Here is a 115343-nt window from a genome sequence, read left to right on the forward strand (position 1 = left end):
GCGCTTTCCGTTGAATTGAGGGGGGGGACCGGTCTCGTTAGGGGCCGGTTGTGCCGCGACGCAGGGGACGACCCCCGTTGGCTGGGTAGCCCGCGTGAGGCAGGAAATTGTGGCGAATAACCCACAAATGATGATTGGTGCGAGGGAGGAGACTCGCGATTGTTGAAAAATCAACGCTAAACACCGAATTCGGGGGGAATTTCGGGGGATTGAAGGAAGTTTGGGCCGCGAGACCGTCTGGCGTGCGCCTCGCGGTAGCGGCCGTGGATCTGGGACGGATACTGTATGGACGTACAGTGCTATCCGGTGGCTGCGCTAAAGATTCTGGGGGGTCGGGAAAGAGGTAACCTTGCTAACCATCTACCCGGAATCGCCTGCAAAGCGTTGCCAGACAAGGCAAGCCGGGGACCAGCCAAAAGGTAACATTGAGATAACTACAAGATAACCTTGTTACCTACTCCCAGCTTAACTCTCCCAGCGCACCCCATCCAATAAAATCAATGACTTAGCCGATGGTTACCTTCTTGGTTATCTCAAGTTATCTTCGCTAGGTAACCTGCCACGCCCTTACAAATCAAAGAGTTAGGTTCATTGTTGGCGGCCTGTTAGCGAAGTTACCTTTTTCCCGACCCCCGCAAGACTTTCAATCCGTAGGCAAGTGTTCTCGGCCCCACCGGCAGCCGCATTAGCCTGCCAACGCCGCTCTTCCAGCTGCATAAAGACGCATAAAGGGCCGCACCCCGCTGACCGGCCGCCACGTGAGGTCTGGGCAGGGCCGGCTGGGCTATGCACGGGTGCGCAAAACCGCCGCCGTGAAGCGCCCGGGTGAGGCGGGGTCCCCACCGCGCGCCGAGTGTCAAAAGTGGGGCGCTGGGCGTAAGGTGGCACGGAAAATAGAAGTGCGCAGAGGCGCTCTTCGCGTCTCTGTGGGGCATCGATGAATCGGCAGGCCAGGAATGACGGACATCGCCGCAGAATGCCTTACAATGCCCGTCGAAAACTCGTGCGGGAAGACATTGATGGACGAGCCGGAATCGAAGAAGGATCGGGGTGTCAGCCCAGAGGCGCAACAGGTACGCGCGGCGATGTCGCGTATGGACTCGGGCATGGAGCGAGCATATCTCTACCTTCTCAACGAGGTGCGCGAATATGCTCTTGAACTGCTTGATAGCGTCGTCACCGATGCTAGCGGTCACCCTGCAGACGAAAGATCCCAAGCGCTTACGGACGTCGCTGCGCGGCTTGAGCGCCTACTCTCTCAATCCATCTTGGAAGTGAAGGGCAATGTCGAACGTTCGTGACATCACTGAAAGGCTGCGCCGCCTTTCCCCCGACACCATCGGCCACGGGAGCGGTGGTCCACCCTATAATGGCGACATGGAAGCCCGTGTCGCCAAGCTGGAAAGCACCGCCGCCGAGATCAGGGATCGCCTCACTAAAATCGAGGTGCGGCTAGACACGACTGCGACGAAGGAAGACCTTCACCGGGAAATGTCCGCGCAGACTTGGCGCCTGGTCACTTTCGTCTCTTCTCTCGGCGCCGCTCTCGTTGCAGCAACCTTTTTCATTGCCCGCAGCGTGCATTAAGGCCGAAGAGATCTTGGGTGAGTCCGGCGAGGGCGCACCCAACATCGAGCTACTGACAGCATCGAAGCAATCGCGCGTCGTCCCTGTCGCTAGCTTCAGTCCTTGCAAGCTAGCCTTCTTCGGTTCCGAGTTGGTATGGATCGAATCGCACGACTTCCATCCCCAACCACTCATTCACCTCCATCAACCGATCCTGCAGTGGCCTCAGTTCATTCCGCGCAAACACCAAAGCCGCCTTCTCCGCATCCCCAAATCCCCCCGTATTACTCGGAATAATCCCCATCAACTGCGGCGGCACGCGGTGTGCGGCGAGCTGGTCATCCCGCGTGACATTCTTGATATTCCAGAACTCATCCTTCGCCGCCACCTCTGACACCGGGATCAGCTGAATCCCCTCCTTCTTCCCGTTCGGCGCATACATAAACAGATTCCGAAAATTCCCCGGCCCCTTGCTGTTCTTCAGCGCTTCGCGCAACGCATCCACGTCCTCCTGCTTCTGCGCGGCGTCCGTCATGTACAGGATGAACCCCGCGTGGCTACCGTTCTTGTAGTACCGCCGACGAAATAGCGTGGCTGACTCATTGAGCCAGGTAGCATTCAACGCGGACAGGTACTCCGGCAGCCCATACACCTCCTGGTTGATGTCAGGCTCCATCAGGTGAAAGATGCTCCCCGGCTTGAACTCGTGCTTGTCCTGCCAGTTCTGCACGAAGAAATACCGCGCCAGGTCCGTGCCTCGGCGCATGTACTTTGCCAGCGCCGGCTCCAACGCCATAGGCCGCCCGAGCGGATTGTCCCGCCGCTCCAGATACCCATTCCCGAACACCAGAAAATCCTGCACCCACCGCGCGAACGCCGTCCGCGACAGCAGCTTGTGCGGGATGAACGTCGACACCAGGATGTTCCGCTTCACGTAGATCGGCGAGCTGTTGTGCACAGCCGCCCGAAACGACCGCGCCAGTCCGTCCCACGGAATAGGCGGCTCGAACCAGTCCCCTACCCGCTGGCATTCCACGTAGTCGAGCAGTTCGCGCCGGTCGAGCACGGCGACCGGATCACCGAACGAGAACGCCTCCACACCTGGCGCCGCAGCAACGGGCGCGGGTGTGCGTGTGGGCCCAGCGTGCTTAACAACATCCCGACCACTACGACGACCCTTCCTTCGATTCATGACAGCTCCATGATGCTGGTATTGGTTGTGGTCACGCCTTCGTACGGTTCATGTGCGATGGCGTGCATGCATGCCCACGCGAGATCTGCGTGGCTTGTCTCTTCTGATCGGCCGGCCTGATAGGTGACCCGCCCGCCCGCTGCCGTGGTGGTCTTCCGGATCGACATGAACGACGCGGCGAAGTCCGTCCACCCGGCATCGAACTCCAGCCGACCTTTGCTGATCACGTCATGCGCCTTCAGCACCAGTCCGGTCTTCACGTCGACCGAGTAGGTGAAGCCCTCCGCATCAGGCCGGAATTTGCTGACGAGCTGGTACACGGCATCACCGATACCCGTCCGGTCGATACCGACGTAAGCGACGTTGTACCGGTCGCAAACGCGCCGGATCGCCGCCGCCTGCTCCTCATAATCGATCCCCCGGAACTGGTGCTTCTCCAGCACGCGGAACTTCCCGCCAGGCACGAGCGGCGGCGCCACCACCACCAGCGCAGCACTGTCGCCCCCACCCCCGTTCGGGTCGTATCCGACCCACACCTCGCGATTCCCGAACGGACGCGGCGACCAGTGCCGGAAGTCCTCCCACACCTCCCAGCTGTCCACCATGCCGCGCATCATCATGGACAGCGGGAACACTGACGCTGTGTCGTCGATGAACCCGCACATCAGCAGGTTCTCGAAGTCCGCATCGCTGTATTCCAGCCGTAGCTGGTTGAAATCGAACAGGCTGCAGCCGCCCGCAATCGCATCCTCGACCGTGACGATCTGCCGCCACTGTCCATCCGCGCACCGCCGGCCCCGCTGCAGGTTCGCGTGGCTCACGTCCACGCGGATATGGTCTTCCTTCCGTCGCCCTCGATTGAACAGCGCCCCCGACCAGAACGGATACGCCTCATGCGCAAGGCTCGATGGCGTCGAGAAATAGGTCTGCCGCCAATTCGCATGGATGGCCATGCCCGAGGCCACCTTGCGCAGCTCCTGGAAACGCTGGATCCAGAAGTACTCGTCCAGGTACAGGTTCCCGTGATAGCTCTGTGCGGTGCGCGCATTCGTGCCGAGGAAATACAGCGTTGCCCCGTTCGGCAGCACGATGGGATCGCCCTTCAGATCCACCCCTGCCGCGTCCTTTGCGAACTGGATGATGTACTGCTTGAAGACGTGCGCCTGCGCCTTGCTGGCGGACAGGAAGATCTGGTTGCGGCCAGTGGTCAGCGCATCGATGAACGCCTCGCGGGCGAAGTACCAGGTGGCGCCGATCTGCCGGCTCTTGAGGATGTTCCGGATACGCTCGACCAGCCCGGCTTCATACCACTCCCGTTGATACGAGAACATCGAATCCATGAACGCGTCGACCAGCTGCCCCTGCTCCTCCTCGCTGACCGAGTTCCGCTCAGGCTTGCGCCGCATCCCCTTGTTGCGATTCGCCACCTTGGGATTCAGGTCCGCCTCATTCCCGCTGTCCTCATAGCGACGAACCCGCGCCAGCCGTTCGATCTGCCGCCCCAGCAGATCGATTTCCTTGTAATCCTTCCCCTCCTTCTGCTCCTTGGCGATCAGCAACGCCATGCGTGCCTCGATGCTCGATCCCACACGCTCCACCACGTCCGCCTCGCCCCACTTCTCGCGCCGCTTCCAGCTATGGATGGTCGAAGGCTTCACACCGAGCATTTCCGCGATACGCGCCACGCGATAACCCTGCCAGTACAGCGCACGCGCAATGCGCCGCGGCTCCATTTCAGGGTCCAGCTGGTGGGAAGAAATCGGCGGGAGCGTAGTCATGCCGCAACGCTACCGGTCGCGCGCGCACATGCCACGTGGCAGTTGTTGTGTCCTCCGCCGGCACAACACGATGACGTTGCCCGCGCGCGGCGGCTTGCCGAACATGGCAACACCACCGAACGCTCAGCAGAGAGGAAAGCATGGCCGTCAACAAACCGAAGTTCTTCCGCGTCGCGACCGAAGGCGCAACCTCCGATGGCCGCGAGATCGATCGCAAAATGATCGTCCAGATGGCGGCGAACTACCACCCGGAAACCTACAGCGCCCGCATCAATCTGGAACACATCCGTGGTTACGACCCGAACGGTCCCTTCAAGGCATACGGCGACGTGATGGCACTCAAGGCCGAAGAGCAGGACGGGAAGATGCGCCTCTTCGCGCAACTCGACCCTACGCCTGATCTGGTGACGATCACCAAGGCCCGCCAGAAGATCTTCTGCTCGATGGAAGTGAACCCGGCATTCGCCGATACCGGCGAGGCGTACCTGACCGCCCTGGCCGTGACGGACAACCCGGCAAGCCTGGGTTGCGAGATGCTGCAGTTCAGCGCGAAGGCCAAGGTTAATCCGCTGGCCGAGCGCAAGCAGGACCCCAAGAACCTGTTCACCGAAGCCGTGGAGGTCGATCTCGACTTCTCCACGGCAAGGGCCGATGACCAGATCCAGGCAACGCCAGGCCTCGCCGCGTCGATCAAGCGCATGTTCGGCCGTCAGGAGAAGAGCGAAGCCGGCCAGGCCGACACCGGCGAAGCCGTGCAGGCGCTCGCCGCCGAAGTGAAAGGCATGAACGACAACTTCACCAAGGTCATCAAGGCCGTCGAGACCATGGCAGACCGTGTTGACGAGCTGCAGGAAGCACAGATCAAGGGCCAGCAGGCGTTCTCCACCCTCAAGGATGAGCTGGAGAACACCGAGACCTTCAGCCGCCGCCCCGCCGCCACAGGCGGTAGCGGCAGCGCCCAGCTCGAAACCGACTGCTGATCCGGCACACAGCCAGCATCACCCCCAAACCACACCCCGGAGCCATCTACATGCGCAACGACACCCGCCGCAAGTTCGCGGCCTATGAGGCGAAAATCGCCGAGATCAACGGCGTGGAGCGCGTGGACCGCAAGTTCAGCGTGCAGCCGACCATCCAGCAGAAGCTGGAGACCAAGGTGCAGGAGTCGAGCGACTTCCTCGGCAGGGTCAACATCTACGGCGTAACCGAACAGGAAGGCGCCAAAGTGGGTCTGGGCGTCTCCGGTCCGGTGGCGAGCACCACCGACACCACGCGAGCTGATCGGCAGACCACGGACCTCGTCACGCTCGATGATCGTGGCTATCGTTGCGAGCAGACCAACTCGGACACCCACATCACCTACCGCATGCTGGATGCGTGGGCCAAGTTCGCCGACTTCCAGACACGTATCCGCGACGCCATCATCAAGCGTCAGGGGCTGGATCGCATCATGACCGGCTTCAACGGCATCCAGCGCGCCGCCACGTCGAACCGCGCCGCCAACCCCCTGCTGCAGGACGTGAACAAGGGCTGGCTGCAGAAGCTCCGCGAGGAGGCCCCGGAGCGGGTCATGGCCCGTGGCAAAGCCGAGGGCACCATCGTGGTCGGTGGTCCCGATACCGACGCCGCGCGCGACTATGCGACCCTCGACGCCCTGGTGTTCGACGTGGTCAACAGCCTGGTCGCTCCCTGGTACGCGGAAGACCCGGAGCTGGTGGTGATCTGCGGCCGCGAACTGCTGGCCGACAAGTACTTCCCGCTCGTCAACAAGGACCGCGACCCGACGCAGAGGCTGGCTGCCGACATCATCATGAGCCAGAAGCGCATCGGCAACCTGCCCGCCATGCGCGTGCCCTACTTCCCGTCAACCGCGCTGATGGTGACCCGTCTCGACAACCTGTCCATCTACTGGCAGGAAGGTTCGCGCCGGCGCACCATCGTGGACAACGCGAAGCGCGACCGCATCGAGAACTACGAGTCCAGCAACGACGCCTACGTCATCGAGGATCTCGGCTGCGCGGCCATGGCCGAGAACATCCGGGTGGTGCAGGAATGACCAGCCCGGCCCGACAACACTATCTGCGCGTGACGGCAGCAGCCGTCGCGGCGGCTTCGGCTGCCGCCAATCCGCTGCGGCACGCCACAGGCCACGAGCTGATGCTGGCGCAGCTGGCGGAGCACAAGCGCGCGCTCAAGCAGATCCAGTCCATCGAACGGAAGGCGGACGCCAAGCGCGGGATGCTGCCCGACTACGCCGCATGGGTGGAAGGCGTGCTGGAGGCGGACACCGGCGTGCAGGACGAAGTGTTCATGACCATCATGGTCTGGCACATCGACGTCGGCGAGTTTGCCGGCGCCCTCCCGCTTGCCCGCTACGCGGTCCGGCACCGCCTGGTGATGCCCGACCAGTATCAGCGCACCACCGCCTGCCTGATCGCCGAGGAATACGCCGCGATGGCCATCAAGGCAGCAGAGGCGGGCCAGCGGGTGGACGTGGGATCGCTCACGGAAGTGGCGCAACTCGTGGACGGCGAAGACATGCCTGACGAGGTGCGCGCCAAGCTGCACAAGGCCATCGGCTACGCCAACATTGGCCTGATCTACAGCCTGCCGGCCAACGAACAGCAGCCCTGCAGGAAGCTGGCGCTGTCGCATCTGCAGCGCGCGCTGGAGCTTCACGAAAAAGCCGGCGTGAAGAAGGACATCGAGCGCCTTGAGCGCGAGATCAAGAACGTGGCCCCAGCCGACGCCCAGGGTGGCGACGGCAAGGGCTGACACCGGGCGTGACCCCGCGCATCAGGCGGCACGGGGTGTCCCAAGGGCGAGCCGCAAGGCAGCCCCACCCGGTGACCCCGTCCACCGCCTCCTCCGATCATCCACGTACCCCATGTCTTCCTTCCTCGCTTCGGCCCCGGTGCAATCCGGCCAGAACCTTATCGGCAACGATGGCTTCTTCCCTGACATCGATGTCGACGCGGCTCTGGCAGCTATGCGTCAGGACGGCACGGTGACCGCCGAGCGCCTGCGCGGCGCCTTGGTCGAAGGCGTGCTGTCGGTCAACGATGACCTCGCGTCGTGGCGCACTGACCAGCTGGCCGGCGGCTACGCCACGTTGGGAGCAGTACCTGCCCCTCTGGTCGACGGCAAGTCCGCTCACGTGCACCGCTACCTGCGCGCTGTGTATTGCGAAGCGCGCGCCAGCCTCATCGAGCGATACCGCGACTACGACGCCACCGCTGCAGGGGATCGGAAGGCAGACGCGCTGATGCAGGCTGTCGAGGATCTGCGGCGGGATGCGCGCTGGGCGATCAGCGACATCGCCGGCCGGCCACGCAGCACGGTGGACCTGATCTGATGCGCGTTATAGCCATGCAGGGAGACACCGTGGATGCAATCTGCCACCGCATCTATGGCCGGACGGCGGGCATCACGGAAGCCGTTCTCGAAGCCAACCCGGGCCTGGCCGATCTCGGCCCGGTCCTTCCCCACGGCACGGTCGTTGACCTGCCGGATCTCCCGCAACAGCCTGACGTGCGCCGCGTCCAGCTGTGGGACTGAACCAAGGAGCCACCATGGCCGAACCCATCTCCACCAGCTCGACCGCCGCCATCGCGGTCACTGGCGTTGGAGCCATCTCCCTACTCCCCGGCGTGGACGCCGCAACGGTGCTCGGCGCCTTTGCCGGTGCCGCCGTCTTCGCACTCAATTCTGACGACCTGTCGACAGGCAAGAAGGTGGCCTTTCTCGCCCTGTCGATCGTCATGGGCTGCCTCGCCGCGCCACTCGCCGCGTCCCTGCTGGGCCGGGTACTGCCCGCCGGCACGGAAGTGAGTCACGGCGTAGGCGCGCTCGTCGCGTCCGCCGTCCTGGTGAGGCTGCTGCTGGCCCTGATCCGGCTCGCTGACAACGGCGACCGCCTGCTGTCGATCATTCGCGGCAACCGTGACGGGGGTGGCAGGTGAAAATGCTCTTCGTGCTCCAGGCGCTCCTGTGCGCGCTGATCGCCGCCCGGCTGCTGTTCTTTCGCCGCGACGGTGGCGTATATCGTCCGTGGGCGGCGCGGCTGGCCTACGGCCTGATCGTGATGGCCGGTGCCGCCGCCATCGGCGTGCTGTTCGGGCGGTATGAATGGGCACTGTTGGCGCAGAACGGCTTCACAGCTGTCCTCTGCGTCGCCATCTTCGCGGTGCGCGGTAACGTGGTTGAGCTGTTCCGCATCGCCGGCCTCGACGGCGCCAGCGACGGCGAGTCCTTTCTGCTGCGCCTGCTTAGGAGGTCTCGCCATGACGACACTGCGACGCGGTGACGTGGGTGCGGACGTGCGTGAACTGCAGCGGCTGCTGCGTACGCGCGGCGTGCACATCGACCTGAATGGCGAGTTCGATGCGGCGACGGCAACGGCTGTCCAAGCGGCACAGCTGCGCTACGGCCTGGTCGTGGACGGCCTGGCCGGCCCCAAGACCCTGCTGGCCCTCCAGCTCGACGGCAAGCGGCCCGGCCACCTGGGCGCCGACGATCTGCGCCGCGCGGCATCGATGCTCGACGTGAAACTGGCCAGCGTGCGGGCGGTCAACGAGGTGGAGAGCCAGGGTCCGGGCTTCCTGCCGGACGGCAGGCCGGTGATCCTGTTCGAACGGCACATCATGTACCGGCAGCTGCGCGCCGCCGGCCACGACGCAGACGCGCTGGCCCGCCTGTACCCGAACATCGCCAATCCGAAGCGCGGCGGGTATATGGGCAAGGGTGCCGAGCACATGCGGCTCTCCCGCGCGGTAGAGCTTGACAAGCCATGCGCGCTCGCGTCGGCAAGCTGGGGCATATTCCAGATCATGGGCTACCACTGGCAGCGCCTCGGCTATACCAGCGTGGAAGCGTTCACCGACGCCATGCGCCGGGGCGAACCCGAGCAGCTCGAAGCGTTCGTCCAGTTCGTGATCACGGACCCGGTGTTGCACAAGGCGCTGAAGGGACAGCGCTGGGCCGCATTCGCGAGCGGCTACAACGGCCCGGCCTACAAGGAGAACCTCTACGACGTGAAGCTCGCCCGTGCCTTCGCGCGCTATGAGGCGGAAGAACAGGTACCGGCATGAGGCGCACCCTCTTCATCACGCTGGCCGCCGTCCTGGCACTGTCAGGCGTGGCCGGTGCCGGCGCCTGGCTCGCCGGCCGCTACCGGGATGCCATGCACCGCGCATCCGAGGCCACGACGCTCGCAGCGTCGTTGCGCTCCCAGCTCAACAGCGCCGACAAAGGCGTCGTGGAAGTCACCCGCTACGTCGATCGCATCCATACCGTCCGGGTCAAGGGCGACACCATCATCAAGGAGGTACCCCGCTATGTCTCCGTCCAGGCTGATGCCGCTTGCACTGTGCCTGTCGGCTTTGTCCGCCTGCACGACGCTGCCGCCGCCGGCACCGTGCTCGATCAGGATTCCGGAGATCCTGATGCGACCGCCTCAGGAATACCACTCTCTGCCGTCGCCGGCACCGTCGTCCACAACTACACCACCGGCCACGTCAACGCCGAACGCCTGAGGGCGCTTCAGGCCACGCTGCGGGCGCAAGGCGTCACCATCATCGGAGACCCCGCACCGTGAGAAAGCCCTCCGACCTGCGCAGGGCCATTACGGAAGCCGTGCAGGATCTCAAGCGCAACCCGGACAAGCTACACCTCTTCGTGGACGAGGGGCGCGTGGTGGCGACCGGCGCGAACACCATCTCGTTCGAATACCAGTACACCCTGACGATGATCCTGACCGACTTCGCCGAGAGCGCGGACGCGATCATGGTGCCGGTGCTGGCCTGGCTGCGCGAGAACCAGCCCGAGCTGTTCACGAACCCGGACAAGCGGCCAGACGGATTCAGGTTCGAAACGGACATTCTGAACCACGATTGCGTCGACCTGCAACTGCGGCTACCGCTGACCGAGCGTGTGGTGGTGAGGGTGGTAGACGGCCGTCATGAAGTCACGCACGCCCCGGAGCCCGTCGATCCGCACGACGACCCTTCCGGCTGGAGGCTGCCCAGTCCATGAGGGAACTAGAAGACCTGACCGCCTGGGCTGGCGCATTCCTGCAGAAGCTGGACAACAAGGAGCGCCGCGCGCTGCTGCGCGCCGTGGCCACTGAGCTACGCCGCCGCCAGACGACGCGGATCGCCGAGCAGCGCGATCCCGACGGCACCGCCTACGAGCCCCGCAAACCGCGCCTCAGGCAGCGCACCGGGCGCGTGCGGCGGGCCATGTTCATGCGCCTGCGGACTTCCCGCTTCATGAAGGCGCAGTCCGATGCGAACAGCGCCGTGGTGACGTTCGCTGGCAACGTCCAGCGCATCGCGTCAGTCCATCAGTTTGGGCTTCGTGATCGGGTAAATATGGGCGGCCTCGAAGTTCAGTACGCCCAGCGCGAGCTTCTGGGGCTAGCGGATAGAGACACAGATCGCCTCGTAGATTTGATCCTTTCTCATCTCGCTGAGGGTTGACGCGTCCGCCTGGCTCGTCTCGTTTCCGCCACACCGATAGGCGGGGCGCGTGCGAGAATCCCTCCAAACAAAAGGGGGACCGATGGACGAACGCATTGCACGAACCAAGACGTCGCAGGATGCCCGCCAGCTGGCCGAAAATGCGCTACGGTTGGGGCATCCAGAGTTGTCAGCGCAGGCATTGGCGCATGCCAAGGTGCTACAAGCTATCGAGGAGGGCTATACAACCCCCGCCCAGCAGGCTATCGCGACGGCGCTTTACGCCTACGAAGAGGAGCAGACGAGGATCAAGGGGCGTACCTTCCGCGCCACTCGTACCCGCAGTATGTTCGCCCGGCATGGTGCGCTCGCTGCAGCGGAGCGCATGGTCTTGAACCGACAGCCCTCCAAAGGGTTCGAAGTACTTGAGGAGGCTGGCCTGCGTAACCTCAGTTTTGAAGCCATTATCGACCGGTACCCCGACGAATTCTCCCCCGTTGCAGTCGGCGCTGCTCGCGCTCGGTTGACGGGCGGGACTCGTCCGTCCCTTCCGTCAGAAATTCGCGCAACATCGAGAACCTCCAATAAGGCGCTGGAGATTCCTCCCCGGCCTCCAGAACTGGATGACGAAGCGCAGGCTTTCCTGGACGGCTTCTACGAGGAATCGAACTGGCTGCAGGCCCGGTGGCTACCGCGCTACCGCAAAGTTATCCAGGACATCGCAGATGCCATGTCGCGCGACCGCCCACAAGACATCTTCGTCACCCTCTGGAAGACTGCGGATAACGACATCGCCTATGCCGGCCAGGGCATGCTGAGCTTCAATATCGTGGACAGGATGCAAGAGGAGTTTGTTCAGGTCATCCGCGATGTCCACAAGGACAGCAGCCCGGAGAATTTCGAACAGATCGTAGGTCGTTTTGAACGCTGGAGGTCTGAAGATCGGATCAGCATGGTGCCGCGCCTGTTGATCGCGCGCACCTTCGCCGGTTTGCATCCCCACCAATATCACACCACAGTGGACTGGCGCATCCAGAATCAAGCCCTTCCCTGGTTCGTCGACCACACAAACTTCGTCATACCGGACACCACAAGCTGGGCCGAACGTACCCAAGCCCTAGTGGCCCATCTGGACAGGCTGAACGTCTTCGGTGGCGAAGTACTCATCCGAAACATCTTCCCGTGGTTCGTCGTCGATCAACTTCGTGCTCGCGTGGCAGACGCCGACTTCCGTGCCGGACACACACCACGTCCATCCGCTACCGAAGCAAACATCTTGCCGGCTCTGCGTTCCATCGAGCTTCGCCACAATCAAGTGCAGGACGCCCTGTTCAAATTGTTGACGGCTCAGTATGGCGAGGATCGGGTGAAAACCGAATGCCCAACAGGAACCGGTGGCTTTGCGGACGCCATCGCCAAACCGCTTGAGGGCGGTTGCCACCTGTACGAAATAAAAATCGGCAAGAACGCCGCCGATGTAGTACGGCAAGCGATGGGGCAGTTGCTGGAGTATGGCTTTCGGGCCGGCGGCTTGGAGCCTACAAAACTGTTCGCTGTCGGTGAGCCGCCTCTGGACAATGCCACCAACCAGTACCTTGCACGGCTTCGTTGCGACTTCAACCTGAAGATCGAATACCTGCAGGTTCAGGTGCCCGATGAAATCCCCTCCCAGTGCGTCGACTAGCTCGGCATGAGCGTTATCGAACCCGGGGTGATCTAGGGGGACGTGCCACGCACGGGCGCGAACGTACACCAGCTGCAGTCCTTCCCTGGCAAAACCAGGAAGGGACTACCCAGCCCAACTGACGCGACCATGGCAAGTCCGTGACGTAGGCCAGGATAGGAGCTGGCTCGAATTCTGGAGGCGCGGAATGCCCCCGCTCATCTTGGCGCCGGCTGGCGGAGCGTTGTGCTCGTCGTAAACACAACAGTTCCCGGGTGACGACCTTGCGCGCATACGACACGCTGTCGGTCATGCACTCCGCAGAAATCCTCCGCCTAATCGAAAACCTGCTGCGCCTCGGCACCGTGACCGAGATCCAGCACGGCAAGCCGCCGCGCGTACGCGTGCGGACCGGCGGCATCACCACCGACTGGCTGCCGTGGGCCGAGCGCCGCGCCGGCGGCACTCGCACGTGGAGTCCCCCAACCACGGGTGAACAAGTCCTCCTGTTCTGCCCGAGCGGCGATCTGCGCAACGGCGTCGTGCTCTGCGGCATTCCTTCCGACAGCAACGACACCCCCAGCCACAGCGCCGACGTAACCGTGACGCTGTACGCCGACGGTGCAACGACTACCTACAACCACGCCACCGGCACGCTGTCGGTGGCGGGCATCCGGAAGGTCATCGTCGAGGCCGCTACCAGCGTCCTGGTGAAGTGCCCCGACACCACGTTCGACGGCAACGTGACCGTGAAGGGGCTGCTCTCCTACCAGAACGGCATCGCCGGCCGAGGCGGCGACAACGGCAACGCGATCTCGGGAGACTTCAACCACAACGGTGGCCGGCTCTCCTCCAACGGCGTGGTGTTGGACGACCACGGCCACGGCAACGTCCGGCGCGGCGGCGACTGGACGGAGGGCACCCGATGACCTACCTGGGCCTCAACAGTGCATCTGGCCGGGCCATCACCGATCTGGCGCATATCCGTCAATCCATCCGTGACATCCTCAATACGCCGGTGGGCTCGCGCGTCATGCGGCGCACCTACGGCTCCGAAGTGCCAATGCTCATCGACCAACCCCTGAATCCCGTCACGCGGCTGCGCGTCATGTCGGCGTCCGTAGCCGCCATCGTGAAGTGGGAGCCTCGCGTGCAGGTGAATGCCGCGTCATTTTCTGTCGATGGCGATGGGGCGCTGACCATAGATCTGGACGCGGATCGGATCGATGGCGCCCGGCGTGGCCCGCTCGGCACCCTCTCCATTCCCGTACGGGAGGCCAGGCAATGACGACACCCATCGATCTGACGCTCTTGGCCGTTCCAGACGTGGTCGAGACGCTCGACTACGAGACCATCGTCGCCGAGCGCATGGCGCGCTTCGTTTCCTTCTTCCCTGTGACCCAGCGGGCCGAAGTGGCAAGAACGCTGCAGCTGGAATCAGAGCCCATCGTGAAGCTGATTCAGGAGAATGCGTACCGCGAGACCGTGCTGCGCCAGCGCATCAATGACGCCGCCCGCGCGCGCATGCTTGCCTATGCGAAAGGCAAAGACCTGGAGCACGTCGCGGCGAACTACAACGTGAAGCGCCTGGTCGTCAGGCCGGCGGACGACACGAAGAATCCGCCCGCCCCTGCCGTCATGGAGGACGACGATGCGCTGAGGGAGCGCACGCAGCTCGCGTTCGAAGGATTGTCGACCGCTGGACCGCGCGAGGGGTACAAGTTCCACGCGCGCAGCGCGGATGGGCGCATCGCCGACGTCAGCGCCATCAGCCCTGCGCCCTGCGAGGTGGTGATCACCGTGCTCGGCAACGAGGGCGACGGAAGTGTCGGCCAGGAGGTCCTCGACAACGTTGCGGCCGCATTGAGCGACGAGGACGTGCGGCCGCTTGCCGACCGTGTGACCATTCAATCCGCCCGGATCATGCCCTACGCGATCGATGCGACGGTCTATACCCGCACCGCCGGCCCCGAGCGTGAACTCGTTCTCGCGGAGGCCAGAAGGCGCGTCGATGCGTACCGACGAGAGAGCCGCCGCCTCGGGCGCGATATCGACCGTTCGGCCATCAACAACGCGCTGTTTTCCGAAGGGGTTTCCCGCGTCGAGATCCGCCTTCCCGCAGAGGACTTGGCGCTCGATGCCACGCAGGCCGGCTACTGCACTGGCGTGAGCGTAATCGATGGAGGCGCACGTGAGTGATCTCCTGCCTCCCAATGCCTCGGCCATCGAGCGCAATCTTGCCGCAACCGGCGCAGCGATCGATGACATACCCATACCCATTCGTGATATCGGCGATGCGAAGGCTTGCCCCGACAGCGTGCTGCCGTTCCTTGGATGGGCACGGTCCGTAGACCGGTGGGAACCGACGTGGCCAGATGCGACGAAGCGCGCTGTCGTCGATTCGTCCTTCTTCGTGCATCAGCATAAAGGCACCGTGGGAGCCATACGACGTGCCATCGAACCGATGGGCTATCTGATTCGCGTCTTGCCTTGGTACGACATGGAGCCACCGGGACCGCGCGGCACGTTCGCCCTTGATATCGGCGTCCTCGACAAAGGTATCACCGAGGATACCTACGAGGAACTGGAGCAGCTGATCGACGGCGCCAAGCCGCTCTCTCGTCATCTCACCGGGCTTGCCATCAACGTCGAAGTTCGCGGCGCCGTGCGCCTTGCTGGCGCGCCCCTGCTCGGCGACGTCCTCACCGTCTACCCCTTCGCGCCGGATGTGATTACGGCAGCTGGCAGCCTGCGCCATGCGGGGGCCTTCCACATCATCGACACCGTCACTGTTGCACCACTAGATCCATGACGCAGAAATACTTCCTCCTACCCACCGCCGCAGGCGAGGCAAGGATTGCCAATGCCCAAGCCCTTGGCATTCCGTTCAGACTTTCGCAGATGGGGGTCGGCGACGGCAACGGTGCCCTGCCCGTGCCGAATCGCGAACGCACCGAGCTTGCCAACGAGAAGCGCCGCGCGGATCTCAACTCGCTGGCACCCGATCCGGCGAACCCTGGCCAGTTCATCGCAGAACAGGTGATTCCAGCTGACGAGGGTGGCTGGTGGATCCGCGAAGCCGGCCTCTATGACGACAGCGGCGTGCTCTGCTATTACAGCAACGTGCCTGAGACGTACAAGCCGCGGCTCGCCGAAGGCGCGGGGCGTACCCAGGTGATTCGTCTTGTCATCATCGTTACCGGAGACGTCAGGGTAGATCTGAAGGTCGATCCGTCCATCGTGCTCGCTACGCGGGATCACGTGGACCGGTCGGTCTCCCAGGCGGCACTGCGTGGCGCTTGCAAAGCTGCCACCCGGGTCGCTACCGTGGATAACCTCGTGACCCTGTCGGGCCTGCAGATTGTCGACGACGTTCAACTTGTCGAGGGTGATCGGATACTGGTAAAGAACCAGCTGGTTGAGGGTGACAACGGCATTTACCTCGCCGCCGAAGGGAACTGGACGCGAGCCCCAGATGCGGATGCGGACGAGAAGGTACGGTCCGGGATGCTGGTGCCTGTGGACGAAGGTGCGCTTAACTGCGAGTCCCTTTGGCAACTGACCAGCCTCGTCCCCGTTACCGTAAGCACGACGCCACTCAGGTTCAAACGTGCCGGCGCAGACTACTTCGCACCTCTGGCATCGCCGTCATTCATCGGGGCTCCGACCGCGCCGACACCCGCGCCCGGTGACAGCACCGCCCGCCTTGCCACCACCGCGTTTGTCACGGCGGCCGTTGCGAGTGCCACCAGAACCGAGATCGGGCGCATCGTCCTGGAGACCCGGACCACGGTCCGCGCCGGCTACCTCAAGCTCAATGGCGTGCTCCTGACTCGAGCCGATTACCCGGAGCTTTGGGCCTACGCCATAGCCTCAGGAGCCGTTGTCTCTGACGCGGACTGGACCGACGGTTCGCACGGTGCATTCTCCACCGGGGATGACGAGACCACCTTCCGCATTCCCGATTTTCGCGGCGAGCATCTGCGCATGTGGGATGCGGGACGCGGCGTAGACCAGTCCCGCACCGTCGGGAGTTGGCAGGCCAGCCAGAACATGTCGCACACCCACGTCGCATCCGCCTCGGCTGCACCTGACCATTCACATAGCGCGTGGACCGATGCTCAGGGGTGGCACGGACACCACGGATGGACACACGCTGCAGGCAACCACAATCACGGGGTGGGCGGTGGCATATCTGTACAGCCCGTGGGCCGATGGAGCTACCGGGATGCTGGCGGCACTGATTCTGTGATGAGCGGCTTTGCAGGAAACCACATGCACGAGTTCAACACCGAGGGCGCCGGAACCCATAGCCATCACATCGGCATCGGGTATGGCGGAAGTCATCACCACACGGTCACCATCCAAAACGCGGGGGGAACCGAGGTCCGCGTACGAAATGTGGCAGTCGGCGCGTTCATTCGCGCCTTTTAACGGAGTCCAAGCACATGCTCATCCATTCCTACGACAACTTGACCGGCCAGTACATCGCGAGCTGCCTGGCCGACGCAGATCCACTTCGTGACGGCCAATGGCTCCAGCCTTCGTTCACGACCGCCCTTCCCCTGCCAGAACGGACGGCGAACACCTGGCCCTTCTTCTTGAACGATTCCTGGGTGTTGAAGCCGGACTATCGAGGGAAGATCCTGCATCGATGCGACAACGGACAAGCGGCGGAGATCCTGTTCGCAGGCGTGACGCTGGAGGAAGCGGGCCTCACCGTGCAGCCCCGCCCGTCGAACGATCATCGTTGGGATAACGGCGAATGGACGCTGGATCCCGAAGCCGTTACCCGTACGCTTCGCCAAGCGGCCATGTCGGAATTCGATCAGCGAATGGATCTCGCTCGGCAGATGAACCACGGCATGGCCGACGCGTTTGCTGCCGGTCTACTCGACGAACAGCAGGCTGCCCTGTTTCGGGCCTGGGCAACGTATCAAATGGACCTGGTGCGAGTGGTGAATTCGTCTGACTTTCCTGCGCGCGCTGAATGGCCGCCGGAGCCGAATGAAACTGAGATTGTGGCAATCGTCGAGCAGGAGCGACGCATGCAAGCACAACAACGCTTGGCCCAACAACAAGCGGAGGCCGGAGCCGCACAGGCGGAACGCGAGCGGGCGCAGGCCATGGCAACCGTGCCATCCGACAGCCCCCTGACACAGGAGGGAGCAGCCTAGCACCACGCGCGCCGGTGCGGCTTGTTGTGCCGCACCGGCATACAACACTGCGGAGGCGACAGCTTCGCGCGTGCGCAGCATCCTACCGGGACGACTCCACCATCGTCTGGCCCACTCCCGGAGGACTGCATGCCATCTGACTATCACCATGGGGTACGCGTCGTTGAGATCAACGAAGGCACGCGACCCATACGCACCATCGAAACGGCCGTGCCCGGCATCGTCTGCATTGCGGATGATGCCGATGCCAAGGTCTTTCCCCTCAACACACCGGTTCTGCTGACGAACCCGATGGCAAGCCTTGGCAAGGCCGGCGACACGGGTACGCTGGCGCCGGCGCTCGACGCCATCACCGATCAGGCGAACCCGCTCAGCGTGGTCGTGCGCGTTGCCAAAGGTGCAACCGACGCCGAGTCCATCAGCAACCTGATTGGCGGCACCGATGACCATGGGCGCTTCACCGGCATGAAGGCCCTGCTGTCGGCCAAGAACAGGCTCAGCGTCACGCCACGCATTCTGGGCGTTCCGGGGCTGGACAGCCTGGCGGTGGCCACCGAGCTGGCCAGCGTGGCGCAGAAGCTGCGCGCGTTTGCGTATGTGTCCGCCTTCGGCTGCGAGACCAAGGAAGAAGCCGTCGCCTACCGCGACAACTTTGGGCAGCGTGAGCTGATGACGATCTGGCCGGACTTCGTCGGCTGGAACACCGTCACACATGCTGAATCCACCCTCTGGGCTACCGCCCGCGCACTCGGGCTGCGTGCCAAGCTGGACAACGAGGTCGGCTGGCACAAGACCCTTTCCAACGTAGCCGTCAATGGCGTCACCGGCCTGTCAAAGGACGTCTTCTGGGATCTGCAGGATCCGAACACCGACGCCGGCTATCTGAACCAAAACGAAGTGACCACGCTGGTCAACTTTCAGGGCTTCCGCTTCTGGGGCTCCCGCACCTGCAGTGCGGATCCCCTGTTTGCCTTCGAGAACTACACGCGCACCGCGCAGGTGCTGGCGGACACGATGGCGGACGCCCATGCCTGGGCGATGGATCTGCCCATGACGCCCTCCCTGGTCCGCGACCTCCTCGAAGGCATCAACGGCAAGATGCGCACCCTGAAGCGCAACGGCTACCTGCTCGGCGGCGAGGCGTGGATCGATCCGCACGTCAACACCAAGGACACGCTCAAGTCCGGTGGCCTCGCGCTCGACTACGACTACACGCCGGTACCGCCGCTGGAGAACCTGCAGCTCCGCCAACGCATCACCGACCGCTACCTCATGCAATTCGCGCAGGCCGTCATCGCGTAAGCGCCTGCTGCCGCTACCTGAAAGGGAATCACCATGGCATTGCCACGCAAACTCAAGAACTACAACGTCTTCCACGATGGCGTGAGCTACGTGGGCCAGACGGAAGAGTTCACGCTACCGAAGCTGACGCGCAAGCTCGAAGAGTACCGCGCAGGCGGCATGAACGGCCCGGTCGAGATCGACCTCGGCGCCGAGAAGATGGAGCTGGAAGCCACCTACGGCGGCCTCATGCGCGAGATCTTCAAGGCGTGGGGCATCACCATTGTCGACGGTGTGCTGTTGCGCTTCGCAGGCGCCTACCAGCGTGACGACACCGCCGAGGTGGACGCCGTTGAAGTCGTCGTGCGCGGCCGTCACACCGAGCTGGACCTGGGCAACGCCAAGGTCGGCGACAACAGCCAGTTCAAGGTGAAGTCCGCCATCTCGTACTACAAGCTCTCCGTCAACGGCGAGGTGTGGTGCGAGATCGACCACGTCAACTTCATCGAGATCATCTTCGGGGTCGATCGCCTGGCCGAACAGCGCCGCGCGATGGGCCTGTAAGAAGAATTCCAACCGCAACGCCTAAATCCAACGCCATGACCCAACCCACTACGATTGACGTCGATCTCGATCATCCCTTCAAGCGCGGCGAGCAGATCATCGCCAAGATTCAGGTACGCAAGCCCGGTGCGGGCGAACTGCGCGGTTGCAGCCTGGTCGACCTGATGCGCATGGACGTGTTGGCGCTCCACGCCGTCCTGCCCCGCATCACCACCCCTACGCTGACGCAGCACGACGTCAGCCGCCTGGACCCCGCCGACCTCACGCAGCTTGGCACGGCGGTGAGCAATTTTTTGCTGCCGAGGTCGGCGAAAATGGACGACTTCCCAACCGAGTCGAAGACGCAATCGCCGACATTGCAGTGATCTTCCACTGGCCCCCTGAGCAACTGTTCGCCATGGGGCTCAGCGAACTAATGGAATGGCGCGAACGCGCCATCGAACGCAGCGGAGCCGATGAATGAGCACGCCTCGTAACCTCCGGCTGGAGGTGCTGCTGCAGGCCGTCGACCGGGTGACGCGCCCATTCCGGGCCATCACCGGCAGCAGTACCCAACTGGCCAGGACCGTCAAGGCGACGCGTGACCAGCTCAAGGAACTGAACCGGGCGCAGGCGAACATCGACGGCTTCAGAAAGCTGTCGAAGGATGCCGCCATCACGGAGAACCGCCTGCGCTCCGCCCAGGCGCGGGTGAAGGCGCTGGCTCAGCAGATTGCGGCGACGGACAAGCCCACCGCCGCGATGTCCCGCGCCTTTCAGACGGCGGCGCAGGAAGCGCAACAGATCAAGCAACGCGGAAAGGACCTCCAGCAGCACCTCGTGGCGGTGCGCGGCCGGCTGGACGCCGCAGGCATCAGCACCACGAATCTGGGCCAGGCGCAGCGCACCCTTCGCGGACAGATCGCCTCCGCATCCCAGGCACTCTCCCACCAGCAGGCGCAGCTCAAGGCGGTGGGCGACAGGCACCGGCAACTCGCGGCTGCACAGTCGCAGTATCAAAAGGGCATGGCGGCGCGCAATGCCATGCTCAACGCCGGCGCCTCCACCATGGCCGCTGGCGGCATCGTGATGACGCCCATTGCCAAGGCGGTCAAGGATTACGTCACCTTCGAAGATGCCATGTTGGGCATCGCGCGGCAGGTAGACGGTGCGCGCGACCCCAGCGGCAAGTTGACGGCCGTCTACTACGACATGGCTCGGCAGATCAGGCGGCTTGGCGAAGAACTGCCGATCCCGACCGCGCGGATCGCGGAAATGGTCACGGCCGGGGCGCGGATGGAAGTGCCCCGCAACGAGTTGATTGCGTACACCCGCACCGTCGCCATGATGGCCACTGCGTTTGACGCAGTGCCCGACGAGATCGCCGAGAGCATGGGCAAGGTCTCCAAAAACTTCCGGATACCGACCACCGCCATCATGGGGTTGGCAGATGCGGTCAACTATCTCGATGACAACGCCATCAGCAAGGGCGCCGACATCATCAACGTCCTGAACCGCATATCCGGCGTCGTGTCCGGAATGGCCATGCCAGCGAAGGACGCGGCGGCGCTGGCATCAACACTGCTGACCCTCGGCGAGCGCACCGAGACGGCCGGCACGGCCATCAATGCCATCACGCAGAAGTTTGCGGCGGCCGAGAAAGGCACGAAAAAGTTCCACGCCGCAGTCGAGGAGATCGGCCTCTCCACGGCCGAGATCCAGAAGGGTATGGCCGCCGATGCCACGGGCACCATCTTCAAGGTCATCGAGGCCATCCGCACGCTGCCGAAAGACAAGCGCATCGGGGTGATGGTCGAGCTGACCGGCATGGAGCACTCTGACACGCTGGCGAAGCTGGTGGACAAGCCTGATGAGCTTCGCCGCCAGCTCGCGCTGGCCAACGGCTCGAAGGCGGAAGGATCGATGGCACGCGAGTTCTCCGCGCGGCAGGAGACCGTTTCTGCCCGCTGGCAACGCCTGCAGAACCAGGTGTTCAACTCCAGCAGCGCCGGCGGTGAAGTGCTGCGTTCGACCGTCGTCGGCCTGATGGACTCAATCAGCGGGCTGATCAGCCGCTTCGACGCGTTCGCCAAGGCCAACCCGGCGCTGGTCGGCTGGCTGATCAAGGGCGCCGCCGCCGTGGGGGTGCTGCTGACGGTGCTGGGTGGCCTGACGCTGGCGCTGGCCGCTGTGTTCGGCCCTCTGGTCATCGTCCGGCACGGCCTCTCGCTGCTCGGCATCAAGTTTGGCGGTGGCGCCGGCTTCGTGACGAGACTCGTCAAGGCTCTCAGCTTCCTGAGGAAGGTGTTTGTCTTCGTGGGCCGCGCGTTCCTGATGAATCCGATCGGTCTCGCCATCACGGCGATTGCGCTAGGCGCGTTCCTGCTCATCAAGTATTGGGAGCCGATCAAGGCGTTCTTCTCGGAGCTGTGGCAAGGCATCAAGGACCGGGCGAGCCAGGCATGGGACTGGATCAAGGCCAAAGCCAAGGGGGTCGCTGACTGGTTTGTCGGGGTGAAGGACTCGCTGGCCACCGCTGGTCGAGAAATGATCAATGGCCTGCTGGCCGGCATTGAAGCGCGGTGGAAGGCGCTCAAGGACCGTGTTGGAGAGATCGCGGACGGCATCGGGACGTGGTTCAAGGACAAGCTCGGCATCCGCTCACCCAGCCGCGTGTTCGCGCGGCTCGGCGGCTTCACCATGGCGGGGCTGGAGCAAGGGCTTTCGGAGAATCAGGGCGGGCCGCTCGATGTCATGTCGAAGGTAGCTAGGGCCATGGCTGGAATCGGAGCCGGGATCGCGCTCGGCACGGCCCAGGCCGGCGCCGTACGCGTTGACAACCGCCCGCCCATCGCGGCGCCCTCCCCTGCGTCCGCCGGCGCAGCGCCTACCGCGTCGGCGCCCGTGATCATCAACATCCACCCACCGGCGGGCACCAACGAGCAGACAATCGCCCGCATGGTAGCCGCCGAGCTGCAGCGCCTCGAGGGCCAGAGACGTGCCCGCGCGCGCTCCCGCCTGACGGACAAGGACTGACCATGATGATGGCCCTCGGGCTGTTCGTCTTCGCCCTGGAGACTGCGCCCTATCAGGAGTTCCAGCACCAGATCGGGTGGCGCCACCCGTCGAACAATCGGGTCGGGCGCCGGCCATCCCGGCAGTTCACCGGCCTCGATGAAGAAACGGTCACGCTCTCAGGCGTGCTACTGCCCGAACTGAGCGGGGGCGACAACACCATCGAGGCGCTCCGGCAGATGGGCAATACGGGCCTCGCCTACGTCCTGATCGAAGGGTCTGGCCGCTACTACGGCATGTTCGAGATCGACTCCTTGTCCGTCACCCGTACCCTCTTCTTCCAGGATGGCAAGGCCCGGCGCATCGAGTTCTCGCTGAAGCTCACCCGCGTGGATGGCCAGTTGGAGCAACTCTTCGGCGACGCCGTCCTAGCCGCCGCCACCAGCGTGCTCTCCAGCCTCTGACGATCATGGACCTGCCTACCCTCCCCGATGCCGTGGTCGGCACCGCAGCGGTGCCTGTGTATCGCCTCATGCAGGGCGCGACCGACATTACTGGCCGCTTTGAGGGCCGGCTGATCTCGTTGACCCTGACCGACAATCGCGGCTTCGAGGCCGACCAGCTGGACATCGAGCTGGACGACGCGGACGGCATGCTCGCCCTGCCCGAGAAGGGCGCCACGCTTTCGCTGGGGATCGGCTGGCAGGACACAGGCGTGCTCGACAAGGGCCAGTTCAAGGTGGACGAACTTGAGCACTCCGGCCCGCCGGACCGCCTCACCATCCGAGCGCGCAGTGTCGACCTGACCGGGGGCATGACGACCCGCAAGGAGCGGTCCTACCGCGACCAGACCATAGGCGCCATCGTCGGCGCCATCGCCTCCCGAAACGGCCTTGCGGCCGTCGTGGCGTCCGCGCTGGCCAGCCTGGTCATCGATCACATCGACCAGACCGGCGAGTCGGACGCAAACTTCCTCACGCGCCTCGCCAGGGATCACGACGCCATCGCCACCGTCAAGCAGGGAAAGCTCCTGTTCATCAAGACCGGGGCGGCGCAAAGCGCGTCCGGCGTCCCGCTACCCACAGTCGAGATCACGCGCGCCAGCGGCGACACCCACAGCTTCCTTGTGGCGGATAGAGAGAATTACAACGGGGTGAAGGCGTACTACCAGGACGCGCGCCGCGCGGCCAAGGGCGAGGTGGTGATCGACGCATCGAACACAGCCACCGTGGTAGCGGAGCCGGTGCCGGGGCAGAAGAAAAAGGGCAAGGAGAAAGCGGCGTCCAAAGTCATCGCCAATCCGAACCCGGACAACGTGAAGGTGCTTCGGCACACCTATGCGTCAAAGGGAAACGCCGAGAGAGCAGCACGCGCGGAGTGGCAGCGAATCCAACGTGGCGCAGCCTCGTTCAGCATCACACTTGCCCGTGGCCGCCCTGACCTGTTTCCGGAACTGCCTGTGGTCGTACGGGGCTGGAAGCCACAGATTGACGGTTCGCGGTGGACCATCGCGAAGGTGACCCACAACATGTCGGATCAAGGCTATACGACCGCGCTGGAGCTGGAGGTCAAGCTGGCGGAGATGGACGACAGTGGAGCTGAAGCGACCTGACTGTCTGTTGTGGCAACGACAGGAACAACATGCCTGCCGTGTGCATCGGATGCGCCGGCGGCATCATGTGTGTGAGCGCGCCGGCCACCGACCGGCGCGGGAAGAAAAAGACGCGGCGACGTGGCCGGTGTTCGAGCACCAGCCACGCCCCGTTCCAGCAGTAGCAGCCTGCCAGTCCGGCCAGGTCCGCGCCACCTCGCGAGGCGCAGGCATCCTAGCACGCCACTGGGAAACACAGAGATGCAGGAGATCCGCTGCGGTAGCTGCAACCGCAAGCTCGGCATGGGCGAGTACGTCTGCCTTGCCATCAAGTGCCCACGCTGCGGCACGATGAACCAACTGAGGGCCGAGCGCCCCGCACCAGAGAGCCGGCGAGCTTCGTGTACTGGAGATTCCATTCATGAAGATATCCGCCGCTCGCCCGCCTAAATTCAACTGCCTATACCGTAGCAATGCCCTCGACGTGCTGCGCGGCCTGCCCGACAAGTCCGTCGACCTGTTCTTCACGGATCCGCCCTATTCATCTGGCGGCCTCCATGCCAGCACAAGAGCCCAGGCGCCTGGCCAGAAGTACATCGGCAGCGACGTGAAGACCGTCTACCCCGAGTTCAACCACGACAACAAGGATCAGCGCTCCTGGACCTTCTGGTGCCTGAGCTGGCTGGGCGAGGCGTTCCGCGCGACCAAGGATGCCGGGCATCTTGTCTGCTTCACCGACTGGCGGCAGCTGCCGAGTCTCACGGACGCCATCCAGGGCGCCGGCTTCATCTGGCGCAGCATTGCGGTGTGGGACAAGATGTCAGGCGGCTCCCGGCCCCGTATGGGAGGCTTCTCGCAGCAGGCCGAGTTCATGGTGTGGGCCACCAAAGGCGCGGTTCCGGCGGGGCATAAGGTTCACCTCCCCGGGGTCTTCCCGGAGCGCCTGCCTCGTCCGAAGCGCCACATGACGGAGAAGCCCCTGGGCCTCGCGCGGGAAGTCGTCCGCCTGGTGCCGCCCGGTAGCGTGGTGTGCGATCCGTTCGCGGGTTCGGGCACGTTCCTCGTGGCGGCTCTGGACGCGGGGCACCGGTGGATCGGCTGCGAGCTGGAGCCTGAGTATCACAAGGCGGCAAAGGCTCGCCTTCGCGCTTCGGCCCAGCCCCGGCAAGCGCTATGCGAAGCCTTCTGAAAGACAGGCCTGTTCCATCATTCCGACAAAACCCAACTCCGTATTGTCGATTCGCAGGCGCATCTGTTTGGGCGCGTCGTGCTGCTCACCCAGCACTCGCCCTTGAGCCGCGAAGAAACGATCATCTTGGGCGATGAATGTACCATCCGGTTTGCAGACAGATGAGGCTGCGATGTGGAGCTCGATAGTGACATCCTTACCCGCCTCTACCGTGACAAGTGCAAATTGGCGATCCGATTCCTTGCCCGGATGCCAACTGAGACGAACTGGATGACCATCGGTAGGCTTAGGCGCACCTTCCAGCTTCCAGTCACCAATGATCTCATAGCCTTGCCACTTTCCCGGAAACAGTGTGACGGCGCATACGATATTTGTTGACGTTTTAGCACAGGCTTGAACAACCACCGGGATGGGCATATTGCGGGCAACGTTTACGGCGCGACCGTATTTAAGTGGTCCCGCTTCCAAGCTATCCATCGCGAAAATCGCACCAGCCAAACAACTCGTAATGGTGGCTGTGCTGATTGATAGCGAAAACAGAATGCGTGATTTTCGACGCAATGACGTACGCTCGAGAATCTTCGCCATTCTCCAAGCAGTGAAAGGAACGACAATAATTGTCGATGCCATCATCCATCCAAAGATGAAAATTGGCATCTTAAATAAATATAACAGCCATCCCAATGCGCAAATCAACAACAACGTGACTGCATACGTGTAGGCGGTGCAAAGTGCCGCATAGCCAGCCAGTCTCACTGCTCGCTGCCGCGTCTCTCTGGGCTCGTCTTTTAATTGCATCCCCGAAAACAAGCTAACCAGATAGCTGATGGTACATGCACCAATCACGCATGCCGCACAGCGGAGCAGAACCTCCCAATTGTACGAAGGCTGGACGTTGAACTTAAGTTTGTACATCCAGAACGAAGTCCACGGGTCTACAAAAGGTGCACCATCGCTGGACATTATCGCTAGCATGGCGAACGTCATAGCCAAGCCAAACGCAGCAAAAATGCTATACCACGAATGATTCTCTTGCCCAGCGGCCTTGAGCGGGTCCGGGGACATAAGCACCTTGGCCGCTCTTATAAGCGGCGGAAGCGCGCTTATGAACAGGTCCGTGGGTCCGCTCAGCGGCGCTTGGTGGGATGGCTGCGACTGCTGCTGCGTAAATTTTCTGTGACTCGCCATTCAACCTCCTTTCTTCTTTTTTGCCTTATCGCCGTGAGCTTAGCAAAAATAGTCGACAGTTCCGGGCGTCGTCGGCCTGCGCCATCAGCGTTGCCTAATCCACTTCTCCGCCCAGCCCTATTGCAGCCTGCCGCTGGCGGCCGGATTCATTACAGGAGCCCATCGGACCGCCCGGCCTCCATCGGCGGACACGGAACACTCATAGATGCCGTAGTCCGACATCCGCACGACACTTCCCAGCGAATACGCCTTGCCGCCATGCTGGCAGACCGGCGGAGCGCCCGTCGCAGCCGGCGCCAGCGGCCCGGAGAAGATGGCATACCCGGTCACGGCCATCACGCAAACAAGGCCCAGCGCCAGCAGCCCCATGCCCGTGCGCATGCGCTCCAGCGCGACGGCAATCGCGGCGCACCCGGCACAATGGTCATGCTCTGATGCCGCGCCGAACTGGTTGCTGCGCATTCCGATAATGGTCCGTACGGGAGTCAAGGCTTCGTTATTGTTGATCGTGATGACATTGCTCAGATGGCTTTGGGCATTCGCCTCTTTGTGTACCGAGTTGCCGGCCACAACTTGCCCTGCATCCCCCTCCACGGCTGCTTCGTGAGTCTTCATATTCACTCGCATCAATGAAGGCGCAGGGCAAGTCAGCGCATCATGGGCACAGCCCAACGCCAGCCCCAATCAGGACGACTGAACGCGGCAATCCTTGAGCATGGGGTGCCGGCGATCTCGCTGTTGCCGATGCACTCCAGCGTCACGGCCTGGCCCTTCTTCAGCGATGCCGTAGCGCCGTGCTGGTCCTCTGCGAGATGCGCCTGCGGTTTGCTGAACTCGTACTCGCCCCCCGCGTTCAGGACGAGGTAGGGCTCGTCGCCCATTCCCGCCTCAATGCTGCCGATGCGGGCGCTGACGATCAGCCGCTTGCCTTTGTATTTCTCATTGGCGGCGATCTCGTTGTCCTTGTACGTCTTGAGCAGGCCGCTCGCCGATACCTTCTGCGGCGGCTCGGGCGGCGCAGCGGGCGTGGCAGCCACCGCCGACTCCGACGCGGTCGGCTCGTCCTTGCCAGAGAGGATCCCGATCACGATGAGCACGGCGGCGAGGATGCCGATCCATTGGAATGCCTTCTTCATACCTTGACCTCTTGGAATGCCCGCAAAGCTGGGCGGTTGATGGAAGCCCTGCGGGGTTGTAAATCGCAGGGCATTCCGAACCTAGAGGAAGGGGTAGAAGAAGGAAATCGCAGTAATCCTAATCTGGATGAAAATTACTTAGATCAGATATTAAGAAACTTTTACCGTCTGTGAAGGCGGTAAACCCCATTTGAGCTTACGCGGCAACGGGTTCGCCTAAACTTTTTGGACTTCACCTCAAGTCTTTGCTTCGTCGACCAATTCGTCGAGTACCTTGAAGACGCCACCCAGATCTTCGCCGTAGGAGACCCTGTAGTTGTTGGTCGTCACGATGCGCTCCTGCGCATGCAAGGCTCGCTGGCGAATACGCTCCCCATACCGACTCCAATACCGTCCCATCTCCCTTGGGTCAAAGCCTCCAGGAAGCCCGGTTTTGGTGGCGACGAAGCCCCTTTCATCTCCGTCCGAAAAGAAAGCGTTACTTAGATGCGACAGACAGTGGTCCAAGAAGAGGAAGATGTTGTCTTCGTCGATATCGGGGTTGAAGCAGACACCAAACGCGTACTTGTTCATCTGTCTCGATATGCCGCCACGATCCTCGGCCGCAGACTCGTCGTAGTGCCCACAACCAACACCCGACCCCGTTGGCGGGAATGTATTGCTCAGCTGGTATATAACGAAAGACTTGACCGCAGAGCGCTCCGAGGAAACACGCTGAGTAAGCGAAGGAGTCCCTTGTCCCGATTCATCGTCTATTAAGGACTGTTGACCGCGTTGAGTCGACTCTTCGCCGAGAAACGCTTCAATTGGTGCATCATCGACCTCTGCGAAAAAGTTACGCCGCGGATCAATGTAAGTCCGTTTGAACAGTGCGAAGACCTCCTGGGACAGTCTTCTCATGCCCATCAATGCGAGATCACGAACTGAACCGGCTGTCGCCGCATTCTTGTCCTGATGCAGAATGAGGGCTGAATGAAGATTGTGGAGCTGCCCTTGACGATCCGCGGAACATTGGAGCCTGAACAGCATGAGATCGTTCCAGCCGAGGACGCCGCGATCGGCACTGGCAAGGCGTTGGATTAGACCTTCATGGGACTGTTCGCCGAAGATCCGCCATGCGATCTCTATGATGTTCTCCGGGGTATTCGGAAGGCGACGACCTTCTGTACGTCCCCAGCCAGCTCGATCCAAGAGCCTCAACAGGGAGTAGATCGACCGCGACCGCAATCCGCGATCATCCTTTGCAATCGCCGGGTAGCGAGGCAGATAGTCGACGAGCGTGTTAATGGCATCTTCAGCGACATCCCGAGTGAAGCCATGAGACTGATTAACCAGCACCCTCCAGAACTGGTCATGCGCATACTCCCAGCGTTCCGTCTGAAAGTTCTGCGACGTTAGCATCAAAGCTATAGACGCCCCGTTCCGGACTTTTTCCACGGCGTCCTGATAAAGAACAAATGTCGCCTGCGGTTCTGGCGTTGCGAACCGCACGATGAGTTTGAGGTAGCCCTCCAGATTCCTGGCGTGGTCATCGTTGAAACACGCACGGGACGTCAGAACTGCCTCATCAAGTTCGCTCGGATCCCCCAAATCCAAGCTTCTAACATCGAAAAGCTGCGTTAACAAGAACGCCGCCGCCCCCCTTTGCTCGGCGACTAGCGCCAGGAACTCTTCGGAGTTTTGAAAGTTTGGCTCGCCGTGCTCGCGACGCACAGAAAATACGCCGCCCCGCCCCTCCGTCTCTTCGGCATAGATCCGCCTAAATAGCCCAGGATAGTTCAGATGCAAGAGCATGAGGTTGATGAGGTCGCACTTGTTAAAGTCCGTCCGACCTAAGTCGCTCTTCTCGATCTGCATGAGCAGCATAGCGTTGACAAATCGCTTCACCTTCCGCAGGTCGCCGACAAGAGGCAAGTACTTCGCCGCCAGAGCCCCGTCGAGAACATTTGCCAACTCGTTGAGCACTGAGCCGAGCTTCATCATCGTATCGGAAGGTATCGAGCCCAGTTGATCGTCTGCGCGTTCCCAGTTCTTCCGCAAGAAGTTTCGAATGTCTGAACTGTCCACGAAAAGGCTCAGTTTGGCTGTCACAAACTTTTCGAGGAAATCGCGTGCCCTCGATCCCTCCTCCTGACCTCCCGCAAGTACCTCCGTGTCGTAGCAAAGGATATAGGTGGCCTGCGAAAGCTTGAACGTCCGCCGCGTTGCGAACAAAACATTGTTCACAGTCTTTGGCTCCAAACGATCAAGATCGTCAATAACGATGATGACGCGCCGGTCGATACGGATTAGAACCTCGTCGATGGCATCGAGAAGATCGTCAACGGTTTCCTGCGACGGCTCTAGCGAAAGTTTGAATCCAAGAAATGAAATGTCGGCTTTTCCTTTTACTAACCTCGAATACCGCGACGCGGCCGGTCGAAACTCCGGAGCAAAAACTTCTCGTTGAATCGCGGCGGACAAGTCGCGGATCAATCGATCCGCAAGGTCTGGCTCTGATGCGTACCGAAGGGGTTCGAATCGACAGACAATGGGCCCATCGTCCTCTTCCTTCCAATATCGCTCAGCCAAATTAATGAAGCTTGTCTTGCCGACTCCCCATGGCCCATCGATTCCAAAGACGAGCCCTGGGTGAGCACCGCTCGCAAGAACAGTGTCAGCAAACGACTTGGCTTGCGCCTTGCTGGCAAGCAGATCGTCATCTTCATGCCCGATTTCCTCGTCGACAATGAAGTACTGCTGTGAAGTCGGTCTCTTGCGTCTTGGCAAGTACTTTTGTACGAGAGGCGACAACAATACTGCGCAGAGTAGGAGAAGGACCGCTGGCGCCCAATGGGGATCCGAACTCTTAAGAGCCACGTGAAGCTTAGCCAACCAAGGCGAGACCAACTCGTTCGTCCAGATCCCGATGCCGATCGCAATGAGTAAATCAAGTCGCAAGCTACGGACAATTCGGGCAGCGGCACTGTGCGCGCCCCGCTTCACGGCATAGATCAGGCATAACAGCAGCGCCGTCAGCATCCCGCCGACCGTCGCCAAGAGGGGCACATCCGACAACGCATCAGCGAAGTTCGCACCGAGGTAAAAGGCAGCGCGGCAAACCTCAGCGCCGATGAAACCAGTGGCGAGCGACTTAATGAATATCAGTAACTCTGGCATATTCATCGTTGGCTTGTCAGCCGTCATCAAGTTCTTCCTCCATGGTGCAGCGCGGTCTCCTCGCGCATTTACCTACTCTGCAGCCCACGTGAATATCCGAGTGAAGCCGGCCTTCTTGACCCATTACTGCCGGCACAAACAAAGACGATGGCCGACACGACAATCCGAAGAGCAGAAAGTAAGGGATTCGCTAATATCGTCTTCCAAGTACTAGCAATATCCAGCGCTGAGTCTTCGGCACACCGCCCGATCTAGGTTCGCCCCTTCTTGCTCATCTTGATTTTGATTGGGCTACGCACATCACCATGGACGACTTGGCCGATGTCGCCACCAACCTGCACGCTGTGAGCGCCACCTGCAATGGCGTGCGCACGATCGTGAACGCCTTGCACGGAGGGATCAGATGTCCCGGTTGCGCTTGCCTCTTCCCTCGCCGCCGTGGTGTCGCAGAGCGTGACAAACAGCTTCTCGAATTTTTCGACTGGCAGATCGTTGCCCAAAGCCTGAGCGGCCTTGTAGGCCTGGCCAGCTGCAACGCGGGCGGCGTCCAGAGAGATGGCGTCTTGTGGAAGTCGCTTGCCGGTGAGGACGTAGAGCACATCGACGCCGACTCGGATGACAGCCGCCAAATAGAGCGGGTCAGGCGACCGATCCCCGCGTTCGTACCGGCTCTGCACGTTCTTCGCAACGCCCAGCGCCTCACCAAACGCGGTCTGGGTCAGCCCGAGACGAAGTCTTTCGGACTTCAGTCGCTCACCGAGAGTCTCCATTTTGGTTGACTTTTATCAATTGAGTCTCCAAATTGGAGACTAAGATGTTTAGCGCACACTAACGAAACCCAATCATATCGTATGCCTACTAAGCCTCCTGCCCTGCGCGCGCCCCGCCAGCCAGACACGGTACCCGTGGCCATTCGACTTACCCCGGCCGAGGTCGCGAAAGCGGACCGATATGGCGATGCGGAATTCCGCTCCCGAGCGGCCTTTACCCGCCTGATGTTCCTCCGGGGCATGGCAGCTTACGAGCGCGAGTTCGGGCTGGATGCCAGTGGTTCGTGTGAGTGCGGGAGATCCTGCACATGAGACTCATCTGCCCACATTGCGAATTTCGCATGAAGATCCGCACCAGCCGCGCGGTATCGCTGCTCTCGCGAGAGGGTTACTGGCAATGCCCCAACGTCGAGTGCGCGTACACCTGCAAGACCATCACCTCGGTGATCGCGACCATAGCCCCGAGCATGGTTCCGAATCCCCAGGTCTACCTGCCCGTGAGCCGACCGCGCGGTGGCGGCGCAGATGACCGCCAGCTAGACCTGCTGGTCACCTGACAGCGGCCTAGCACCCTCCCCTTTATCGATTTCCCGCTTCATGCCCCTCACCGGGCGTGAGGGACTCTTTTTGCCCAGAGATTCATGAACCCATCCCTTCACAGCGAAGTCACCGCCCGCCTGCTGCGGGACTACGCCTTCAAGCAGAAGCGCGGCGGGGAGAAGCTGGAAAGCGGCAAGTGCCCCTCCTGCGGCAAGAAGACCTTGTGGGCCTTCGGCGAGGCGCCTTGGGTGGTGCGCTGCAACCGGCTCAATAACTGCGGGGCCGAGTTCCACATCAAGGATCTGTACGCCGATCTTTTCGAGAGCTGGTCTGACCGGTTCGCGCCCACCGCCGAGAATCCGAAGGCATCCGCAGATGCCTATATGCGGGACGGGCGTGGCTTCGATCTGTTGAAGATCGGCGACTGGTACACGCAGGAGAGCTACTACAGCCACGAGCTGAAAATCGGCAGTGCCACCGTGCGCTTCGCGCTGGCGCCGGGGGTCTACTGGGAACGCATCATCGACCAGGCACACCGCTTCGGCGACCGCAAGGCGACGTTCCACGGTAGCTACGGCGCCATGTGGTGGCAACCGCCCGGCCTGAGCCTCGTCGACTTCAAAGAGCTGTGGATCGTTGAAGGCATCTTCGATGGCATCGCTCTGGCGCACCACGGCATTGCGGCCGTGGCGGCGATGTCGTGCACGAACTACCCGGCGCTCGCCTTGCGCGGCCTCGCGGAGCAATGCGCAGCCAACGACCGCCCCCGGCCGAAGCTGGCGTGGGCGCTGGATGGTGACCGGGCGGGCACCCGCTATGCGATGCAATGGCTGGAGCGCAGTCGCGAAGAGGGCTGGGAGGCATCGATCGTGGTGCCCAAGCCTGCGGGTGCGAAGAAGCGCGACTGGAACGACCTCCACCAGCTCAACAAGCTGTCCGCGCAGGACATCGTCGAATACCGATACCTCGGTGACCTGATGGCGGCGCCGACACCCGCAGAGAAGGCGCGCCTGATATACGGGCGCACCGGCATGAGCCAGTTCGCGTTCGACTTCCACAGTCGCCTGTATTGGTTCAAGGTGGATCTGGAGGCGCTCAATCGCGAGATGGACGCCGTTCGGCAGGCCCATGGCGATCTGGCGGAGCAGGAGATCCGCGACGAGGCGATGCTCAAGGCGGGAATCGTCACGAACATTGCCACATGCCTCCCCACGGTCCTCTACTACCAGGCCAACCTTGCAACCGACGAGGCCTGGTACTACTTCCGCGTGGCGTTCCCGCATGACTCCGAGCCGGTGAAGAACACCTTCACCAGCTCGCAAGTTGCATCCGCCGGCGAGTTCAAGAAGCGACTGCTGGCCGTCGCACCCGGTGCGTTCTACACGGGATCCAACGGCCAACTCGACTCCTATCTCAAGGAGCAGATGCACCGCATCAAGAGCGTGCAGACCATCGACTTCGTGGGCTACGCCAAGGAGCACGGCTGCTACGTCTACGCCGATGTTGCGGTCAAGAACGGCAAGCTGTTCGCGCTGAACGACGAGGATTTCTTTGATGTGGGCCGCTTGTCCATCAAGACCATTGGCGGGTCGGCGGGGCTTTCGCTCAATACCGACCTCAAGGCGGTGCGGCACGACTGGCTTGAGTTGCTGTGGCGCGCCTTCGGTGCCAAGGCCATTGTCGCCCTCGCGTTCTGGCTCGGCTCCCTGTTTGCGGAGCAGATCCGCGAGGGGGATGGGATCAAGCAGAAGAGCTTCCCGTTCCTCGAGATAGTTGGCGAGCCGGGTGCCGGCAAGTCGACCCTGATCGAGTTCCTGTGGAAGCTGTGCGGGCGACGCGACTATGAAGGCTTCGACCCGTCGAAGTCATCACTGGCTGCCCGCGCGCGCAACTTCGCCCAGGTGTCCAACCTGCCCGTCGTCCTGATCGAGGGCGACCGGGGCGAGGACGGTGCCAAGGTCAAGGGCTTCGACTGGAACGAGCTGAAAACCGCCTACAACGGCCGCAGCACGCGTGCACGCGGTGTGAAGAACGCCGGCAACGAAACCTACGAGCCGCCCTTTCGCGGCACAGTGGTGATCAGCCAGAACGCCGACGTCAATGCCAGCGAGGCGGTGCTGCAGCGGATTGTTCACCTCTACTTCGACCGCGCCGGCCAGAACGCCGATACCTTCGCCGCCGCCCGCGCGCTGGAGCAGATGCCGATGGAGGACGTTTCCGGCTTCCTGTTGTCGGCTGTGCTCAAGGAGAAGGACATTCTGGCGCGCTACGTCGAGCGCATGCCGCACTACCAGGATCTGCTCGCCCGCAACCCCGACATCAAGCACCAGCGCCTGGTGAAGAACCACGCGCAGGTCATGGCGCTGGTGGACTGCCTGCCCATCGTCCTACCGTTGCCCACCGAGCACCGCGATGCCGCGCAGCGCCAGCTGGTTGGGATGGCCGTGGAGCGCCAGCATGCCATCGGCGCCGATCACCCGCTCGTGCAGGAGTTCTGGGAGCTGTACGACCACATCGAGTCCGCTGACGACGCTCAGGCCGTGCTCAACCATGCCCGTGGCGACAACATCATCGCCATCAGCCTCCGCCATTTTGAACAGGTGGCCAATGACCGCCGCCTGACCCTCCCCCCGCTGACCGACCTCAAGCGCGTGCTCAAGACTTCCCGGCACCGCAAGTTCATCGATCTGCGGGTGGTCAATAGCGCGATCAACGCGCGCTTCAACGCCGAGAACCTCCATGCGCCCAAGCGCCCCAGCAGCGTGAAGTGCTGGGTCTTCGAGGAACGCTCGGCCAATCATGGAGTTTGAGCATGTCTTCTGTTGCAACGATGAGAGCCTTCCTCGTCCACATCGTCTCCCACACTGGTGCGCGGCTGCAGTTCACCGCGATTGCCCGCACCCGCCTGGATGCCCAGCTCGATGCGCTGGACTGCCTGAGCGAGCCGCCCCGCTTCTGCAGCGCTCGCGCTATCGGGAGGGCCAGTTGATGTACGCACTGCTCAATCTGTGGATGGTGGTAACCGCCACGGTGTCGGTCTATCTCTTCAACAGCGGCGCCCACCGTGCGCGATGGGCCGCGCTGATCGGGCTCGCGGGCCAGCCGGCATGGCTCTATTTGACCGCGACCACCGAAGAGCCGGGGATGTTCGCAGCGAGCCTGTTCTTCACCCTCTGCTACTGCCGTGGCGTGTGGGACGGTTTTGTGCGACGCGGAGGCCGCCGTGGTTGATTCCGTTGTGAGTGAGGCGCAACTGCGCCGCGCGCATCGGGCGCTGCGAATTGCCACGCCTTTCGATGCCATGTCCGAGTTGCTGATTGCTGCGGTGGGGGCTGCCGCACGCGCCATGGCGGCACGCGACCAGCGCCGGACCCAACCCCCTTCCATTGACCTGAAGCGCCGCGCCGCCGGCGACTTCGAAAACTGATCCTTGGGACTGCAACATGCCCGCCAGCAAACATCGAAAGAACCGACGCAGCCACGGCCCACGCGAGCGCAGCCTGCCCGTGTGCTTCCGCTTCAGCAACAACGCCGAGCTGGACCTGCAGCTCGTTCCTCATAGCGAACTGAGCAAAATCCTCGACGGCACGGCTACGGAGGCGGCATGGCACACGCTTGCCTTCCGCATCAATGTCGGCCAGGTCGTTGCCGCTCTGTACTTCGCTGACAACCGGCCGCTCTGTGACGCGATGGCGGCTGGGGTGGTGGCCATCGCGGGTGTCGGCAAGCGCTTCCGTGATCGCGGCCTGCTTGGCGTGACGGGAGATGAGTTCCGCGCGATCGGCCAGGCGCTCAACCTGACCGACGACATGCAACGGGCTTGCACCCGCCGCCAGCTGCTGGTGGCGACGCTGCAGGTGGAGAGGGCCGGGGCGAGCGGCACAGGGCTCCCCCGAGACATCGATCAATTTCAGAAGGTAGCTTGAGCATGACCAGTTTCGTTCAGACGGATGGCGGCGTTCTCTATGTCCAGCGCGTCGCGCAGATTATTTGCAATGGTCTATATCCGGAGGCGCGCGCTGTGGGCAAGACGCTGGCTGACTTCCCGGTGAGTACGCGGGAGAATTTGCTGACGATTGCGGAGGCGATTCTTGTGGAGACGGGGGTGGGGGGTGCTGCCGGCCGAGCTGGCGAGTCTCCCGCATATGACGTCGAGGCTATGCTGTGTGGCTGTGTGCCAGGCGGAGTCCATTGCGATCCGCAGGCGATTGCGGACGCGATACGGGAATGGTGTCGGGAGCGGAAGCGGCCGAAGGCTGGGGCGGGTGCTATGCCGTCCACGCACCGGGAGGTGCGCGCATGATCCGCCGCCGATACAACTGCTTCACGATGTGTTCGGGCCTCGGCGGCGGCGCGAAGGGCTTCAAGAAGGCCATTGCGCGCGTGGGCAATGACCTTCCGTTAGCCGCAGCCCTATCAGCGTCCTCTGATGAGTTCCAGATATCCAAGGCCGATCGGCGTCGAGCTGTTTTGCGATCGTGTGGCCCAGTCGATGCTGCCCAGCCCATCGCATTCGGCAAGTTCGTTGGGAATGCGGTAGACAAGATCGTCAACGAGATCCTGGGAGTCTTCATAAAAAATGTTCACTTCCAGATCATTCCAAGTACACGTAGCTGCCAAATCAAATTGGTGTACTGCATCTGGGCGCCGTTTCGCCGTAATCAGCAGCAAGGGCACTGTGTCATTGCTGCTGGGCTGAACCAACTCTGCAACGAGACCCACCTCCGACAACCTCGCGATGATGCGGGGAATCACCTCCTGCACGAACCAAAATTTGGCTTCTCTACTCATACCGGCACTCCCAAGTTTTTCGGAAATGCATCCTAGCATGAGCATCATCCACGTAGTCTCCATGTCCGGCGGCAAGGACAGTACTGCCACCGCGATCCTGGCGCTTGAGCAGCACAATAGGGATGCGTGCCGCTTCGTCTTCGCGGACACCGGCAACGAGCATGAAATGACGTACGACTATTTGCGCTATCTCGAAAGCAACTTGGGGATACATATTGAGTTCGTGCGGCGCAATTTCTCGGATGTTTGGTGGCCACGCCGCGACTATGTGCGTGACGCCTGGCCCAGCAAGGGCGTACCGATGGACGTTGTGCAGCGCGCGCTCAGCGTCTTGGAGCGCGGACCTACCGGCATCCCGTTTCTCGATCTTTGCATCATCAAGGGACGCTTCCCCAGCCGCATGGCCCAGTTCTGCACTCATGAGTTGAAAGTCGTGCCAATCACGGAATACCAGCTAAGTTTGATTGCGGGAACCGAACATCTGGCTTGGTCTTGGCAGGGCGTCAGAATCGAGGAAAGCAAGGCAAGGCGAAGCAAGTTACAAGGCACCGGCGCATGTGTCATCAGCTTCCACGAATTGGGCGGTGGTCTATTCAACTATCGGCCGATTCTGCGCTGGAAATGGCAGGACGTTTTCGAAGCGCACAGCCTCTACGGGATCAAGCCGAACCCGCTCTACCTTCAAGGTAGAGAGCGCGTCGGATGCCTCTGTATCAACTCCGGAAAGCAGGAAATCAACGCCTGGGCGAAGCGCGACAAGGACCACATCGAGCGCATCGCAGAGTGGAAAGATATCGTATCCCAGGTCAGCAAGCGAGCCAATGCTACGTTCTTTCCAGCGCCCGGCGATAACGACACGGCGCGCGAGCGCGGGGGCATTTGGCAGCGCGTGGAATGGGCGAAGACGACCCGAGGCGGCCGGCAGTACAACCTTCTCGATCAACTCGACGGGCCCACCGCGTGCTCGTCGTCGTATGGATTGTGCGAATGAACGCGAAACTGCGAGGGCCCGAACTTGGATCAGTACCGATGCGTGAAGCTGACATGATCGAACGCATTGCAGTGGCCGTGGCCAACCACGTGCGGACGGCGCTACCGGTGAGCGTGACCTTGTGGGACGCGGAGCGTATCGCCGAGTACTTGGTGCGCTCGCCTAGGGTGGTGCGCGAGCGGGTGGTGACGCTGCCCGGGTTTCCGAAGCCGATCCGGATCCCGTCGGTGCAGTCGGGCAAGCATGCCGGCAAAGATGGGCGGGGAAAGGCGCTGCCTCGGTGGAAGGCGGCGGAAGTCATTGCATGGGCCGAATCCTACCGGGAGCAGCCGTCGGGTCCGCCGAGGCGGTCCGGTTAGCCGAGGCGCTTGGCGATGTTCCGGGCCGACTCGTTGTAGTAGGTCAGCAGCTCCTGCAGGTTCGTGTGTCCAGTCATCCGGGCCAGATCGAGGGGCTGCAGCTTCTTCGCCAGGCGCGTGATCGCCTCGTGGCGGGTGTCGTGGAAGGTCAGGCCGGCAATGCCGGCCTTTTCTTTTGCCTTCCGGAACAGTGCATCGCGGCTGGCGGCGGACAGCGCGAAGATCGGCTTGCCCTCCTCCACCTTGGGCAGCATCCGCAGCAGCTCAAGGGCGCGGGTGGATAGCGGGACGTCGCGGGCGCCGCCGTTTTTTGTCATGGGGAGATGGGCGACCTGGGCCTCGAAGTCGACTGTGTGGCTGGTCAGCCCCAACATTTCGCCCGATCGCATGGCCGTTTCGATGGCCAGCAGGAAGGCCACGGCCACCCGCTGCGATGGCAGCGCCACCGGCATGCCCTCCTGGTAGCCGAGCGCCACCATAATCCGCTCGATTTCCTTTTCCGAGATCAGGCGGTCGCGCGGCGGGCTGTCGGGCGGCCGGCGGACATTCTTCATCGGATCGGTGATCAGCCAGCCCCATTCCTTGCGGGCGACCTCAAGCGCATGGGAGAGCAACGACATCTCACGGGACACCGAGGCGCCGGCGACCTCGCGCACGCGGGCATCCCGCCAGGCGGCGATGTGCTTCGGCATGAGGTCCGCCAGGCGGATGTCTCGGAATGCCCTGCCTTCGACCAGCTTCCTGCCGATCACCTCAAGGCGGAGCTTTTCCCACCGCTCACCCCGTTTGGTCGGGCTCACCGTCCTCTGGTACTGGTCGAGGACGTCACCCACCGTGTGCGTCTTGCTGCCGTGGCCGCCGCTGATGGACCGCATTTCGGCCTCGCGCTGCACTGCCCAATGCTGCGCTGCCGCCTTTGTCTCAAAAGTACGGTCGTCGCGCCGGCCTTTCACGTTGATCTGGGCACGCCAGCCCTTTGCCACCTTCTGGATAGAAGCCATAACCCTTTGCCGCGGGGAGTTCGCGGGGAAATGTCGGGGAGCGCGGGGCGGAGTATACCGTGAGCGAAATGGCGAAGAGTGTGGAAACGGAGGCCGGGCGGAAAGCCCGCTAAGGCTTATGGGACTTGGCTTTGCGGCGTATAGAGAGGGGAAGTGGCGGGATAGTGGGAATGTTGCGGGGAAGCCACAAAAAGGACTGGTGGTGCGAGGGAGGGGACTCGAACCCCTACACCATTGCTGGCGTCAGGACCTAAACCTGGTGCGTCTACCAATTTCGCCACCCTCGCGGTCCTTGCGGCGGTTGCCCTGGCGGGCGGCCGCGTTGTCGGTTGGCGCTGCGCATCCTCGAGGACGACAGCCGCCCCGTATTGGTCTTGAACCAGCCGATCATGTACGGCGCCACGAAGCCGGCCAGGTTGCCGATGGAGTTGATCAGGGCGATGCCGCCCGCCGCCGCCGTGCCGGCCAGGAAGGCCGACGGCAGGGACCAGAACACCGGGAAAGCCGCCAGGATGCCGACCGAGGCGATGGTYAGCGCCACCAGTGCCAGCGTGGCGCTGTGCAGCCACATGCCGGTCAGCGTCAGGCCCACCGCGGCCAGCAGCGTGGCCATGGCGCAGTGCATCCGGCGTTCGCCCGAGCGGTCCGAGTGGATGCCGTTGAGCACCATGGCGATGGTGCCGGCCACGAACGGAATCGCCGAGATCAGACCGATCTGCAGGTTGCCCTTGACGCCCAGCTCCTTGATGATCGACGGGGACCAAAACGCGATGGTGGCATTGCCGCTCACCACGCAGAAGTAGATCGCCGCGCAGATCCAGACTCGCGAATTGGCGAAGGCGTCCCTGAGCGAYGAATGCTTGGCCGGGTCACGTGCCTCGGCCTCCACCTCGCGCGTCACCAGCGTCTGCTCGGTGGCCGTCAGCCATTTCGCGTTGACCGGCTTCTCGGGCAGGAACATCAGCACCGCCACACCGGCCAGCACCGACGGAATCCCCTCGATCACGAACAGCCACTGCCAGTTGGCCAGGCCATCCACGCCGTCCATCGCGCTCATGATGAAGCCGGCCAGCGGGCCGCCGATCACGCCAGCGATCGCGAACGAGGTCATGAACAGGCCGTTGATGCGCGCGCGGCGGTCGGCCGGGAACCAGTAGGTCAGGTACAGCACCACACCCGGGAAAAAGCCCGCCTCGAAAATCCCCAGCAGGAAGCGCAGCGCGTAGAACTGCCCCGGCGTCTTAACGAAGATCATCGCCATCGAGGCCAGGCCCCAAAGGATGGTGATGCGCGCCAGCGTCTTGCGCGCGCCGATCTTCTCCAGCAGCAGGTTGCTCGGCACCTCGAACAGGAAGTAGCCGATGAAGAAAATCCCCGCGCCCAGGCCGTACACGGCCTCGCTGAACTGCAGATCCTGGAGCATCTGGAGCTTGGCGAAGCCCACGTTGACGCGGTCGATCCAGGCCAGGATGAACAGGAACACGAGGAACGGGATCAGGCGCACGGTGATCTTGCGGTACGCCTCGTTGCGTTGCTGAGCCAATTCCGCGGGCGGCAGGCTCTCCAGGGCGCCAGGGGCGCCGGTCATCACGGAAGACATCGGTGATTACTCCTTGGGTGTGGTGGGCGGGGCGCCGCTACATTGGCGGCGCCCTCTGGCTTGCGCTGTGTTGTGCTGGAGCGCGTTGCCGCGGCCGTGGGAATCCGGCCGATTTGCTGGCTGCCCGGCTTACGCCAGGCCCTGCTCGATGGCGCCGGCTACCTGCAGCACGCGGGCGTCGTGCCCGTGCAGGCCGCAGATGCCGAGGCCGATGCCCTGCCCCATCGGCAGGGACGCCGCGCAGCCGTCGAGCCAATTGATCACGCTCGGGTTGCGCAGCACCAGGCCGTTCGTGGCGAAGAAGTCCTCGTCACGCGCCAACGCATCCAGGCGCGGCGGGCGCACGGCGACGGTCGGCATCAGCCAGGCGTCGGCATCGCGCAGGCGCTCGGCGGCGCGCGCCTGCATGGCGGCGCGCTCGGCCAGCAGCGTGATGTAGTCGGCGGCGCTCTGTTGCTGGCCGCGACGGATACGCTGGGCCACGCGCTGGTCGTAGCGGTCGCCCTGCTTGGCCAGCAGATCGCGGTGCCAGGTCCACGACTCGGCGGCGGTCAGCCCGCCGCCAGCRTTGATCTCGGGCAGGCGACGCAGTTCGGGGAAATCGAAGGTAACGATTTGCGCCCCCTTGGCCGACAGACGCGACAGCGTGGCCTCGAACGCCTGCGCCACCTCGGCCTCCACACCATCCATCACGAAGTCGCGCGTGACGTAGAGGCGCAGGCCGGACAGATCGGCGGGCCGGGTGTCGAGCGTCTCGCCGCTCAGCACCGCGTCCATCGCCACGCAGCACGCCACCGAGCGCGCCAGCGGGCCGGCCGAATCGAGCGAGGTCGACAGCGGCACCGCGCCGGACAGCGGCACGCGGCGCGCGGTCGGCTTGAAGCCGGTCAGCCCGCAGAACGCCGACGGAATGCGGATCGAGCCGCCCGTGTCGGTGCCCAGCGCGGCCACGGCCATCTCCTCGGCCACGCTGACCGCGCCGCCCGAGGTGGAGCCGCCGGCGAYGCGCTCGGCGTCGAACGGCGTGCGCGGCGTGCCGTAGTGGGGGTTCAGCCCCAGGCCCGAGAACGCGAACTCGCTCATATTGGTACGGCCGATCAGCACCGCGCCAGCCGCGCGCAGGCGAGCCACGGCGGGCGCGTCGGCCTGGGCCGGGGCGGTGCCGTCCAGCGCCACCGAGCCGGCACGCGTCATCTGGCCGCGCACATCGAACAGATCCTTGATGGACACCGGCAGGCCGGCCAGCGGCGATGCCACGAGCCCGGCGGCGCGCGCCTGGTCAGCCGCGCGGGCCTGCGCCAGCGCACCKTCGGCGTCCACGTGCAGGAAGGCGACGCCGCCAGCACGCTGGTGCTGCGCGATCCGGGCCAGCGCGTCTTCGGTCAGCGCCACGCTGGTCGTGCGTCCRGCCGCCAGCGAKGCMGCCAGGGCGGCAATGGTCGGGGCGGCGCTCATTCRGCCACCTCCAGCGACGCCACGCGGTACGCATGGCGCAGCGTGCGATGGCGCACCGGGTCGTGCAGCTCCACCTCGAAGGCGTCGCCGTGGCCCAGGTCGCCGATCACGGCCTGCGTGCCGCAGAACATGGCGGTGCCGGGCGGCAGCTGCGCTTCGCCAGTCAGGCGTTGCACCAGATCGCGCGGGTCCAGCAGGCGCGTGACCTTGCCTTCCTGATACAGCGCACGCTGGCCGTCGCGCACGCGCCAGCAGCGCATTTCCAGCTCGTCCCAATGATCGGCCACCTCGTCGAAGCGCCAGACCTCGCGGCCCATCGGCTTGCCGCACATCTGCTTGGAGACGGTCACGTCATAGGCTTCGACCTTCCGGTCGGTATGGTCCGAGCCGATGCCGATGTACAGCGCGTCCGCGCCCTGCAGCAGCACGAATTCGGTCTCGCCCGACGAGTCGTCGCGCGGCACCTCGAGCACGTCGGCGGTGGTCAGCAGCGAGGCGGCCAGCGGGTAGAAGGTCGGCACGGTGGCGGGCGGCTTCACGCCCAGCGCCTGGAGTTCTTCGATGTGATGCTGGACAGCGGCGGCGTCGCGGCCAGTCCAGCCGGCGATGATGAGTCGTTGGACGTCGAGGGCGAGCGGGCCCCCGCCGGCTACCTGGAGGTGCAGTGTCGGCATGGCGTACTACCTKGTTACGAGGGAAAAGGGTCGGTCAGAGAGTCCGGATGATGTTCTTCCGGAATTCGTCGATATGTTCGCGGATCGCCTCGCGCACGGCCGGGATGTCCCGGCGCTCGAGCGCGTCGACGATCTCCAGATGCTCCTGGTAGACGTTCTCCAGGTGCTGGGGATCGGACAGCGAGAGGAACCAGAAGCGCGCCTGTTTCTCATGCAGGCCGCGCAGCAGTTCGGCCAGCACGCGGTTGCGCGAGGCGGCGGACATGGCGGTATGGAACTTGAGGTCGAGCGAGGCCAGCGCGGGAATGTCGCGGCGGGCAATCAGCTCGGGCGAGCGGTCCACGATGTCGCGCATGGCCTTGAAGTCGCTGTCGTGCCCGCGCTCGCAGGCCAGCGTGGCGCACAGCACCTCATTGGTGGCGCGCACCTCGATCATGTCGAGCACTTCRTTCAGCGACAGCGGCGTCACCAGCACGCCCTTGCGCGGCAGGATGGACACCAGCCCTTCCACTTCGAGCCGATGCAGCGCCTGATGGACCGGCGTGCGGCCCAGGCCGAGCAGCGCGGCCACCTGGGCCTCGATCAGCGGCTCGCCGGGACGGAACTCGCACGCGATGATGCGGCGCTTGATCTCCGTGTACGCCTGCTCGCGCAGCGCCGCGCCGCTCTGGGCAGGCGTGGGGGGCATGAGGGGCGCTACGGGAGTGGTTGCCGGCTGGGGGGCGGCACCGCCGACCAGTCGAATAGGGTTYGCCACGGGTTGCTCGCTTCGTCTCAACGTTCGTTGAAGTTGCTGTGATACTAGTGTGATATTTCACTGGAGACAACCCGGAAAACCCTAGGGGTAAACACCAGAGACGCGCCAGCCGTCGAGGCGCCGGGTATCATGGCGGGACGTTATGRAATCGATAATCGATTCATGCGTATCTTGGTGCAATATGCAGCCATCGTGGTGCAGGGTTTCACGACGATGGTGCCGAACCTTGGTAATCCGCCCCGCTGTCCGTCTCCCATGTCCGCCGATCCGCTGTTCAATCAATCGCTCGAAAAAGGGCTCGAAGTCCTGCGCGCCTTCAGCGCCGTCCATCGCACGCTGACGCTCTCCGAAGTGGCCGGCCTCACCGGCATGACCAAGAGTTCGGCCCAGCGCACGGTCCATACGCTCGAAAGCCTCGGCTATATCGACAAGCACCCGCAGACCCGCCGCTTCCGCCTGACGCCGAAGGTGATGGAGATCGGCTACAACTACCTGGCCGCCGATGCGCTGATTCCGATTGCCAGCCCCTACCTGTCCCAGTTGGCCAACGCCAGCGGCGAGACGGCCAATCTGACCGAGCCCGTGGGGCTGGACATGGTCTACGTGGCGCAACTGATGACCGCCAAGCACATGCCCGTGCTGACGCCGGTGGGCATGCGCATTCCGATGTACTGCACGAGTTCCGGCCGCGCCTACCTGAGCACGTTGCCCGATGGGCAGGTGCGCGCGGTGCTGGAGGCCTCCACGCGCGCGCCGCGCACGCCGGCCACGCTGACCGATGTAGACGCGATCTTCGCGCAGGTGGTGGCGTGCCGGGGCCTGGGCTATGCCTGCAACGAGGAGGAGCTGTTTTTGGGCGATATGGGCGTGGGGGCGCCCATCGTGAACAGCCAGGGGGTGGCGGTGGGSGCGGTGCATGTGTCRCCGCCSGCCAGCCGGTGGACGATGGCGGAGGCCCAGCGCAAGCTGGGGCCCCTCGTCATCGAGTGCGCGTGGGCGATTTCAAGGTCGATCGGACATTGAGGCTGCCACCGGCGATCAGCGAGCGTGCTCCAGCATCGCCTGCAGCAGCACGTTGGCGCCGGCCTCGATGTGCTCGGGCAGCGCATCCTCCAGCTCGTTATGGCTGATGCCGTCCTTGCAGGGCACGAAGATCATCCCGGTGGGGGCGCGCTGCGCCACGTAAACCGCGTCGTGGCCCGCACCGCTGACCACGTCCATGCTCGACAGCCCCAGCGCCGCCGCCGCGCGCCGCACGCTGTCCACGCAGGCCGGGGCGAACAGGCAGGGCTCGAACTTCACCACCTGGCGAATCTCCACGCTCACCGCCGCCACGTCAGCAATGCCGGCGAAGGCCGCGCGCATCGCCGCATCCATCCGGTCCAGCCCGTCCTGCGACAGGTTGCGGAAGTCCACCGTAAAGTCCACCCGCCCCGGAATCACGTTGCGTGAGTTCGGCTTGACCTCGACATAGCCGACGGTGCCCCGGCCATGCGGYGCGGCATCCCGGGCGATGCGGTTCACGGCCTCGATCATCCGCGCCGTTGCCAGCAGCGCATCGTGCCGCAGCGCCAGCGGGGTCGGGCCGGCGTGGGCGTCCTGGCCGGTCACGGTCACGTCGTACCACTGCTGGCCCAGCGCGCCCGAGACCACGCCGATCGGCAGCCCGGCCGCCTCCAGCACCGGTCCCTGCTCGATATGGGCCTCGAAGTAGGCCGCGAACATGCCGCCCGGCACCTCGCCGGCAGGCTGCGCGCCGTGATAGCCGATGGCGGCCAGCGCGTCGCCCACGCTCACCCCGTCGCGGTCTTGCTGGCGGCGCGCCTCGTCGGCATCGAACACGCCGGCGAACACGCCCGAGCCCATCATCACCGGCGTGAAGCGGGTGCCCTCCTCGTTGGTCCAGAACGCCACCTCCAGCGGCGCGCGCGTCTGGATGCCGAGGTCGTTGAGCGTACGCATGACCTCCAGCCCCGCCAGCACGCCGAAGTTGCCGTCGAACTTGCCGCCCGAGGGCTGGGTGTCGATATGGCTGCCCGTGGCCACGGCCCGCGCGGCAGGGTCCGTGCCGGCGCGGCGCGCGAAGACATTGCCGATCTCGTCCACGCGCACGTCCAGGCCCGCCTCGCGGCACCACTGCACCACGAGGTCGCGGCCCTTGCGGTCTTCATCGGTCAGCGCGATGCGGCACACGCCGCCCTTCGGCGTGGCGCCGATCGCGCCCAGATCCATGAGCGATTGCCACAGCCGGGCGCCATTGATGCGGGGAAGAACTTTCGAATCCATGTCTGCCTTGTCTGCTTCGTGAGTGAATGATGAATGACCAACGCCCGGTGCAAGAACCAGACCACGCGCCGGGGCGGCGCGACTGGCACATGACTTGCTAGACCGAAGGCAGCCCTTCCCCCACTCAGGAGCATTGCCTGTGAACCACCAAACGTCCGCCCACGCGAAAGGTTTCTCCGCCGCAGTCCTGGCCCTCTCGTTCCTCGCACTGCCCGGCGCCGCCATGGCCGAGAAGACGCTGCGCATCGGCATGACCGCTGCCGACATCCCGCGCACGCTCGGCCAGCCCGACCAGGGCTTCGAGGGCAACCGCTTCACCGGCATTCCGATGTACGACGCGCTGACGCAGTGGGACCTCTCCAAGGGCAACGGCCCCAGCCTGCTGATTCCCGACCTCGCCACCGAGTGGAAGGTGGACGCCGCCGACAAGACCAAGTGGACCTTCAAGCTGCGTCCCGGCGTGAAGTTCCACGACGGCTCCGCCTTCAACGCGGACGCCGTGGTCTGGAACGTCAACAAGGTGCTCGACAAGACCGCCAAGCAGTTCGATGCGAGCCAGGTGGGCGTGACCGCCTCGCGCATGCCCACGCTGCGCAGCGCGAAGAAGATCGACGACCTGACCGTGGARCTGGTCACGTCCGAGCCGGACTCGTTCCTGCCGTACAACATCTCGAACCTGTTCATGGCCTCGCCCACGCAGTGGGAGAAGAAGTTCGCCGCCGTGCCAGCCTCGGTGACCGATGCGGCCGAGCGCAGCAAGCAGGCGTGGGTCGCCTTCGCCGCCGACGCCTCCGGCACCGGCCCGTTCAAGATGACCCGCTTCGTCCCGCGCGAGCGCCTGGAACTGGCCAAGAACGCCAGCTACTGGGACAGCAAGCGCGTGCCCAAGATCGACAAGGTGGTGATGGTGCCGATGCCCGAGGCCAACGCGCGCACCGCCGCGCTGCTGTCGGGCCAGGTCGACTGGATCGAAGCTCCCGCGCCTGACGCCGTCGCCCAGATCAAGAGCCGCGGCTTCGAGGTCTACGCCAACGCCCAGCCGCACATGTGGCCGTGGCAGCTCTCCTTCGCGCCGAATTCGCCGTGGCTGGACAAGCGCGTGCGCCAGGCCGCCAACCTCTGCGTGAACCGCTCGGGCCTGAAGACGCTGCTGGGCGGCTACATGGCCGAGGCCAAGGGCATCGTGGAAGCCGGCAACCCGTGGTGGGGCAATCCCAAGTTCGACATCAAGTACGACGCCAACGCCGCCCGCAAGCTGATGGCCGAAGCCGGCTACTCGGCCGCCAAGCCGCTCAAGGTGAAGGTGCAGGTGTCGGCGTCCGGCTCGGGCCAGATGCAGCCGCTGCCGATGAACGAGTACGTGCAGCAGAACCTCAAGGAGTGCTTCTTCGACGTGGACTTCGACGTCGTGGAGTGGAACACCCTGTTCACCAACTGGCGCATCGGCGCCAAGGATGCCAGCGCGCACGGCGCCAACGCCATCAACGTCAGCTTCGCGGCGATGGACCCGTTCTTCGCGATGGTCCGCTTCGTCAGCACCAAGACGCAGCCGCCGGTCTCGAACAACTGGGGCTTCTTCGGCAATGCGGAGTTCGACAAGCTGATCGAGACCGCCCGCACCTCGTTCGACGAAAAGTCCCGTGACGCCGCGCTGGCCAAGCTGCACGCGCGCATCGTGGAAGAGTCGCCATTCGTGCTGATCGCCCACGACGTGGGCCCGCGCGCCATCTCGAAGAAGGTCAAGGGCGTGGTGCAGCCGCAGAGCTGGTTTATCGATATCGCGACGATGTCGATGGACTGAGTTGGTTTGCGCCCCGTTGTGTTCTCCCCTCTCCCCTTGGGAGAGGGGCGGGGGAGAGGGCAGCGGTTCAAGTTGAGACATCGCATCGAGACACTCCGGCCCTCTCCCCCGGCCCCTCTCCCGCAAGCGGGCGAGGGGAGAAAACCCTCCGCCCCCACACTAGCCGGCCACAGACCATGACTTACCTGCTTCGCCGCATTCTCTATGCGCTGCCTATCCTGCTTGGGGTTGCCCTGCTCTGCTTCTCGCTGGTCCACATCGCCCCCGGGGACCCCCTCGTCTCGGTGCTGCCGCCCGATGCCTCCGAAGACCTCCGGCGCCAACTCACCGCGCTGTACGGCTTCGACAAACCGTTCCTCGAACAATTTCTGCACTGGCTGGCCCGCGCGCTCCATGGCGACCTGGGCACCTCCATCGCCACCAACCGGCCGGTGATGAGCGAGGTTTCCACCGCCGTGATCAACTCGATCCGGCTGGCCAGCGTGGCCACGCTGATCGGCTTCACCTTCGGCTGCCTGTTCGGCTTCGTGGCCGGCTACCTGCGCGATTCCATCGCCGACCGCACCGCCTCCTTCCTGTCCGTGCTCGGYGTCAGCATTCCCCACTACTGGCTCGGCATGGTGCTGGTCATCGCCTTCTCGGTGCTGCTCGGCTGGCTGCCCGCCACCGGCGCCGGCCCGGGCGGCTCGGGGGACTGGGCGTGGGACTGGGAGCACTTCCAGTACATGCTGCTGCCGGCCATCACGATGTCGGTGATCCCGATGGGCATCGTCGCCCGCACGATCCGGGCGCTGGTGGCGGAGATCCTGTCCAACGAGTTCATCGTCGGCCTGCGCGCCCGGGGCCTGTCGGACGTGGCCGTGTTCCGCCACGTGGTCAAGAACGTGGCGCCGACCGCGCTGTCCGTGATGGGCCTCCAGCTCGGCTACCTGCTCGGCGGGTCGATCCTGATCGAGACCGTGTTCTCGTGGCCCGGCACCGGCTTCCTGCTGAACTCGGCCATCTTCCAGCGCGACTTCCCGCTGCTGCAGGGCACGATCCTCGTGCTGGCCGTCTTCTTTGTCCTGCTCAACCTGCTGGTGGACGCGCTGCAGACGCTGTTCGACCCCCGCATCCAGCGCAATTAAGGAGGCCCCCATGCAGATCGCACTGAACAAGGCCGTGGCGCCGCTGCCCGTGGCGCGCTCGCCCGGCTACTGGGCCACCGTGGGCCGCCGCCTGCTGCGCAACAAGCTGGCGATGGCCGCCGCGCTGATCCTGATCGCCCTGGTGGTGTTGGCGATCTTCGCCCCGGCGCTGATGCCGGCGGACCCGTACGCGTCCTCCATCCTCAAGCGGCTCAAGCCGATCGGCACCGCTGGCTATCCGCTCGGCACCGACGAACTGGGCCGCGACCTGCTCTCGCGCCTGATGCTGGGCGGCCGGCTCTCGCTGTTCATGGGCATCACGCCGGTGCTGCTGGCGTTTGTGATCGGMAGCGCACTCGGCATCATCGCCGGCTACGCGGGCGGCTGGACCAACACCATCATCATGCGGCTCACCGACATCCTCTACGCCTTTCCGTCGGTGCTGCTGGCCATCGCGCTGTCCGGCACGCTGGGCGCCGGGGTGGGCAACGCGCTGCTGTCGCTGACCATCGTCTTCGTACCGCAGATCGTGCGGGTGGCGGAGAGCGTGACCACGCAGGTACGCAACCGCGAGTTCGTCGATGCGGCGCGCGCCTCCGGGGCCAGCTCGCTGACCATCGTGCGCGCCCATGTGCTGAATAACGTACTTGGGCCGATTTTCGTCTATGCGACGAGTCTGATTTCGGTGTCGATGATCCTGGCCTCCGGGCTCTCCTTCCTCGGCCTCGGCGTGAAGCCGCCCGAGCCCGAATGGGGCCTGATGCTCAACACGCTGCGCACCGCCATCTACACCCAGCCCTGGGTCGCCGCCCTGCCCGGCGCGATGATTTTCCTGACCTCGATCTCGTTCAACCTGCTGGCCGACGGCATCCGCTCGGCCATGGAAATCAAGGAATGAACATGAGCGACCTCCTCACAGCGCCCGCACCCGCCCACGCCCGCGACATCGGCGGCCCGGCCCAGCCACTCGTGATCGCGCGCGATCTCGTCAAGCATTTCCCGCTCAAGTCGGCCATCCCGTTCCACAAGGCCGGCGAGGTCCGCGCCGTGGACGGCGTCAGCTTCGACGTGCTCAAGGGCGAAACCCTCGGCGTGGTCGGCGAGTCCGGCTGCGGCAAGTCCACCACCGCGCGGCTGCTGATGCAGCTCACCGCGCAAGACAGCGGCGAGCTGATCTTCGACGCCCAGGGCGTGGGCTCGCCCCAGTTGCCGATGAAGGCGTTCCGCAGCCAGGTGCAGATGGTGTTCCAGGACAGCTACTCGTCGCTGAACCCGCGCCTGACCATCGAGGAATCGATCGCCTTCACGCCGCGCGTGCAYGGCGTGCCGGCGCGGGAGGCCACCGAGCGGGCGCGCTACCTGCTGGAGCGCGTGGGRCTGGASCCGGCGCGCTTTGCCGGGCGCTATCCRCAYGARCTGTCCGGYGGGCAGCGCCAGCGGGTGAACATCGCCCGCGCGCTGTCGCTGCGGCCCCGGCTGGTGATCCTGGACGAAGCGGTGTCCGCGCTCGACAAATCCGTGGAAGCCCAGGTGCTGAACCTGCTGCTCGACCTCAAAGCCGAGTTCGACCTGACCTACGTCTTCATCAGCCATGACCTCAACGTCATCCGCTACCTGTGCGACCGGGTGATGGTGATGTACCTGGGCAAGGTGGTGGAGATTGGCGATACGGAGTCGATCTACGCCAATCCCTCGCACCCGTACACGCGCGCGCTGCTGGCGTCGATGCCGTCGATGGACCCGGACCACCGCACGCTGGCCGCGCCGCTGGCGGGCGACCCGCCCAACCCGATCAATCCGCCGTCCGGATGCAGCTTCCATCCGCGCTGCGCCCGCGCCGAGCCGGTCTGCGAGCGCCGCACCCCCGTGCTGGCCGACGAACTGGCCGGCCATCCCGTGTCTTGCCTGATGGCGATGCCCGACGGTGGCCACTCGCTGCCGCTGCGGCGCATGACGCCGGGCCTGCACGCGGCCACGCCCTGACCCACCTGACCTGCGGGASACCCCTATGACAGCCCCCCATTCCCCTGCCGTCTCGGTCAAGGACCTCCACGTCACCTTCGCCGGCGGCGGCAAGACCATCCGCGCGGTGAACGGCGTGTCGCTCGACGTGGCCCCCGGCGAAGCCGTGGCGCTGATCGGCGAATCCGGTTCCGGCAAGAGCGTGACGCTGCGCGCGCTGATGCGCCTCCATCCGCCCCGCCGCACGCGCATCGGCGGCCAGATCCATGTCGATGGCCAGGACGTGCTCGCGCTGGACAAGCGCGCGCTGGCCCGGCTGCGCGGCGGCACCGTCGCCATGGTGTTCCAGGAGCCGCTGCTGGCGCTGGACCCGGTGTACACGGTGGGCCAGCAGATCGTCGAGTGCATTCGGACGCACAAGAAGGTGTCCGCCGCCGAAGCCCGCGCGCTGGCGCTGAAGGCGCTGGAAGCGGTGCGCATTCCCAGCCCCGAGCGGCGGCTGGCCGCCTATCCGCACGAGATGTCCGGCGGCATGCGGCAGCGGGCGATGATTGCGCTCGCGCTGTCGGCCCAACCGAAAATCCTGCTGGCCGATGAGCCCACCACGGCGCTGGACGCCACCGTGCAGATCCAGGTGCTGATCCTGCTGCGGGAGCTGCAACGCGAGCTGGGCCTTTCCATCGTCTTCGTCACGCACGACATGGGTGCGGCGGTGGAGATTGCCGACCGCGTGGCCGTGATGTACGGCGGCCGCATCGTCGAGGAAGGCCCGATCCGCACGCTGCTGCGCGAGGCGCGCCACCCGTACACGATGGCGCTGCTGCAAAGCCGCCAGCACGGCATGGATCGCGGCCAGCGGCTGCAGGCCATCGGCGGCGCCCCGCCTGACCTGGCCGCGCTGCCGCCGGGCTGCACCTTCGCCCCGCGCTGCGCGCACGCCCGCCCCGCCTGCCTGGCCGAGGTGCCGCGCAGCGTGGCGCTGGGCAACGGCCACCGCGTCAGTTGCGTGCTGGTGGCCGATAGCTCCGAACCTTCGAATACCGCCGCTGCCTCGCCGGCCGCCGCCTAAACTCCATCCATCCTCCGAAAAAGAAGGAAGCCGAACGCCATGACCCTGGCCACCCATCCCGCCCGCGCCTTCATGCCCTACCCCGACGCGCCCGTGCCCAACGCGGCCATCGGCCCGCTGCGGGGGCTGACCTTCGCCGTCAAGGACCTGTTCGACGTGGCCGGCTACCCCACCGGCGGCGGCAATCCGCACGTGCTGGCCCGCTCCGGCATCAAGACGGTGACCGCGCCCACGGTGCAGAAGCTGCTCGATGCCGGCGCGATGTTCGTCGGCAAGTCGCACACGGACGAGCTGGCCTTCTCGATGAACGGCCAGAACGCGCACTACGGCGGCCCGGTCAACGGCGGCGCGCCCGATCGCGTGACGGGCGGTTCGTCGTCCGGGTCGGCCTCGGCGGTGTCCAACAAGCTGTGCGACTTCGCGCTCGGCACGGACACCGGCGGCTCGGTGCGCGCCCCGGCCAGCCACTGCGGCCTGTTCGGCATCCGCCCCTCGCATGGCCGTATCTCGCTCCAGCACTGCATGCCGCTGTGCGAGACGCTCGATACCTGCGGCTTCTTCGCCCGAGACATAGGCACCTTCGCCCGCGTGGCGGACGTGCTGTTCGGCAAGGATGCCGATCCGCTGCCGGCCCGGCCTCGCCTGCTGCTGGCATCGGACTTGTTCGAATTGCCGACACCCGAAGCTCGCGCCGCGCTGGCGCCCACGGTGGCGCGCATCGAGGCCGTGCTGGGCCATGCCACCCCGGTGGACGTGGCCGACCGGCCGCTGGCCGACCTGTACTGGGCCTTCCGCTACGTGCAGGGCTGGGAAGCCTGGCAGGCCGATGGCGCGCTGATCGAGAACTACGGCCTGCAGATGGGCCCGGACGTGGCCGCGCGCTTCGCGTTCAGCAAGGGGGTCACGCAAGCCCAGTTCGAGCAGTCGAGCGCGGTGCGCCGCGAGTTCACCGCGCACCTGGGTCGCCTGCTCGGCCATGACGGCGTGCTGGTGCTGCCGACCATGCCGGACATCGCCCCGCTGCGCACCGCCGCCGGCGAGACGCTGGAGGACTACCGCACCGCCGCCGCCCACTCGCTGTGCCTGACGCCGCTGTCGGGCTTCCCGCAACTGAGCCTGCCGCTCTCCGGCCGCGCCGGCGCGCCGCTCGGCATTTCCCTGCTCGGCCCGAAGGGCAGCGACCGCAGCCTGATCGCCGTGGCGGAGACGCTGATGACGGCGCTGGCCTGACCCGGCCCCCATCGACCCCTCTATATAGATATAGCCATGCCCCGACTCCGCATCACCGCCGCCGGCCAGACCTTCCTGGCCGACACCCACCCGGACGCCCCCGAGACCGTGGCCGCCTTCCTGAAGCTGCTGCCCTACCGGCAGAAGCTGATCCACGTGCGCTGGAGCGGCGAAGGCTGCTGGATTCCGCTCGGCGAATTCAAGCTGGGCGTTGGCTTCGAAAACCACACCAGCCACCCGTCCGTGGGCGACATCCTGTTCTACCCGGGCGGCTACAGCGAAACCGAGATCATCCTGGCCTACGGCAGCTGCTGCTTCGCCAGCAAGATGGGCCAGCTGGCCGGCAACCACTTTCTGACCATCGTCGAAGGCCGGGAGAACCTCCGGGCGCTCGGCACCAAGGTGCTCTGGGAGGGCGCGCAGGACGTGGTCTTCGAACTGGCCGACTAGGGCCGCAACCCTCCCGACGGGGGAGATGCTTCCCGACGGACGACCGCATATCGTCGCGTGACGCGCGCCGTGGCCCTGCCGCACCGGGGCCAGCGAGATGACGCGATGACATCGTCTTGTCGGGAAGAACCATGCAGACATCGCTATTCATGCGCGCGCCGGCCATCGGCTCGCGCCGCAGCGGCGCGTTCCATGTGCGCCGATTCGGGTCCGCGCTGCTCGTGCGCGCCTTGCTCTGGCTCTGCTTCGGCGGGCTGGGGACGCTGCTCCTGCTGTTCTCGCACGGCAAGACCAGCCTGATCGTCGTCGGCGCCGGCTTCTTCGGCGTGCTGATCCTGTTCGAATGGTCCTGGGGCCGGCACGCGCCGCTGCGCAAGCCGCTGTTGACGGTGGACGCCGGCGGCATCGGCTCGACGTCCTTCCCGCGCCGCCGCCCCCACCTGCGCTGGGCCGAGATCGCCGCTGTGGCGGTGCGCAACCTGCGCGGCGGTCCTGTGATCGAGGTCTTTCCCAAGCCCGTGCCGGGCGCCCGGAAACGGACCCCGGCGGCGTTCACGATCCGGCTGGCCCTGATGCGCGAGGCAGACCAGCAGCTCGCCCAGGCGCTGGTCACCCATCACATGCGTACGGCGGGCGTCGCAGTCGATAACGCGCTGGCGGCCGACCAGGCCTTCCGGGCCGAGATGCAGGCACTGCCGCACACCTGGGGCCTGTACGCGATGATCGCCCTCRACGTGGGGATCTGGCTTTTCACGCTCACGCACGGCGCCACGCTCGACGCCACAGCGCCCGCCAAGCTCGTCGACTGGGGCGGCAACGCCGCCGTGCTGGTGCAGGAGGGCCAGTGGTGGCGGTTGCTGACGGCCACCTTCCTGCACAGCAGCCTCCGGCACATCGGCGCCAACATGCTGGTGCTGTTCCTGCTCGGCAAGCATGTGGAGCGGTTCTACGGCACGCGCGGCTTCCTGCTGATCTATCTCGGCGCGGGGCTGGCCGGTAGCGCGCTGAGCCTGCATTTCGGGGCGCAGACGGCGGTGTCGGTCGGAGCGTCGGGCGCCGTGTTCGGCGTGGGCGGCGCGCTGCTGGCGGGGGTGCTGCGGCATCGCCGGCTGCTGCCCGAGGGCATCCATCGGCAACTGACGACGGACGCCGCGGTGATGATCGGCTATTCGCTGGTGCAGGGCTTCCTGTCAACCCGCGTGGACAACGCCGGGCACGTGGGCGGCCTGATCGGCGGCGCGCTGATCGCGCTATGCCTGCCGGTGCGGCTGGACCGCGCCAGCTACGCCAGCAAGCTGCGGCGCGGCCTGGCCATGGCGGCAGCCGTTGCCGCCGTGCTGGTGGTGGGTACCGCCGCGCTGGCACCGCGCGTGCCCCAGGCCATGCGCGACAGCCTGGCCGCTTCCCGCCAGATCGAGCGCGCCCACAAGACCTTCACGACCGCCTTCCAGGCCATGCAGGCCGACAATGCGGCAACCAAGGCCGGCCGGATGACGCCCGAGGAAGCGGACGACCGCAGCCGGACCGTGCACGCCCCGGCGCTCGATCAGGCCGTGTCCGAACTGGTCCGCATCACGCTGCCGCCGGGCGACCCGCGCGCGCCGCTGGTGCAGGACATGACGCTGCTGGCCGACCTGCTGCGGGAAATGGCCCGCATGCCGTCGGTGAAGGATCCCCGCACCGGCAAACCCGTGGCCGCCGATCCCCGCCGCGCAGCGCAGATCGCGGTGGACATCGTGCGGCTGACCGCCCAAATGAAAAAGCGCCAGTCGTAACCGGCGCTTTTTCTTCTCCCCCGGGGATCACCCCGCCTACCCTGCCATCACCCYGCCATCACCCCGCCATCACCCCGCTGYCGCCCTCGGGCGGCTTCACGCGGAACCACGCTGCGTACAGCGCCGGCAGGAACAGCAGCGTCAGCACCGTGGCGATGATCAGCCCGCCCATGATGGCGGCCGCCATCGGCCCCCAGAACGTCGAGCGCGAGAGCGGGATCATCGCCAGCACGGCCGCCGCGGCGGTCAGGATGATCGGCCGGAACCGGCGCACCGCTGACTCGACAATGGCCTGCCACGGCGGCACCCCGGCGCTGATGTCCTGCTCGATCTGGTCCACCAGGATCACCGAGTTGCGGATGATCATGCCCAGCAGCGCCGTAATGCCAAGCTGGGCGACAAACCCCATCGGCGCGCGCAGCAGCAGCAGCGTGGCGGCGGCGCCGATCAGCCCGAGCGGGCCGGTCAGGAACACCATCACCGAACGCGAGAAGCTGTGGAGCTGCAGCATCAGCAGCGTGAAGATCAGGAAGATGCACAGCGGCAGTTGCGCGGCGATGGACGCCCCCGCCTTGCCGCTCTCCTCCTCGGCCCCGGCCACGGTGATCAGGTAGCCCGGCGGCAGGTTCGCGCGCAGCTTGTTGAGCTGCGGGTTGATCTGCGCGGTCACGGTCGGACCCTGGATGCCATCCACCACATCGGCCTGCACGGTGATGCCGAAGTCGCGGTTCTCGCGCCAGATCACGCCCGGCTCGGACTTCAGCGTCACGCGCGCCACCTGCGTCAGCGGCACCGCGCGGCCKGTGTTGGTCGGCACCAGCACGTTGGCCATGTCGGACATCGCGTCGCGCTCGTTCTTCGGCGTGCGCATGATGATGTCGATCAGCTTGTCGGCGTCGCGATACTGGCCCACCGGCACGCCGGTCAGCACGGCCTGCGTGGCACGGGCGATGGCGTTGGTGGTCACGCCCAGCGCGCGCGCCTTGTCCTGGTCGATCTCCAGGCGCAGCATCTTGACGTTCTCGTTCCAGTTGTCGTTCACGCCCACCGTGTTCGGATTGGCGGCCATGATCGCCCGGACCTGATCGGCAATTTTGCGCACGCCGGCGGCCTCGGGCCCGATCACGCGGAACTGCACCGGGTACGCCACCGGCGGTCCGTTCGGCAGCAGCTTCACGCGGCCGCGCAGCTGCGGGAACTGGGTGGCCAGCACCTCCATCACGCGCTTGCGCAGCGCGTCGCGCGCCTCCACGCTGACCGGCATCACAATCACCTGCGCCACGTTGCTCTGCGGGAAGATCTGGTCCAGCGGCAGGTAGAAGCGCGGCGCGCCGACGCCGACGAAGGTGGTCAGGCTATCCACGGCCTTGTCGCGGCGCATGGCGGTCTCGAAGCGCTTGGCCTCGCCCTCCATCTGCGCGAAGCTGGTGCCCTCGGGCATCCACAACTCCACCATCAGCTCGGGCCGGCTCGAATCCGGGAAAAACTGCTTCTCGACGAACTTGAACGCCCACAGGCCCAGCGCGAAGCTGACCAGCGTGACGGCGATCACGGTCTTGCGCCACGTCACGCACCAGTTCACCAGATGCCGGAAGCGCGCGTAGAACGGCGTGTCGAACACCTCGTGATGGCCGCCGTCGCTGGCGCGGGTCTTGAGCAGCAGGTAGCCGAGGTAGGGCGTGAAGTACACCGCCGCCAGCCACGACAGCACCAGCGCCAGCGCCGTCACGGCGAAGATCGCGAAGGTGTACTCGCCCACGGTGGACTTGGCCAGCCCCACCGGCAGGAAGCCGGCCGCCGTGATCAGCGTGCCGGTCAGCATCGGCATGGCCGTGGAGGTGTAGGCGAAAGTGGCCGCCTCCATCTTGGAGAAGCCTTCCTCCAGCTTGCGGACCATCATTTCGACGGCGATGATCGCGTCRTCCACCAGCAGCCCGAGCGCCACGATCAGCGCCCCGAGCGAGATCTTGTGCAGGCCGATGCCGAAGATGTTCATGAACAGGAACGTCACGGCCAGCACTAGCGGGATGGTCAGCGCCACCACCAGCCCGGGGCGCACGTCGAGCCGCAGCGGCTTGGTGTGCAGCCCCAGCGCGATGAAGCTGACCGCCAGCACGATCACCACGGCCTCGATCAGCACGTGCACGAACTCGCCCACCGAGCGCTTGACCGCCTGCGGCTGGTCCTGCACCTGCTCCATCTCGATGCCCATCGGCAACTGGCCGCGCAGGCCGTCGGTCACGCGGCGCAGTTCCTGGCCCAGCGCGATGATGTCGCCGCCCTTCTCCATCGAGATGCCGAGCCCGATCACATCCTTGCCGTTGAAGCGCATGCGGCTGGCGGGCGGGTCGATATAGCCGCGATAGACGTGGGCGATGTCGCCCAGCCGGATATTGGCGATGCCGTTGGGCCCGCGCAGCACCAGACTCTCCAGGTCCTGCACATCGCCAAGCTGGCCGGTCACGCGGACCTGGAGGTTGTCGGTCGGGGTGACCATCACGCCACTCCCGGTGGGATTGTTCTGCTCCGAGATCTGGTTGGCGATGGCGTTGATGTCGAGCCCAAGCTGCGCGAAGCGCGTCTGGTTGAACTCGATATAGAGCTTCTCRTCCTGCAGGCCCAGCAGCGTGACCTTRGCCACGGCGGGCACGCGCAGCAGCGCCTGGCGGACGAGGTCGGCGTACTCGCGCAGCTCCTTGTAGTTGAAGCCGTCCGCCGAGAGCGCGTAGATCGAGCCGTAGACATCGCCGAATTCATCGTTGAAGAACGGGCCGCGCACGCCCTGCGGCAGGGTCTGGGCGATGTCCCCGATCTTCTTGCGCACCGTGTACCAGATCTGCGCGGTGTCCTTGGCGGGCGAGTTATCGGCCAGCTGGAAGATCACCGTGGTCTCGCCCGGCTTGGAGAAGCTGCGGATCTTGTCGGCGTACGGCACTTCCTGGAGCTGCCGTTCGATCTTGTCGGTCACCTGCACCGCGATCTGCTCGGCCGTGGCGCCGGGCCAGAAGGCCTGCACCACCATCACGCGGAAGGTGAACGGGGGGTCTTCGTCCTGACCAAGCTGGAAGAAGGCCAGCAGGCCGCCGATCAGCAGCACCACCAGCAGGTAGCGGGTCAGCGGCTGGTGCTCGAGCGCCCAGCGCGACAGGTTGAAGCGCGAGTGTTCCATCGATCAGCCCTTGCTGCCGGCGGCGGCGCCCGGATTGGAGGCCGGCTGGGCCGACTGGGCAGGCTGGGCGGACGTGGCGCTCTGCATCGGCTTGACCTTCTGGCCCGGCTGCAGCAGGTGCACGCCGGCCGTGACGATGGTCTGGCCCGGCGCCAGCCCCTGGCGCACCTCGATTTCATTGCCTTGCGGGTCGCCCAGCGTCACCGGCACCGGCTTGACCGTGCCCGTGCCGCCACTGGCCGCGCCCTGGTAGATCCACACCTGATTGGTGCCGCGGTCCTGCAGCAGCGCGGTCAGCGGGATGCGGATGGCGGCGGACTCGCCGGTGCGGGTAAAGGTGACCACGGCGGTCATGCCGAAGCGCAGGTCGGCGGGCGGATTGGGCACGCTGACGCGCGTCGGGTAGGTGCGGGTGACCGGATCGGCGGCGCCGGAGATCTCGCGCACGCGGCCCGGCAGCGCGCGGTCCGGCTCGGCCCAGGTGCGCACGGTGACGTCGGAGATGCCGCGCAGCATGTCCACCTGATCCTCGGGGAGGCCGATGGCGACCTCCTTCTCGGCGATCTGCGCCACGCGGATCACCGACTGCCCCGCCGTGACCACCTGGCCGACCTCGGCATCGACGGCCGTCACCACGCCGTCCGCATCGGCGGCGAGCACGGCGTAGCCGGTCTGGTTGCTCTGGTTGCGGAGATTGGCCTGCGCCTGCTCCAGCCGCGAGGCCGCGGAATCGTAGGTGGCCTGGCGCCGGTGCAGCTCGGCGGCACTGATGAAATTCTTGGCGGCCAGCTCCTTGTAGCGCTTCAGGTCGGAGTCGGCCAGATCGCGGTCGGTCTTGGCGGCATCGAACTGGGCACGCGCGGAGGCTTCGGCCAGCGCCAAGTCGGTCGGGTCCAGGCGGGCCAGCGGCTGGCCCTTCCTGACGCTGGCGCCTACGTCCACCAGACGGGCCGAAATCTTGCCGGGCACCCGGAAGCCCAGGCGCGACTCCACGCGCGGCCGTACCTCGCCCGAAAACTCGAATGCGGTCTTCCCGGCACCCGAATGCAATTGCAGCAGCCGCACGGGCCGCACGGACTCCACCGGCTCCGCCTTCTTCCCGCAGCCGGACAGCCCGGCCAGGATCGCCAGCGTCGCCACGGTCAGCAGGGCGACCATCGGCGTCCGGCGGGTCCGGGCGGGCATCGGGGAAACATCAACGTCGGCGGCCGCAACATCCGGCCTGGCATAAGGCACTGGCATGGGTTAAGCGTCTTGAGTCGGTGGAACGTCGGAACAAGCTGGAGAGTGCGGGGGAACAGCCAATTGGGGAAAGCGTCTCGCGGCGGACCCTTCTGCGGGTGCCTGCCGGGGAATTAATAACTGGCCGGTCAGTAATATAACGAGCGGCTCCGAGTGCGTCAAACGCCGGGCGACGAATGGGCCGAAACTTGGCGCGAATGGCGGACACGGGGTGGACGGGGCCGATGTTACAATTTGCCGCTTTCGCGGACCCGCTGCGCCGGTCCGTATCGCCCCACAGACCGCATTAAAAAGAGATTGGCGTGACGCCCGATCAGTATTGCCAGGACAAGGCCGCCCCGGGCGGCTCCCTCCCCTAYTACAGCTTCCTGTTCCTCCCGACCGAACGCCGCCGCGCCATCACGGCGCTGTACGCCTTCCGCCGCGAGCTGGAGGCCATCATCGACGAGAGCCACGACGCCGGCGTAGCCCACCAGCGGCTGGACTGGTGGCGCGGCGAACTGCGCCGCCTCTATGACGGTCAACCGTCACATCCGGTCACGCAGGCCCTGCAGCCCCATATTGCGCCGTGCGGCCTGCCGCAATCCGAATTTTCTGAAATGCTGGACGGCATGGAAATGGATCTGACCCAGACCCGCTACCTCGACGAAGCCGGTTTGAAACGCTACTGCCAGTGCGCGGGCGGTGCCATGGGTGTGCTGTCGGCCCGGGTGCTGGGGTTTTCCGATCCGCGCACGCTGGACTTCGCCCGCCAGCTGGGCCTGTCGATGCAGCGCGCGACCATCGTCCGTGATGTGGGCGAGGATGCCCGCCAGGGCCGCATCTACCTGCCGGTGGACACGCTCCAGCGCCACGAGGTACCAGCGGCCGACATCCTGCAATCGCGCTACTCCGAACGCTTCGTGGCCCTGATGCGCGAGCAGGCCGAGGTGGCCCGCACGCTGTACCGCGAGGCGCTGGCGCTACTGCCGCGCCAGGACCGCCGCGCCCAGCGCGCCGCGCTGGTGATGGCCGCCATCTCCCATGCCCAGCTCGACGAGATCGAGGCCAGCCAGTTCCAGGTGCTGACGCAGCGCATCGCCCTGACGCCGATGCGCATGCTGTGGATCGCCTGGAAGACCTGGCTGCGCAACCGCTGACCGCCATCGAACCGAATCGAACCGAACTGATCCCGACCCGACCCCGATCCGCACCATGACTACCGTACTCGCCTCGCTCGGCCAATCCATCCTCGACCGCGCCGCCGCGCTCGCCGCCCACTCCGACATGGAGGACGGGCTGACCTGCGCGTTCCTTACGCCGGCGCATCGCCGGGCACAGGCGCAACTGGTGCAGTGGATGGAGGAAGCCGGCATGGCGGTGCGCGTGGACGCCATCGGCAATGTGATTGGGCGGTATGCCGCCGATCCGGCCGTGGCTGCGCCGAAGGTGCTGATGACCGGCTCTCATTTCGACACCGTGCGCAACGGCGGGCGGTATGACGGGCGGCTGGGCATCCTGCTGCCGATTGCGGTGGTGGGCGCACTCCATGCGGCGGGCATCCGGCTGCCGTATCACTTCGAGATCGTCGGCTTCGCCGAGGAGGAAGGGCTGCGCTTCAAGACCAGCTTCCTGGCMAGCAGCGTGCTGGCGGGCCGCTTCGACCCGGCCCTGCTGGACCGCGCGGACCCGGACGGGGTGACCATGCGCGAGGCGCTGGCCCAGTCCGGCCTGCCCGGCGCCGGCAGCCTGGACGCCCTGCGCGCCGCGGCGGTCGATCCGGCCACGCTGGCAGGGTTCGTCGAAGTGCATATCGAACAGGGCCCGGTGCTGCTGAACCGCGACCTGGCGCTCGGCATCGTCACGCAGATCGCAGGCAGCAGCCGCTTCCAGGTGCGGGTGGAGGGGCTGGCCAGCCACGCCGGCACCACGCCGATGGACATGCGGCGCGACGCCGCCACCGGCGCCGCCGAGATGATCCTGCTGGTGGAGTCGCGCTGCGCGCAGGTGCCGACGCTGGTCGGCACGGTGGGCCAGCTTCAGGTGCCGAACGGCTCCAGCAATGTGATTCCGGCCGCGTGTGTGTTCTCGATGGACATCCGCGCCGGCGAGGACGGCATCCGCGAAGCCGCCATCACCGACATCGTGATGGGCATCGAGCGGATCGCGGCGCGCCGTGGCCTGACCGCCACCGTCGAACGAGTGACGCCGGTGAACAACGCGCCGTGCGCGCGCTGGCTGATGGATCAGTTCGGCGCGGTGCTGCGCAAGCGCGGTCTGGAGGCGTTCGAGCTGCCGTCCGGCGCCGGGCATGACGCGATGATGATGCAACGCATGACYGACGTGGCGATGCTGTTCGTGCGCTGCGGCAATRGCGGCATCAGCCACAACCCGCTGGAAACCATCACCGTGGAAGATGCGCAGCTGGCGGCCGAGGTATTCGTGGATTTCCTGCGACATTTCCGACCGCAGGACTGATAGGGAGGGCGGTCAGCCGCCTTCGTACATCTCGCGGCCGAGATCCTGGAGATTCTTGCGCAGCGTCTTGCGCTCGTCGGGCGAGAGTTTGGGATGCCCGCCCGGTGGGCCCTGGCGGCCGGCGCGGTCGGCCATGTCGCGCTCCGTGCGGTACTTTTCGGCGCGGGTGCGGGCCTCGCGCTGGTCCAGGCGCTCACCGCCGCCCGGCTTGCCCGGCACGGCGGGGGTAGGTGCGCCACCGCTGGCGTGGCCCGGCTGGGCAGGGCGGAGTAACTGGGCCATGCCCGCCGACTGCGCCTGCGCGAGCGCCGGCAGCAGTACGATGAGCATGGCCGCGCCGGCATGGCAAGCCGCCCGCACGCACGCCGTGCGTTGCAGGGTTTGTCCGTGCCGGTTTTGCTTCACTTTCATTGGATAATGGCGGTCTTGACCGTGGTCGCACATCCGCGGGGAGGACGACGCAGGCACTATGCCAACGCCTTCGTCAGAGAGATGGGACGCCCCTTGGTCACCGTGAATGCCCGTCGCGCCAAATCGGCGTCGGGCTACGGTTTGCGGAGTGTAATTGCACAAAAGATGCACGCCGCCATACCACAGGGTAAAGTATGTAACGTTTTGTTAAGCCATTTTGAGCGAAAGCGTAAGTCGCTAAGATACCGCCATGGAAAATACCAGCCACAAGATTCTCGTCGTGGACGACGACCCGCGATTGCGCGACCTGCTGCGCCGCTACCTTGGCGAGCAGGGGTTCACGGTACTGGTGGCGGAAAACGCCACCGCCATGAACAAGCTCTGGCTGCGCGAGCGGTTTGACCTGCTGGTGCTGGACCTGATGATGCCGGGCGAGGATGGCCTGTCCATCTGCCGCCGCCTGCGCGGTGCCAACGATCAGACCCCGATCATCATGCTGACCGCCAAGGGCGAGGACGTCGATCGCATCGTCGGCCTGGAAATGGGCGCCGATGACTACCTGCCCAAGCCTTTCAACCCGCGCGAGCTGATCGCGCGCATTCACGCCGTGCTGCGCCGCAAGGGCCCCGCCGAGGTACCGGGCGCCCCGTCCGAGACGCCCGAAACCTTCGCCTTCGGCGATTTCGTGCTGAACCTGGCCACCCGCACGCTGACCAAGAACGACGAGGAAATCACGCTCACCACGGGCGAATTCTCGGTGCTCAAGGTGTTCGCGCGGCATCCGCGCCAGCCGCTCTCGCGCGAGAAGCTCATGGAAATGGCCCGCGGCCGCGAATACGAAGTGTTCGACCGCAGCCTGGACGTGCAGATCTCGCGCCTRCGCAAGCTCATCGAACCGGACCCGGGCAACCCCCGCTTCATCCAGACGGTCTGGGGCCTGGGCTACGTCTTCATTCCCGATGGCGTGAAGTAGTCCCGGTTCGTCCGCAGTCAGCATCGTGGCGACCGCTCTCGGCCGTACCGCAACGCGGTTCTTTGGTTCGCTGTTCTGGCGCACCTTCATGCTGATCGCCCTGTTGCTGGCGATCTCGCTGGGTATCTGGTTCCAGAGCTACCGGCTCTTCGAACGCGCACCGCGCGCCCAGCAGATCGCCATGCAGGTGGTCAGCGTGGTCAAGCTCACGCGCGCGGCCCTGCTCTATTCCGACCCGGCGCGGCGGCGCTTCCTGCTGCTCGACCTCGTGCAGAACGAAGGCATCAAGGTCTATCCGCGCGAGAAGGACGACGACTTCGCCGCGCCCACGGCCAACCCGTTCCTGACCCAGCTGGTGCAGCAGGAGATTCGCGGGCGGCTGGGCGAGGACACCGTGCTCGCCACCACCGTCAATGACATTCCGGGCGTGTGGGTCAGCTTCGAGATCGAGGGGGACGAYTACTGGGTCGCCATCAGCCCGGAGCGCTTCGAGCGCGTGCCGGGCATCCAGTGGCTGTGGTGGAGTATCGCCGCGCTGCTGCTGTCGATCATCGGCGCGGCCTTTATCACGGCACGTGTGAACTACCCGCTCAAGCGGCTGGCCAACGCGGCGCGCCAGATCGGCACGGGCGGCGACCCGCCGCCGCTGCGCGAGCATGGCGCCAGCGAGGTAGCCCAGGCCAACCGSAGCTTCAACCAGATGGTGCGCGACCTGCGCCAGCTCGACGACGACCGCGTGGTCATGCTGGCCGGCATCTCCCACGACCTGCGCACCCCGCTCACCCGGCTGCGGCTCGAGACCGAGATGTCGCCGGTGGACAACATCACGCGCGACGCCATGATCGCCGACATCGAGCAGATGGAYGCCATCATCGGCCAGTTCCTCAACTACGCCCGSCCCGGCCAGGAAATGGTGGAGCCGGTGGATCTCTCCGCGCTGGTCCAGGACGCCGTGGGCGTCTATGCCGCGCACGACGATGTGCGCGTGCACGTGCGCGCCAACGGCCCGGTCATGGCGGTGGCCAATCGCATGGAGATCCAGCGCATCCTGGACAACCTGGTCGAGAACGCGCGCCGCTACGCCAAGGAYGAGGAAAGCGGCATGGCCGAGGTGGAGATCTCCACCCGGCTCGATGACAAGGACGCCGTGCTGACCGTGGCCGACAACGGTCCGGGCGTGCCCGATGCGCAGCTCTCGCTGCTGACCCGGCCGTTCTACCGGCTCGACAGCGCGCGCAGCGAGGCCAAGGGCGCGGGGCTGGGCATGTCCATCGTCAACCGCATCCTCCAGCGCAACGGCGGGCGGCTGGTGCTCGCCAATCGGCCGCCACCCAAGTCCGGGCTGGTGGTGCGCGCCTGCTTCCGGCGCGCATGAGGCGCCACCCCGCGCGGGCACTGACAGGTTTTCGACAGCATTTGATAGCAGATTGAAAGGCGGTTGACAGGGCATTGACAGCCCCGCGGCGCACACTGGCGGCCATTGCGATCCCACAACATGTCGCCGGCCGCACCGGCGCTGACCGAGAGACAGCCATGTCCAGCACCGCCTCCGCGCCGGCTTCCCAGCACAGCGCCCGTACCGTGTTCCGCGTCGTCAGCGGCAACTTCCTCGAAATGTACGATTTCATGGTGTACGGCTTCTACGCCGCCGCCATCGCCCGTACGTTCTTCCCCAGCGGCAACGAATTCGCCTCGCTGATGCTCTCGCTGGCCACCTTCGGCGCCGGCTTCCTGATGCGTCCGCTCGGCGCCATCATTCTYGGCGCCTATATCGACCACCATGGCCGCCGCAAGGGCCTGATTCTCACGCTGATCCTGATGGCGATGGGCACGCTGCTGATTGCGCTGGTGCCCGGCTATGCCTCGATCGGGGTGGCCGCGCCGCTGCTGGTGCTGGCGGGCCGGCTGCTGCAAGGGTTCTCGGCCGGCGTGGAGCTGGGCGGGGTATCGGTCTACCTGTCCGAGATCGCCAAGCCGGGCCAGAAAGGCTTCTATGTGGCGTGGCAGTCGGCCAGCCAGCAGGTGGCGGTGATCTTTGCCGGGCTAATGGGTGTGATCCTGCACGCCACGCTGGCGCCGGAACAGATGGATAGCTGGGGCTGGCGCGTGCCGTTCCTGATCGGCTGCCTGATCGTGCCATTCCTGTTCATGATCCGGCGCTCGCTGGAGGAAACCGAAGCCTTCCGCACCCGCAAGCACCAGCCGACCATGCGCGAGATCTACCGCTCGATGCTCGACAACTGGGGCATCATCCTCGCGGGCTGCATGATGGTGGTGATGACCACGGTGTCGTTCTACATGATCACCGCCTACACGCCCACCTTCGGCAAGACCGTGCTCAAGCTCGGCGACGTGGACAACCTCATCGTGACGATGTGCGTCGGCCTTTCCAACTTCATCTGGCTGCCGCTGATGGGCGCCGTCTCCGACCGCGTGGGACGCAAGCCGCTGCTGGTGATCTTCACCATCGCCACCCTGCTGACCGCCTACCCGGCCGTGTCCTGGCTGGTGGCCGAGCCGTCCTTCGGCCGCCTGCTGATGGTGGAGCTGTGGCTCTCGTTCCTGTACGGCAGCTACAACGGCGCGATGGTCGTCACGCTGGCCGAGATCATGCCGCCGGCGGTGCGCACGGCGGGCTTCTCGCTCGCCTACAGCCTGGCCACGGCGCTGTTCGGCGGCTTCACGCCCGCCATCGCCACCTACCTGATCCACGAAACCGGCAACAAGGCCGCGCCGGGCCTGTGGCTGACGTTCGCCGCCGCCTGCGGTCTGGTGGCCACGCTGGTCATCTTCCGCACCCGCCGCCTGCAGGGCGCCCTGCGCACCGCCTGATACGCGTGGCCTGATGCGGCCCCGACCCGATCGCCGCCACAAGATGRAACTTTTGTGGCGGCTTTCGTCATGTGCGTCCGCACATGGCATACTCASCGTTCGTCTTTGGCGCGCGCCGTGCAGGGAAAGGCCGATGCCTATCGGTCTCTTTGAGACAATCAATTGGCCCTGCGCGTATCGGACAGGTCATAATCTGGCTTTGTTGCGATGCCGTATCGTGGCGTTCTGCAGCCCCGTGCTGCCCCACCCCGCCCGGCGTGTCGCGTGCGTTACTCTGTTCAACCGTATCAGGAGAAGTTGATGAAGACCGTTGGTGACAAGATCGAATCGTTCCAAATCGTTGGCGTGAAGCCGGGTTTCAACAACCACGAAGAGAATGGCCAGTCGGCTTTCGAAGACATCACCGAGAAGTCCTTCGAAGGCAAGTGGAAGATCATCTACTTCTACCCGAAGGACTTCACCTTCGTGTGCCCGACCGAAATCGTCGCCTTCGCCAAGCTGAACGACGACTTCGCTGATCGCGACGCGATCGTGCTGGGCGGCTCGACCGACAACGAGTTCGTGAAGCTGGCATGGCGCCGCGAACACAAGGACCTGAACAAGCTGAACCAGTGGCAATTCGCCGACGTGACCGGCTCGCTGGTGGACCAGCTGGGCGTGCGTGACAAGGCTGCCGGCGTGGCCCTGCGCGCTACGTTCATCGTCGATCCGGACAACGTGATCCAACACGTGTCGGTGAACAACCTGAACGTCGGCCGTAGCCCGGACGAAGTCCTGCGTATTCTGGACGGCCTGCAAACGGACGAGCTGTGCCCGTGCAACCGCGCTGTCGGCGGCGCCACGCTGTAATTTGTTTGACCTGCCAACCGCCCTCCCCGGGCGGACCGGCGCGCGCGGMAGTGGCCAAACCGGCGCTTCCGCGTCAAAGCCCGCAAATGCGGGTTTTTTGAGCCCTGGACGATAGGAGAAATAAATGGAATTCCTCAGCACGATTAAGAACCTCATTCCCGACTACGCGAAGGACATCCGCCTGAATGTGGATGGCACGATCGCGCGCTCGTCGCTGGAAGGCAATGACGCCGTGGGCGTGGCACTCGCCGCCGCCTTCGCCGCCAAGAGCAAGATCATCGTCGATGCCATCCGCAATGCGAACGTGCTGTCGCCGGAGGAAGTCACCGCTGCGCAGACGGCTGCCGCGCTGATGGGCATGAACAATGTCTGGTATCCGTACATCGAGATGGCCGAGGACCCGGACCTGTCGAGCCAGCCCGCCGGACTGCGCATGAACGCCTACGCTACCCATGGTGGCGTGGACAAGCGCCGCTTCGAGATGTACGCACTGGCCGCGTCGATCATCGGCAAGTGCCACTTCTGCGTGAAGTCGCACTATCAGTTGCTGAAGACCGAGCAAGGCATGAGCGCGCAGCAACTGCGCGACGTGGGCCGCATCGCCGCCGTGATCGGGGCTGCCGCCAACGTGATCGCCGCAGAATAAGGCTTGCCGGGCAGGCATTGCCCGCCTGGTCAGGAAAACCTGCCGCCACCGCAAGGGGCGGCAGGGTTTTTTTCGCCCCAGCGCGAAAGCCTGATGTCAAGACGATGTCAATACGCTGGGCGGCATGTTGTCTGACACGCAAACGGGCGATCGGGAACCATGCACTTGTGCCGCGACCGGCCTACAATCCACGCAAGGACACGGATACAGAGGCCATGAGTACCTTGCCTTCGCATACCTCCCCCCGTTTTCGCTTCCGCCTGGCGGCGGCGTACGACTGGGGCGACATCGCAGCGGTCACGCAGCAAGCCTATGGGCAGTATGAGCTTGCGATCATGGAAGATTGCCGCGCATCGTTCCAGCGCGGCATGCAGTCCGTGCTGGCCGCAAAGGACAATCCCGACATGGAATGGTGGGTCGCCGAGAGCGACCACGGCATCAGCGGTGCCGTGCTGTTCTGCCATCCGGGCGCCACGCTGCCCGCCCTGGACGACAGCACCGTGACGCTGACGCAGCCCGAGGCACGGCTGCTGTCGGTCAGCCCGCAGGCGCGTGGCCAGGGGCTGGGACATCGGCTGATGCAGATCTGCATCCAGCGGGCGCGCGATATCGGCGCCAGTGCGCTGGTGGTGCGGACCATGCCCGAGATGGCCTCCGCCAACAAACTGTGCCAGCAGATGGGCTTCCAGAAACGGACCGAAGCCGGCGCACGCAGCGGCGCCATGGCGCGCCTGAACGACTACACCTTCGCGATCCTGCCCGAGGAAGCGCCGCTACCGTCGCCACCCCCGGTCTGACTGTCTGATCGCGCAGTTGCTTCAATCCTGAACGTCGCCAGCCTTGCGRTAGATCAGCACCGCGGCCTGCGCGACGATGCCCTCTTCGCGCCCTTCGAACCCCAGCTTCTCATTGGTCTTCGCCTTCACGTTGCAACGCGTGACGGGCAGGCCGAGGTCTTCCGCGAGATTCGCCACCATGCCGCCGATATGCGGGGCCAGTTTTGGCTTTTGTGCGATGACCGTGGCATCCACGTTGCCGATCTCGTAGCCGGCCTCGCGCACCCGCCGGGCCGCCTCGCGCAACAGCACGCGACTGTCGGCACCGGCGAAATTCGGGTCCGTGTCGGGAAAATGCCGGCCGATGTCGCCCAATGCGGCGGCACCGAACAGCGCGTCGGTCACGGCGTGCAGCAGCGCGTCGGCATCGGAATGGCCGAGCAGGCCACGGTCATGCGGAATGTCCACGCCACCCAGGATCAGCTTGCGGCCCGGCACCAGGGCGTGCACGTCATAGCCCTGGCCAATGCGGATATCGAACGGATTCAATGCGACTCCTCTGAAAAATGCTTAACGGTCAGCCAGCGGGGCTGCCGGCGCGAGCAGGATGTCCGCCAGCGCGAAATCCTCGGGGTAGGTGACCTTGAAATTGCGCAGCGAGCCGTTGACCAGGCGCGGATGCAGGCCCAGGCGCTCGATGGCGCTCGCCTCGTCGGTGACCACGGCGCCGGCGGCCAGCGCCTCCTGCAACGCCTGGCGCAACACGCCTACGCGGAACATCTGCGGGGTCTGGGCCTGCCAGAGCCCTTCGCGCGGCACGGTGGCGCCAATCCGCACGCCAACCTGGGTGCCTTCGTCCGCCCGCTTGAGCGTATCGGGCACCGGCACCGCCAGAATGCCGCCGATGGCCGCATCGGCCTCGTCGTCGGCCTCCACGGCGCGGATCAGCGTGTCGATCATGGCCGGCGTCAGTCCTGGGCGGGCGGCATCGTGCACGAGCACCCAGTCGCTGTCCGTGGCGCCGAGCTGGGCCAGGTGATGCAGGCCGGCCAGCACCGAGGCGTGGCGCGTGTCGCCGCCCACGAAGGCGGTATCGAAGCGCAGCCCCGCGAACGCCTCCGCGCCGAAGCGCGATTCCAGCGGCATATCGTCCGGCGCCAGCACCAGCGCGGTGGCGCTGATGCGCTCACAGGCGGAAAAGGCGGCCAGCGCGTGCCAGATCATCGGGCGGCCGGCCACGGTCTGGTATTGCTTGGCGACGTGGCCGCCGGCGCGGCTGCCGGTACCGGCACAGGGAATCAGGGCGAAGCGGCGAGCAGACACAGGGTAGCGGGGCGAAGTAGGAATAAGACGGGCGGCGGACCGGCCGGTGCGCATTCTATAATACGGCCCTTGTCCACCGCCACGGAGATCCCTTCCGGGGCCGGACTATCATGGCCAACCCCCGCCCGCGCTGCCGGCGGGGCGCTGTCGTTTCGATCGCCCTTGCTGCCAATGCCTGACATCCACGCTGTCACATCCTTCGCCAACCTGTCGCTGGTCAAGCCCGGCATGCGTCACGCGGTGGCCGGCCTGACCGGCTCCGCCGACGCCCTGCTGGTAGCCGCCTACGCGCGCCAACACAAGGGCGCCCTGCCGATGCTGGCAGTGATGTGCGCCAACGCCACCGACGCCCAGCGCCTGGCCGAGGAAATCCCGTGGTTCGCGCCCGAACTGCGTGTGCGGCTGCTGCCGGACTGGGAAACGCTGCCCTACGACAGCTTCTCGCCCCACCAGGACCTGGTATCCGAGCGGCTGGCCACGCTGCACGACATCCAGACCGGCCAGTGCGACGTGATGCTGGTGCCCGCCTCCACCGCGCTGTACCGGCTGGCGCCGCCGGCCTTCCTGGCCGCGTACACCTTCTTCTTCAAGCAGGGCGAGAAACTCGACGAAAACGCGCTCAAGGCCCAGTTCACACTGGCCGGCTACGAGCACGTCAGCGCGGTCATGCGCCCCGGCGAGTACAGCGTACGGGGCGGGCTGATCGACCTCTTCCCGATGGGCTCGGCCCTGCCGTACCGGATCGACCTGTTCGGGGATGAGATCGAGACCATCCGTGCCTTCGACCCCGACACCCAGCGCAGCCTGTACCCGGTGAAGGAAGTGCGCCTGCTGCCCGGGCGCGAGTTCCCGCTCGACGAAACCGCCCGCACCGCCTTCCGGGGCCGCTGGCGCGAGGTGTTCGAGGGAGATCCGACCAAATCGCCGATCTACAAGGACATTGGCAACGGCGTGCCGTCCGCCGGCATCGAGTACTACCTGCCRCTGTTCTTCGAGGAAAGCGCCASCCTGTTCGATTACCTGCCCGCCGGCACGCAACTGGCGTTCGCRGGCAATATCGACGAGGCCATCCGCCGTTTCTGGGCCGATACCACCCAGCGCTACACCTTCATGCGGCACGACCGCGAACGCCCGCTGCTGCCGCCGGCGGACCTGTTCCTGTCCGAGGAGCAGTTCTTCGTAGCCGCCAAGCCGCTGGCGCGCGTGGTGCTGCAGCGCGAGGCCACGGCCGAGCAGGCACCGTTCTCGGCTGCCCTGCCCGATGTCTCGGTCAACCGCCGCGCCGAAGACCCGCTGGTCAACCTTGAGGCCCTGCTGCTGAACAAGGCCACGCGCGTGCTGATGTGCGCCGACTCCGCTGGCCGGCGCGAGACGCTGATGCAACTCTTCGCCGAAAGCGGCCTGCGTCCGCAGCCAGTGGACGACTTCGCCGCCTATCTGGCCGGTGACGCGCACTTCTCGATCGCCGTGGCGCCGCTGCAGAGCGGCTTTGCGCTGCCGCAGGCGCAACTGGCCTTCGTGACYGAGGCCGAGCTCTACGCCGGCACCGCGCGCCGCACGGGCCGCCGCAAGCAGGAACAGGCCAGCGCCGTCGATTCGATGGTGCGCGACCTCGCCGAACTGAAGATCGGCGACCCCGTGGTRCATAGCGAGCAYGGCATCGGCCGCTATCAGGGGCTGGTGACGATGGACCTGGGCCAGGGCGAGGAGGAATTCCTGCACCTGGACTACGACAAGGGCAGCAAGCTGTACGTGCCCGTGCACCAGTTGCATGTGATCTCGCGCTACTCGGGCGCCGATCCGGAATCCGCGCCGCTGCACCACCTCGGCTCCGGCCAGTGGGACAAGGCCAAGCGCCGCGCCGCGCAGCAGATCCGCGACACCGCCGCCGAGCTGCTGAACCTGTACGCACGCCGCGCCTTGCGCCAGGGCTTTGCCTTCCCACTCCAGCCCAAGGACTACGAGACCTTCGCCGAAAGCTTCGGTTTCGAGGAAACCCCCGATCAGGCCGCCGCCATTTCGGCTGTGATCGCCGACATGACCTCCGGCAAGCCAATGGACCGACTGGTCTGCGGCGACGTGGGCTTCGGCAAGACCGAGGTGGCCCTGCGCGCCGCCTTCGTGGCCGTGCTCGGCGGCAAGCAGGTGGCCATGCTCGCGCCGACCACGCTGCTGGCGGAGCAGCACTTCCAGACGTTGTCCGACCGTTTCGCCGAATGGCCGGTGCGCATCGTGGAGCTGTCGCGCTTCAAGACCAAGAAGGAGATCGACGCGGCCATCAAGCAGATTAACGAGGGCACCGTCGATATCGTCATCGGCACGCACAAGCTGCTCTCGGACGACGTGAAGTTCCAGCGCCTGGGCCTGGTCATCATCGACGAGGAACACCGCTTCGGCGTGCGCCAAAAAGAGGCGCTCAAGACACTTCGCGCCGAAGTCGACGTGCTGACGCTCACCGCCACCCCCATCCCGCGCACGCTGGGCATGGCGCTGGAGGGCCTGCGCGACTTCTCGGTCATCGCCACGGCGCCGCAGAAGCGGCTGGCGATCAAGACCTTCGTGCGACGCGAGGAAGACGGCGTGATCCGCGAGGCCATCCTGCGCGAGCTGAAGCGCGGCGGGCAGGTCTACTTCCTCCATAACGAGGTCGAGACCATCGAGAACAAGCGCGCCCGGCTGATGGAACTGGTGCCCGAGGCGCGTATCGCCGTGGCCCATGGCCAGATGCACGAGCGCGAGCTGGAGCGCGTGATGCGCGATTTCGTGGCGCGGCGCGACAACATCCTGCTCTGCACGACGATCATCGAGACCGGCATCGACGTGCCGACCGCCAACACCATCCTGATCCACCGCGCCGACAAGTTCGGCCTGGCCCAGCTGCACCAGCTGCGGGGCCGCGTGGGTCGCTCGCACCATCAGGCCTACGCGTACATGCTGGTCCATGATGTCGATGGCCTGACCAAGCTGGCGCAGCGCCGGCTCGAGGCCATCCAGCAGATGGAGGAACTCGGCTCCGGCTTCTACCTCGCCATGCACGACCTGGAAATCCGYGGCGCCGGCGAGGTGCTGGGCGACAAGCAATCGGGCGAAATCCACGAAATCGGCTTCCAGCTTTATACGGACATGCTCAACGCCGCCGTGAAGGCGCTCAAGGCCGGCAAGGAGCCGGACCTGATGGCCCCGCTGCAGGTGACCACCGAGATCAACCTCGGCACGCCGGCGCTGCTGCCGAACGACTATTGCGCCGATGTGCACGAACGGCTGTCGCTCTACAAGCGGCTGGCCAACTGCGAGACGGCCGAGAGCGTGGACAACATCCAGGAAGAGCTGATCGACCGCTTCGGCCGCCTGCCGCCGCAGGCGCAGGCGCTGGTGGAGACGCACCGGCTGCGCATCGCCGCCGTGCCGCTGGGCGTGCGCAAGATCGATGCGGGCGAGGCCACCATCAGCATGCAGTTCGTGCCGAACCCGCCGATCGACGCCATCCGCATCATCGACCTCGTGCAAAAGAACCGCCATATCAAGCTGGCCGGGCAGGACAAGCTGCGCATCGAGGCCAAGATGCCCGATGTGGCCGTGCGCGCCCAGACCATCAAGCACACGCTGCGGCAACTGGCGTGACGGTGTAGSATCGCATCCTTGACGAATCAATCATCTTTCCGCCCCATGCCTGCCCAYGCCAATGCCCAATCTTCCGCCACCGCAGCCAAGCCGCGCGGCAGTGCGCTCGACTGGACCGAGCGGCTGGTGTCGTACGACACCACGTCGCGCCATTCGAATCTCGGCCTGATCGAGGCCGTGCGCGACCACTTCCTGGCCAAGGGGCTGCGGCCGCACCTGAGCTACAACCCGCAGGGCGACAAAGCCAACCTGTTCGTGACCGTGCCGGCGGCCAATGGCGCCACCGATGGCGGCATCGTGCTGTCCGGCCACACTGACGTGGTGCCGGTGGACGGCCAGAACTGGACCACCGACCCGTTCAAGCCGGTGATCCGCGACGGCAAGCTCTATGGCCGGGGCACCTGCGACATGAAGGGCTTCATCGGCACCAGCCTGGCGCTGCTGCCGACCATCCTGGAGGCCAGGCTACGCGAGCCCGTGCACTACGCGCTGTCGTTCGACGAGGAAATCGGCTGCATGGGCGCGCCGTATCTTCTGGCCGAATTGCGAGACCGTGGCGTGCGGCCGGGCGGCTGCATCGTCGGCGAGCCGACCAGCATGCGCGTGATCGTCGCGCACAAGGGCATCAACGCCTACCGCTGCTGCGTGAAGGGTCAGGCCGCGCATTCGTCGCTGACGCCGAAGGGCGTGAACGCCATCGAATACGCGGCGCGGCTGATCTGCTTCATCCGCGACATCGCCGATGAATTCAAGGCCAACGGCCCGTACGATCAAGCCTTCGACGTGCCGTTCACGACCGCCTCCACTGGCACGATCCAGGGCGGCATCGCGCTGAACACCATTCCGGCGCTGTGCGAGTTCGTGTTCGAGTTCCGCAACCTGCCGGGCGTGGATCCCGAGGCGATCTTCGCGCGGATTCAGGAATATGCGAATGGCGTGCTGCTGCCGAAGATGCGCGCCGAACATGCCGACGCGGGGCTGACGCTGGCGAAGATTGCCGCTGCGCCGTCGCTCGACGCTGCCGAGGCCGACGCCATCACGCAACTGGTGCGCGCGCTGACCGCTGACCGGGACACCAACAAGGTGGCCTATGGCACCGAGGCCGGCCTGTTCCAGCGCGCCGGCATCCCGGCCGTGGTCTGCGGCCCCGGCGACATCCAGCAAGCCCACAAGCCGGACGAGTTTGTCGCCCTCGACCAACTGGAAGCCTGCGAAGCCTTCCTGCACAAGGTGGTGGACAGCCTGCGCGTGGCCGCCTGAGCTGCTTGAGCGTTTGAGCAGGAGGGCGGTGCGCTTACAATATCGCCTTCCTCGCTTTGCGCGCCCCGCCCCGACTTCCCCCTGCCGTCATGCCCCTGATTCTCCAGAGCCTGTCCCCGCTGTCGCCCGCCGATCTCGACGCCATCCGCCCCATCGCCGACGCTTCGGCCTTCACGCTGCGTGCGGCCAACGTCGCGGCCGCCGATGACTGCGCCCCGCTGACGCCCGCACTGCACAAGGCGCTGGACGAAGCCTGCGGCCCACGCGGCATCGACTGGGCCGTGGTGCCGGCCGGGCGCAAGCTCTCGGACTTCCGGCTGGTGGCCATGGACATGGACTCGACGTTGATCACGATCGAGTGCATCGACGAAATTGCGGACTTTTGCGGGCTGAAGGCCGAGGTTTCGGCGATCACGGAAGCCGCCATGCGCGGCGAGATCACCGATTTCAATGAAAGCCTGCGGCGCCGCGTGGCCCTGCTGAAGGGGCTGGATGCCAGCGTGCTCGACCGCGTCTACGCGGAGCGCCTGCGCCTGTCCCCGGGTGCCGAGCGGATGCTGCAGACCGTGCAGGCGCTGGGCATGCGCACGCTGCTGGTGTCGGGCGGCTTCGTCCATTTCACCGACCAGCTCAAGCCGCGCCTGAAGCTGGACTTCACGCGCGCGAACACGCTGGAGATTGTCGATGGCAAGCTCACCGGCGAAGTCGTCGGCGAAATCGTCAATGCGGACGTCAAGGCACGTACGGTGCGCGAGGTCTGCGCGCAGATCGGCGCCGATGTGTCGCAGGCCATCGTCATGGGCGACGGCTCGAACGATCTGAAGATGATGGCCGTGGCCGGCCTCTCCGTCGCCTTCCGGGCCAAGCCGGTGGTGCGCGCGCAGGCCAGCGTGGCGTTCAACCACGTCGGCCTGGACGGCCTGCTGAACCTCTTCCCGCACTAAATCTCCGCCCCCCCCAGCCCGCCCGGAGATTGGCTCCGGGCGGCGCCCGCATCGCATTTCCCCTAGTTCYCCACCCCCGTTCGGCCGCCGAAATGTACCGCAACGTATTGATTTCCTTGTGAAAACAAATACGAATCATTATTATTCGRAGTTCCAACCATTCCGATGTTGCCCGCATGCAAGCGTTCGCTGTATTGCTAGGACTGGCGGCGGCTGCGTGCTTGTACCTCGCTGCGCCGAACCAGGTTCTGTTTGTCTCCGCCGACGGTGAAGGCCGCGCGCCCCTGCCGCCCCGGCTGCTGGGTTGGCTCGGCCTGTTGCTGAYGGTCGCCAGCGCCTGGACCATGAGCGTGCCCGAAGGCTGGCCCGTGGCCATCGCCGCCACGCTGGTCTCGCTGACCTGCAGCCTGTCCCTGTGGCCGTTCATCGGCACGTGGGTCCACCACCGTCGCGGGCTGGCCCGCCGGGAAGGAAGCGCAGCATGATGGGCACGAAATGGCTTGCCGGGACACTGCTGGGCCTGCCCCTGGCCCTCGCGCTGTGCACGCTGGGCATCCTCTGGCTGCCGGGCGGCTGGCATGGCGGCGTGGTCGCCGCAGTGCTGCTCAGCTTCGTCGCCTGGGTCACGCTGATCAGCCTGAGCCTGCTGTTCCGCACCAGCACGGCCGCGTGGCTCTGGCTGGGGGGCGCCAACCTGATCTGCTTCGGCCTCTTGTGGGCGCTGCGCCTGACGAACACCATGCCCGCCGCGTCCGCGCTGGCCGGGTCGTGAGGACCTCTCCATGAAACCCAATACCCTCCGCCTTTACCAGACGCTGCATACCTGGGTCGGCCTGATGGCCGGCTGGGCGCTCTTCATCGCCTTCTTCGCCGGCGCCATCACGATCTTCCACCACGAGCTGCACATCTGGCAGAACCCGGCCCGCCTGGAAGGCCGTCACGCCACCGAGGTCCACGTGGAGGGCCCGGCCGTCGACGCCTTCGTCCAGAAGCTGGTGGCCGTGCATCCGGATGCCGCCGCCAGCGTCTACGTGGCCCTGCCGAGCAAGGAAGAGCCCGATTTCAACGCCTACTGGCAGGACAAGGCCGGTGCGTGGCACACCATCAATGGCACGGCGCTGAACGGCGACGCCGCCGCGCAGCGCAACACCTCGCTCGACCACGTGACCGGCGAGCTGTCGGCGTTCCTGAACTCCCTGCACTACTCGCTCGGCCTGGGCCAGAACGGCACCTACTTCATGGGCGTGATCTCGGTGCTGTACGGGCTGGCGCTGGTGTCCGGCGTGCTGCTGCACCTGCCGCGTCTCAAGAAGGACCTCTTCGCGGTGCGGCCGGGCCGCAACCTGAAGCGGTTCTGGATGGACGCGCACAACGTGATCGGCCTGTTCAGCCTGCCGTTCCACATGGTGTTCGCGGTCACGGGCGCGTTCCTGTGCCTGTCGCTGGTCATGGTGATGGTGTTCAACGCGCTCACCTTCAACGGCAAGCTGTTCGAGCAGGTGCCCACCGCGATTGCGGCCACGCCGGAAATGACGGCGGCCGGACGGCCTTCGCCGACCATGTCGGCGGCGCAACTGCTGGCCATCGCGCGCGAGCATGGCGGCGAACGCTTCACGCCGGAAGCCATCCGCTTCCAGCGCTATGGCGATGCCAATGCCGTGGCGGAAGTCCGTGGCGACAGCGAGCGCGCGCTCGGCAATGGCGGCTCGGTGGGCATCCACGCGGCGGCCAACGAGCCGAACGCGGGCAAGCTGATCGCCAACCAGACCCCCGGCGCGCGCGACACCAATCACACGCTGTATAGCGGCGTCTTCGCGCTGCACTACGGCACCTACGGCAACCTGCCCGTGCGGATCTTGTACCTGCTGGCCGGTCTGGCGGGCGCGTTCCTGTTCTATTCGGGCAACCTGCTGTGGATCGAGTCGCGCCGCAAGACGCGCCAGGCCGAGCAGCCGCGCGTGCATCGACTGCTGGCGCAGGCCACCGTGGGCGTGTGCATCGGCACCTGTATCGGCGTGGCGCTGTGCTTCCCGGCCGCGCTGCTGTGGCCTGAGCGCGCCGTGAGCTATGTGTTCTGGCCGGTGTTCCTGCTGGCGGTGGGCTGGTCGCTGGTGCGTCCGCCGGTGCGGGCGGCCGTCGAGCTGCTCTATGTGGCGGCGCTGGCCTCGCTGACTGTGCCGCTCGCCAATGCCCTGCTGACCGGCGACCACTTCGTCGTGGCCGCCCTGCACGGGCGCTGGGGTGTGGCGGGCTTCGATATCGGCGCCATCGCGCTGGCAGTGGGCTATGTGGTGCTGGCCCGCGCCACCCAGCGGCGCGCGCACAACGGCCCGGCGGAATCGGTCTGGGCGCTGCGCCCGGCTACGTCCGAGCAAGCCGCGCAGCCGGCCCTGCGCAAGGCCGACGCGTCCTGATGTGCCGGCGTCTCTCCCCCTCGGGGAGGGACGCCTTCTGCTTCCCTCTTCAGCGCAGGTGCTTTTCCATCGCCTGTTTCAGGTCCGCGATCAGATCGCGTGAATCTTCCAGGCCGATGTAGAGCCGCACCAGCTCCCCCGCATTTTCCCAGCCAGCCGGCGGCCACGTGCCCGCCGGGCGCATGCCCTCCACGTGGTACGGCACGGCCAGGCTGTGCGCCCCGCCCCACGACCAGCCAATCGCATACAGCTTCAGCGCCTCGACGAAGGCATCCACCTGCTCGCGCCCAAAACGGCTGTGCAGGATGATCGAGAACAGCCCGCTCGCGCCGGTGAAGTCACGCCGCCATTCGGCATGGCCGGGGCAATCGGGCAGCGCGGGATGCAGCACGCGGGTCACCTCGGGCCGCTTGGTCARCCATTCGGCAATCTCGCGTGCGGCGCGGTCGTGCGCGGCCAGCCGCACCGGCATGCTCGCCATGCCGCGCAGGACCAGGAAGCAGTCATCGGCGGACACGCCCCAGCCCATCACCATGCGCGTGCGCTTGAGGCGGTTGTGGAGCGATTCGTCGGCCGTGATCACGGCGCCCATCAGCACGTCGCTGCCGCCCGACTGGTACTTGGTCAGCGCCTGCACCGAGACGTCGATGCCCTTCGCGAACGGCTGGAAGTAGACCCCCGCCGACCATGTGTTGTCGATGGCCGTCAGCACGCCGCGCGCCTTGGCCGCTGCGACGATGGCCTCGGTATCGGGCACCTCCATCGTCACCGAGCCCGGCGACTCGAGCCAGATCAGCTTGGTGTTCGGCTGGATCATCGAGGCGATACTGGCACCCGCCATCGGATGGTAGTAGCGCACGCTCACGCCGAATTCGCGGGCCAGCCACTCGCCATGGTCGCGATTGGGGCCGTAGACGTTGTCCGGCACGAGCACATCGTCGCCCGACTTCAGGAACGCGAAATAGACCAGCGAGATGGCGCCCATGCCAGACGGCAGCAGCAGGGTCTGCCGGCCTCCTTCGATCTGGGCGAGTTGCTGGCACAGCGCCTCGCTGGTGGGCGTGGCGTGCAGGCCGTAGCGCCAGTACGTCTTGGTGGGGTCGCCATAGGCGCGCAATTCGTCCAGATTGCGGAAGACCACGGTCGAGCCGCGATAGGTCGGCGTGGAAAACGAATCAAAGCCCGGCGCGATATCGAGTTCGGGCTGGACGGCGAGCGTCTGGAGATAGCGGGAGGCGTCGGATTGGGAATGGTCGGACACGGCGAGTTCCTCGTTTTGCGGGAGGTCGGATCAGACGTCCGAGCTTACCAGCAAATGCCGGGGTGGCCGAGGGGCCACCMCGCCGATGTCAGCGCGAGTTGCCGATCGAGATCGAGGATTTCGGCACGAGCGGCGCGTAGGTGACGCCGCTGCTGGRCCGCATGTCGAACGGGGGAATGACGAGATARCCGCCGAGSGGGCGGATGAAGAACGGCAGCACGATGGCCGGGTTGAAGGCGTCGGTCCAGGTGCCGCTCACCGCGCCATTCTGGTCGATACGGCCTTCCCAGTTGCCCGAGACACGCGTGCCGTCATCGGACTCTTCCATCAGGAAGGCGCCTTCGTTCCATTCGCCGGACAGCAGGCGCACACCGCCCTTGCCGTCGCCGGACGCGTATTCGCCCTGCAGGCTGTCGCGGGTGTCGGTCTTGGCGCCCACGCGCAGCCGCACTTGTTTGTCGCCGACGTTGCCGACGTAGACCGGGAACTTCGCGTACTCGGAGCGCGGCGCCAGCGAGCCGACCGGGCCCGAAGACAACGACGTCCCGCGCCGGGCTTCCCCAGCGCGGATCGCGTCATTGATGCCGAGACTGCCCTGCCCACCCGTCGACAACGACTCGCCGCCAGCCGCCTGGGCGGCCAGCGGGACGAACACCGCAAACGCGGCCACAACGGTCAGGCGGAAAGGCATCGGACGCAGCAAGGCAAACCCCGGATCAGGACTCAGATACGCTCAAAGATAGCAGCAATGCCCTGGCCACCGCCAATGCACATCGTCACGAGCGCATAGCGGCCCTGCACGCGTTGCAGTTCGTGCACGGCCTTGACGGTGATCAGTGCGCCGGTGGCACCGATCGGATGGCCCAGCGAGATGCCCGAGCCGTTCGGGTTGACCTTGGCCGGATCGAGGCCGAGCGCCTTGGTCACCGCGCACGCCTGGGCGGCGAAGGCTTCGTTGGCCTCGATCACATCGAGATCCTTGACCGTCAGGCCGGCGCGTTCGAGCGCGATCCTGGTGGCCGGCACCGGGCCGATACCCATGGTCTTCGGGTCCACACCGGCGTGGCCGTAGGACACCAGGCGCGCCAGCGGCTTCAGGCCGCGGCGCTCGGCTTCGGCGCGCWCCATCAGCACCACGGCGGCGGCCGCGTCGTTCAGGCCGGACGCATTGCCAGCCGTCACCGTGCCGTTTTCCTTGACGAAGACCGGCTTGAGCTTGGTCATGTCGTCGATGGTGGCGTCGTGGCGCACGTGCTCGTCGGTGTCGAACACGACATCGCCCTTGCGCGACTTCAGCGTGACGGGAACGATCTGGTCCTTGAAATGGCCGGCCTTGATGGCGGCGGACGCGCGGCGGTGCGACTCCAGCGCAGCCTCGTCCTGCTGGGCGCGCGAGATGTCGTACTCCTTGGCCACGTTCTCGGCCGTCACGCCCATGTGGATGGCGTGGAACGGGTCGTGCAGCGCGCCGAGCATCATGTCGACGAGCTTGGCATCGCCCATGCGCGCGCCCCAGCGCGCCATCGGCGCCAGGTACGGCGCGCGGCTCATGCTCTCCGCGCCACCGCCGATGGCCACGTCGGCATCGCCGAGCAGAATGGTCTGGGCAGCGCTGATGATGGCTTGCAGGCCCGAGCCGCAGAGACGGTTCACGGTCAGCGCGGGGGCGTTGATCGACACCCCGCCGTTCACGGCCGCCACGCGGCCCAGGTACATGTCCTTGGGTTCGGTCTGGATCACATTGCCGAATACCACGTGACCGACGTCATCGCCGGACACATTGGCGCGGGCCAGCGCCTCGCGCACGACCAGCGCGCCCAGATCGGTCGGGGCCAGGTCCTTCAGGCTGCCGCCGAAGGTGCCAACTGCGGTGCGCACACCGCTGACAACCACCACTTCACGCGTCATGTCTTGTCTCCATGAGTTCATGTTGCGGCGCACAGTATAGTCCCGGCCACCCCAAAACGAACGACCGTACTTTTACCTAATGTCCCGGACCCGGCAGTGATCCTTAGACCACTTCACCCCACAGGTCGTGACCATCGGCACCGGTGATCTTCACGTGGACGAAGTCKCCGGTCTTGTAGCGTTGCGAGGGCTTCGCGGCCGGGTCGATATAGACCAGACCGTCGATCTCGGGCGCATCGGCCGACGACCGACCCACGCCGCCATCCTGGTTCACTTCGTCCACCAGCACGCGCAGCGTTTGGCCAACCTTGCGCTGCAGGCGGCGTGCGGAAACTTCCTCGGCCACTTCCATGAAGCGCGCGCGGCGCTCCTCACGCACGGCGTCCGGCAGCGCGCCGGGCAGGTTGTTGGCGGTGGCGCCGTCCACGGGCGAGTAGGCGAAGCAGCCCACGCGGTCCAGTTCGGCTTCGGCGATGAAGTCCAGCAGCGTCTGGAACTCTTCCTCGGTCTCGCCCGGGAAACCGGCGATGAACGTGCTGCGGATGGTCAGCTCGGGGCAGATCTCGCGCCAGGCGCGGATGCGATCGAGCGTCTTTTCGGCATTGGCCGGGCGCTTCATGCGCTTGAGCACGTCCGGGTGGGCATGCTGGAGCGGGACGTCCAGGTACGGCAGCACGTTGCCCTGCGACATCAGCGGAATAATCTCATCCACGTGCGGATAGGGGTACACGTAGTGCAGGCGCACCCAGGCACCGTACTGGCTGGCCAGCTCGCCCAGCGCGCCGACCAGTTCGGTCATGCGGGTCTTGAGCGGACGGCCGTTCCAGAAACCGGTGCGGTACTTCACGTCCACGCCATAGGCGCTGGTGTCCTGCGAGATCACCAGCAGTTCCTTGACGCCCGACTTGAACAGGTTTTCCGCCTCCAGCATCACTTCCGCCACCGGACGCGATACCAGATCGCCCCGCATCGACGGGATGATGCAGAACGAGCAGCGGTGATTGCAGCCCTCGGAGATCTTCAGGTAGGCGTAGTGCTTGGGCGTCAGCTTGATGCCGGCCGGCGGCACGAGGTCCGTGAACGGATCGTGCGGCTTGGGCAGGTGCGTGTGGACGGCCTGCATGACCTCGCCCAGCGCATGCGGGCCGGTCACGGCCAGCACCTTCGGGTGTACCGACGAGACGATGTCATGCCCGGCCGCATCCTTCTTGGCCCCCAGGCAGCCGGTGACGATGACCTTGCCGTTCTCGGTCAGGGCCTCGCCGATGGCGTCCAGGCTCTCCTGCACGGCTTCGTCGATGAAGCCGCAGGTGTTGACCACGACCAGATCGGCATCGTTATAGGTACCGCTGATCGCGTAGCCTTCGGCACGCAGCTGGGTCAGGATCTGCTCGGAATCCACGAGCGCTTTCGGACAGCCCAGGCTGACAAACCCCACGCGGGGTAAATTGGCTACGCCGGCCGCGTAAGCCGTTGATTTTTCGTCACTTTTCACTTGTACTTCCTGACTGCATCTTGTGGGGGCCGGCGCAAGGCCGAAGGTGGGGCGAATTCTAACCCAGGGCGGGCGATTGGGCGTCGTGATGCAGAAGCGGGAGCCACTCGCTTCATGACAAACGACATCGCCGCGCGCGCCTCATTCCAGGCGCGCGCGGCGATGGGGGGAATCCGGATGGCCGGCGGTGCCGGCTCAGGTGTCTCGCGGTGGCTTACTTCTTTTCCTGCTGGTTGAACGGGAACGTGCCGAACATGTTCTTGGCCTGGCTCTGCATCTGTTCCTGCATCTGCACGAACAGATTCTTGCTCTGCTCGATGTAGTTGCTCATCATCCCTTGCATCATCGGGCCCTGCATGTTCATGAACTGCGACCACATGTCCGGGCTGAACGCTTCGCCCGAGTAGAGGCCCTTCGAGTTCTCGGCCAGCTTGTTCTGGATGTCGATGAACGCCTGGATGTTCTTTTCCAGGTAGGTGCCCATCATGCCCTGCATGGCATGGCCGTAGAAGCGGATGATCTGCGACAGCATGGGGCTCGAGAACATCGGCACGCCGCCGGTTTCCTCTTCCAGAATGATCTGCAGCAGGATGCTGCGCGTCAGTTCATCGCCGGACTTGGCGTCCACGACCTTGAATTCCTCGGAATCCATGACCAGCTGCTTGACGTCCGCGAGCGTAATGTAGGTGCTGGTCTGCGTGTCGTAGAGCCGGCGATTCGGGTATTTCTTGATCAGTCGCTCTGCGCCTTTTTTGGTCGTGGCCATCGGTGCTCTATCCTTTGTCGTCGCTGATGCAGGGGGTGCGCATCTGCTGCTGCGCGCTGCTGCACCGCATGCGATGCACTGCGCAATTGGGGGCGCCCGCGCCGCGCTCTAGTTTGGTGCCGGGGGCGCCGCTGACCTGATTCTATGCTCAAGAAAGCACTAAGAAAAGCCACCCCGATTAAGGAAAACCCGCAGCATCGTATGCAAAACGGGCCGTCCTGGCAGCCAGGCGGCCCGTTTTCCGAGGTGCGCCGTGGCACGCTTCCGGCCTGCTGCAGCGCGCTCGGTGCGCCGCAGCAGGCCGGCCGCGCGCCGCGCAGCCAGCGGTCGGTCAGCCCATGTGCAGGCCGCCGTTGAGCGAGAAGTCGGCGCCCGTGGAGAAGCCCGATTCGTCCGAAGCCAGCCACGCGCAGATCGACGCGATTTCCTCCGGCAGACCCAGGCGCTTGACCGGAATCGTCGCCACGATCTTGTCCAGCACATCCTGGCGGATGGACTTGACCATGTCCGTGGCGATATAGCCCGGCGACACCGTGTTGACCGTCACGCCCTTGGTGGCCACTTCCTGCGCCAGCGCCATGGTGAAGCCGTGCAGGCCGGCCTTGGCCGTCGAGTAGTTGGTCTGACCGAACTGGCCCTTCTGCCCGTTCACCGACGAGATATTGACGATGCGGCCCCAGCCGCGGTCCGCCATGCCGTCGATGACCTGCTTGGTCACGTTGAACAGCGACGTCAGGTTGGTGTCGATCACCGCGTCCCAGTCGGCACGCGTCATCTTGCGGAACACCACGTCGCGGGTGATGCCGGCATTGTTGACCAGCACGTCCACCTCGCCGACATCGGCCTTGACCTTGTCGAAGGCGGTCCTGGTCGAATCCCAGTCGGCCACGTTGCCCTCGGACGCCACGAACTCGAAGCCGAGCGCGCGCTGCTGTTCGAGCCACTTCTCGCGGCGCGGCGAATTCGGGCCGCAGCCCGCCACCACCTTGTAGCCGTCACGGGCCAGGCGCTGGCAAATGGCGGTTCCGATGCCGCCCATGCCGCCGGTCACATATGCAATGCGCTGAGTCATATCCACTCCTGTTGGCTCGCTGATCGATGCAAGGGCACCGATCTCTGTTATAGACGCCGACGGCCAAAACCATGTCTCCTGCCGCCGGCTACCCCTCAGTGCAACTCAAATACTCGTTTTCGGCCAGATCGGTCTGACTTAGTTCCGTTCCACGGCCAGTGCCACGCCCATGCCGCCGCCGATGCACAGCGAGGCCAGGCCCTTCTTGGCGTCGCGGCGCTTCATTTCGTGCAGCAGCGTCACCAGGATGCGGCAGCCGGACGCGCCGATCGGATGGCCGATGGCGATGGCGCCGCCGTTGACGTTGATCTTCGACTGGTCCCAGCCCATCTGCTGGTGCACGGCCAGCGCCTGCGCGGCGAAGGCTTCGTTGATTTCCATCAGGTCCAGGTCCTTGACTTCCCAGCCGGCGCGCGACAGGCAGCGCTTGCTGGCCGGCACCGGGCCCATGCCCATCACGGCCGGGTCCACGCCGGCGTTGGCGTAGGCCTTGATGGTGGCCAGCGGGGTCAGGCCCAGCTCCTTGGCCTTGGCGGCCGACATCACCACCACGGCGGCGGCGCCGTCGTTGAGGCCAGAGGCGTTGGCGGCGGTCACCGTGCCGGCCTTGTCGAAGGCGGGCTTCAGGCCGGACAGGCTGTCCAGCGTGGCGCCCTGGCGCACGAATTCGTCGGTCTTGAACGCCACCGGGTCACCCTTGCGCTGCGGAATCAGCACCGGCACGATTTCCTCGTCGAACCGGCCGGCCTTCTGGGCGGCCTCGGCCTTGTTCTGGGAGCCCACGGCGAACTCGTCCTGCGCCTCGCGCGTGATGCCGTACTCCTTGGCGACGTTCTCGGCCGTGATGCCCATGTGGTACTGGTTGTACACGTCCCACAGGCCGTCGACGATCATCGAGTCGACCAGCTTGGTATCGCCCATGCGGAAGCCGTCGCGCGAGCCGGGCAGCACGTGCGGCGCGGCGCTCATGTTTTCCATGCCGCCGGCCACGACGATCTCCGCCTCGCCGGCGATGATGGCGTTGGCGGCCAGCATCACGGCCTTCAGGCCGGAGCCGCACACCTTGTTGATGGTCATGGCCGGCACCATGTCCGGCAGGCCGGCCTTGCGCGAGGCCTGGCGCGCCGGGTTCTGGCCGGCGGCAGCCGTCAGCACCTGGCCCATGATGACTTCGCTCACCTGGTCCGGCTTCACGCCGGCGCGCTCGAGCGCGGCCTTGATGACGAGGGCGCCCAGCTCCGGTGCCGGGATCTTGGCCAGCGAGCCGCCAAACTTGCCAACTGCGGTGCGGGCTGCGGAAACGATGACGATGTCGGTCATTTGAAGTCCTTTCGAGATAGCGTGAAGCCAATCGGTACGAAACCCCGGGCCGGTCCCACGGAACCGGCCCCGGCGGAAAACGTTCAGGCGCGCTGCTTGACGTAGCGGCCCGGTGCGGGTTCGATGGCCCGGTAATGGGCGTTGCCATAGTCGGCCGGCGCGGCGCGCTTGGCGCCGGCCTGCTTGCCGAGCCAGGCCATCCAGTCCGGCCACCAGCTGCCGGGCTTTTCCTCGGCGCCGGCCAGCCATTCCTGGGCCGAGCCGGGCAGCGCCTCGTTGATCCAGTGGCTGCGCTTCTTCTTGGCCGGCGGGTTGATCACGCCGGCGATATGGCCGGACGCGCCAAGCACGAAGCGCAGCTTGTTCTTCAGCAGGCCGGTGGAAGCGAAGGCAGACGTCCACGGCACGATGTGGTCCTCGCGCGAGCCATAGATATAGGTCGGCACGTCGATATCGCCCAGGTCCAGCGGCGCGTTGCAGACGCTCAGCTTGCCGGGCACCTTCAGTTCGTCCTGCAGATACATATGGCGCAGGTACCAGCAGTACCACGGGCCGGGCAGGTTGGTCGCGTCGCCGTTCCAGAACAGCAGGTCGAACGGTACCGGCGTGTTGCCCTTGAGGTAGTTGTCGACCACGTAGTTCCAGACCAGATCGTTCGGCCGCAGGAACGAGAACGTGTTGGCCAGCTCCACGCCGCGCAGCAGCGCGCACGGGGCCCCGGCAGCGCCGCCGATGGTGGCCTCGCGCAGTTGCACGTGCGGTTCGTCGACGAATACGTCCAGGATGCCGGTGTCGGTGAAGTCGAGCAGCGCGGTCAGCAGCGTCAGGCTGGCCACCGGGCGCTCGCCGCGCGCGGCCAGCACGGCCAATGCCGTGGCGACGATGGTRCCGCCCACRCAGAAGCCGAGCACGTTGATCTTGTCCTGCCCGCTGATGTCCCGTGCCACCTCGATCGCGCGGATGGCCGCGTGCTCGATGTAGTCGTCCCAGGTGCGCTCGGCCATCGACGCATCGGGGTTGCGCCACGACACCAGGAAGACCGTGTGGCCCTGCTCCACCACGTAGCGGACCAGCGAGCTTTCGGGCTGCAGGTCGAGGATGTAGAACTTGTTGATGCACGGCGGCACCAGCAGCAGCGGCCGGGCGTGGACCTTGTCGGTCAGCGGCTTGTACTGGAGCAGCTGGAAATATTCGTTCTCATAGACCACCGCGCCCTCGGTCACGGCCACGTTGCGGCCCACCTCGAAGGCGGTGTCGTCGGTCTGGGAGATCTTGCCCCGGGTCAGATCCCCGAGCATGTTGCGCATGCCGGTGCGCAGCGATTCGCCGCCCGATTCGATCAGGCGCTGCTGGGCGTCCGGATTGGTGGCGAGGAAGTTGGCGGGCGACATCGCGTCCACCCACTGCGACACCGCGAAGCGGATGCGCTGGCGGGTCTTGGCGTCGGCCTCCACGGCGTCGGCCAGCTCGGTCATCGTGCGGGCGGTCAGCAGGTAAAACGCGGCGGCGTAGCGGTACGGCGCGTTGTTGCGCCAGGCCGCGCTGGCGAAGCGGCGATCGGACAGCCGCTGACTGGCGGCCTCGGCATCGCCGTTGCTGTTGCCACCGGCTGCGCCGTTCGGCACGGCAGCCGCGCCCATTTCACGCCAGAGTTCGGAGAAGTCTTTCAGGTAGCGTTCCTGGATCTGAGCCAGCAACGTCGGCGGGATCTTCAGGCCGGCGCCTGCCGGGCCCTGGAATGCACCCTGGAACGCCTTGGCAAATGCATCGCCGCCGGGAAAGCCCGGGAACGCGCCGGGCACGCCGTTCGGCATGCCTGACGGAAAACCGGGCGGCAGCTTGCCGTTGATTTCAGGAGCCCACTGACGGGACCATTCCAGCCATGCAGCTGGATCGAATGGCCCCGGCGCAAACTGAAACGGTTGGGACTTGTCTTCCGCGCTGGAAGCTGCCGCACCTTTGCCGGTCGCCATGATGTATTCGTCTCTCTGCCGTCGTGATGGGTAGACGGGCTCGGGGTAACTGTCTCCCGACCCGCCCCGATTCCGGGTTGCGCCTCTGGATGATCTGGTCACCCAGACCGGGACGCCGCATTGGCGGCGCCAGGTCATACGCTATGCTTGCCGGCGAAACCCTGGAGAACTTCCTCGGTTCCGATACATTTGAAGGCATTGTTGCCTTGCAATGTAGACGCTGTCAATGCGGAATTCCGCATTGCGAACGCGCGTGCGGGAAACGCATCCCCGACCTACCGGACGGTAAGCCTGACGCGGGTTCGCGGGCAGTCCGAGGACCATTTCCGGCTGCCACGTGACGCCACCGTACTTTTAACAGATAGAGATGAACGCCTGATGTATATCGTCGCAATCGGCTGGATCTACGTGGCCCTGATGATGTCGATTACCGAGACGAACCTCGTGGCCGGGGTCGCCACGTTCCTGTGCTACGGCGTGGCGCCGGTATCGATCATCATCTACATCATGGGAACGCCCGGCCGGCGGCGCCGGCGCCAGGCGCGCGAGGCGGCCGAACAGGCGGCCGGGCAAGCCGGGCCGAAGCCCGTCGAGGAAGCGGAAGGGTCAGGCCGCTAGCCAGACCAGCGTGGCCATGCGACCCGTGGTGCGGTCGCGGCGGTAGGAGTAGAAACGCGCGGCGTCGGCCACGGTGCAGGCATCGCCGCCGTAGACCCGCGTGCAGCCGGCGCGCGCCAGCCGCGTACGCGCCAGCGCGTACAGATCGGCCCAGTACTTGCCCGGCGCGCCGGGGCGGAACGCCGCCTCGATGGCCGGCCGCTCCGCTTCGCGGGCCTGGGCCAGGAATGCTTCCCGAACCTCGGCGCCCACTTCGAATGCCGATGGGCCGATGGCCGGGCCCAGCCACGCCAGCCATTCCGAACCGGGGCCGGCCTGCGCGGCCATGCGCGCCAGGGTGGCCTCGATCACGCCGTCGCAGAGCCCGCGCCAGCCGGCATGGGCGGCACCGACCACCGTACCCGCCGCATCGCACAGCAACACCGGCAGGCAGTCCGCCGTCATGATCGCGCAGACGTGGCCGGGAGTGGTGGCGATGCTGGCGTCGGCACGCGGCACACCGCCCTCCCCGTCTTCCACTCCGTCTTCCACCCCGTCGGCGGTCGCCACGGCGCAGCCATGCACCTGTTCGAGCCAGCGCGGCATGGCAGGCAGATGCGCCGCCAGCCGGGCACGGTTCTCCGCCACGGCGGACGGGTCGTCCCCCACATGCGTACCGAGATTGAGCCCGCGCGGGCTGCCATCGGCCAGCCCGTAGGGGCCGACGCTCACGCCACCCTGCCGGGTCGTGGACAGCGCCCGCACGCGGGCCGGCGCCGGCCAGTCCGGCACGATCCAGCCGGGTTGCCGCTCAAGCGTCATCGTCATCCCTTACGTAGATGATCTCGACGTCATGGTCGTCATCGTCGTCGAAGTCGTCATCGTCGTCCTCGACCGGCCGCGCGGCGTAGCCTTCAAAGTCGAGCGCCTCGATCAGGTCCAGCATGTCCTCGGGCGGCTCAACCTCCCACGACACCTTGCGCCCGCTCTCCGGATGCACCAGTCCCAGCTTGCACGCATGCAGCGCCTGGCGCTCGAACGGCACCGGCAGCGTCACGCGGATGGCCGGGCGCTGGCCGCGCTTGGTGGCCTTGTGATAGACCGGGTCGCCCACGAGCGGATGGCCGATCGACTCGAAATGCACGCGAATCTGGTGCGTGCGGCCGGTTTCGAGCTGGCACATCACCATCGACACCTTGCCGCGGCCCAGCGGCACCGTGCCCAGCGTCTTGAAGTGCGTACGCGACGGCTTGCCGCTATTCGTATGGACGATGGCCATGCGCGTGCGCTCGCGCGGGTCACGGGCGATGGGGGCGTCGATGGTGCCCTCGTCCGGCGTCTCGCCCCAGACCAGCGCGAGGTAGGTGCGCTTGACGGTCCGGGCGGCCAGCTGGCGCACGAGGTCGGTCTGCGCGGTAAGCGTACGGGCGACGACCATCAGGCCCGAGGTTTCCTTGTCCAGCCGATGCACGATGCCGGCGCGCGGCAGCCGCCCCGCGGCCGGGTCGCGGTGCAGCAGGCCGTTTAGCACCGTGCCGCTCCAGTTGCCGGCGGCCGGATGCACGACCAGCCCGGCCTGCTTGTTGATGACGAGTAGCGTGGCGTCCTCGAAGACCACGTCCAGCGGCACGTCCTCGGCCGTGAAGGCGAGCGACTCGGGCGCGACCTGCGGCTGGATCTCGATCTGCTGGCCCATCTGGACCGATGCCTTGGCGCGGCTCGGCTCGCCATCCACCCGCACGGCGCCTTCCTCGATCCATTGCTGGATGCGGCTACGGGAGAATTCGCTGAAATGCCGCGCGAGCAGCTTGTCCAACCGCTCGCCATGTGCAGCACTATCCACTTCAAGGTRCAAAGGCGGCTGGTCCGGCGCGGTGGCCGGCGTGGCCATCACCGCGCCGCCGTCTTCGCTGACATCGCCGAGATCGTCGTTGAAATCATCGGTGTCCAGCGGGGAATCGACATCCGCCGGGGAATCGTTCGCCGGACCGTTTTCGGCCTTAGGGCTTGGGCTATAATGCTTGACGCTATTTTTCATCCGGAACAGGTTGCCCAATGCAATTGCAGAGCATGAAACGCGCGAACTGGCGCGCGAGAGTTGGAGCGATTTTGCTCGCAGGCGGCTGCCTCATGCTGTCTGCATGCGGCCTGCTTGGCGACCAACCCGACGAAACGGCCGGCTGGTCGGCGAACAAATTATATTCGGAAGCCAAGGATGCGCTGGATGGCGGCGACTATACACGTGCCGTCAAGCTCTATGAAAAGCTGGAAGGCCGCTACCCGTTCGGCCGCTACGCCCAGCAGGCGCAGATCGACACCGCGTTCGCCAACTACAAGGATGGCGAGACCGCCGCCGCGCTGGCCGCCGTCGACCGCTTCATCCAGCTCCACCCGAGCCATCCCAACATCGATTACGCCTACTACCTCAAGGGCCTGATCAACTTCAACGACAACCTTGGCTGGCTGGGCCGCTTCTCCGGCCAGGACCTGAGCGAGCGCGATCCCAAGGCCGCGCGTGCCGCCTACGACGCTTTCCAGATCCTGATCACGCGCTACCCGGACAGCAAGTACGCGCCGGACGCGACGCTGCGGATGCAGTACATCGTCAACGCGCTGGCCCAGCATGAAGTGCATGCCGCCCGCTATTACTATCGCCGTGGCGCCTACCTGGCGGCCGTGAACCGGGCCCAGCAGGCACTGAAGGACTACGACGGCGCGCCGGCCAACGAGGAAGCGCTGTACATCATGGTCCGCTCGTACGATTCGCTCGGCATGAAGGATCTGCGCGACGACGCGGCCCGCGTGATGGAGCGCAACTATCCGAACAGCGACTTCGTCAAGTACGGCTCGCGCCGGAAAGACAAGTCCTGGTGGGAAGTGTTCTGAGCCTCGCCCGCAGGTAAAAAAAGCCCGACGAATCGTCGGTCTTTTTTTTGGCGCTTATTCGTCCGCTGGCTCGTCTGCCGGCTCGTCCGCCGGCGCCGGCTCGGCCTTGCGCAGACCCTCCAGGAAGCGGATGACGGTGTCTGCCTCCCGCGTGCGCGTGAACGGCGGCAGGCTCTGCCAGATCTGGCGGCCGTAGGGCTTCTCCACGAGCCGGGTATCGCAGATCGCCAGCACGCCCCGGTCGGACTCGGAACGGATCAGCCGCCCGGCGCCCTGCTTCAGCGTGATAACCGCGTGCGGCAACTGGTGCACGGCAAACGGGCTCAGGCCCTTCTTCTGCAGGACCTCCATCCGGGCGGCCAGCACCGGGTCGTCGGGCGGGGCGAACGGCAGCTTGTCGATGATGACCAGCGACAGCGCCTCGCCGCGTACATCCACCCCCTCCCAGAAGCTCTGGCTGCCGACCAGCACCGCGTTGCCGAGTTGCCGGAAGCGMTCCAGCAGTTCGGTCCGGCTCGCCTGCCCCTGCACCAGCAGCGGCAGGTTGAGCCCGCGCTCGGCAAACAGCTCGTACAGCATGTCCGATGCCTTCTGCACCGCGCGCAGCGTGGTACAGAGCAGGAAGGTGCGGCCGCCCGCGGCCTCGATCAGCGGCAGGGCCTCATGGACCACCGCTTCGGTGAACTGGGGCGACTGCGGCGCCGGCATGTTGCGCGGCACGTAGAGCAGGCCCTGCTTCGCGTAGTCGAACGGGCTCGGCAGCGTCAGCGACCGCTCCTTGTCCAGCCCGAGCTGGGCCGCGTAGTGGGTGAAGTTGCCCTTCACGGACAGCGTGGCCGAGGTAAAGACCCAGGCGCGCGGTTGGCCCTCGCGCTGGCGCGTGAAGATCGGCGCGATGGACAGCGGCGTGCGATGCAGTTGCACGGTATGCGAGAACACCTCGACCCAGCGCACGGTTTCCGGGCCCAGGGACACCGGCGCGGGCGGCGGCGTGCTTTCGCTCCCGCCATCGCCCTCATCTTCCGCCGGCGCAGCCGGGGCCGGAGCGGGCGCCACTCGGTCGTCGCGCCAGGCGGCCAGCCGCTGGGCCAGTTCCACCGCCCGGCGGTGGCATTGTTCGAGCGACTCCGCGCGTTCGGCCTGGCYCTCTAGTGCTTCGACGAAATCGGACAGCGCACTGTCCAGCGCGTCGAGGGTCTCGAAGAACGGCTCGCGCGTGCGCGGATCGGATTCGATCTGGCCCAGCGCCAGCCGCAAATTGTCTCTGCCGAAGGCCAGCCGCAGGTCACGCGCCGCTCGCTCCAGCGGGCCGCCCAGCGCCACCCAGTCCACGGCATCGCGTGCATGGGAGAGCCCTTCCGCCACGGTATCGCGCGCCAGTTCCAGCAACTGGCTGGTGGAGAGCGTCTCGCCGAAGAACAGCGTCGCGGTTTCCGGCAACTGGTGGGCTTCGTCGAAGATCACCGTGTTGGCGGCGGGTAGCAATTCGGCCATGCCGGTGTCGCGCAGCACCACATCGGCAAAGAACAGGTGATGGTTCACCACCACCACGTCGGCCTGCTGCGCCTCCTTGCGGGCGCGCATCACGAAGCATTCCTTGTACTGCGGGCACTCGCTGCCCAGGCAATTGTCGCGCGTGGAGGTCACAAGTTGCCAGACCGGCGCGTTTTCGGGCACGGCAGCCAGTTCGGCCTTGTCGCCCGAGGTCGTGGTCTTGGCGAAGCGGGCGATATCCCGCAGCCACGCCGCGTCCTGCTTCGACGCCAGCCGGCCGTTKGCCTGCGCGCGCTCGAGGTGGTAGTGGCACAGGTAGTTGGCGCGCCCCTTGAGCAGCGAGACCGAGATCGGCACGTTCAACGCCTTGCGCACCGTGGGAATGTCGCGCAGGTACAGCTGGTCCTGGAGGTTCTTGGTGCCCGTGGACAGGATCACCTTGCCGCCCCACAGCATGGCCGGGACGAGGTAGGCGAAAGTCTTGCCTGTGCCCGTGCCCGCCTCGACGATCACCGAGTCGTTCTGGGCGATGGCACCCGCCACGGCCTCGGCCATCTTCTGCTGCGACGCGCGCGGCCGGTAGCCGGGAATGCCGGTGGCCAGCGTGCCGGTATCGGCGAAGATCGTCGCCAGTTGCGCCGCCTGCGTAGCCGCCTGGTTGGCCGATGCGGCGGCCACCGCCTCGTTCAGCGAGGTGTGGTCGTCCTGCGGCAGCGCTTCAGGGGATGGCGTTTCGGCGGATTCGGGAAGCGCGTCGTCGGTCGGTTCAGACAAAATGAGTTTTCTGCAAAGGCGTGGCGCGCGGGGGGCGCCTGCGGGAATTCAGGCCGGTACGTCCGGCTCGAGCTGAAGCTGCAACAGCGTGATGGCGTCCTTGAGCTTGAGCCGGCGCTTCTTGAGCCGGCGCAGCTGCAGTTCGTCGTGGGCGGCGTCCTCGGACAGGTGATCGATCAGGAAATCGAGATCGCGATGCTCGATTTGCAGTTCGATGATCTGCCGCGCCAGTGTGTTGAGATTCTCATCCATGTAGCGGCTCCCCGTGGATCGTCCGGCCTGCGCCGACAGCCTGGGCTGTCACGCCGGTCAGAACCCGAACGGGCTCGGGGTGGAACCCTGGCCCTGCTTTTTCTTTTCCTCGGCATTGGCGCGGCGCTCGTCCAGGTCCTTCTGGCGCTGGGCGGCGTCCGCCTGCTTCTGCTGGTAGGCCCGCGTGTTTTCCTGTCGCTGGCGGGCCTGGTCGGCGCCCTTCTGCTTCGCCTCGTTCATCTTGGCGTCGAAGTCGGACTGCTTCTGGTTGTACTTTTCGGCGTTGGCGGCGCGCTGGGGCGCGTCGGCGCCCTGCTGGGCGTCGCGCAGCGCCTGTTCCTGCTGCTTGCGGTCGTAGGAGGCACGGCTGGCGGCCTCGTTGGCGGCGCGGCCCGGCTGGCCGGCCTCGTACTCGGCCTGGCGCAGCGCCTGTTCGCGGTCGCGCTCGGCGGCCTTCCAGGCACGTTCGGCGTCGCCCACTTCCAGCTCCTTGGCGCGCAGCACGTGGAGTTCATCGCGCTGCACGTCCTTGGCCTTGTCGATGCAGCTGTTCACGAGGAACTTGCCGTAGCAGGCGCGCTCGGCCTCCGCAAAGCGGTAATTGGTCCACGCGCGGGAGTCGCCAATCGCCTTGCGCTCGGCCTCGAAGTCGCGCGGGGGCGGATTCTTGGTCTGCGCCAGAGCCGGTGCGGCCAGCAACAGGGCGGCGCACATTGCGGCAAGGACGGGGGTGGAGACGAGATGGGCCACGGCGGCCGAACGGGGCTTGACGATCATGGCCGAATTCTAGCATCCGGGGGCCTTGTCAGCCCCACCGGCAAACGTTGCAACATGTGTCCGATCCGGGGCCGGGGTGGGCCCAGGGTGGGGTCCGGGGGAGGCTGGCACGGGGCTGGCGCGGGGTTGGGTGGCCCGCCCGGGCGCGGTGTCGCGGAACAGGCACGTGAAAAGCCGTCTTCCCGTCACCGGCAGCGCCGTGCGCTTGTGGCAAAATGCCCCGCTTTCGACCGACTAGTTTCCCGATGTCCAACTTGCCTGCTTCCGTCTCGCAAAAGATTGTGTCGCTCATCGCGGCAGAACTGTCCGTGCAACCGCGCCAGGTGGCGGCAGCCGTCGCGCTGCTGGACGAAGGCGCCACCGTGCCGTTCATCGCCCGCTACCGCAAGGAAGTGACTGACAACCTGGACGATACGCAGCTGCGTAACCTCGAGGAGCGCCTGCTGTACCTGCGCGACATGGAGGACCGCCGCGCGACGATCCTGGCGTCGATCGAGGAACAGGGCAAGATGACCGACGCGTTGCGCGCCGCCATCGAGGCCGCCGACACCAAGCAGACGCTGGAAGACCTGTAYCTGCCGTACAAGCCCAAGCGCCGCACGCGCGCCCAGATCGCCCGCGAATGCGGCCTGGAGCCGCTGGCCCAGGCGCTGCTGGCCGATCCCACGCTGGACCCGCAGGCCGAGGCCGCCAAGTTCGTCAACGGCAACCCCACCGCCGACGGCGGCGTGCCCGACGTCAAGGCCGCGCTGGACGGCGCGCGCGACATCCTCTCCGAACAGTTCGGCGAAACCGCTGAATTGCTAGGCAAGCTGCGCGAGCACCTGTGGAACCACGGCGTGGTCGCCTCCACGGTGATGGAAGGCAAGGAAGGCGCCGAGGAGGAGAAATTCCGCGATTACTACGCCTATAGCGAGACCATCCGCACCGTGCCGTCGCACCGGGCGCTGGCGCTGTTCCGCGGCCGCAACGCGGGCGTGCTGATGGTGAAGCTGGGCCTGGGCGAGGAACAGGACGCGATGGTGCCGCACCCGTGCGAAGGCATGATCGCGCGCCATGTGGGCATCGAGAACCGGAACCGTCCGGCMGACAAGTGGCTGGGCGACGTGTGCCGCTGGTGCTGGCGCGTGAAGGTGCAGCCGCATATCGAGACCGAACTGCTGACGCAACTGCGCGAAACCGCCGAGAACGAGGCCATCAAGATCTTCGGCCGCAATCTGCATGAGCTGCTGCTGGCCGCGCCGGCCGGCCCGAAGTCGGTGATGGGCATCGACCCGGGCATCCGCACCGGCTGCAAGATCGCCGTGGTCGACCATACCGGCAAGCTGCTGGACACCGCCACGATCTACCCGCACGAGCCCCGCCGCGACTGGGAAGGCTCGCTGGCCACGCTGGCCCGCCTAGCGAAACAGCACAACGTGGCGCTGGCCTCCATCGGCAACGGCACGGCCAGCCGCGAGACCGACAAGCTGGTGCAGGACCTGATGAAGCGCGCCCCGGAACTGAAGCTGACCAAGATCGTGGTCAGCGAGGCCGGCGCCTCGGTCTACTCGGCTTCCGAGCTGGCCGCCAAGGAATTCCCGGAGCTTGACGTGTCGCTGCGCGGCGCGGTGTCGATCGCCCGCCGCCTGCAGGACCCGCTGGCCGAACTCGTGAAGATCGATCCGAAGTCGATTGGCGTGGGCCAGTACCAGCACGATGTGAACCAGCGCGAGCTGGCACGCGCGCTGGACGCCGTGGTGGAAGACTGCGTGAACGCCGTGGGCGTGGACGTGAACACCGCCTCGGCCCCGCTGCTGGCCCGCGTGTCGGGCCTGAACACGGTGCTGGCGCGCAATATCGTCGAATTCCGCGATGCCAACGGCGCGTTCCCGAACCGCGATGCGCTCAAGAAGGTGCCGCGCCTGGGCGACAAGACGTTCGAGCAGGCCGCCGGCTTCCTGCGCATCAACACGGGCGACAACCCGCTGGACCGCTCGTCGGTCCACCCGGAGGCGTATCCGGTGGTGCAGCGCATTCTGGATCACATCAAGAAGGGCCTGCCCGACGTGATGGGCAACCGCGACGCGCTGCGCGGCGTGACCGCCCAGCAGTTCACCGACGAGACCTTCGGCCTGCCGACGGTGCGYGACATCCTGACCGAACTCGAGAAGCCGGGCCGCGACCCGCGTCCCGAGTTCAAGACCGCGACGTTCCAGGACGGCGTGGAGGACATCAAGCACCTCCAGCCGGGCATGGTGCTCGAAGGCGTGGTGACCAACGTGGCCGCCTTCGGCGCCTTCGTGGACATCGGCGTGCACCAGGACGGGCTGGTCCACATCTCGGCGCTTTCCACCAAATTCGTGAARGACGCGCACGAGGTGGTCAAGGCCGGCCAGATCGTCAAGGTCAAGGTGATGGAGGTGGACGTCAAGCGCAACCGCATCGGCCTGACCATGCGTATGGACGACGAGCCGGGCCAGGCCGCGCCCCGCGCCGGTGGCGAACGGAGCGATCACCGCGGCGGCCAGCGCCACGGTGGCCATGGCGGTGGCGGTGGTGGCGGCAAGGGGTTCGGCGGCGGCAAGCGCGAACCCGAAGTGGCCGGCGCCATGGCGGCAGCCTTCGCCAAGCTCAAGCGCTGATCCACCCGGGCGGCCACCCCACACACCGGGCCGGCCGCCCCGCCCCCCCCTCACAGCGGATTGATGATCCCGCTGGGCTGCTGGACCCGCGTGGGTCCGATGATGCTGTTGAACAGCAGGTCGCCATCCGGCAGGAACTGCATCACCGCGTAGAARCCGTTGCCCCAGATCCCGGTTCCGAGGATGGTCTGGTGCACGGTGGCGCCGGTATTCCAGTCCAGCCCCGTCACCACCCATCCCCAGCCGTTCTGGTAGTAGCCGTTCGTGAACACGAGGTTCGAGCCCGCGCTGATGGCGGGCACCATCGAGTTCGACGAAATGTCGCTGCGCGCCCAGCTCGAGGCCCACGCATGGGTCAGCGGGTTCCACGCGAAGCGCTCGACGCCAATCGGCGACGGCAGCAGCGGCCCCCGGATCAGTCCATCCACRATCGCACTCGTCCCGCTTCCGGTACTGCCGTCCGCCGCAGACACGTTATTGACGACGAAGGCGCCGTAACCGTTCACCGCGACCGACTGGTCGGTCTGGATGGCGTACCCGGCCGGCAAGCCGCAATTCACCTGGATCTGCCCCGCCAGGCGGTTGGTGAAGCCGGCGGGAATCTGGTCGCGCCAGAACGCCAGCAGGCTCATGCGTGTGAGGCCGTCGGTGATGACCACGAGTTTGTCGGGATCGGTGCCGAAGCCCATCAGGGTCGGCGTGCTGCCCGAGCCTGAGCCGAAGATGGTCGGGAAGGTGTCGCCGCTGGGATAGGCGCTGCTCCACGCGCCGTCCGCCGCGTTCTGGGACAGCGCGCTGCCGGTCCAGACGAGTTTTCTCAAGATCTTGTCGGAAACGACATAAATCCCATTGTTCTCGTCGACGGCGGCGGAATTGCTGACGCTCTCGTCCGCGCCGAGCGTGACCGTATGCGCCGGCCCCGTGAACGACCGGTCGACAATCGACACGGACCGCGTGCCCAGCACCACCAGCTTGCCGTCATAGGTCATCACCACGCCGGCCAGGTTCTCGCCGGGCTGGAGGAASGTGGTGGCGTTCAGCGACCGCACCACGCTGATTCCCAGCAGCGGCACGGCCGGCACGTTCAGCGCGAGGGCCAGGATCTGGTTGCCGCTATTGATATAGAGGACGTTGTTGTTGTCCACCACGCCGTAGGCGCTGGGGATGCCGCCGGTGGGCAGCAACTGCGCCACGATGGCCTGGGCCTGGGCGATGGTGCCGATCGGATTGGTCAGCAGGCCGAGCAAGCTGGTCTGCAACGTGGCCGTCGCGCCCGGCAGGAGCGCCCGCGCCACGGGCGTGAAGGCGTCGTTGGCCACCGAGATATAGGTCACGCCCGTCGGCGACACGCCCCACATGTAGTTGGGCGATGTCGACGCGAAGGTCATGATGTTGACCGGCCCGTTCGTCGCCTGGGAAAGCTGCAACGGCGGCGGTGGCGCCACGGKGCGCGAGCCGCCGGTCACCGCATAGGGGAAGGTGTCGCTCTGGGACGAATCGAAATGGGTGATGGCGTAGGTGGGGGCGGCCAGGAAGGGGTTGGGCACTGGCGTGCCCGCGCTGGCGAACTGGCCGACGCCCGTCATCAGGCCGATGGCGACCGCCATCCGGCGCCAGCTGCGTACCGTGCAGAATCTGAACATGAGAGGCTCCCGGGGGCAAAAAGAAACCCGGCCAGCGGGCCCTACTCCGCTGGCCGGGTTCTCATGTATAGGCGAAGCGCCGCCCCGGAGCGGTCAGATTTCGACCTTGGTCCCCAACTCCACCACCCGGTTCGCCGGGATCGAGAAGAAGTCAGACGGCTTGGCGCCGTTCTGATGCATCCACGCGAAGAGACTTTCCCGCCACATCGACATACCCGGCAGTTTGGACGGAATGACCGACTCGCGGGCGATGAAGAACGACGTCTCCATCAGCTCGAAGGACATGCCCAGCTTGCGCTGCGCGAGGTCCAGCACGCGCTGCACGTCCGGGGTCTCCTTGAAGCCGTATTCGGACTTGAGGATGAACACGCCGCCGCCGAGATCCTTGCAGGTCAGGCGATGGTCGTCATCCACGAACGGGATGTCCCGCGTGACAAAGCTCAGGAACACCACGCGCTCGTGCAGCACCCGGTTGTGCTTGAGGTTGTGCAGCAGGGACACCGGCACCGACTCGGTATTGCCGGTCAGGAACACGGCCGTGCCCTCCACGCGGTGCGGCGGGTGCGCCAGCAGGCCGGCGATGAACGGCTCCAGCGGAATGCCGTCCTCCAGGCTGCGCGCGCGCAGCAGCTTGCGGCCGCTGTACCACGTCATCAGCAGGAAAAACGCCACGCTGCCCATCAGCAGCGGGAACCAGCCGCCCTCGGCCACCTTGAGCAGGTTGGCCGCGAAGAAGGTCAGGTCCACCAGCAGGAAGCCACCGGCCAGCAGGGCCACCAGCACCGGGTTCCACTTCCAGACGCTGCGCATCATGAAGGCGGCCAGGAACGAGGTGATCAGCATCGTCGTGGTCACGGCAATGCCGTAGGCCGCGGCCAGGTTTTCCGATTTCTTGAACGAGATCACCACGGCAATCACCAGCACCAGCAGGATCCAGTTGATCACCGGCAGGTAGATCTGGCCGATCTCGGCCGCCGAGGTGTAGCGGATGCGCATGCGCGGCACGAAGCCGAGCTGGATCGCCTGGCTGGTCAGCGAGAACGCGCCGGAGATCACCGCCTGCGAGGCAATCACGGTGGCGCAGGTCGAGAGCAGCACCATCGGAATCAGCAGCGGCTCCGGCACCATCAGGTAGAACGGGTTGACGGCGGCGGCCGGGTTCTGGAGCAGCATCGCGCCCTGGCCGAAGTAGTTCAGCATCAGGCACGGCATGACCAGGATGAACCAGCCGATGCGGATCGGCCGCGCGCCGAAGTGGCCCATATCYACGTAGAGCGCCTCCGCCCCGGTCAGCACCAGGAACACCGCGCCCAGCACGATGAACGCCTGCAGCGAGTGGTCGATCAGGAAATTGACGCCATAGAGCGGGTTCACCGCCGCCAGGATGCCGGGCGCCTGGATCAGGTTGTAGATACCCAGCGCGCCGAGCGTGATGAACCAGATCGTCATGATYGGGCCGAAGAACTTGCCCACGGTGGCGGTGCCGTGCCGCTGGATCAGGAACAGGATGGTCAGGATCACCAGCGTGATCGGGATCACGAAGTGCGATAGCTGCGGCGCGGCAATCTCCAGGCCCTCCACCGCCGAGAGCACCGAGATGGCCGGCGTGATGACCGCATCCCCGTAGAACATGCACGCGCCGAAGATGCCCATCATCATCAGCATGCGGGCCTTGCGCGAGCGCGGCGTGGCGGTGCGTAGCACCAGCGCCATCAGCGCCAGCACGCCGCCTTCGCCATCGTTGTCCGCACGCATCACGAAGACCACGTACTTCAGCGACACCACGATGATCATCGCCCAGAACAGCAGCGAGATGATGCCTAGCGCGGCGTCCGGCGTGAACGGAATGCCGTGCTCCTTGCTGAAGCACTCCTTGAGGGCGTAGAGCGGGCTGGTGCCGATGTCGCCGAAGACGACGCCGATAGCGGCGATGACGAGGGCCCGGGTACTCGGACTCTCGACGAAATAGTGACTGGTTGCGGATTGAGTCATKGWTTTGGGTCTGGTGGACCGGCTTGCGCCTCCCCGGCCATGGATGGCACCCCAGACAATGTGACGTTCTGGGCACGGGTTCTCTCACGCAAGCGGCTCCGGCCGCTCGGGGGCTTAGTGGCCTCTATTGCATTGCACAAACGGGCGCATTCTAGATGAAGTGAACTAATACGACCACTGTGGAAGATGCCCATCGCGGGCTCGGTGACCGATCAAGGATGGGAAAGAAGCGGCGGCGGGTCAAGGCGGATTCGGGCGGATTGGCCCCCGAAGGGTGCGCCGCACCGCGCACCACCGTTGCGGCACGACCACAAAAGAGATCGATGCGTTACTTGATGCAGGACGGTTCAAACGCCGAGGTAGCGGTCGAGCGCAGCCGGCGCGGCGGCCAGATCGGCGGCGGGGCCGGCCAGTACCACCTGCCCCTTCTCCAGCACCACCACGCGGTCCGCATGGGCCAGCACGGCGCGGTAGTTGCGGTCCACCACCACCGAGGCGATGCCGGTGGCCCGCACCGTCTCGATCACGTGCCAGATCTCCCGCACGATTTTCGGCGCCAGACCCTCGGTGGCTTCGTCGAGCACCAGACAGTCCGGGTTGGTCATCAGCGCCCTGCCGATGGACAGCATCTGCTGCTCCCCGCCCGACAACTGCTGCCCGCCATGGGACAGCCGCTCCTTGAGCCGGGGGAACAGGTCCAGCACGCGCGCCTCGTCCCAGTCCTTGCGGCCATGGCAACCCGCCCGCGCCGCCATCAACAAATTTTCCCGGACCGACAGATTCGGAAAAATGCCACGCCCTTCGGGGACGTAGGCGATGCCGAGCCGCGCCACCTCGTGCGGCTGGGCGCGGGACACATCCCGGCCCGCCACGCGGATATCGCCCTCCCGCTGGCGCACATGGCCCAGCAGGGTCCGCAGCAGCGTGCTCTTGCCCATGCCGTTGCGGCCCAGCAGGCCCACGGTCTCGCCTGCGCCGACGTGGAAGTCCACCCCGCGCAGCACATGGCTGGAGCCGTACCAGGCGTTCACGCCGATGGCGTCGATGATGTCCGGCGATGCCGCGCTCATGCGTGGGCCCCTTCTTCTTCCCCGAGGTAGGCCAGCTGCACCGCCTCGTTGGCCCGGATCGCGGCCGGATCGCCGGTGGCGATGACCGCGCCGTTGACCATCACCGTGATGCGGTCGGCTACGGCGAAGACCGCCTCCATATCGTGCTCGACCAGCAGGATCGCGTGGCCGTCGCGCAGGCCGCGCAGCAGGTCCAGCATCCGCGCGGATTCCTCGGCGCCCATGCCGGCCAGCGGCTCGTCCAGCAGCAGCGCCACGGGCTGCGTGGCCAGGCACATCGCCACTTCGAGCTGGCGCTTCTGGCCGTGGGCGAGTTCGCTGGCGAGACGCCCGGCGTGCGCGGCCAGGCCGGCGCGCTCCATGGCTTCGTCGGCCAGCGCGCGGCTGGTGCGGCAGGCCTGCGCCGGCTCCCACAGCCGCCAGGCCCGCTGCGCGCGTGATTGCGCCGCCAGCCGGCAGTTCTCGCGCACGGTCAGCGGCAGGAAGATGTTGTTGCGCTGGTAGCTGCGGCCGATGCCCTGCCGCGCCAGCCGGGGCTGGCTCCAGCCGGTCACGTCCTCGCCCTGCAGCCGCAGGCGGCCGGTGGACGGCGGCAGTTCGCCGGACARCATGTTGATCAGGGTGGATTTGCCGGCGCCGTTGGTGCCGATGACCGCGTGGATCTCGTGCAGGCGCAGCGTCAGGTTCACGCTGTCCACGGCGGTCAGCCCGCCGAAGCGGCGCGTCAGCCCTTCGGCCTGCAACACGGGGATGGCTTCCGTCATACGGCCTCCCGGCTGCGCGCGTGGCTGTCAGCAGCGGCCTCGCCTGCCGCCCCACCATTGCCGCGCCGGCGCGGCGAACGCTGGCGCAGCACGGCCGGCACGCTGACCAGCCCGCGCGGCAGCAACGCCACGGCCACGATGATGAAGCCGCCCATCAGCAGTTGCCAGTGCTTGGTCAGCGTGCTGAACCATTCGGCCAGCAGCACGAACGAGAACGCGCCCAGCACCGCGCCGGCCAGGCTGCCCACGCCGCCCAGGATCACCATCAGCATGGCATTGCCCGACTGGTGCCACGAGGCGATTTCCGGGTTCACGAAGCCGAACTGGATGGCGTAGAGATAGCCCGCCAGCCCCGCGAACACGCCACCGGCCACGAACGCGCCGAGCTGGTAGCGATAGGTGGCATAGCCGGCCGCCCGCATGCGCTGCTCGTTATGACGGATGCCGACCAGCGCGTGGCCGAAGCGCGAGCGCAGCAGCACCGCCAGCGCCACCACCGTCAGCACCAGCGCCACCAGCACCAGCCAGTAGAAGTTCACCGGGTCGTTGACGGTCAGCGGCCGGTCCCGCAGCAGGCTGAATTCGGGCCGGAAGTAGATATAGGTGCCATCGCTGCCGCCGGCGATCTTCGTATCGTGGAACACGAAATAGACCATCTGGGCGAAGGCCAGCGTAACCATGATGAAGTACACGCCGCGCGTACGCAGCACCAGCGCCCCCACCACCAGCGCCAGCGCCCCCGCAGCGCCCAGCGCGCCCAGCAGCAGCAGCCAGCCGTTGCCGGCCCCGCCCTCGGGCGCGAGCATGGCCGTGGCATAGGCCGCCACGGCGAAGTAGGCGGCATGGCCCAGGCTCACCAGCCCGGTGTAGCCAATCAGCARCTGGAGCGAGAGCGCGAAGATCGCCATGATCATCACCTTGCTCAGCAGCTCGATATAGAACTTGTGGCTGTCGGCGGTCAGCAGCAGCGGCGCCACGGCCAGCACGGCGAGCGCCACGAGCCAGCCCAGCGCCGCCAGCCAAAGCGGCCGGCGCACGTCTTGCAGCGGGGGAGCGGAGAGAGTCGGTTTCATCGATGGAGCACGCAGGTCAGCCGGCCCGGAACAGCCCCTGGGGCTTCCACAGCAGGATCAAGGCCATCAAGACGTAGATCAGCACGCCGGCGGCGTCCTGCCAGAACACCTTGCCGAAGGTATCGACGAAGCCGAGCAGCAGCGAGGCCACCAGCGCCCCCTTGACCGACCCGATCCCGCCAATCACCACCACCACGAAGCAGACAATCAGCACCTGCCCGCCCATGCCCGGGTAGACCGACGACACCGGCGCGGCAATCATCCCCGCCAGCACCGCCAGCGCCACGCCCAGCGCAAACACCAGCCGGTACAGCACGTTCACGTTGATGCCGAGCGACTGCACCATCTCGCGGTTGGTGGCCCCGGCGCGGATCATCATGCCCAGCCGGGTGCGGCGGATGACCCAGTACATCGCCCCCGCCACCAGCAGGCAGACGGCCGAGATGAACAGCCGGTAGACCGGATAGGTCATGTCGTTGCCGATCGGCAGCGCGCCGTCGAGCAGGCCGGGAATCGTCACGCCGTGSACGTCATCGCCTACCAGGATGCTGCGCAGCTCCTCGAACACGAGGATCAGGCCGTAGGTCATCAGCACCTGCTGCAGGTGGTCGCGCTGGTAGAGGTAGCTGAAGAACGCCCATTCGAGCACGTAGCCGAACGCCACGGCCAGCACGATGCCGAGCGGCAGCGCGATRAACAGGTTGCCGGTGAGACTGGCCAGCGTGAACGCCAGGTAGGCGCCCAGCATGTAGAAGCTGCCATGGGCGAGGTTGATCACGCCCATGATGCCGAAGATCAGCGTCAGCCCGCTGGCGACCAGGAACAGCAGCAGCCCGTACTGCACGCTGTTCAGGCACTGGATGAGGAAGGAAACGATGTCCATGCTGGGGCCAGTCTCGATTCACGCCGGCGGTGCGCCGGCGCCTTACAGGCGGCAGCCGCGCGCCGGGTCGGCCAGGGCCTTCACCGCCACGCCGCTGACCTTGTTCTCGCGGCCGTCCACCTTGCGCAGGTAGAAGTCCTGCACTGGGTTGTGGGCCTTGGAGAGCGTGAACACGCCGCGCGGGCTGTCGACCTTGGCGGCTTCCATGGCCTTGATGACGTCCGGCTTGCGCGACATATCGCCCTTCACGGCATTGGCGCCGGCGGCCAGCAGCTGCGCGGCGTCGTAGCCCTGCACCGCGTACACATCCGGCTGGAGCTTGTAGGTCTTGGCGTAGTCGGTGCGGAAGGTCTTGTCGCGGGCGTTGGTCAGGCCATCGGCATAGTGCAGCGTGGTTTCCAGCCCCTGYGCCGCCGTGCCCTGGGCCTCCAGCGTGCCATCGGTCAGGAAGCCGGAGCCGTACAGSGGAATCTTGTCCTTGAGCCCGGCCGCCTGCCAGTCCTTGACGAACTTGACCGCCCCGCCGCCGGCGAAGAACACGAACACGGCGTCCGGCTTGAGCGAGGCCACCTCGGTGATCAGCGCCTGGAACTCCACGTTCGGGAACGGCAGGCTCAACTCCTTCACGACCTTGCCGCCCTTGGCCTCGAAGGCTTCCTTGAAGCCCTTCACGGACTGCTCGCCCGCCGCGTATTTCCACGTCAGCGTCACCACCTTCTTCATGCCGCGCTCGGCCAGCACCTGCCCCATGGCATAGCCGGGCTGCCAGTTCGAGAACGAGGAACGGAAAATATTGGCCCCGCACAGCGGCCCGGTGGCCTCGTCGGCGCCGGCGTTCGGAATGATCAGCAGCGTGTTGTTTTCCTTGGCCACCTTGACGATGCCCATCTGCACGCCCGAATGCACCGTGCCCACCACCACGTCGACCTGATCCCGCTTGATCAGCTTGGTGGCGTTCTCGGGGGCCTTGGCCGGGTCCGATTCGTCATCCACCTTGAAATATTCGATGTCGCGCCCGCCCAGCTTGCCGCCCTGCTGCTGCACGTACATGCGGAACCCGTTCTCGATGGCCGAGCCCAGCGCCGCATAGGTGCCGGTGTACGGGAGCATGAAGCCCACCTTGATCTTGCCGCCCGGGGCCGGCTGTGCCGGCTGGGCTGACTGCGCCAGCGCGCTGCCCCCGGCGACCAGCAGCGTGGCGGAAATCGAGGTGACGAGCGATGTAAACAGCGGCCTGCGCAATGCGGTGCGTTGCATGGGTGCTTCCTCCCCGGGGTCGAATTATTTTAAGGTTGAAGTATGTGCCGTTATAAACGCCGCCGAGGCCGCCGTCAACGCCCCCGCCTGGTCGCGATGGGGCGAGTGTCCACAGCGCGCGAGTTTAAGCAGCACGGTCTGCGGGGCATATCGATGGATACCCTCGATCTGCGCCATGGTCCCGTACTCGTCGTCCTCGCCCTGCACGGCCAGCACCGGGCAGCGGATATGGTCGAGCATCGGGCGCAGGTCCCAGTGGCGGAAATCRGCGTTGAGCCAGATATCGTTCCAGCCCCAGAAGGCGGAATCCACGTGGGCGTGGTGGCGCGCCAGCCGGGCGCGCAGGTCGGTGTGGAGGTAGGTCTCGCGCGTGGCGGCGATGCTGTGTACCGAAATGTCTTCCACCATGATGTGGGGGGCGAGCACGGTCAGGCCATCCACATCGTCCGGGAAGCTGGCCGCGTGGATCAGGGCGATGGAGCCGCCGTCGCTGTGGCCCAGCAGCCAGGGCTTGCCGTGGCGGCGTCCGGGGCCGATCTCCAGGGCATCGAACAGGGCCGGCAGCGCCTCGCGCGCCTGGCGGTGCATGAAATCCACGCCCCACTGCTCCTCCGGCGGGCGCGGTGTGGAACGGCCGTAGCCGTAGCGCGAGAAAACCAGCCCGCGAAAATCGCCCGCCTCGCACAGCTTGCGCGGAAAATCGCGCCACATGCTGACTGAGCCGAGGCCCTCATGCAGGAAGACCACGAGCGGCCGATGCTTCCGGCGCGCGGCTATCCACTGGTATTCGATGTCGAGTGTGCGGCCGTCGAACGGCACCTTGACCAGCGCGGTGTCCACGGTAGTCTCCATGGCGGCCCCTCAGGCGTGCCGCGCGGCGTCTTCGCGCTGGCGCAGCCGGAATCGCTGGATCTTGCCCGTGGCGGTCTTGGGCAACTCGTCCACGCACTCGATCTGGCGCGGATATTTGTAGGGCGCCAGCCGCGACTTGACGAAGGCCTGCAGCTCGGCCGCCATGCCGTCGTGCCACTGGTGGCCGGGGCGCATCACCACGAACGCCTTCGGCTTGACCAGCTCGGCGGCATCGGCCACGCCGATCACGGCGGCTTCCAGCACGGCCGGATGCTGGGCCAGCGCCGCCTCCACCTCGAACGGCGAGACGTAGATGCCGCCGACCTTGAGCATGTCGTCGCTGCGGCCGGCGTAGGTGTAGTAGCCCGCTTCATCGCGCAGGTACTTGTCGCCGCTGCGGGTCCAGGCGCCGACGAAGGTGTCGCGGCTCTTTTCGCGATTGCACCAGTACATCAGCGCCGCCGAGGGCCCTTTTATATAGAGGTCGCCGATTTCGCCCGCCGCGCAGGGCTCGCCGCGCTCGTCGAGCAGCTTCAGTTCGTAGCCGGGCACCGGCAGGCCGGTGGTGCCGTAGCGGACCCTGCCGGGCTGGTTCGACAGGAAGATGTGGAGCATCTCGGTGGAGCCGATGCCGTCGAGGATGTCGCAGCCGAAGTGGGCCAGGAAGCGGTCGCCGATGTCACGCGGCAGCGCCTCCCCGGCGGAGGTGCAGACGCGCAGCGCCACGGCATCACGCGGCGGCAGGTCCGGCGCGGCGAGCAGGCCGGCGAACAGCGTCGGCACACCGCAGAAAACGGTAGGACGGTGCGTGGCCAGGCGTTGGAACACCGCCTGCGGCGTGGGCCGCTCGGCCATCAGCACGGTCGTGGCGCCCACCGACAGCGGAAACGTCAACGCATTGCCCAGCCCGTAGGCGAAGAACAGCTTGGCGGCCGAGAAGACCACGTCGTCCTCGCGCAGGCCGAGCACCTGCCGCGCGTAGAGGTCGGCGGTGTGGAACAGGTTGCCGTGCGTGTGCACCGTGCCCTTCGGGCGGCCCGTGGAGCCGGAGGAATAGAGCCAGAACGCCATGTCGTCCGGGCCGGTGGCGAGGGCTTCCGTCAGCGGCGGCGCGCTATCCAGCATGGCGGCCACGGTCGGCAAGCCGGTGCTCTCGACATAAGGTGCAGCAATGATCACATCGACGTGGATGCCCGCCTTGTCGATGGCCGCCTGCATCGTGCCGAGCAGCGGCGCGGACACCACCACCGCCCGCGCGCCGCTGTGGTCGAGCATGTAGGCGTAGTCGTCCACGGTCAGCAGCGTGTTCACCGCCACCGGCACCACGCCTGCCAGCAGGCAACCGAGGAACACGGTCGGGAAATCGATGGTGTCGAGCGCGCAGAGCAGCACGCGCTCCTCGCGCCGGAAGCCCGCCTGGCGCAGCGCGCCGGCAAAGCGGCGGCAGCGCGCGTCGAGTTCGGCAAAGGTGGTCGGGCCGGTATCGTCGATATAGGCCACCTTGGCGCCACGGCCAGCGGCGAGGTGGCGCGACAACAGGTCATCGGCCGCGTTGTAACGGGCGGGCAGCGCGGCGACGACCGTCTCGGCGCTGGGGGTCGGGGGCGTCATGTCTCCACTCCTCTGGCCGCCCCGGCGATGGCTCGACGGGTGCGGCGGGATCGGCTACAGCGATGGTCTTGTTCTGGCTGTCTCGTGACCGGCAGTCTTYGCCGCCGATGTCGATGCATTTTATTTCACATCGACTATTATGCAAGCGAGGGTATGCACTATATAACAGTATGCAGCACCCGCCGACCGGCACTTTGTCGCACGTATAATGCCGCCCTGGCTGGCCTCATCCCGAACTTTTTCCCATGCGTCGCGACCCCGAACCGTCACTGAATGCCGAAGCGAATGCCGACAACCGGGCCGCGGAGCGCGATCCCTATCTGACGCACCTCGGGGAGCGCATCCGCTCGCTGCGCGCGGCACGCGGCATGTCCCGCAAGGACCTCGCGCGTGGCGCGGGGGTGTCCGAACGCTACCTCGCCAATCTGGAAACCGGCACCGGCAACGCCTCGGTACTGCTGCTGCGCCACGTGGCCGGCGCGCTGGACGTGCCGCTGCCCGTGGTCCTGGCTGAGGTGGATGGCCACGCCGATCCGGCGGGCGGCGCGGAGCAGCCCGGCAGCCAGCGCGCCGCCGAGTTCTCGCAGCTCGTGCAATGGCTGGCGCAACTGCCTGCCGGCGACCTCGCCCGCGTGCGCGAAGCGGCCCGCCACGCCTTGTCCCCGGCGGAATCGCGCGATGCGCGGCATCGCCGCATCGCGTTGATCGGCCTGCGCGGCGCCGGCAAATCCACGCTGGGCCGGGCGCTGGCGGCGGCCGAGGGCATCCCCTTCGTCGAACTGAACACAGCGATCGAGCAGGAAGCCGGCGCGAGCCTCTCCGAAATCCACTCGCTCTACGGCCAGGCCGCCTACCGTCGCTACGAAATGCGCGCGCTGGAGCGTGTGCTGCGCGAGCACGACACGATGGTGCTGGCTACGCCGGGCAGCCTGGTCTCCGAGCCGGCCACCTTCAACCTGCTGCTGGCGCGCTGCTACACGGTCTGGGTGCGCACCTCGCCCGAGGAACATATGGCGCGCGTGGTGGCGCAGGGCGATATGCGGCCGATGGAAGGCAACCGCGAGGCCATGACCGACCTGCGCCGCATCCTCCAGGCGCGCACGCCGCTCTACTCGCGCGCCGATGTGTCGATCGACACCAGCGGCCAGGACGCCAACAGCTCACTTCAGGCCCTGCGCGCGCAGATGCCCGCTATCGGCTGAACGTCGACAAGCCAGCCGGTCTGCATCGGGCCTTGCATCGCCTCCGTCGATGCACTATATTTCATCTCAAAGATGAAGGCACTATAGTGCATCAAGGAGACACGCCCCATGTCGGTCCCGGCCCCCGTTACGTTTACGCGCCATCCGTCCCAGTATCGCCACTGGCTGCTGACCTTCGACGGTCCCGTCGCCACACTGTCCATGAACGTGGACGAGGAAGGTGGCCTGCGGCCCGGCTACGCGCTGAAGCTGAATTCCTACGATCTTGGCGTCGATATCGAACTGCACGACGCCCTGCAGCGCATCCGCTTCGAGCATCCCGAAGTGCGCACCGTGGTGCTGACCAGCGCCCGCGACCGCATTTTCTGCTCGGGCGCCAATATCTTCATGCTCGGCAAGTCCAGCCACGCCTGGAAGGTGAACTTCTGCAAGTTCACCAACGAGACGCGCAACGGCATCGAGGATGCCAGCCGCCATTCCGGCATCAAGTTCATCGCCGCCTGCAACGGCACCACGGCCGGCGGCGGGTACGAACTGGCGCTGGCCTGCGACGAAATCCTGCTGGTGGATGACCGCTCCTCCGCGGTCAGCCTGCCCGAAGTACCGCTGCTGGGCGTGCTGCCCGGCACCGGCGGCCTGACGCGCGTGACCGACAAGCGCCGCGTGCGCCGCGACCACGCCGACATCTTTTGCCTGACCACCGAGGGCGTGCGCGGCCAGCGCGCCAAGGACTGGAAGCTGGTGGACGATGTCGTCAAACCCGCGCGCTTCGCCGAACACGTGCGCGAGCGGGCGCAGGCGCTGGCCGCCCAGAGCGACCGCCCCGCCGACGCCMAGGGCGTGACGCTGACGCCCCTCGACCGACAAGACAACGCCGATGGCTACCGCTACGACACCGTGCGCGTGGAAATCGACACCACGGCGCGCCGCGCCACGCTGACGGTCTCGGCACCCGCCGCCGACCAGCCGCGCGACCTCGACGCCATCCTGGCCGCCGGCGCCCAGTGGTGGCCGCTCAAGATGGCGCGCGAACTCGATGACGCCATCCTCACGCTGCGCACCAATCATCTCGACATCGGCATGTGGATCCTCAAGACCGAGGGCGATGCGGCCGAGGTGCTGGCCGCCGATACGCTGATGGAGGCCCACGCCAGCCACTGGTTCGTGCGCGAGACCATCGGCATGCTGCGCCGGACGCTGGCGCGGCTGGACGTCTCGTCGCGCAGCCTGTTCGCGCTGATCGAGCCGACCTCCTGCTTCGCCGGCACGCTGCTCGAACTGGCGCTGGCCGCCGACCGCAGCTACATGCTCCAACTGCCGGATGATCCCGACACCGCCCCGCGCCTGGTCGCCCATGACGCCAATTTCGGGCGATATCCGATGCCGAACGGCCTCTCGCGGCTCGCCGCGCGCTTCTATGAAGACACCGCCGCCATCGAGGCCGTGAGCGCTCAAGTCGGCCAGCCGCTGGACGGCGCGCAGGCCGAGGCGCTGGGGCTGGTGACGGCCGCGCCGGACGACATCGACTGGGAAGACGAGATCCGYATCGCGCTGGAGGAACGCGCGAGCCTCTCCCCCGACGCCCTCACCGGCCTGGAAGCCAACCTGCGCTTCGGCCCGCGCGAGACCATGGAAACACGCATCTTCGGCCGGCTCACCGCCTGGCAGAACTGGATCTTCAATCGACCCAACGCCGTGGGCGAGCAAGGCGCGCTCAAGGTATTCGGCACCGGCAACAAGGCACGCTTCGACTGGGACCGGGTCTGACCGCCCCCTTCGACCGAACGACAACCAGACCCAAGGAGACCCCGGCCATGAGCATCGACTACAGCCAGAAGATTCCGAACAACGTGAACCTCTCCGATGACCGCGCCCTGCAGCGCGCGCTGGAGCACTGGCAGCCCGCCTTCCTCGACTGGTGGCGCGACATGGGCCCCGATGGCTCGCACAATTACGATGTCTACCTGCGCACGGCGGTCTCGGTGGACCCGTCCGGCTGGGCTCACTTCGACCATGTGAAGATGCCCGACTACCGCTGGGGCATCTTCCTGCAACCGGCGGACGCCGAGCGCAAGATCCACTTCGGCGAGCACAAGGGGCAGGCCGCGTGGCAGGAAGTGCCGGGCGAACACCGCGCCAATCTGCGCCGCATCATCGTCACGCAGGGCGATACCGAGCCGGCGTCCGTGGAGCAGCAGCGCCACCTGGGCCTGACCGCGCCGTCGCTCTATGACCTGCGCAACCTGTTCCAGGTCAATGTGGAGGAAGGCCGCCACCTCTGGGCGATGGTCTACCTGCTGCACCGCCACTTCGGCCGCGACGGCCGCGAGGAAGCCGAGGCGCTGCTGGGCCGCCGCTCGGGCGACGAGGACAATCCGCGCATCCTGGGCGCCTTCAACGAGCGCACGCCGGACTGGCTCGCCTTCTTCATGTTCACCTATTTCACGGACCGCGACGGCAAATTCCAGCTCTGCGCGCTGGCCGAGTCCGGCTTCGACCCGCTGGCGCGCACCACGCGCTTCATGCTGACCGAGGAAGCCCATCACATGTTCGTGGGCGAAAGCGGCGTCTCGCGCGTGATCCAGCGTACCTGCGAGGTCATGCGCGAGCGCGACATCCAGGACCCGGCCGACGTGCGCGCCGCCGGCGTGATCGACCTGGAGACCATCCAGCGCTACCTGAACTTCCACTACAGCGTGACGATCGACCTGTTCGGCGCCGACCAGTCCTCCAACGCGGCCACCTTCTACAGCGCCGGGCTGAAGGGCCGCTTCGAGGAAGGCAAGCGCGGCGACGACCACGTGCTCAAGGGCGACGTGTACCGGATCCTCGACGTGCGCGACGGCAAGCTGGCCGAGCGCGAGGTGCCGATGCTCAACGCCCTGAACGAGGTGCTGCGCGACGACTACATCAAGGATTCGGTCGGCGGCGTGGCGCGCTGGAACAAGGTGATCGAGAAGGCCGGCATTCCGTTCCGGCTGACCGTGCCGCACAAGGCGTTCAACCGYAAGATCGGCACCTTCGCCAATGTGCATGTCTCGCCGACCGGCGAGGTGCTGAGCGAAGCCGCCTGGCAGGCCAACGCGGACACCTGGCTGGCCACCGACGCGGACCGCGCCTTCGTGGCCTCGCTGATGGGCCGTGTGGTGGAGCCGGGCCGCTACGCCAACTGGATCGCCCCGCCGGCGGTGGGCGTGAACCGCCAGCCGGTGGATTTCGAATACGTCCGTTTCAACTAGATCGCTGAATCACTGGATAAGAGGCCGACATGGGCGCCCCCGACATCATCAAGCAGCACCTGATCGATCCGGAAATCTGCATTCGCTGCAACACCTGCGAAGACACCTGCCCGATCGACGCCATCACCCACGACGACCGCAACTACGTGGTCAAGGCCGAGGTTTGCAACGGCTGCAACGCGTGCCTGTCGCCCTGCCCCACGGGCGCCATCGACAACTGGCGCACGATGCTGCGCGGCGAGGCCTATCCGATCGACGCCCAACTGCTCTGGGACGAGCTGCCAGCCCAGGTGCCGCTGCCCGAGGCCGAGATCGACGCGGCGACGTCCGCCACCGCCACGGCCGCCGAGGCCCTGGCCCAGGCCGCCGCCGGCACTGGCAAGGCGCCCGCCACCGACGTGCAGGCCGTGGAAACCAGCCGGCATACCTCGCCCAAGGCGCCRTGGTCGGCCGCGCATCCCTATRTCAACCTGCACGGYGTGCGCGCGCCGGTGTCGGCCACGGTGGCCGGCAACTATCGGCTGACGGCCGAAGAGGCGTCGAGCGACATCCATCACATCGTGCTCGACTTCGGCAACCAGTTCTTCCCGGTGCTGGAGGGGCAGGCCATCGGCATCGTGCCGCCCGGCACCGATGCGTCGGGCAAGCCGCACTACATCCGCATGTACTCGGTGGCCAGCCCGCGCGACGGCGAGCGCCCCGGCTACAACAACCTCGCGCTGACCGTGAAGCGCGTGGACCAGGACCACGACGGGCAGCCGGTACGCGGCGTGGCGTCGAACTTCCTGTGCGACCTGGCCAAGGGCGACACGGTGCAGGTCGTCGGCCCCTTCGGTAGTACTTTCCTGATGCCCAACCATCGCGAGGCCAGCGTGATGATGATCTGCACGGGCACCGGCTCCGCACCGATGCGGGCGATGACCGAGCGGATGCGTCGCAATATGGCGAGTTTCGATGGGCGCCGCCTGCTGTTCTTCGGCGCGCGCAACCAGCGTGAACTGCCCTATTTCGGCCCGCTGCTGAAGCTGCCCAAGGACTTCCTCGACATTCACTTCGCCTTCTCGCGCGATGCCGAGATGCCGCGCCGCTATGTGCAGGATGCGATCCGCGAAGCCAGCCCGCAGGTGGCCGCGCTGCTTGCCGACCCCCATGGCCATGTGTACATCTGCGGCCTGAAGGGGATGGAGGAAGGCGTGCTGGCCGCCTTCGGCGAGGTCTGCGCGGCGGCGGGCCAGTCCTGGACGGACCTGGAGGCCACGCTGCGCGCGGAGGGACGGCTCCACATTGAGACGTATTAGGCACTTYACAGCCTATGTCACGGCCTTTCCTTCTGAAATACACCGCCTATAATGTTTCCCAAGAAAGGAGCAAAGGCGATGCAATCTCATCAGATTCCGGACACCGAGCCCGCCGGCGGCGTGAACCCCGGCGCCACGCTCACCAAGGCCGTGATGCGCGCGGCCGGCTTTCTTGGCATCAGCCAGGCCATCGTGGCCAGCGTGCTCGGCATCAGCACGGCGTCGGTCTCGCGCATGGCGTCCGGCGGCTATGTGCTCGATGCGCACCGCAAGGAGTGGGAGTTCGGCGTGCTGTTCGTGCGCCTGTTCCGCTCGCTCGATGCCATCCTCGGCCACGACGAGCAGGCGCGGCTGTGGCTCACCCATGACAACCTCTCGCTTGGCGGCAAGCCGCTCGAGCTGATTCGCACGACTGAAGGGCTCGTACGTGTCGTTCACTACCTGGACGCCACCCGCGGTCGCATCTGAGCGCAAGCCGTTCGCGCTCAAACTGTGGCGGGCGGTGGAGGCCCAGCATGTGGTCTCGACCATGCCCCTGGTGGACAGCCTCGAGGAACAGGCCGTGCTCGAAGCCGTGCTCGACGCCGGCAAACCCGCAGTACCCCCCGACGCGCGCCACCTCCACTATCTGATCTTCACGCCCTTCCGATATCCCCCCTCGCCCTGGGGCTCGCGCTTTCGCGGCGGACAGGACCCGGGCGTGTTCTATGGCGCCGACGCCATTCGCACAGCCTGTGCCGAACTGGGCTACTGGCGCTGGCGCTTTCTG

At 65.8% G+C, this 115343-nt stretch carries 110 protein-coding genes and 1 tRNA gene (1 of these 111 running past the window's edge); 69 read left to right on the forward strand and 42 right to left on the reverse strand.

What is annotated here, in order from left to right; all coding sequences use genetic code 11:
- The first annotated feature begins 956 nt into the window (after positions 1–956).
- Complete coding sequence (locus tag AB4Z27_RS09915) at positions 957–1301, forward strand: hypothetical protein (RefSeq protein ID WP_441644367.1); 345 nt, start codon at positions 957–959, stop codon at positions 1299–1301.
- Positions 1285–1587 (forward strand): hypothetical protein, encoded by a 303-nt coding sequence (locus AB4Z27_RS09920; RefSeq protein WP_441644368.1) that lies wholly within the window; start codon positions 1285–1287, stop codon positions 1585–1587. The genes AB4Z27_RS09915 and AB4Z27_RS09920 overlap by 17 nt, the downstream gene beginning before the upstream one ends.
- 109 nt (positions 1588–1696) lie before the next feature.
- Here AB4Z27_RS09920 and AB4Z27_RS09925 read toward each other — a convergent pair whose 3' ends face one another.
- Together AB4Z27_RS09925 and AB4Z27_RS09930 are read right to left on the reverse strand one after the other, a co-directional pair.
- Complete coding sequence (locus AB4Z27_RS09925; protein WP_441644369.1) at positions 1697–2758, reverse strand: phage portal protein; 1062 nt, start codon at positions 2756–2758, stop codon at positions 1697–1699.
- The gene (locus AB4Z27_RS09930; protein WP_441644370.1) at positions 2755–4536 is read right to left on the reverse strand and encodes a terminase ATPase subunit family protein; all 1782 of its coding nucleotides are present in this window, start codon (positions 4534–4536) and stop codon (positions 2755–2757) included. Before AB4Z27_RS09930 ends, AB4Z27_RS09925 begins: the two co-directional genes overlap by 4 nt.
- A gap of 140 nt (positions 4537–4676) precedes the next feature.
- Between AB4Z27_RS09930 and AB4Z27_RS09935 the strand changes: the two genes are divergently transcribed.
- The 27 genes from AB4Z27_RS09935 (at position 4677) to AB4Z27_RS10065 (ending at position 25453) form a co-directional block, all read left to right on the forward strand.
- Positions 4677–5516, forward strand: a complete 840-nt coding sequence (locus tag AB4Z27_RS09935; protein ID WP_441644371.1) for a GPO family capsid scaffolding protein — start codon at positions 4677–4679, stop codon at positions 5514–5516.
- 50 nt (positions 5517–5566) lie between these two features.
- The gene (locus tag AB4Z27_RS09940; RefSeq protein ID WP_441644372.1) at positions 5567–6592 is read left to right on the forward strand and encodes a phage major capsid protein, P2 family; all 1026 of its coding nucleotides are present in this window, start codon (positions 5567–5569) and stop codon (positions 6590–6592) included.
- Positions 6589–7311, forward strand: a complete 723-nt coding sequence (locus tag AB4Z27_RS09945) for a terminase endonuclease subunit (RefSeq protein ID WP_441644373.1) — start codon at positions 6589–6591, stop codon at positions 7309–7311. Before AB4Z27_RS09940 ends, AB4Z27_RS09945 begins: the two co-directional genes overlap by 4 nt.
- A gap of 112 nt (positions 7312–7423) precedes the next feature.
- Positions 7424–7891 carry a head completion/stabilization protein gene (locus AB4Z27_RS09950; protein ID WP_441644374.1) on the forward strand — a complete coding sequence of 156 codons (468 nt, stop codon included), beginning with the start codon at positions 7424–7426 and terminating at the stop codon, positions 7889–7891.
- Positions 7891–8094, forward strand: coding sequence for a tail protein X (locus tag AB4Z27_RS09955; RefSeq protein WP_441644375.1), 204 nt, complete (start codon positions 7891–7893; stop codon positions 8092–8094). Before AB4Z27_RS09950 ends, AB4Z27_RS09955 begins: the two co-directional genes overlap by 1 nt.
- A 14-nt stretch (positions 8095–8108) precedes the next feature.
- A complete protein-coding gene (locus tag AB4Z27_RS09960; RefSeq protein WP_441644376.1) occupies positions 8109–8498 on the forward strand; it encodes a putative holin in 390 nt (129 codons plus the stop codon).
- Positions 8499–8500: 2 nt separating this feature from the next.
- Entirely contained in the window at positions 8501–8842 is a 342-nt protein-coding gene (locus AB4Z27_RS09965; protein ID WP_441644377.1) for a phage holin family protein, read from the forward strand.
- Positions 8820–9626 (forward strand): N-acetylmuramidase domain-containing protein, encoded by an 807-nt coding sequence (locus AB4Z27_RS09970; protein ID WP_441644378.1) that lies wholly within the window; start codon positions 8820–8822, stop codon positions 9624–9626. Before AB4Z27_RS09965 ends, AB4Z27_RS09970 begins: the two co-directional genes overlap by 23 nt.
- Positions 9623–10132: a hypothetical protein gene (locus tag AB4Z27_RS09975; RefSeq protein ID WP_441644379.1), complete on the forward strand. Its 510-nt coding sequence runs from the start codon at positions 9623–9625 to the stop codon at positions 10130–10132. The genes AB4Z27_RS09970 and AB4Z27_RS09975 overlap by 4 nt, the downstream gene beginning before the upstream one ends.
- Entirely contained in the window at positions 10129–10569 is a 441-nt protein-coding gene (locus AB4Z27_RS09980) for a phage tail protein (RefSeq protein WP_441644380.1), read from the forward strand. The genes AB4Z27_RS09975 and AB4Z27_RS09980 overlap by 4 nt, the downstream gene beginning before the upstream one ends.
- On the forward strand, positions 10566–11015 hold the full coding sequence (locus AB4Z27_RS09985; RefSeq protein ID WP_441644381.1) for a phage virion morphogenesis protein: 450 nt from the start codon (positions 10566–10568) through the stop codon (positions 11013–11015). The genes AB4Z27_RS09980 and AB4Z27_RS09985 overlap by 4 nt, the downstream gene beginning before the upstream one ends.
- A gap of 82 nt (positions 11016–11097) precedes the next feature.
- Entirely contained in the window at positions 11098–12678 is a 1581-nt protein-coding gene (locus tag AB4Z27_RS09990) for a hypothetical protein (protein ID WP_441644382.1), read from the forward strand.
- A 290-nt stretch (positions 12679–12968) separates the two neighbouring features.
- Positions 12969–13586, forward strand: a complete 618-nt coding sequence (locus AB4Z27_RS09995; protein WP_441644383.1) for a phage baseplate assembly protein V — start codon at positions 12969–12971, stop codon at positions 13584–13586.
- A complete protein-coding gene (locus AB4Z27_RS10000; RefSeq protein ID WP_441644384.1) occupies positions 13583–13945 on the forward strand; it encodes a GPW/gp25 family protein in 363 nt (120 codons plus the stop codon). Before AB4Z27_RS09995 ends, AB4Z27_RS10000 begins: the two co-directional genes overlap by 4 nt.
- Complete coding sequence (locus tag AB4Z27_RS10005) at positions 13942–14856, forward strand: baseplate J/gp47 family protein (RefSeq protein ID WP_441644385.1); 915 nt, start codon at positions 13942–13944, stop codon at positions 14854–14856. The genes AB4Z27_RS10000 and AB4Z27_RS10005 overlap by 4 nt, the downstream gene beginning before the upstream one ends.
- Positions 14849–15469: a phage tail protein I gene (locus AB4Z27_RS10010; protein WP_441644386.1), complete on the forward strand. Its 621-nt coding sequence runs from the start codon at positions 14849–14851 to the stop codon at positions 15467–15469. The genes AB4Z27_RS10005 and AB4Z27_RS10010 overlap by 8 nt, the downstream gene beginning before the upstream one ends.
- On the forward strand, positions 15466–17091 hold the full coding sequence (locus AB4Z27_RS10015) for a phage tail-collar fiber domain-containing protein (RefSeq protein WP_441644387.1): 1626 nt from the start codon (positions 15466–15468) through the stop codon (positions 17089–17091). The genes AB4Z27_RS10010 and AB4Z27_RS10015 overlap by 4 nt, the downstream gene beginning before the upstream one ends.
- A 14-nt stretch (positions 17092–17105) precedes the next feature.
- Positions 17106–17834 carry a tail fiber assembly protein gene (locus AB4Z27_RS10020; protein WP_441644388.1) on the forward strand — a complete coding sequence of 243 codons (729 nt, stop codon included), beginning with the start codon at positions 17106–17108 and terminating at the stop codon, positions 17832–17834.
- Positions 17835–17963: 129 nt separating this feature from the next.
- A complete protein-coding gene (locus AB4Z27_RS10025) occupies positions 17964–19136 on the forward strand; it encodes a phage tail sheath protein (protein WP_441644389.1) in 1173 nt (390 codons plus the stop codon).
- Between the two features lie 33 nt (positions 19137–19169).
- Complete coding sequence (locus AB4Z27_RS10030; protein ID WP_441644390.1) at positions 19170–19679, forward strand: phage major tail tube protein; 510 nt, start codon at positions 19170–19172, stop codon at positions 19677–19679.
- Between the two features lie 35 nt (positions 19680–19714).
- Positions 19715–20044, forward strand: a complete 330-nt coding sequence (locus tag AB4Z27_RS10035) for a phage tail assembly protein (RefSeq protein ID WP_441644391.1) — start codon at positions 19715–19717, stop codon at positions 20042–20044.
- Positions 20026–20142, forward strand: a complete 117-nt coding sequence (locus AB4Z27_RS10040; RefSeq protein ID WP_441644448.1) for a GpE family phage tail protein — start codon at positions 20026–20028, stop codon at positions 20140–20142. The genes AB4Z27_RS10035 and AB4Z27_RS10040 overlap by 19 nt, the downstream gene beginning before the upstream one ends.
- Positions 20139–22694: a phage tail tape measure protein gene (locus AB4Z27_RS10045; RefSeq protein WP_441644392.1), complete on the forward strand. Its 2556-nt coding sequence runs from the start codon at positions 20139–20141 to the stop codon at positions 22692–22694. The genes AB4Z27_RS10040 and AB4Z27_RS10045 overlap by 4 nt, the downstream gene beginning before the upstream one ends.
- Positions 22695–22696: 2 nt before the next feature.
- Positions 22697–23137, forward strand: coding sequence for a phage tail protein (locus AB4Z27_RS10050; protein ID WP_441644393.1), 441 nt, complete (start codon positions 22697–22699; stop codon positions 23135–23137).
- A gap of 5 nt (positions 23138–23142) precedes the next feature.
- Complete coding sequence (locus AB4Z27_RS10055; RefSeq protein WP_441644394.1) at positions 23143–24285, forward strand: phage late control D family protein; 1143 nt, start codon at positions 23143–23145, stop codon at positions 24283–24285.
- A 240-nt stretch (positions 24286–24525) separates the two neighbouring features.
- Positions 24526–24714, forward strand: coding sequence for a Com family DNA-binding transcriptional regulator (locus tag AB4Z27_RS10060; RefSeq protein WP_441644395.1), 189 nt, complete (start codon positions 24526–24528; stop codon positions 24712–24714).
- A complete protein-coding gene (locus AB4Z27_RS10065; protein ID WP_441644396.1) occupies positions 24686–25453 on the forward strand; it encodes a DNA-methyltransferase in 768 nt (255 codons plus the stop codon). Before AB4Z27_RS10060 ends, AB4Z27_RS10065 begins: the two co-directional genes overlap by 29 nt.
- Here the strand turns inward: AB4Z27_RS10065 and AB4Z27_RS10070 are convergent.
- The 5 genes from AB4Z27_RS10070 to AB4Z27_RS10090 all read right to left on the reverse strand — a co-directional run bounded on the left by AB4Z27_RS10070 (position 25436) and on the right by AB4Z27_RS10090 (position 31706).
- On the reverse strand, positions 25436–26641 hold the full coding sequence (locus AB4Z27_RS10070; RefSeq protein ID WP_441644397.1) for a hypothetical protein: 1206 nt from the start codon (positions 26639–26641) through the stop codon (positions 25436–25438). The genes AB4Z27_RS10065 and AB4Z27_RS10070 overlap by 18 nt on opposite strands.
- Before the next feature lie 117 nt (positions 26642–26758).
- Positions 26759–27256 carry a hypothetical protein gene (locus AB4Z27_RS10075; protein WP_441644398.1) on the reverse strand — a complete coding sequence of 166 codons (498 nt, stop codon included), beginning with the start codon at positions 27254–27256 and terminating at the stop codon, positions 26759–26761.
- A gap of 32 nt (positions 27257–27288) precedes the next feature.
- Entirely contained in the window at positions 27289–27777 is a 489-nt protein-coding gene (locus AB4Z27_RS10080; RefSeq protein ID WP_441644399.1) for an OB-fold protein, read from the reverse strand.
- Positions 27778–28014: 237 nt separating this feature from the next.
- Positions 28015–30963, reverse strand: coding sequence for a KAP family NTPase (locus tag AB4Z27_RS10085; protein ID WP_441644400.1), 2949 nt, complete (start codon positions 30961–30963; stop codon positions 28015–28017).
- A gap of 224 nt (positions 30964–31187) precedes the next feature.
- Positions 31188–31706: a helix-turn-helix domain-containing protein gene (locus AB4Z27_RS10090; protein ID WP_441644401.1), complete on the reverse strand. Its 519-nt coding sequence runs from the start codon at positions 31704–31706 to the stop codon at positions 31188–31190.
- Between the two features lie 308 nt (positions 31707–32014).
- On the opposite strand from AB4Z27_RS10090, the gene AB4Z27_RS10095 reads away from it, so the two are divergent.
- From AB4Z27_RS10095 to AB4Z27_RS10120, 6 genes are all read left to right on the forward strand, one after another.
- Positions 32015–32263, forward strand: coding sequence for an ogr/Delta-like zinc finger family protein (locus AB4Z27_RS10095; RefSeq protein ID WP_441644402.1), 249 nt, complete (start codon positions 32015–32017; stop codon positions 32261–32263).
- 84 nt (positions 32264–32347) lie between these two features.
- Positions 32348–35056, forward strand: a complete 2709-nt coding sequence (locus AB4Z27_RS10100) for a toprim domain-containing protein (RefSeq protein ID WP_441644403.1) — start codon at positions 32348–32350, stop codon at positions 35054–35056.
- Positions 35057–35058: 2 nt separating this feature from the next.
- Complete coding sequence (locus tag AB4Z27_RS10105) at positions 35059–35235, forward strand: hypothetical protein (protein WP_441644404.1); 177 nt, start codon at positions 35059–35061, stop codon at positions 35233–35235.
- The gene (locus tag AB4Z27_RS10110) at positions 35235–35477 is read left to right on the forward strand and encodes a hypothetical protein (protein ID WP_441644405.1); all 243 of its coding nucleotides are present in this window, start codon (positions 35235–35237) and stop codon (positions 35475–35477) included. Before AB4Z27_RS10105 ends, AB4Z27_RS10110 begins: the two co-directional genes overlap by 1 nt.
- Complete coding sequence (locus AB4Z27_RS10115) at positions 35470–35673, forward strand: hypothetical protein (RefSeq protein ID WP_441644406.1); 204 nt, start codon at positions 35470–35472, stop codon at positions 35671–35673. The genes AB4Z27_RS10110 and AB4Z27_RS10115 overlap by 8 nt, the downstream gene beginning before the upstream one ends.
- 16 nt (positions 35674–35689) lie before the next feature.
- Complete coding sequence (locus AB4Z27_RS10120) at positions 35690–36172, forward strand: hypothetical protein (RefSeq protein WP_441644407.1); 483 nt, start codon at positions 35690–35692, stop codon at positions 36170–36172.
- A gap of 490 nt (positions 36173–36662) precedes the next feature.
- Here the strand turns inward: AB4Z27_RS10120 and AB4Z27_RS10125 are convergent, their stop codons facing one another.
- Positions 36663–37037 (reverse strand): hypothetical protein, encoded by a 375-nt coding sequence (locus AB4Z27_RS10125; protein ID WP_441644408.1) that lies wholly within the window; start codon positions 37035–37037, stop codon positions 36663–36665.
- 37 nt (positions 37038–37074) lie between these two features.
- Between AB4Z27_RS10125 and AB4Z27_RS10130 the strand changes: the two genes are divergently transcribed.
- Positions 37075–38028 carry a phosphoadenosine phosphosulfate reductase domain-containing protein gene (locus tag AB4Z27_RS10130; RefSeq protein WP_441644409.1) on the forward strand — a complete coding sequence of 318 codons (954 nt, stop codon included), beginning with the start codon at positions 37075–37077 and terminating at the stop codon, positions 38026–38028.
- Between the two features lie 53 nt (positions 38029–38081).
- Positions 38082–38387 (forward strand): hypothetical protein, encoded by a 306-nt coding sequence (locus tag AB4Z27_RS10135; RefSeq protein ID WP_441644410.1) that lies wholly within the window; start codon positions 38082–38084, stop codon positions 38385–38387.
- Here the strand turns inward: AB4Z27_RS10135 and AB4Z27_RS10140 are convergent.
- The 6 genes from AB4Z27_RS10140 to AB4Z27_RS10165 all read right to left on the reverse strand — a co-directional run bounded on the left by AB4Z27_RS10140 (position 38384) and on the right by AB4Z27_RS10165 (position 43874).
- Positions 38384–39388, reverse strand: a complete 1005-nt coding sequence (locus AB4Z27_RS10140) for a tyrosine-type recombinase/integrase (protein WP_441644411.1) — start codon at positions 39386–39388, stop codon at positions 38384–38386. The genes AB4Z27_RS10135 and AB4Z27_RS10140 overlap by 4 nt on opposite strands.
- Positions 39389–39588: 200 nt before the next feature.
- Positions 39589–39675, reverse strand: a tRNA-Leu gene (locus tag AB4Z27_RS10145).
- Entirely contained in the window at positions 39654–40988 is a 1335-nt protein-coding gene (locus tag AB4Z27_RS10150; RefSeq protein WP_441644412.1) for an MFS transporter, read from the reverse strand. The genes AB4Z27_RS10145 and AB4Z27_RS10150 overlap by 22 nt, the downstream gene beginning before the upstream one ends.
- A 129-nt stretch (positions 40989–41117) precedes the next feature.
- Positions 41118–42443: an amidase gene (locus AB4Z27_RS10155; protein ID WP_441644413.1), complete on the reverse strand. Its 1326-nt coding sequence runs from the start codon at positions 42441–42443 to the stop codon at positions 41118–41120.
- On the reverse strand, positions 42440–43117 hold the full coding sequence (locus AB4Z27_RS10160) for a DUF2848 domain-containing protein (RefSeq protein ID WP_092292996.1): 678 nt from the start codon (positions 43115–43117) through the stop codon (positions 42440–42442). The genes AB4Z27_RS10155 and AB4Z27_RS10160 overlap by 4 nt, the downstream gene beginning before the upstream one ends.
- A gap of 34 nt (positions 43118–43151) precedes the next feature.
- Positions 43152–43874, reverse strand: coding sequence for a GntR family transcriptional regulator (locus AB4Z27_RS10165; protein ID WP_441644414.1), 723 nt, complete (start codon positions 43872–43874; stop codon positions 43152–43154).
- Positions 43875–44129: 255 nt separating this feature from the next.
- On the opposite strand from AB4Z27_RS10165, the gene AB4Z27_RS10170 reads away from it, so the two are divergent.
- A complete protein-coding gene (locus tag AB4Z27_RS10170; RefSeq protein WP_441644449.1) occupies positions 44130–44897 on the forward strand; it encodes an IclR family transcriptional regulator in 768 nt (255 codons plus the stop codon).
- Between the two features lie 15 nt (positions 44898–44912).
- Here the strand turns inward: AB4Z27_RS10170 and AB4Z27_RS10175 are convergent, their stop codons facing one another.
- Positions 44913–46160 carry a Zn-dependent hydrolase gene (locus AB4Z27_RS10175; protein WP_441644415.1) on the reverse strand — a complete coding sequence of 416 codons (1248 nt, stop codon included), beginning with the start codon at positions 46158–46160 and terminating at the stop codon, positions 44913–44915.
- A 223-nt stretch (positions 46161–46383) separates the two neighbouring features.
- On the opposite strand from AB4Z27_RS10175, the gene AB4Z27_RS10180 reads away from it, so the two are divergent.
- From AB4Z27_RS10180 to AB4Z27_RS10215, 8 genes are all read left to right on the forward strand, one after another.
- Positions 46384–47961: an ABC transporter substrate-binding protein gene (locus AB4Z27_RS10180; RefSeq protein ID WP_255370764.1), complete on the forward strand. Its 1578-nt coding sequence runs from the start codon at positions 46384–46386 to the stop codon at positions 47959–47961.
- A 176-nt stretch (positions 47962–48137) separates the two neighbouring features.
- Positions 48138–49088 (forward strand): ABC transporter permease, encoded by a 951-nt coding sequence (locus AB4Z27_RS10185; RefSeq protein ID WP_092292988.1) that lies wholly within the window; start codon positions 48138–48140, stop codon positions 49086–49088.
- 10 nt (positions 49089–49098) lie between these two features.
- A complete protein-coding gene (locus AB4Z27_RS10190; RefSeq protein WP_092292986.1) occupies positions 49099–49986 on the forward strand; it encodes an ABC transporter permease in 888 nt (295 codons plus the stop codon).
- A gap of 2 nt (positions 49987–49988) precedes the next feature.
- On the forward strand, positions 49989–51071 hold the full coding sequence (locus AB4Z27_RS10195) for an ABC transporter ATP-binding protein (RefSeq protein ID WP_441644416.1): 1083 nt from the start codon (positions 49989–49991) through the stop codon (positions 51069–51071).
- A 25-nt stretch (positions 51072–51096) separates the two neighbouring features.
- A complete protein-coding gene (locus AB4Z27_RS10200) occupies positions 51097–52119 on the forward strand; it encodes an ABC transporter ATP-binding protein (RefSeq protein ID WP_441591132.1) in 1023 nt (340 codons plus the stop codon).
- A 39-nt stretch (positions 52120–52158) separates the two neighbouring features.
- Positions 52159–53349: an amidase gene (locus AB4Z27_RS10205; protein WP_441591133.1), complete on the forward strand. Its 1191-nt coding sequence runs from the start codon at positions 52159–52161 to the stop codon at positions 53347–53349.
- Between the two features lie 36 nt (positions 53350–53385).
- Positions 53386–53799, forward strand: coding sequence for a DUF3830 family protein (locus AB4Z27_RS10210; RefSeq protein ID WP_092292980.1), 414 nt, complete (start codon positions 53386–53388; stop codon positions 53797–53799).
- Between the two features lie 131 nt (positions 53800–53930).
- Positions 53931–55574, forward strand: coding sequence for a rhomboid family intramembrane serine protease (locus tag AB4Z27_RS10215; RefSeq protein WP_441644417.1), 1644 nt, complete (start codon positions 53931–53933; stop codon positions 55572–55574).
- Positions 55575–55632: 58 nt separating this feature from the next.
- Here AB4Z27_RS10215 and AB4Z27_RS10220 read toward each other — a convergent pair whose 3' ends face one another.
- On the reverse strand, positions 55633–58743 hold the full coding sequence (locus tag AB4Z27_RS10220; protein WP_441644418.1) for an efflux RND transporter permease subunit: 3111 nt from the start codon (positions 58741–58743) through the stop codon (positions 55633–55635).
- 3 nt (positions 58744–58746) lie between these two features.
- Positions 58747–59985, reverse strand: coding sequence for an efflux RND transporter periplasmic adaptor subunit (locus tag AB4Z27_RS10225; protein WP_441644419.1), 1239 nt, complete (start codon positions 59983–59985; stop codon positions 58747–58749).
- A 302-nt stretch (positions 59986–60287) separates the two neighbouring features.
- Here AB4Z27_RS10225 and hpnD point away from each other — a divergent pair, with 302 nt between their 5' ends.
- Both hpnD and AB4Z27_RS10235 read left to right on the forward strand, forming a co-directional pair.
- Positions 60288–61124, forward strand: a complete 837-nt coding sequence (gene hpnD, locus AB4Z27_RS10230; RefSeq protein WP_441644420.1) for a presqualene diphosphate synthase HpnD — start codon at positions 60288–60290, stop codon at positions 61122–61124.
- 55 nt (positions 61125–61179) lie between these two features.
- Entirely contained in the window at positions 61180–62442 is a 1263-nt protein-coding gene (locus tag AB4Z27_RS10235; protein ID WP_441644421.1) for a Zn-dependent hydrolase, read from the forward strand.
- Between the two features lie 12 nt (positions 62443–62454).
- On the opposite strand, the gene AB4Z27_RS10240 is transcribed toward AB4Z27_RS10235, so the two are convergent.
- Complete coding sequence (locus AB4Z27_RS10240) at positions 62455–62772, reverse strand: hypothetical protein (protein ID WP_441591137.1); 318 nt, start codon at positions 62770–62772, stop codon at positions 62455–62457.
- A 331-nt stretch (positions 62773–63103) separates the two neighbouring features.
- On the opposite strand from AB4Z27_RS10240, the gene ompR reads away from it, so the two are divergent.
- The 6 genes from ompR (at position 63104) to AB4Z27_RS10270 (ending at position 68950) form a co-directional block, all read left to right on the forward strand.
- Positions 63104–63826, forward strand: coding sequence for an osmolarity response regulator transcription factor OmpR (ompR, locus tag AB4Z27_RS10245; RefSeq protein WP_006576352.1), 723 nt, complete (start codon positions 63104–63106; stop codon positions 63824–63826).
- Positions 63827–63851: 25 nt separating this feature from the next.
- Positions 63852–65201, forward strand: coding sequence for an ATP-binding protein (locus tag AB4Z27_RS10250; RefSeq protein ID WP_092292967.1), 1350 nt, complete (start codon positions 63852–63854; stop codon positions 65199–65201).
- A gap of 158 nt (positions 65202–65359) precedes the next feature.
- Positions 65360–66658, forward strand: a complete 1299-nt coding sequence (locus AB4Z27_RS10255) for an MFS transporter (protein ID WP_092292965.1) — start codon at positions 65360–65362, stop codon at positions 66656–66658.
- Positions 66659–66958: 300 nt separating this feature from the next.
- On the forward strand, positions 66959–67507 hold the full coding sequence (locus AB4Z27_RS10260) for a peroxiredoxin (RefSeq protein ID WP_092292963.1): 549 nt from the start codon (positions 66959–66961) through the stop codon (positions 67505–67507).
- A gap of 124 nt (positions 67508–67631) precedes the next feature.
- Complete coding sequence (locus AB4Z27_RS10265) at positions 67632–68153, forward strand: carboxymuconolactone decarboxylase family protein (protein ID WP_092292961.1); 522 nt, start codon at positions 67632–67634, stop codon at positions 68151–68153.
- A gap of 215 nt (positions 68154–68368) precedes the next feature.
- Positions 68369–68950, forward strand: coding sequence for a GNAT family N-acetyltransferase (locus AB4Z27_RS10270; RefSeq protein WP_092292959.1), 582 nt, complete (start codon positions 68369–68371; stop codon positions 68948–68950).
- Between the two features lie 21 nt (positions 68951–68971).
- Here AB4Z27_RS10270 and ispF read toward each other — a convergent pair whose 3' ends face one another.
- Positions 68972–69478, reverse strand: coding sequence for a 2-C-methyl-D-erythritol 2,4-cyclodiphosphate synthase (gene ispF / locus AB4Z27_RS10275; RefSeq protein WP_092292957.1), 507 nt, complete (start codon positions 69476–69478; stop codon positions 68972–68974).
- A 21-nt stretch (positions 69479–69499) separates the two neighbouring features.
- Positions 69500–70252, reverse strand: a complete 753-nt coding sequence (gene ispD, locus AB4Z27_RS10280) for a 2-C-methyl-D-erythritol 4-phosphate cytidylyltransferase (RefSeq protein ID WP_143093869.1) — start codon at positions 70250–70252, stop codon at positions 69500–69502.
- 171 nt (positions 70253–70423) lie between these two features.
- Between ispD and mfd the strand changes: the two genes are divergently transcribed.
- From mfd to AB4Z27_RS10310, 6 genes are all read left to right on the forward strand, one after another.
- Positions 70424–73873, forward strand: coding sequence for a transcription-repair coupling factor (mfd, locus tag AB4Z27_RS10285; protein WP_441644450.1), 3450 nt, complete (start codon positions 70424–70426; stop codon positions 73871–73873).
- A gap of 45 nt (positions 73874–73918) precedes the next feature.
- The gene (gene argE, locus AB4Z27_RS10290; protein WP_092292953.1) at positions 73919–75133 is read left to right on the forward strand and encodes an acetylornithine deacetylase; all 1215 of its coding nucleotides are present in this window, start codon (positions 73919–73921) and stop codon (positions 75131–75133) included.
- Positions 75134–75222: 89 nt separating this feature from the next.
- Positions 75223–76077, forward strand: a complete 855-nt coding sequence (gene serB / locus AB4Z27_RS10295; protein ID WP_441591140.1) for a phosphoserine phosphatase SerB — start codon at positions 75223–75225, stop codon at positions 76075–76077.
- Between the two features lie 176 nt (positions 76078–76253).
- Positions 76254–76562, forward strand: a complete 309-nt coding sequence (locus AB4Z27_RS10300; RefSeq protein ID WP_441644422.1) for a hypothetical protein — start codon at positions 76254–76256, stop codon at positions 76560–76562.
- Positions 76559–76849, forward strand: coding sequence for a hypothetical protein (locus tag AB4Z27_RS10305; protein WP_177219880.1), 291 nt, complete (start codon positions 76559–76561; stop codon positions 76847–76849). The genes AB4Z27_RS10300 and AB4Z27_RS10305 overlap by 4 nt, the downstream gene beginning before the upstream one ends.
- 10 nt (positions 76850–76859) lie before the next feature.
- Complete coding sequence (locus AB4Z27_RS10310) at positions 76860–78491, forward strand: PepSY-associated TM helix domain-containing protein (RefSeq protein WP_441644423.1); 1632 nt, start codon at positions 76860–76862, stop codon at positions 78489–78491.
- Positions 78492–78540: 49 nt separating this feature from the next.
- On the opposite strand, the gene AB4Z27_RS10315 is transcribed toward AB4Z27_RS10310, so the two are convergent.
- From AB4Z27_RS10315 to phaC, 8 genes are all read right to left on the reverse strand, one after another.
- Positions 78541–79752 (reverse strand): cystathionine beta-lyase, encoded by a 1212-nt coding sequence (locus AB4Z27_RS10315; RefSeq protein WP_092292946.1) that lies wholly within the window; start codon positions 79750–79752, stop codon positions 78541–78543.
- 88 nt (positions 79753–79840) lie between these two features.
- A complete protein-coding gene (locus AB4Z27_RS10320; RefSeq protein WP_441644424.1) occupies positions 79841–80443 on the reverse strand; it encodes a hypothetical protein in 603 nt (200 codons plus the stop codon).
- Between the two features lie 32 nt (positions 80444–80475).
- The gene (gene bktB / locus AB4Z27_RS10325; RefSeq protein WP_441644425.1) at positions 80476–81660 is read right to left on the reverse strand and encodes a beta-ketothiolase BktB; all 1185 of its coding nucleotides are present in this window, start codon (positions 81658–81660) and stop codon (positions 80476–80478) included.
- Between the two features lie 103 nt (positions 81661–81763).
- Positions 81764–83155, reverse strand: coding sequence for a 30S ribosomal protein S12 methylthiotransferase RimO (gene rimO / locus AB4Z27_RS10330; RefSeq protein ID WP_441591145.1), 1392 nt, complete (start codon positions 83153–83155; stop codon positions 81764–81766).
- A 214-nt stretch (positions 83156–83369) separates the two neighbouring features.
- Positions 83370–83921 carry a polyhydroxyalkanoate synthesis repressor PhaR gene (gene phaR / locus AB4Z27_RS10335; protein ID WP_092292938.1) on the reverse strand — a complete coding sequence of 184 codons (552 nt, stop codon included), beginning with the start codon at positions 83919–83921 and terminating at the stop codon, positions 83370–83372.
- Positions 83922–84252: 331 nt separating this feature from the next.
- Positions 84253–84993 carry a 3-ketoacyl-ACP reductase gene (locus AB4Z27_RS10340; RefSeq protein WP_092292936.1) on the reverse strand — a complete coding sequence of 247 codons (741 nt, stop codon included), beginning with the start codon at positions 84991–84993 and terminating at the stop codon, positions 84253–84255.
- A gap of 138 nt (positions 84994–85131) precedes the next feature.
- Positions 85132–86313, reverse strand: a complete 1182-nt coding sequence (locus AB4Z27_RS10345) for an acetyl-CoA C-acetyltransferase (protein ID WP_092292934.1) — start codon at positions 86311–86313, stop codon at positions 85132–85134.
- Positions 86314–86396: 83 nt separating this feature from the next.
- Positions 86397–88286: a class I poly(R)-hydroxyalkanoic acid synthase gene (gene phaC / locus AB4Z27_RS10350; protein WP_092292932.1), complete on the reverse strand. Its 1890-nt coding sequence runs from the start codon at positions 88284–88286 to the stop codon at positions 86397–86399.
- A 378-nt stretch (positions 88287–88664) separates the two neighbouring features.
- Here phaC and AB4Z27_RS10355 point away from each other — a divergent pair, with 378 nt between their 5' ends.
- Entirely contained in the window at positions 88665–88904 is a 240-nt protein-coding gene (locus AB4Z27_RS10355) for a hypothetical protein (RefSeq protein WP_092292930.1), read from the forward strand.
- Here AB4Z27_RS10355 and pgeF read toward each other — a convergent pair.
- Both pgeF and AB4Z27_RS10365 read right to left on the reverse strand, forming a co-directional pair.
- A complete protein-coding gene (gene pgeF, locus AB4Z27_RS10360) occupies positions 88893–89705 on the reverse strand; it encodes a peptidoglycan editing factor PgeF (RefSeq protein ID WP_092292928.1) in 813 nt (270 codons plus the stop codon). The genes AB4Z27_RS10355 and pgeF overlap by 12 nt on opposite strands.
- Positions 89695–90921: an RluA family pseudouridine synthase gene (locus AB4Z27_RS10365; protein ID WP_441644426.1), complete on the reverse strand. Its 1227-nt coding sequence runs from the start codon at positions 90919–90921 to the stop codon at positions 89695–89697. The genes pgeF and AB4Z27_RS10365 overlap by 11 nt, the downstream gene beginning before the upstream one ends.
- Positions 90922–90938: 17 nt before the next feature.
- Here AB4Z27_RS10365 and AB4Z27_RS10370 point away from each other — a divergent pair, with 17 nt between their 5' ends.
- The gene (locus AB4Z27_RS10370) at positions 90939–91769 is read left to right on the forward strand and encodes an outer membrane protein assembly factor BamD (protein WP_092292926.1); all 831 of its coding nucleotides are present in this window, start codon (positions 90939–90941) and stop codon (positions 91767–91769) included.
- A gap of 54 nt (positions 91770–91823) precedes the next feature.
- Here AB4Z27_RS10370 and AB4Z27_RS10375 read toward each other — a convergent pair whose 3' ends face one another.
- The 3 genes from AB4Z27_RS10375 to AB4Z27_RS10385 are packed head-to-tail and all read right to left on the reverse strand — an operon-like array spanning position 91824 to position 95066.
- Positions 91824–94037, reverse strand: coding sequence for an ATP-dependent DNA helicase (locus tag AB4Z27_RS10375; protein ID WP_441644427.1), 2214 nt, complete (start codon positions 94035–94037; stop codon positions 91824–91826).
- 48 nt (positions 94038–94085) lie between these two features.
- Positions 94086–94289 carry a DUF465 domain-containing protein gene (locus AB4Z27_RS10380; RefSeq protein WP_092292923.1) on the reverse strand — a complete coding sequence of 68 codons (204 nt, stop codon included), beginning with the start codon at positions 94287–94289 and terminating at the stop codon, positions 94086–94088.
- 57 nt (positions 94290–94346) lie between these two features.
- On the reverse strand, positions 94347–95066 hold the full coding sequence (locus AB4Z27_RS10385) for a hypothetical protein (RefSeq protein ID WP_092292921.1): 720 nt from the start codon (positions 95064–95066) through the stop codon (positions 94347–94349).
- A gap of 245 nt (positions 95067–95311) precedes the next feature.
- On the opposite strand from AB4Z27_RS10385, the gene AB4Z27_RS10390 reads away from it, so the two are divergent.
- A complete protein-coding gene (locus AB4Z27_RS10390; RefSeq protein ID WP_092292919.1) occupies positions 95312–97690 on the forward strand; it encodes a Tex family protein in 2379 nt (792 codons plus the stop codon).
- A gap of 50 nt (positions 97691–97740) precedes the next feature.
- Here AB4Z27_RS10390 and AB4Z27_RS10395 read toward each other — a convergent pair whose 3' ends face one another.
- The 9 genes from AB4Z27_RS10395 to AB4Z27_RS10435 form a co-directional block, all read right to left on the reverse strand.
- Entirely contained in the window at positions 97741–99333 is a 1593-nt protein-coding gene (locus AB4Z27_RS10395) for a hypothetical protein (protein ID WP_441644428.1), read from the reverse strand.
- Positions 99334–99426: 93 nt separating this feature from the next.
- Positions 99427–101325 (reverse strand): potassium transporter Kup, encoded by a 1899-nt coding sequence (locus AB4Z27_RS10400; protein ID WP_092292915.1) that lies wholly within the window; start codon positions 101323–101325, stop codon positions 99427–99429.
- A gap of 347 nt (positions 101326–101672) precedes the next feature.
- Positions 101673–102395 (reverse strand): branched-chain amino acid ABC transporter ATP-binding protein, encoded by a 723-nt coding sequence (locus AB4Z27_RS10405; protein WP_441591149.1) that lies wholly within the window; start codon positions 102393–102395, stop codon positions 101673–101675.
- Positions 102392–103159, reverse strand: coding sequence for an ABC transporter ATP-binding protein (locus AB4Z27_RS10410; protein ID WP_092292911.1), 768 nt, complete (start codon positions 103157–103159; stop codon positions 102392–102394). The genes AB4Z27_RS10405 and AB4Z27_RS10410 overlap by 4 nt, the downstream gene beginning before the upstream one ends.
- On the reverse strand, positions 103156–104232 hold the full coding sequence (locus AB4Z27_RS10415; RefSeq protein ID WP_092292909.1) for a branched-chain amino acid ABC transporter permease: 1077 nt from the start codon (positions 104230–104232) through the stop codon (positions 103156–103158). Before AB4Z27_RS10415 ends, AB4Z27_RS10410 begins: the two co-directional genes overlap by 4 nt.
- Before the next feature lie 16 nt (positions 104233–104248).
- On the reverse strand, positions 104249–105115 hold the full coding sequence (locus AB4Z27_RS10420) for a branched-chain amino acid ABC transporter permease (protein WP_092292907.1): 867 nt from the start codon (positions 105113–105115) through the stop codon (positions 104249–104251).
- Between the two features lie 42 nt (positions 105116–105157).
- Entirely contained in the window at positions 105158–106372 is a 1215-nt protein-coding gene (locus AB4Z27_RS10425; protein ID WP_092292904.1) for an ABC transporter substrate-binding protein, read from the reverse strand.
- Between the two features lie 24 nt (positions 106373–106396).
- Positions 106397–107224, reverse strand: a complete 828-nt coding sequence (locus tag AB4Z27_RS10430; RefSeq protein ID WP_092292902.1) for an alpha/beta fold hydrolase — start codon at positions 107222–107224, stop codon at positions 106397–106399.
- A gap of 9 nt (positions 107225–107233) precedes the next feature.
- Entirely contained in the window at positions 107234–108835 is a 1602-nt protein-coding gene (locus tag AB4Z27_RS10435) for a benzoate-CoA ligase family protein (protein WP_092292900.1), read from the reverse strand.
- 245 nt (positions 108836–109080) lie between these two features.
- On the opposite strand from AB4Z27_RS10435, the gene AB4Z27_RS10440 reads away from it, so the two are divergent.
- The 6 genes from AB4Z27_RS10440 to AB4Z27_RS10465 all read left to right on the forward strand — a co-directional run.
- Positions 109081–110037 carry a helix-turn-helix transcriptional regulator gene (locus AB4Z27_RS10440; RefSeq protein WP_441591151.1) on the forward strand — a complete coding sequence of 319 codons (957 nt, stop codon included), beginning with the start codon at positions 109081–109083 and terminating at the stop codon, positions 110035–110037.
- A 108-nt stretch (positions 110038–110145) separates the two neighbouring features.
- Positions 110146–111804: a 2,3-epoxybenzoyl-CoA dihydrolase gene (gene boxC, locus AB4Z27_RS10445; RefSeq protein ID WP_441644429.1), complete on the forward strand. Its 1659-nt coding sequence runs from the start codon at positions 110146–110148 to the stop codon at positions 111802–111804.
- Between the two features lie 47 nt (positions 111805–111851).
- A complete protein-coding gene (gene boxB / locus AB4Z27_RS10450; RefSeq protein ID WP_092292894.1) occupies positions 111852–113276 on the forward strand; it encodes a benzoyl-CoA 2,3-epoxidase subunit BoxB in 1425 nt (474 codons plus the stop codon).
- A 29-nt stretch (positions 113277–113305) separates the two neighbouring features.
- Positions 113306–114574: a benzoyl-CoA 2,3-epoxidase subunit BoxA gene (gene boxA / locus AB4Z27_RS10455; RefSeq protein ID WP_441644430.1), complete on the forward strand. Its 1269-nt coding sequence runs from the start codon at positions 113306–113308 to the stop codon at positions 114572–114574.
- Positions 114575–114652: 78 nt separating this feature from the next.
- Positions 114653–115042 carry an MbcA/ParS/Xre antitoxin family protein gene (locus tag AB4Z27_RS10460; protein ID WP_092292890.1) on the forward strand — a complete coding sequence of 130 codons (390 nt, stop codon included), beginning with the start codon at positions 114653–114655 and terminating at the stop codon, positions 115040–115042.
- Positions 115002–115343 carry the 5' end (the start) of an RES family NAD+ phosphorylase gene (locus AB4Z27_RS10465; protein WP_177219879.1) on the forward strand. 408 nt of this gene lie beyond the right edge of the window, so the window shows 342 of its 750 coding nt (coding positions 1–342); its start codon is at positions 115002–115004; its stop codon lies off the right edge, out of view. The genes AB4Z27_RS10460 and AB4Z27_RS10465 overlap by 41 nt, the downstream gene beginning before the upstream one ends.

It is taken from the genome of Cupriavidus sp. KB_39, assembly GCF_052114485.1.
In the GTDB taxonomy this organism is placed as follows: domain Bacteria; phylum Pseudomonadota; class Gammaproteobacteria; order Burkholderiales; family Burkholderiaceae; genus Cupriavidus.

What these genes read in the sequence shown, in the direction of transcription:
- AB4Z27_RS09915 (WP_441644367.1), top strand. Translation starts at nt 957, where the DNA reads ATGACGGACATCGCCGCAGAATGCCTTACAATGCCCGTCGAAAACTCG.
- AB4Z27_RS09920 (WP_441644368.1), top strand. Translation starts at nt 1,285, where the DNA reads ATGTCGAACGTTCGTGACATCACTGAAAGGCTGCGCCGCCTTTCCCCC.
- AB4Z27_RS09925 (WP_441644369.1), bottom strand. Translation starts at nt 2,758, where the DNA reads ATGAATCGAAGGAAGGGTCGTCGTAGTGGTCGGGATGTTGTTAAGCAC.
- AB4Z27_RS09930 (WP_441644370.1), bottom strand. Translation starts at nt 4,536, where the DNA reads ATGACTACGCTCCCGCCGATTTCTTCCCACCAGCTGGACCCTGAAATG.
- AB4Z27_RS09935 (WP_441644371.1), top strand. Translation starts at nt 4,677, where the DNA reads ATGGCCGTCAACAAACCGAAGTTCTTCCGCGTCGCGACCGAAGGCGCA.
- AB4Z27_RS09940 (WP_441644372.1), top strand. Translation starts at nt 5,567, where the DNA reads ATGCGCAACGACACCCGCCGCAAGTTCGCGGCCTATGAGGCGAAAATC.
- AB4Z27_RS09945 (WP_441644373.1), top strand. Translation starts at nt 6,589, where the DNA reads ATGACCAGCCCGGCCCGACAACACTATCTGCGCGTGACGGCAGCAGCC.
- AB4Z27_RS09950 (WP_441644374.1), top strand. Translation starts at nt 7,424, where the DNA reads ATGTCTTCCTTCCTCGCTTCGGCCCCGGTGCAATCCGGCCAGAACCTT.
- AB4Z27_RS09955 (WP_441644375.1), top strand. Translation starts at nt 7,891, where the DNA reads ATGCGCGTTATAGCCATGCAGGGAGACACCGTGGATGCAATCTGCCAC.
- AB4Z27_RS09960 (WP_441644376.1), top strand. Translation starts at nt 8,109, where the DNA reads ATGGCCGAACCCATCTCCACCAGCTCGACCGCCGCCATCGCGGTCACT.
- AB4Z27_RS09965 (WP_441644377.1), top strand. Translation starts at nt 8,501, where the DNA reads ATGCTCTTCGTGCTCCAGGCGCTCCTGTGCGCGCTGATCGCCGCCCGG.
- AB4Z27_RS09970 (WP_441644378.1), top strand. Translation starts at nt 8,820, where the DNA reads ATGACGACACTGCGACGCGGTGACGTGGGTGCGGACGTGCGTGAACTG.
- AB4Z27_RS09975 (WP_441644379.1), top strand. Translation starts at nt 9,623, where the DNA reads ATGAGGCGCACCCTCTTCATCACGCTGGCCGCCGTCCTGGCACTGTCA.
- AB4Z27_RS09985 (WP_441644381.1), top strand. Translation starts at nt 10,566, where the DNA reads ATGAGGGAACTAGAAGACCTGACCGCCTGGGCTGGCGCATTCCTGCAG.
- AB4Z27_RS09990 (WP_441644382.1), top strand. Translation starts at nt 11,098, where the DNA reads ATGGACGAACGCATTGCACGAACCAAGACGTCGCAGGATGCCCGCCAG.
- AB4Z27_RS09995 (WP_441644383.1), top strand. Translation starts at nt 12,969, where the DNA reads ATGCACTCCGCAGAAATCCTCCGCCTAATCGAAAACCTGCTGCGCCTC.
- AB4Z27_RS10000 (WP_441644384.1), top strand. Translation starts at nt 13,583, where the DNA reads ATGACCTACCTGGGCCTCAACAGTGCATCTGGCCGGGCCATCACCGAT.
- AB4Z27_RS10005 (WP_441644385.1), top strand. Translation starts at nt 13,942, where the DNA reads ATGACGACACCCATCGATCTGACGCTCTTGGCCGTTCCAGACGTGGTC.
- AB4Z27_RS10015 (WP_441644387.1), top strand. Translation starts at nt 15,466, where the DNA reads ATGACGCAGAAATACTTCCTCCTACCCACCGCCGCAGGCGAGGCAAGG.
- AB4Z27_RS10020 (WP_441644388.1), top strand. Translation starts at nt 17,106, where the DNA reads ATGCTCATCCATTCCTACGACAACTTGACCGGCCAGTACATCGCGAGC.
- AB4Z27_RS10025 (WP_441644389.1), top strand. Translation starts at nt 17,964, where the DNA reads ATGCCATCTGACTATCACCATGGGGTACGCGTCGTTGAGATCAACGAA.
- AB4Z27_RS10030 (WP_441644390.1), top strand. Translation starts at nt 19,170, where the DNA reads ATGGCATTGCCACGCAAACTCAAGAACTACAACGTCTTCCACGATGGC.
- AB4Z27_RS10035 (WP_441644391.1), top strand. Translation starts at nt 19,715, where the DNA reads ATGACCCAACCCACTACGATTGACGTCGATCTCGATCATCCCTTCAAG.
- AB4Z27_RS10045 (WP_441644392.1), top strand. Translation starts at nt 20,139, where the DNA reads ATGAGCACGCCTCGTAACCTCCGGCTGGAGGTGCTGCTGCAGGCCGTC.
- AB4Z27_RS10050 (WP_441644393.1), top strand. Translation starts at nt 22,697, where the DNA reads ATGATGATGGCCCTCGGGCTGTTCGTCTTCGCCCTGGAGACTGCGCCC.
- AB4Z27_RS10055 (WP_441644394.1), top strand. Translation starts at nt 23,143, where the DNA reads ATGGACCTGCCTACCCTCCCCGATGCCGTGGTCGGCACCGCAGCGGTG.
- AB4Z27_RS10060 (WP_441644395.1), top strand. Translation starts at nt 24,526, where the DNA reads ATGCAGGAGATCCGCTGCGGTAGCTGCAACCGCAAGCTCGGCATGGGC.
- AB4Z27_RS10065 (WP_441644396.1), top strand. Translation starts at nt 24,686, where the DNA reads ATGAAGATATCCGCCGCTCGCCCGCCTAAATTCAACTGCCTATACCGT.
- AB4Z27_RS10070 (WP_441644397.1), bottom strand. Translation starts at nt 26,641, where the DNA reads ATGGCGAGTCACAGAAAATTTACGCAGCAGCAGTCGCAGCCATCCCAC.
- AB4Z27_RS10075 (WP_441644398.1), bottom strand. Translation starts at nt 27,256, where the DNA reads ATGAAGACTCACGAAGCAGCCGTGGAGGGGGATGCAGGGCAAGTTGTG.
- AB4Z27_RS10080 (WP_441644399.1), bottom strand. Translation starts at nt 27,777, where the DNA reads ATGAAGAAGGCATTCCAATGGATCGGCATCCTCGCCGCCGTGCTCATC.
- AB4Z27_RS10085 (WP_441644400.1), bottom strand. Translation starts at nt 30,963, where the DNA reads ATGACGGCTGACAAGCCAACGATGAATATGCCAGAGTTACTGATATTC.
- AB4Z27_RS10090 (WP_441644401.1), bottom strand. Translation starts at nt 31,706, where the DNA reads ATGGAGACTCTCGGTGAGCGACTGAAGTCCGAAAGACTTCGTCTCGGG.
- AB4Z27_RS10095 (WP_441644402.1), top strand. Translation starts at nt 32,015, where the DNA reads ATGAGACTCATCTGCCCACATTGCGAATTTCGCATGAAGATCCGCACC.
- AB4Z27_RS10100 (WP_441644403.1), top strand. Translation starts at nt 32,348, where the DNA reads ATGAACCCATCCCTTCACAGCGAAGTCACCGCCCGCCTGCTGCGGGAC.
- AB4Z27_RS10105 (WP_441644404.1), top strand. Translation starts at nt 35,059, where the DNA reads ATGTCTTCTGTTGCAACGATGAGAGCCTTCCTCGTCCACATCGTCTCC.
- AB4Z27_RS10110 (WP_441644405.1), top strand. Translation starts at nt 35,235, where the DNA reads ATGTACGCACTGCTCAATCTGTGGATGGTGGTAACCGCCACGGTGTCG.
- AB4Z27_RS10120 (WP_441644407.1), top strand. Translation starts at nt 35,690, where the DNA reads ATGCCCGCCAGCAAACATCGAAAGAACCGACGCAGCCACGGCCCACGC.
- AB4Z27_RS10125 (WP_441644408.1), bottom strand. Translation starts at nt 37,037, where the DNA reads ATGAGTAGAGAAGCCAAATTTTGGTTCGTGCAGGAGGTGATTCCCCGC.
- AB4Z27_RS10130 (WP_441644409.1), top strand. Translation starts at nt 37,075, where the DNA reads ATGAGCATCATCCACGTAGTCTCCATGTCCGGCGGCAAGGACAGTACT.
- AB4Z27_RS10135 (WP_441644410.1), top strand. Translation starts at nt 38,082, where the DNA reads ATGATCGAACGCATTGCAGTGGCCGTGGCCAACCACGTGCGGACGGCG.
- AB4Z27_RS10140 (WP_441644411.1), bottom strand. Translation starts at nt 39,388, where the DNA reads ATGGCTTCTATCCAGAAGGTGGCAAAGGGCTGGCGTGCCCAGATCAAC.
- AB4Z27_RS10200 (WP_441591132.1), top strand. Translation starts at nt 51,097, where the DNA reads ATGACAGCCCCCCATTCCCCTGCCGTCTCGGTCAAGGACCTCCACGTC.
- AB4Z27_RS10205 (WP_441591133.1), top strand. Translation starts at nt 52,159, where the DNA reads ATGACCCTGGCCACCCATCCCGCCCGCGCCTTCATGCCCTACCCCGAC.
- AB4Z27_RS10210 (WP_092292980.1), top strand. Translation starts at nt 53,386, where the DNA reads ATGCCCCGACTCCGCATCACCGCCGCCGGCCAGACCTTCCTGGCCGAC.
- AB4Z27_RS10225 (WP_441644419.1), bottom strand. Translation starts at nt 59,985, where the DNA reads ATGCCAGTGCCTTATGCCAGGCCGGATGTTGCGGCCGCCGACGTTGAT.
- AB4Z27_RS10240 (WP_441591137.1), bottom strand. Translation starts at nt 62,772, where the DNA reads ATGCTCATCGTACTGCTGCCGGCGCTCGCGCAGGCGCAGTCGGCGGGC.
- AB4Z27_RS10260 (WP_092292963.1), top strand. Translation starts at nt 66,959, where the DNA reads ATGAAGACCGTTGGTGACAAGATCGAATCGTTCCAAATCGTTGGCGTG.
- AB4Z27_RS10265 (WP_092292961.1), top strand. Translation starts at nt 67,632, where the DNA reads ATGGAATTCCTCAGCACGATTAAGAACCTCATTCCCGACTACGCGAAG.
- AB4Z27_RS10270 (WP_092292959.1), top strand. Translation starts at nt 68,369, where the DNA reads ATGAGTACCTTGCCTTCGCATACCTCCCCCCGTTTTCGCTTCCGCCTG.
- serB (WP_441591140.1), top strand. Translation starts at nt 75,223, where the DNA reads ATGCCCCTGATTCTCCAGAGCCTGTCCCCGCTGTCGCCCGCCGATCTC.
- AB4Z27_RS10305 (WP_177219880.1), top strand. Translation starts at nt 76,559, where the DNA reads ATGATGGGCACGAAATGGCTTGCCGGGACACTGCTGGGCCTGCCCCTG.
- AB4Z27_RS10310 (WP_441644423.1), top strand. Translation starts at nt 76,860, where the DNA reads ATGAAACCCAATACCCTCCGCCTTTACCAGACGCTGCATACCTGGGTC.
- phaR (WP_092292938.1), bottom strand. Translation starts at nt 83,921, where the DNA reads ATGGCCACGACCAAAAAAGGCGCAGAGCGACTGATCAAGAAATACCCG.
- AB4Z27_RS10340 (WP_092292936.1), bottom strand. Translation starts at nt 84,993, where the DNA reads ATGACTCAGCGCATTGCATATGTGACCGGCGGCATGGGCGGCATCGGA.
- AB4Z27_RS10345 (WP_092292934.1), bottom strand. Translation starts at nt 86,313, where the DNA reads ATGACCGACATCGTCATCGTTTCCGCAGCCCGCACCGCAGTTGGCAAG.
- AB4Z27_RS10355 (WP_092292930.1), top strand. Translation starts at nt 88,665, where the DNA reads ATGTATATCGTCGCAATCGGCTGGATCTACGTGGCCCTGATGATGTCG.
- pgeF (WP_092292928.1), bottom strand. Translation starts at nt 89,705, where the DNA reads ATGACGCTTGAGCGGCAACCCGGCTGGATCGTGCCGGACTGGCCGGCG.
- AB4Z27_RS10370 (WP_092292926.1), top strand. Translation starts at nt 90,939, where the DNA reads ATGCAATTGCAGAGCATGAAACGCGCGAACTGGCGCGCGAGAGTTGGA.
- AB4Z27_RS10380 (WP_092292923.1), bottom strand. Translation starts at nt 94,289, where the DNA reads ATGGATGAGAATCTCAACACACTGGCGCGGCAGATCATCGAACTGCAA.
- AB4Z27_RS10385 (WP_092292921.1), bottom strand. Translation starts at nt 95,066, where the DNA reads ATGATCGTCAAGCCCCGTTCGGCCGCCGTGGCCCATCTCGTCTCCACC.
- AB4Z27_RS10405 (WP_441591149.1), bottom strand. Translation starts at nt 102,395, where the DNA reads ATGAGCGCGGCATCGCCGGACATCATCGACGCCATCGGCGTGAACGCC.
- AB4Z27_RS10435 (WP_092292900.1), bottom strand. Translation starts at nt 108,835, where the DNA reads ATGACGCCCCCGACCCCCAGCGCCGAGACGGTCGTCGCCGCGCTGCCC.
- AB4Z27_RS10440 (WP_441591151.1), top strand. Translation starts at nt 109,081, where the DNA reads ATGCGTCGCGACCCCGAACCGTCACTGAATGCCGAAGCGAATGCCGAC.
- AB4Z27_RS10460 (WP_092292890.1), top strand. Translation starts at nt 114,653, where the DNA reads ATGCAATCTCATCAGATTCCGGACACCGAGCCCGCCGGCGGCGTGAAC.